The following is a 115,343-nucleotide window of genomic DNA, read 5'->3' as shown; positions in this document are numbered from 1 at the left end:
CATTGGCCCTGCCGTCAACGAGGTCAGCCGCATCGCCTCGATCTGCCGCTCGGTCGATCTCAACGTTTTGATGTCCTCCGATTTCGCCTCGGCGATCCCGGAGGAGGAGCGCGCGACACTCGCCTGCATCGGGCGCTACGCATTGCGCGGCGTGCAGCGCGCCCAGCAGCTCTACACGCTGGAAAGCGCCCGGCTGAACGGCTGACCGTAGCAGAATCAGGAAGGGCTATCGCAGCAGACCCTGGCCGCCGTCGATCCAGATCGGCGTACCGGTGATGTGTCGGGCGCGCTCGGAGGCGAGGAACAGGATGGTTTCGGCGACATCCTCGCTCTTGCCTGCCCTGCCGCCGGCGATCGGGATATCTCCTTCAGGCCAGATGACCGGAACCTCCGTCTCCTCACGGTGGCGGCTGTTGGTATTCTCGCCGATATTGGTGTCGATCTCGCCGGGGCAGACGGCATTGACGCGGATGCCATGGCGCCCGAGTTCGAGGGCGAGTTGCTGGACCATGGCGACCTGGCCGGCTTTGGTTGCCGTGTAGGCGGTGGCGCCCGGCGTGGTGAAGGTACGGGTGCCGTTGATGGACGAGACGACGACGATCGAACCGCCGCGGCGCTTCAGATGCGGAACCGTCAGATGCAGGGTCAGATAGGTGCCGCGCAGATTGACGGCGATGGTCTTGTCCCATTCATCCGGTTTCAAATCGTCGATCGGCGCCCAGACGCCGTTGATCCCGGCATTGGCGACAACGATGTCGAGGCCGTCGAAACTGTTGATCAGCTGCGTCACCGCGCTCCGCATTTGCGCTTCATCGCTGGTATCGGCGACCAGCGCGAGGGACTGGCCGCCGGCGGCCTTGATCTCGGTGCAGGTTTTCTCGACCTCTTCGGCGGTGCGGCTCAATACCGCTACCCTTGCTCCCTCGGCGGCGAGCCGCAATGCAGCCGCTTTGCCGATGCCGGAACCAGCGCCTGTGACCAATGCGATCTTTCCCTTCAGCTCCATGAGCGGGCTCTCCTTGCCGTTTGCCGGTAGGCCAATGTTCGGCATGGCTGTTGGTTCCGCAACGGGAGCGGGTCGTTTGATCTATCTGAGGAGGCTGTGCCTCAACGCCCATTTCTCCGGCCCGTGAACCGCGGCAAAGAGCAGGCCGGCGAGGAAGGTGAAGTGATCGACGAAGAAGCCGAACTCGGCTTGGTTCTGTTGCCAATGGGATGGGCCGTGGAAGGCAAAAGCCAGGAAGATCACATAGATGCCTGCAAGCAGGCTGGCCTCCGTGAAGAAGGCCCCCGATATGAAGGCGAGCGCCAGTGCGATCTCGAAGAAGGCGGCAACCCAGGCCAGGAATGTCGCCATCGGAAAGCCGGCGGCGGTAATGTAGCCCACTGTTGCGCCGATATCGGCGAATTTGAAGCCGGCGGCCATGAAGAAGATGAAACTGAAGATGATGCGGGCGACGATGATTGCGATAGCTCTGGCCATCATGAAATCTCCTCTTTGAGCTTCCATTATGACGCAAGAGATACGCGATATCCTACAGGGCCAATGAAAAAGGGCCGCTTGCGCGGCCCTCCACTCCTACCATTCGGCGAAGCTGCCGTCGGCGTGCCGCCAGATCGGGTTGCGCCAGCGATGGCCCTCCTTGGCGCGTTCGATGACATAGGCTTCGTCGACCTCGATGCCGAGGCCGGGCCCTTGAGGGATCGAGACGAAACCATCGGCATAATGGAACACCTCCTTGTTGGCGATGTAGTCGAGAATGTCGTTGCCCTTGTTATAATGGATGCCGAGGCTCTGTTCCTGGATGAAAGCGTTGTAGCTGACGGCGTCGACCTGCAGGCAGGCGGCGAGCGCAATCGGGCCGAGCGGGCAATGCGGCGCCAGTGCCACGTCGTAAGCTTCGGCCATCGCCGCGATCTTGCGGCATTCGGTGATGCCGCCGGCATGGGATAGGTCGGGCTGGATGATGTCGACATAGCCGTCGGACAGAACCTGCTTGAAGTCCCAGCGCGAAAACAGCCTTTCGCCGAGCGCGATCGGTGTCGAGGTATGGTTGACGATATCGCGCAGCGCTTCCTTGTTTTCCGAAAGCACCGGCTCCTCGATGAACATCAGCTTGTAGGGGTCGAGCTCCTTGGCGAGAACCTTGGCCATCGGCTTGTGCACACGGCCGTGGAAATCGACGCCGATGCCGATATGCGGGCCGATCGCCTCGCGGATGGCGGCGATAGTCTCGACCGCCTTCTCCACCTTCTCGTTGGTGTCGACGATCTGCATCTCCTCGCAGCCATTGAGCTTGATCGCCTTGAAACCGCGGGCAACCACCTCCCTGGCATTGTTGGCGACATCCGAGGGGCGGTCGCCGCCGATCCAGGAATAGACCTTGATGCGATCACGGAGCTGGCCGCCGAGCAGCGAATGGATCGGCTGGCCGAGCGCCTTGCCCTTGATGTCCCATAGCGCCTGGTCAATGCCCGAGATCGCGCTCATATGGACGGCGCCGCCGCGATAGAAGCCGCCGCGATACATCACGGTCCAGTGGTCCTCGATCAGGAAGGGATCCTTGCCGATCAGATAGTCTTCCAGCTCATGGACGGCGGCCTGAACAGTGAGCGCGCGGCCTTCAACGACCGGTTCGCCCCAGCCGACGATGCCCTCGTCGGTCTCGACCTTCAAGAACAGCCAGCGCGGCGGAACGATATAGGTGGTGAGTTTGGTGATCTTCATCGCTGTCTTTCAGTCTCTTCCCGAGTTTGCGATCGGCGGCATGTCCGCAGAATTATGGTGATCCGTCATTTCGTTCTGCCGATTGCCTTTTAGGCCTCGTCCTGTCGCTCGATCGTTTTTCAACTCACCTCTCCGCTTTAACTCCGGCGCGAAGCAATCGAACCTCATTATCCGAATTCGATCCGTTTTGCGACGCTTCCTCCCGGCGCCTCGGCAATAATCCTATCAACGTCGTCAACTGCGGATCTGGATCTTTGGGCTGCAGGACCTTGAATTCTCGGTGATCTCGGCCTGCGTCCTCGGCGGTGTCTCGCTGGCCGGCGGCCGAGCTGTCATGAGCGGCGTCATCGTCGGGGTGCTGATCATGGGTATTGCCGAAAACGTTATGAATCCGGCGAATATCCAGGCATTCTACCAGTATGTCGTGCGCGGGCTGATCCTGCTGATCGCGGTGCTGCTCGACAATTTGAGGTCTTCGGCTGCGGGACGGCGTGGATGAGTGAAGGACAAAGCGGGAGCGACATCGAACTCAGGCACGGTGATCTCGCCGTCCGGGTCAGCCGTCGGGGTGCAGCGGTTACCGCCGCGACGTATCGAACGATACCCTTTCTCGTCGCCGCCGGCGGGCCGGATGGTGCGATGGCGAATTTTGCGATGGTGCCGTTCGGCAACCGCGTGGAAGGCAACGCCATGTCCTATGCCGGACGCGACTATGCCTTCCAGCCGAACACGTCCGATCCGCTCTATCGGCACGGCGACGGCTGGCTCAACCTCTGGCAGCTTGAAGACTCCAGCGTGGAGCATGCGCAGTTCTCCTTTTCCCGGAGCGCCGACAAGGTTTCACCCTATGCCTATCGGACCCGGCAGGAGATCCGTCTCGCCGGCGATGCGCTGGTGCTGACCCTGTCGGTGGAAAACCGCGGCGAAACCGCTCTTCCCTTCGGGCTCGGTCAGCATCCCTTCTTTGCGCGGACGCCAAAGACGCGACTGACGATAGCGGCCGATCGCTACTGGAACGAGCGGCCCGATCATCTTCCCGATATGCCCGGCCCTGTGCCTGATGATGTCGATTTCAAGTCCGGCAAGCTGTTACCGCAGAAATGGATGAACAATGCCTTCGAGGGCTGGAATGGGCGGGCTGTTATCGCCTGGCCGGAGCTTGGAATTCGGGCGGCGCTGAAAGCCGATGGGGCACTCGACCGCTTCATGCTCTATATGCCGACCAACCGGAGCGACTTCTTCTGTCTCGAGCCGATGAGCCATCTGCCGAACGGCCACCACCTGCCCGATTTCGGTGGGCTCAGGCCGCTTGCGCCGGGGGAGGCCCTTGCCGGCACGGTGACGATGCTGATGTCGGCGCTGCCGGTTCAATCGGAGGTGAGATAGATGGGCAGCCGCCTGCAGGGCAAGAACATCCTGATCACAGGTGCCGCGCAGGGTATCGGTCTTGCGATCGCAAAGGCTTTCATGCGGGAGGATGCCGCCGTCTTTCTCGTGGATCGCGACGCCGCGCTGCTGGCGAAAACGGCGAAAGAGCTTGAGAGCAGCGGCGGCCGGCTTGGTTATCTGCCGGCCGATATTACCGATGCCGGAACGATCACGACGTTGGTGGCCCAGGCGAATGAAGAGATCGGACAGCTGAACGCGCTGGTCAACAATGCGGGGGTGAATGTTTTCGCCGAGCCGCTCGAGACGACGGACGAGGAATGGAACCGCTGCTTCGAGATCAATCTCAAGGGTGCATGGAACTGCTGCAAGGCGGTGCTGCCGGGTCTGATCCGACAGGGTGGCGGCGTCATCCTCAACATCGCCTCGACGCATGCCTTCACCATCATCCCGCACACGTTTCCCTATCCGCTGGCAAAACACGCGCTGCTCGGGATGACGAAATCCCTGGGTCTCGAATATGCGGCCCGCAATATCCGGGTGAACGCGCTGGCGCCGGGCTATGTCTCGACGCAGAAGGTGATCGATTATTGGAACGGCTTCCCCGATCCGGAAGCGGCAAAGGCCGAAACGATGCGGCTGCATCCAGGCGGGCGCATCGCGACGCCGGAAGAGATCGCCATGGCGGCCGTCTTCATGATTTCGGACGAGTGCCCGTTCATGAATGCCACCTGCCTGACGATCGACGGTGGTCTTAGCGTATTGCAGCATCCAGTCTGAGGCGCTTTTTTACAAGCCTGTCGTCTTCTGAAGATAGAGCATTATATTGCTCATTGGGGGCAATCTGATCTCCCGCAGGCTTGGAGCGGCGCCCTGCCGCTCCTGAAGACACAATCGAAAACAGGAGGATGGCATGCAAATCAATCGTACGGCTTCGGCCCATTGGACCGGTGGTCTCAAGGACGGCAAAGGCCTGATCTCGACGCAGAGCGGCGCCCTGAAAGACTATCCCTACGGCTTTGCCAGCCGCTTCGAGGGCATTCCCGGCACCAACCCGGAAGAGCTGATCGGTGCCGCTCATGCCGGCTGCTTCACCATGGCGCTGTCGTTGATCCTCGGCGAAGCCGGCTTTACGGCGGAGTACATGGAAACCTCCGCCAAGGTGACGCTTGAAAGCGTCGAGGGCGGCTTTGCCATCACCGCCATCCATCTTTCGCTCTCCGGCCGTATCCCCGGGGCCGATGAGGCGACCTTCACCGAACTCGCCAACAAGGCGAAGGCCGGCTGCCCGGTTTCCAAGGCGCTCGCCTCCGTTCCGATCACGCTCGACGTCAAGCTCGGCTGATTTCCGGCTGCCGCCGACGAGGTGCCGCGCGCGTCTCGCGTCGCGGCACTTTTCAATTGCGCTCGATCCTCATCCTCCACTTGCTCCACAAGGTCTTCCACAGCAAGCGACCGAACTCCATACGTTCGAGCGTAGCGTTGCGCGGCGGGATTGACAAATGACGGCTGATATTTTACGACTGACGAAATTCAAAATTCGTCAGTCGTAATTCGAGGCATCGAAAGTCATGGACGAGATTGCGGAAAACACGCTCGACATCACCCGACAGGAGAATGTCACACGCATTCTCGATGCGGCCGAGCGGCTGTTTCGGCACTATGGTTACAGCAAGACGACGGTGGCCGATATCGCCCGCGATCTCGGCATGTCGCCCGCCAATATTTATCGTTTCTTCGCCTCCAAGGTGGAAATCCACCAGGCGCTCTGCGGACGCATGCTCGCCACCGCTTATCAAATTGCCTACGACATCCGCCATCAGCCGCTCAGCGCCAGCGAACGGCTGCGCCGCTATGTCGAGACCCAGCATCAATTGACGCTGGATCTGATGCTCGATGAGATGAAGGTGCATGAGATGATCATCGTTGCGATCGAGCGCGACTGGCACGTCATCGAAAAACATATCGACCGCGTCCATGATCTCATTGCCGAAATCATCGCCGAAGGCATTGCCGCCGGCGAGTTCGCCGAGCAGGACCCGGTCATTGCCTCGCGCTGCTTCGGCGCGGCGACGATCAATCTCTGCCATCCGCAAATGGTGGCGCAATGCCTTGCCAAAACCAACCGCGCAAGCGTCGACGAACTGATCGACTACGTCATCAGGGCGCTGAAGAAATAATGGACGGCAGCCGCCGTCGGACCCCCCGAAACGATCCAGGAGTGCGGAAGATGTTTTCGCTCAAGACCCTCAGCCACCGCATGCCGTCCGTCGCCAGCCTCGTGCTCGTCGGCGTCATCGGTCTTTCCGCCTGCTCGGAAGAGAAGGCTGAGGTCAAACAAGTCATCCGGCCGGTGAAGGTCGTCGAGATCGCCAAGGCCGGCGATACGCGCAAGCTCGACTATTCCGGCTCGGTCAAGGCGCGCACGGAGATGAACCTTGGCTTTCGCGTCGCGGGCAAGATCACCGAACGCCTCGTCGATATCGGCGACAAGGTGAAGCCGGGCGACGTGCTCGCTCGGATGGATGCCACCGATTACCAGCTGGCGGTCAAGACGGCGGAAGCCAATCTCGCAGCCGCTGAAAAAGGCGTCGAAACCGCCGATCTCGTCAACAAGCGCAATCAGCAGCTCTTCGACAAGAACGTTTCGCCAAAATCCCAGCTCGAGCAGGCGTCGCTCAGTTACGATCAGGCCGTTTCAAGCCGCGATGCCGCCGCCTCGGCGCTGGATCAGGCGAAGAACCAGGTGAGTTATGCGGAGCTGAAGGCCGATTACAACGGGATTGTCACGACGATCAATGCCGATGTCGGCCAGGTCGTTGCGTCGGGCACCGCAGTCGTCGCCGTTGCCGTCGACGGTGAGAAGGAAGTGCAGATCGCGGTTCCGGAAAACGACATTGCCGAATTCAAGCCGGGCAAGACAGTCAAGGCCAGCTTCTGGGCCGACGACAGGCTGGTGCTCGACGGCAAGGTGCGTGAGGTTTCCGGCAGCGCCGACCAGCAGTCGCGCACCTTTGCGGTTCGGGTGAGCCTGCCAAACGATCCGCAGGTGCTGCTCGGCATGACGGCGACGATCGAGGCCGATGTCAGAAACGGCAACAGCTATGTCTCGATTCCGCTCAGCGCACTCGCCGAGAAAGACGGCAAGCAGATGGTCTGGACCGTCGACCGCGACACGGCGACCGTGCATGGCCGCGATATCAAGGTCGCCGATTTCACCGGCGACGGCGTGCATGTAACCGAGGGCCTCGATACCGGCGATCTCGTCGTTTCCGCCGGCACGCAGTTCATGAGCGAAAATCTGAAGGTGAAGGTGCCGGACCAGCAGTCGGCCCTGGCCGCCACGGACCAAACGGTCCGTTGATCGCGCCATAGGATAGGGAACAAGACCATGGACGCCACCACCACCGAGAAGCGCCCCTTCAATCTGTCGCGCTGGGCGATCGGGCATCCGAGCATCGCCCGCTTCCTCTTCGGGCTGATCATCATCACCGGCGTGCTCGGCCTGATGCGGATGGGCCAGCGCGAGGACCCGGAATTCACCTTCCGTGTCATGGTCGTTCAGGCGATCTGGCCAGGTGCTTCCATCCAGGAAATGGAAGATCAGGTCGTCAACAAGATCGAGCGCAAGCTGCAGGAAACGCCGCATATCGACTGGGTCAAGTCCTATACGCGGGCGGGCAGCGCGATCATCACCCTGCAGGTCAAGGGCGACACGAATTCGAAGGATGTGGCTGATGCTTTCTACCAGGTGCGCAAGAAGGTCGGCGACATCTCCAGCGAGCTGCCGCAGGGCCTGCTCGGCCCCTATTTCAACGACGAGTTCGGCGACACGTTCATCACGCTGCATTCGATCAGCGGCGACGGCTATTCCTATCCGGAGCTGAAGAAATTCGCGATCCAGGCGCGCGACATGCTGCTGACGACGCCCGGCGTCGAGAAGGCCGTCATCATCGGCGACCAGCCTGAGAAGATCTATATCGACGTCTCGTCCAAGGCGCTCGCCGAACGCGGCCTGACGATCCTCGATCTGCAGAACGCCATCAAGGGCCAGAACAATGTCGATGCGGCGGGCTCCGTCGATACCGGCCTGCGTTCGGTGCGCATCTCCGTCGAAGGCGACGTGAAGAAGGCGGTCGATATCCGCGAGCTGCGCCTGCGCGCCGGCGGCCAGGTGACGCGGCTCGGCGATATCGCCACCGTCAGTTCCGGGCTCGAAGATCCCTATCAGCGCAAATACCGCTTCAACGGCCACGACAGCGTCCAGGTCGGCGTCGTCATGGCCAAGGGCTTCAACGTCACCGATGTCGGCAAGGGTGTGGAGGCGACCTATCAGCGCTTCGAGGAGGCGCTGCCTTACGGCGTTGCCGTCGATCAGATCGCCAACCAGCCCGACGTGGTGACGGATGCGGTCAGCGAATTCATGCATGCGCTCGGCGAAGCCTTGGTCATCGTGCTGGTCGTTTCGTTCCTGTCGATCGGCTGGCGCTCGGGTCTGGTCATCGCCATCGCCATTCCGCTGGTGCTCGCCGCCACCTTCGCACTGATGTACGAACTCGGCATCGACCTGCAGCGCATCTCGCTGGGGGCATTGATCATCGCGCTCGGCCTGCTTGTCGACGATGCGATGATCGTCGTCGAGATGATGGAGCGGAAGCTGGAGGAGGGGCTGGTCAAGATCGAGGCGGCAAGCTTCGCCTATTCCTCGACCGCCTTCCCGATGCTGACGGGCACGTTGATCACCACCGCCGGCTTCATTCCGGTCGGCTTTGCCGCATCGACAGCCGGCGAATATGTGCGCTCGCTGTTCTATGTCGTCGGCATCGCGCTTGTCACCTCGTGGTTCGTCGCGGTCTACTTCACGCCGTGGCTCGGCTATATGATCCTCAAGCAGCGCCATCACGCCGGCGAGCATCACGATGCCTTCGACACCGGTTTTTATCGCCGGCTGCGCGGCACTGTCGGCTGGGCGGTGCGCCACCGGGTCATCGTGCTGCTTCTGACACTCGGCACCTTCGTCACCAGCCTCTGGGCCTTCCAGTTCATTCCGCAGAATTTCTTCCCGCAATCCTCGCGGCCGGAAATCCTCGTCGATCTCTGGCTGCCCGAGGGCACCAGCATCAAGGAGGTCGAGGTCCAGGCAAAGGCGCTCGAAGCGAAGATGATGGACGACCCCGACAAGAAGTTCATCGCCACCTATATCGGTGAAGGCGCGCCGCGTTTCTTCCTGCCGCTCGACCAGCAGCTGCGCAATCCGAACTTCGCCCAGCTGCTCGTCATGGCCAATGACGAACCGGCGCGCGAACGGCTGATCGTCAAGCTGCGGACGATCCTTTCCGAAGACTTCCCCGACATTCGCGGCAAGGTCGACCGCCTCTTCCTCGGCCCGCCCACAGGCTGGCCGGTGCAGATGCGTGTCATGGGACCGGACCGCGGGGAAGTCAGGGCGATTGCCGATCAGGTGAAGGCGCGCTTCCAGGCCAATCCGATGCTCGGCGCCATCCATGACGACTGGCTGGAAGAGGTGCCGGCGATGAAGCTGGTGATCGACCAGGACCGCGCCCGGGCGCTCGGCGTCACCTCGCAGCGCGTGCGCCAGATGCTGCAGACCGCCATGTCGGGTGCGGCACTCGACGATTTTCGCGACGGCGAGGAGACGGTCTCGATCGTCGCCCGCGAGCCGGATGCCAGCCGTTCGCTGCTGTCGGCGGTCAAATCCGTCTATGTGCCGACGGATTTCGGCGGCTTCGTGCCGGTCTCGCAGGTCGCCAAGGTCGTGCCTGTGATGGAGCAGGGCATCGAATGGCGGCGCAACCGCCTGCCGACGATCACCGTGCGTGCGACGCTGCCTGATGGTGTGCAGCCGAACGACGTTGTCATGAAGATGTATGCCGACATGAAGGACCTGCGCGACAGCCTGCCGGCCGGCTACAAGGTCGAGATCCAGGGCGGCGCCGAGGATGCGGCGGAAAGCCAGATGTCGATCGCCGCCAAGGCGCCGATCATGCTCGCCGTCATCATCGTGCTGCTGATGATACAGCTGCAGCACTTCGGCAAGGCGATGCTGGTGCTCGCCACCGGACCGCTCGGGATCATCGGTGCGGCTGCGGCCTTGCTGATCAGCGGCGCCCCCTTCGGCTTCGTGGCGATCCTCGGCGTCATCGCGCTGCTCGGCATCATCATGCGCAACTCGATCATCCTGGTCGATCAGATCGACCAGGATATCAAGGCCGGCATGCACCGGCAGGAGGCGATCGTCGGCGCGGCCGTGCGGCGTTTCCGGCCGATCATGCTGACGGCGCTGACCGCGGTGCTGGCGCTGATCCCGATCTCGCGCGGCGTCTTCTGGGGTCCGCTCGCCTACGCGATGATGGGCGGCATCCTGGTTGCGACCGTGCTGACCATTCTGGTTCTGCCCGCCGGTTACGCTCTTTTCTTCGGCCGGGAGCCGAAGGCGAAGGATGAGCCAGGCAGGGATGCCGACGCCATCCAGGAAGAGGCGGATGACAGACATCCGCCGGCGTTGGCAGCAGAGTGAGGGCGGCGCGGCGAAAGCCGCGCCGTTTTCCTTTGCGCGGTCGCGGGCCCCCATCAAAACGCGCCGCTGCTGAACCCGCGGGGCCTGACAGTTCGCCTCTAGAGCATTTCCGTTTTTCTCCGAATCACGGAGATGCTCTATCTCTTTGTTTTAACGCAATTCCGGACGCAAAACCGCGACGCACTTTTGCTGGAATTGCTCTCAACGGGCTGTCACCGCCGCCGCCCGAACCTGCGCGCCGATTCCATTGCCGCCTCAAAAAAGCTAAGCTGGGAAAGCAGCCGGGAGGCCAGTCGCGATCCCGGTCACACATCGAACGGGCAGGGCACGACCATGGCCGATTACCATCTGGAAGCAAGCTGGAGCCCGATCGAGGGCAGCTTTGGGCGCTTGACCTTCACGCTGTTCAATCTTTCGACCGAGCCGCTGTCCGGCTTCTCGCTCGCCTATACGTCGGAGACGCGCGTTGCGGACAAACATGTCTGCGATGGCGGCAGCCTGAAGCGACAGATCGCGCATTTCCACCAATTCCTGCCGCCCGACGGCCTGAGCGTGTCGCCGGGCGGCCGCTGGCGGTTCACCATCGAGGGGCTGACCAGAGAGCCGAAACATGCGACTTCAGGCATCAAATCGGCCTATCTGACACTTGGCGACGGGGGCCATGTTCCTGTCGGTTTCGGCGATCTCATGCTCGAAGGCCGGGATGGCGGCGTGGCGCCGCCGCTTCTGCCGCCGGGCCGGGCCGAGGAGCCATATGCGCTGCTGCCCTGGCCGCTGGCGCTCGGGCTGAAGGCGGGAGATCTGCCTGATGTTCTTTATCCCGTCGAAAGGAGCCGGCCCGATGCGATCAAGGCGCTCTCCCTGGTTCTGGCGCTTTACCAGCGGCTCTATCCTGCCGAGAACGCGCCGTTTTCGCTCGGTGCACTCAAGGGCGGGCGAGCCATTCGTTTCGTTACCGAATCGTCGATCGCCGCCTTCGCTTACGAACTGCGTTTCTCCTCGCATGAAATCGTGCTGTCGAGTGCAGATGCCGCCGGGCGGCACTATGGGCTGATCAGCCTGGCGCAACTGCTGCATGGTGCTCGCACCGATCGCGAAAGCTTCAAATTTCCGAATTTCGGCGCGATCGCCGACCAGCCCCGTTACGACTGGCGCGGCTGCCACCTTGACGTGTCCAGGCAGTTCTATCCGGTGGCCGACGTCGTGCGGCTGATCGACATCCTCGCCTGGAACAAGCTCAACATCTTCCATTGGCATCTGACCGACGACGAAGCCTGGCGGCTGGAGATCAAGGCCTATCCCGCCCTGACGGAGATCGGTGCCCGGCGCGGGCCCGATGACGTGCTGGTGCCGCAGCTCGGCGACGGGGCGGAACCGCGCTCCGGCCATTACACGCAGGACGATGTCAGGCGGATCGTTGCGCATGCCGCCTCGCTGCATATCGAGGTGGTGCCGGAAATCGATATTCCCGGCCACAGCACCGCGACGCTGCTCTCGCTGCCCGCGCTCGTCGACGGGCAGGAGGCGCCGGACAGCTACCGCGCAGTGCAGGGTTATCCCAACAACGCCCTCAACCCGGCGGTGGACTTCACCTATGAATTCCTCGGCAAGGTGTTCGATGAGATGGTGACGCTGTTTCCCGGCGAATATGTTCATATCGGCGGTGACGAAGTGGCGCGAGGTGCCTGGCTTTCCTCGCCGCTCTGCAAGGCGCTGATGGAACGGGAGAAACTGGCCGGCACCGCCGAGCTGCAATCCTATTTCCTGAAACGCGTCAAAGCCTTGCTGTCGGAGCGCGGCAGGAAGCTCGCCGGCTGGAACGAGGTTTCGCATGGCGGCGGCGTCGAGCCCGGCGGCACGCTGCTGATGGCCTGGGAAAAGCCTGCCGTCGGCATCGAGCTGGCTGAGGAAGGCTATGAGGTGGTGATGACGCCGGGCCAGGCCTATTATCTCGACATGGCGCAGGCCGAAGCCTGGTCTGAACCCGGCGCGAGCTGGGCGGGCTTCAGCCCGCCGGAACACACCTATGCTTACGAGGCCGAGGGTGAACTGCCGGAAGTGCTGCGGCAGAAGATGCGCGGCATCCAGGCCTGCATCTGGACGGAGAACTTCCTGTCACGCGCCTATTTCAACCGGCTGGTTTTTCCGCGCCTTTCGGCCGTTGCCGAGGCTGCCTGGACGCCTTCGGCGCGCAAGGACTGGGATCGCTTCGCTGCGATCGTGCGGATGTGGCCGGTGCTTTAGGTCCGGATGATTTCTAGGCCGCCTCGGCCTTCAGTCCCAGCAGTGCGGCGCCGATCAGGCCGGGTTCGATGCGGCATTCGCTTGATACCACCAGCGGGCGGTCGAATTTGCGCAGGATGCGGGCGCGCACGGCGTGGTCGAGCTCGGTAAGCAGCAGCTCGACATTGGAAAGCCCGCCGCCGACCGGCACGATGGTCGCGCCTGTTATGTTGACGGTCAGCGCCAGGGGCGAGGCGACGAGATCGACGTAGACGTCGATGGTGCGTGTCGCCTTTTCCTCGCCACGTTGCCACTGGTCGATGATCTCCTCGCTGGAAAGGTCGAGATCGTGCAGCGTCTGGTGCAGCCGCTCCAGGCCGCGGGCGCCGCCGACGGTGTCGACGCAGCCCTTCTGGCCGCAGCCGCAGGCATAGGCCGGGATGGCCACAGGCGGATTGCCGGCTGCAGATGCGATGATCGGCCCGTGACCCCATTCGCCGGCAAAACCGCCGGCCTCGTTGACGAGGCGGCCGTCGGCAACCAGGCCGCCGCCGACGCCGGTGCCGAGGATGGCGCCGAAGACGATGCGGTGGCCGCGGCCGGCGCCGAGGCCGGCTTCGGCCATGGCAAAACAGTCGGCGTCGTTGGCGACCAGTACGGCCAAGCCGAGTTCGGCTTCGAGATCGGCTGCGAGCCTACGTTCGTGGATACAGGGAATGTTGGCGCAGATCAGCCGCTGCGTATCTGGATCGACGACGCCGGCGATGGACAGCGCGATGCGGCTCGGCTCTTCGCCGGTCTCGGCGATGATGGCGCGCAGGGTCTCGACGAAAGCGGCGAAATCATCCTTGGGCGTCGGGCGGCGGCCGAGGGGAACGATATCCGTCTCGGAGCGGGCGATGCCGCCCTTGATGGCGGAGCCACCGATATCGAATGAAATGATCATTGCCACTCCGCCGTTTCTCTGGTCTCCCGCGTCTGCTTGCATTGTTGGCGGGGAATTTCAAGCGCTCATTCGGCAGCGATGTCGCCTGCTTCAGGGACGTGCCGTGTGGCGCCCTTCCGTTCTGCCAAACATCGCCAACAGGTGGGGAGATCGGATGGTCGGATCGACTCCGATCGCATCCACAATTTCTAACCCCGCAAGTCATTCAATTGGCATATTGCATCGCCAGAATCCGACCCTACACTTTCACAAACTGCCGGACCCACGACCATCGATACGAGAGAAAACAGTACCATCCGAAGACCACGTCCCAAAGGCCGCCGCCTCTCATCCATTTTACGGCAGATGGCCGCCGATCAGAGCCGTGAGCGGATCTCGATCGGCGACCTGTTCGACACGATGGGTGACAGGGCGATCGGCGCGTTGATGCTGATCTTTGCCCTGCCGAACGCCTTTCCCACGCCGCCGGGCACGTCCGCCGTCCTCGGCGCGCCCTTGGTGTTCCTGGCAGCGCAACTGACCTTCGGGATGAAACCCTGGCTGCCTAAGGTGATTGCCAACCGTTCGATGCGGCGGGAGGATTTCGAGACTATCGTCGGCCGCATTCACCGCTGGCTCGCCTGGGCGGAGCGCATGTTGAAGCCGAGGCTGGCGATCTTTGCCGAGCCGCCGGCGGAATATCTCGCCGGGGCCGCATGCCTGCTGCTGTCGATCGTGCTGCTGCTGCCGGTCCCGCTCGGCAACATCCTGCCTGCGATCACCATTTCGGTCTTTGCTTTCGGCATATTGGGCCGTGACGGGCTCTTTGCGCTCGTCGGTTTCGTGATGACCGCGGTGTCGCTCGTCATCGCCGGCGGCGTGATCTACGGTCTGGTGAAGGCGGCGATCTATCTCATCGTGCAATGGTTTGCCTGATTTGCATCAGCGACCGCGGTTATTTGGCGGCGCTCTTTTCAACAGGCTCGACATTTGCCGGATTTTTGTTTTGATCTGGCGCGATAGAGACTCGAAATCATGTTCGGCGGCGACAAGCCGGCTCACTTTGCGCGGTAGGCATTAGATGGCAAAAAGATCCGAGACTCCCGCACGGCTCGACGATGCGGCGCGGGCCGGCTGGCTCTATTACGTCGCCGGGCGCACCCAGGACGAAATTGCCGCCTCGATGGGTATCTCGCGACAGTCGGCGCAGCGGCTGGTGTCGCTTGCCGTCGCCGAGCGTCTGATCAAGGTGCGGCTCGATCATCCGATCGCTGCCTGTCTTGAACTCGCCGAACAGTTGCGGCGAAAATTCGGACTGAAACAGGTGGAGGTGGTGCCGAGCGATCCCGGTTCGTCGTCGACCACCGTCGGAATCGCCGAGGCGGCGGCAGCCGAGATCGAGCGTTGGCTGAAGCGGCCGGAGCCGATCGTGCTTGCGGTCGGTACCGGCCGCACGCTGAAGGCGGCCGTCGATCAGCTTCCGGTGATCGAATGTCCCAATCACCGCATCGTTTCGCTGACCGGCAATATCGCACCGGACGGATCGGCGGCCTATTACAACGTCATCTTCAGCATGGCGGATGCGGTGAAGGCGCGGCACTTTCCGATGCCGCTGCCGGTGCTCGTCACCTCGGCCGAGGAGCGGGAGCTGCTGCACGGCCAGCAACTCGTGCGCTCGACGCTCGACATGAGCGCCCAGGCCAACGTCACCTTCGTCGGCATCGGCGAGCTCGGCATCGACGGTCCGCTCTGCGTCGACGGTTTTCTCGAGAAGGACGAGATGATGGAATTGATGCGCGGGGGCGCCGTCGGCGAGATCTGCGGCTGGATCTTCGATGTCGACGGCAGGTTGCTCGACAACCCGATCAACGAGCGCGTCGCATCGGCGCCGATCCCGTCCCGCGACGCGTCGATGGTCATTGGGCTGGCCAAGGGCAAGCGGAAATTCAAGGCGATCAGGGCGGCCGTTGTCGGCCATCAGATCAACGGCCTCATTACTGACGAAGACACGGCTGAGTTTTTGCTCAGGAGCTGAGCAAAAAATTATTATTTAAAATCAATAGTATAGATATATCCTTCGGCATTGCAGCAACGATTGCCGATTGACATTTTTCGCCGCATGGTGAGTAATTGCTCATGAGCAAAGCGAATGCTCACACCTCATCTTCTGGGAGGAAGATATGACATTGAGAACTTTTCTGCTGGGCGCCTGCTCAGCGCTGGCGTTTGCCGGCATGGCTTCGGCCGAGACGCTGACAATCGCAACCGTGAACAACGGCGACATGATCCGGATGCAGAAGCTGACGGATGATTTCAAGGCGAAGAATCCCGGCATCGACCTTGAATGGGTAACCCTCGAAGAAAACGTGCTGCGCCAGAAGGTCACGACCGACATCGCGACCAAGGGCGGCCAATACGACGTTCTGACGATCGGCACTTATGAAGTTCCGATCTGGGCAAAGCAGGGCTGGCTGGTGCCGCTCGACAATCTCGGCGCCAACTACGACGTCGACGACCTGCTGCCGGCGATCCGCAGCGGCCTGACCCTGGATGGCAAGCTCTATGCGGCGCCGTTCTACGGCGAAAGCTCGATGGTCATGTACCGCAAGGACCTGTTCGACGCCGCCGGCTTGAAGATGCCCGACGCCCCGACCTGGGACTTCATTGCGGATGCTGCCCGCAAGATCACCAACAAGGACAAGGAAGTCTACGGCATCTGCCTGCGCGGCAAGGCCGGCTGGGGCGAGAACATGGCCTTTCTGACGGCCATGTCCAATTCCTTCGGCGCGCGCTGGTTCGATGAAAAGTGGAAGCCGCAGTTCGATCAGCCGGAGTGGAAGGACACGCTCGATTTCTACGTCAAGCTGATGAAGGATGCCGGCCCTCCGGGCGCTTCCTCCAACGGCTTCAACGAGAACCTGGCACTGTTCCAGACCGGCAAGTGCGGCATGTGGATCGACGCGACCGTCGCTGCGTCCTTCGTCAGCAACCCGAAGGAATCGACCGTCGCCGACAAGGTCGGCTTCGCGCTCGCTCCGGACAAGGGTCTCGGCAAGCGCGGCAACTGGCTGTGGGCCTGGAGCCTCGCCATCCCGGCGGGTTCGCAGAAGGCCGAAGCCGCCGAAAAGTTCGTCGCCTGGGCCACGAGCAAGGATTACACCAACCTCGTTGCCGAGAAGGAAGGCTGGCTGAATGCACCTCCCGGTACCCGCAGCTCGCTCTATGCGAATGCGGAGTACCAAAAGGCGGCTCCCTTCGCCAAGACGACGCTCGACTCGATCAACTCGGCCGACCCGAGCAAGCCGACCGTCAAGCCGGTCCCCTATGTTGGCGTCCAGTTCGTGGCGATCCCGGAATTCCAGGGTATCGGCACGGCGGTGGGCCAGCAATTCTCGGCAGCCCTTGCCGGTCAGATTTCGGTCGACCAGGCCCTGCAGAGTGCACAGCAGCTGGCAACCCGCGAAATGACCAAGGCCGGCTACATCAAATAAAGCCTCCCGAGCAAGGGGCGGATCCTTGACACTCCGCCCCTCTGGGCCGCCGATTGCCCGAACTGCATCGGCGGCCTCTGTTTTCAGACAAAGCTTTCCTGCGGCCGCTCCCCGCTTCAGTTCAGATCGGTGATTGCCATGGCAACTTTACATACCCGCTCCGCTGCGCGCCTGATGATTGCGCCCTCCGTGCTGCTGCTCTTTGCGTGGATGATCGTCCCGCTGGCGATGACGATCTATTTCTCGCTGCTAAACTACAATCTGCTCAACCCCGGCATGGAAAACTTCGTCGGTTTCCTGAACTATGAATATTTCCTGTCCGACCCGGCCTTCATCGCGGCGCTGATCAATACGCTGCTGCTCGTCGCCGGCGTCCTGTTGATCACCGTCATCGGCGGCATCGCCTTTGCGCTGTTGCTCGACCAGCCGATGTACGGCCAGGGCATCGTGCGCATCCTGGTGATCGCGCCGTTCTTCGTCATGCCGACGGTGGCGGCGCTGGTCTGGAAGAACATGTTCATGAACCCGGTCAACGGCCTCTTTGCCCATCTTGCCAAGGCGCTCGGCCTGCAGCCGATCGACTGGCTGGCGAATGCGCCGCTGTTTTCCGTCATTCTCATCGTCGCCTGGCAATGGCTGCCCTTTGCCACCCTCATCATGCTGACGGCGCTGCAGTCGCTCGACGAGGAGCAGAAGGAAGCAGCCGAGATGGACGGCGCCGGGCCGATCTCGAAATTCATCTATATCATCCTGCCGCATATGGCCCGTGCCATCACCGTGGTGATCCTGATCCAGACAATCTTCCTGCTTTCGGTCTTCGCCGAAATCCTCGTCACCACCAATGGCGGGCCGGGCACCGACAGCACCAACCTTACCTATCTCGTCTATGCCCAGGCATTGCTGCAATTCGATATCGGCGGCGCATCGGCCGGCGGCATCGTGGCTGTTATCCTCGCCAATATCGTCGCGATCTTTCTCGTGCGCCTCGTCGGCAAGAATCTGGAGGCTTGAGATGGCCAGAAAAGTCACAACGAAGCGCAAGCTCATCGTCACCGCGATCGCCTGGACGCTCGGCATTCTGATCTTCTTCCCGATTCTGTGGACCTTCCTGACCAGCTTCAAGTCGGAAGCCGACGCCATCGCCTCGCCGCCGCAGTTCCTGTTCTTCCACTGGACGACGGAGAATTATGCCGAGGTGCAGAGCCGGTCGAACTATCTCAGCCACTTCATGAACTCGGTGATCATCTCCTTCGGCTCGACGCTGATCGGCCTGATCATCGCGATTCCGGCCGCCTGGGCCATGGCGTTTTCGCCGACCAAGCGGACCAAGGACGTGCTGATGTGGATGCTGTCGACCAAGATGATGCCGCCGGTCGGCGCGTTGATCCCGATCTACCTGATGTTCCGCAATTCGGGCCTGCTCGATACGCGCACCGGCCTTGTGATCGTGCTGACGCTGATCAACCTGCCGATTATCGTCTGGATGCTCTACACCTACTTCAAGGAAATCCCCGGTGAAATCCTCGAAGCGGCGCGTATGGACGGGGCATCGCTGATGAAGGAGATCGTCTACGTGTTGACGCCGATGGCGGTGCCCGGCATTGCCTCGACGCTGCTTTTGAACATCATCCTCGCCTGGAACGAGGCGTTCTGGACGCTCAACCTCACCGCCTCCAAAGCGGCGCCGCTGACCGCCTTCATTGCCTCCTATTCCAGCCCCGAAGGCCTGTTCTATGCCAAGCTGTCGGCGGCATCGACGATGGCTATCGCGCCGATCCTGATCCTCGGCTGGTTCAGCCAGAAACAACTCGTCCGCGGCCTGACCTTCGGCGCAGTGAAATAAGATAAAGGGAGAGAAACATGGGCAGCATTACCCTTCAGAAGGTTTCCAAGGTCTTCGGCGAAGCCAAGGTCATCCCTTCGATCGATCTCGACATCAAGGACGGCGAATTCGTTGTCTTCGTCGGTCCGTCGGGCTGCGGCAAGTCCACGCTGCTCAGGCTGATCGCCGGGCTCGAGGACGTTTCCGGCGGCAAGATCGTCATCGACGGCCGGGACGCCACCGAAAAGGCGCCGTCGGAGCGCGGGCTTGCCATGGTGTTCCAATCCTATGCGCTCTATCCGCATATGAGCGTGCGCAACAACATCGCCTTCCCGCTGAAGATGGCGGGCGTCGACAAGGCGGAGATCGACCGCAAGGTGACGGATGCCGCCCGGGTGCTGAACCTTACCGACTATCTCGAACGCAAGCCGCGCCAGCTGTCCGGCGGCCAGCGCCAGCGCGTGGCGATCGGCCGGGCCATTGTGCGTCAGCCTTCGGCCTTCCTGTTCGACGAACCGCTGTCGAACCTCGATGCGGCACTGCGCGTCAACATGCGCCTCGAAATCAGCGAGTTGCACCAGCAGCTGAAGACGACGATGGTCTACGTCACCCACGACCAGGTCGAGGCGATGACCATGGCCGACAAGATCGTCGTGTTGAACAGGGGCAATATCGAGCAGGTCGGCTCGCCGCTCGAGCTCTACAGCCGCCCGCGCAACCTGTTCGTCGCCGGCTTCATCGGCTCGCCGAAGATGAATTTCATCAAGGGGCAGAACGCGGCTCAGCTTGGAGCGCATACGATCGGCATCCGTCCCGAACATATGCTGCTGTCGATGGAGAGCGGCGACTGGAAGGGCAGGGTCGTGGTGGCCGAACATCTCGGTTCCGACACCTTCCTGCATATCGATGCCGAAGACATCGGCATGGTGACGGCGCGCGGCAGCGGCGATTTCGCCGCAAAGGCCGGTGATACCGTCTACCTGACGCCCGACCGTTCGCGTATTCACAAATTCAACGAGGGCGGTCTTGCCATCTAGGGCGGACTGCCGGGCTGGGGGCAAGCATGCGAGCCGGACGATGGCGCCCGGCCGTCTTGGCAAGACCTTCAAGAGGACTGGAACATGACGTGCAAATTATCGCTGGCAACGCTTTCGGACGTGGCGCGCACTGCCGCCATCCCTTGTTATGACAGGGCGTCGCTGAAAGCCGGCATCGTGCACTTCGGCGTCGGCAATTTCCACCGTGCCCATCAGGCGATCTATCTCGACGATCTCTTCAACGCTGGCACGGATCACGACTGGGCGATCGTCGGCGCCGGCGTGCTGCCGTCGGATGCCGCTATGCGCGAAAAGCTTGCGGCACAGGATTTCCTGACGACTGTGGTCGAGCAGGACAACAACAAAACGGCGGCGCGCGTCACCGCGCCGATGATCGATATCCTGCCGGTCGGCGATCCCGCCGCGATCATCGCCAGGCTCGCCGATCCCGAAATCCGCATCGTCTCGCTGACGATCACCGAGGGTGGTTATTTCATCGATGCATCGGGCCGATTCAATCCGGCCCATCCGGCGATCGCCGCCGACGGGCAGAATCCCGACGCGCCGAAGACGGTGTTCGGCCTGATCGTTGCCGGCCTGAAGGCGCGCAACGCCAGGGGTATCGGTCCCTTCACTGTCATGTCCTGCGACAATATTCCCCATAACGGCATCGTCACCGCCAATGCCGTGGTCGGCACGGCTGCCCTTTCGGATCCCGGTTTTGCCGACTGGATCCGGGAAAATGTCGCCTTCCCGAACGCGATGGTCGACCGCATCACGCCTGCAACCGGCCAGCGGGAGATCGATTTCCTCAGGGACAATTTTGAGATCGAGGACAATTGGCCGGTCTATTGCGAGGAATTCAAGCAATGGGTGCTGGAGGATAAGTTCACCGCCGGCCGGCCGGCGCTGGAAAAGGTCGGGGTGACCTTCGTTCCCGATGTCACGCCCTACGAGCATATGAAGATCCGCATCCTCAATGGCGGGCATGCCGCGATCGCCTATCCGGCGGCGCTGATGGATATTCATTTCGTCCATGATTCCATGGAGGATCCGCTCATTCGCGCTTTCCTTGCCAAGCTCGAAAACGACGAGATCATTCCGATCGTGCCGCCGGTGCCGAACACGTCGCTGACCGAGTATTTCGCCCTGATCGAGCATCGCCTGCTCAATCCGAAGATTGCCGACACCATTCCGCGTCTGGCGCAGGACGGTTCGAACCGTCAGCCGAAATTCATCCTGCCGTCGACGCTCGACAATCTGCGCCAGGGCAAGGATGTCGTCGGCCTGGCGCTGGTTTCTGCACTCTGGTGCCGTTATTTCGCCGGCAAGACCGATAGCGGCAAGGATATCGTCTTCAACGACGCCAGCGCCGAGCGCCTGCATGCAGCGGCGCTGAAAGCCAAGGACGATCCTTCAGCCTTCCTCGTCTTCGACGACGTTTTCGGCGAAGTGGCAAAATCCGAGCTTTTTCGCAAGCGTTTTGGCCATGCGCTTAAAACCCTGTGGGAAAAAGGCACGCGGGAGACGCTGCAACTCTATCTCGACGGCAAGCTCGCAGTGTAAGGGAAATTGGATGGCGGTGTCCGCTGCCGTCATCCGTCCGGCCTTGCGAGCGAAGCGGGACGGTGACGCGTCCGAATTAAACTCAGGTTGGGTCTTTCATGGCTGATGCTGAACCACGGCTGGTCATCTTCGATTGCGATGGCGTGCTCGTCGATAGCGAGCCGATCTCGATCAGCGTGCTGGTCGCGGCGATGAACGATCTCGGCGTCTCGATCACCGAAGACCAGGCCTATGAGCGCTTTCTCGGCCGCAGCCTGTCGACGCTCATCGATACGCTGGAAACCGAATTCAACGTCCACGCCGGCGAGGAATTTCTCGAGCGGATTCGCACCGATCTTTACGCCCGTTTCCGCACGGAACTGAAGCCGATCGACGGTATCGCGGCGACGATCGACGGGCTTGGTGTTCGCTGCTGCGTCGCCTCGTCCAGCCAGATGGAGCGGATTCGGCTGTCGCTGTCCGTCACCGGGCTACTCGACCGGCTGCCCGACATCTTCAGCGCGACGATGGTCAAGCGCGGCAAACCGGCGCCCGATCTCTTCCTGCATGCGGCGCGTGAAATGCAGGTCCAGCCGGCGCATTGCCTCGTCGTTGAGGACAGCCCGGCCGGCATTGCCGCCGCCAAGGCGGCCGGCATGACGGTCTTTGCCTTCACCGGCGGATCGCACGCCAACTTCGCCGGATATCGCGCCGAACTCGATCGTCTTTCGCCTGACGTGGTGTTTGACGCCATGCCGGATTTGATACACCTTGTCCGCAACCATAAGCTGGACGGGACCAAGATTTGATGCGTGATCATGTGGTTGCGGTGGATATCGGCACGGGCAGTGCGCGCGCCGGCGTCTTCAATGCACGCGGTCGCCTGCTTGCCAAGGCCGAACATCCGATCGTGATGAACCGGCCGCGCGAAAACCATGCCGAGCACGATTCCGAAGATATCTAGTCCGCCGCCTGCATGGCAGTGCGCCGGGCATTGGAGCAATCCGGCATCGATCCCGCCGCGGTCGGTGCGATCGGCTTCGACGCCACATGTTCGCTTGTCGTGCGTGACGTCCAAGGCGGCCAGATCAGCGTTTCGACAGGCGGTGAGACACGCTTCGACACGATCGTCTGGCTCGATCACCGGGCGCTGAAGGAAGCCGATTTCTGCACGGCGACAGAACACCGGGTGCTCGAGCATTCCGGGCATGTGATGTCGCCCGAGATGGAAATGCCGAAGCTGATGTGGCTAAAGAAAAAGCTGCCCGCCACCTGGGAAAAGGCCGGCTATTTCTTCGATCTCGCCGACTTCATGACGTGGAAATCGACCGGATCGCTTGCTCGTTCGCGCTGCACGCTGACGGCGAAGTGGAACTATCTCGCTCATCTCGAAAAGGGCTGGCAGCAGGATTTCCTGGAGCGGATCGGCCTCGATGACCTTCAGGCGCGCGGCCACCTGCCGGATGAGACCACGCCTGTCGGCGGCAGCGTCGGCCGGCTGACAGCGGAGGCGGCCGAGGCGCTCGGGCTAACGACGGACTGCGGCGTTTCGGCCGGCATGATCGACGCCTTTGCCGGTGCGCTCGGTGCGCTCGGCGGCTACGCTGCCGATCCTGTAGAACGTGAGCGCCAGCTGGCACTGATTGCCGGCACGTCGAGCTGCATCGTTGCCTTCTCCAGGGAACGCAAGCCGAGCCATGGCATGTGGGGTCCCTATTACGAGGCGGTCTTCCCGCAATCCTGGCTGGTCGAGGCCGGGCAATCGGCAACCGGGGCACTGCTCGACCACATCGTGCGCATGCATGCGGCCGGTGGCGAGCCGACGGCGGCGCTGCATCAGAAGATCGTCGCGCGCATTGCCGAATTGCGGGCCGAGGAGGGCGATGCTTTCGGCGCGCGGATTTTCGTGTTGCCGGATTTTCACGGCAACCGCTCGCCGCTCGCCGATCCGCATGCCGTCGGCGTCGTCAGCGGGCTGACGCTCGATAGCTCCTTCGACGGGCTCTGCACGCTCTATTGGCGCACCGCCGTGGCGATTGCGCTCGGCATCCGCCACATTCTGGAGAAGATGAAGGAATACGGCTATGTGCCCGATACGCTGCATATTGCCGGCGGGCATGTGAAGAACCCGGTGTTGATGGAGCTCTACAGCGACGCCACCGGCTGCAAGGTCGTGGTGCCGAAGATGAACGAGGCGGTGCTGCTCGGCACGGCGATCGCAGCATCCGTCGCTTGCGGCTTGCATGGGGATCTGGCCGCAGCCGGCGAGGCGATGTATCCGGGCGGCGACGAACGGCTTCCCGACAAAGCGAAACAGGCGCTTTATGACCGCGACTACCGGCGTCTTCTCGCCATGCATCGGCACCGCGCCGAGCTGGAAATGATGGATTAAAGCATGTCGCGCAAAAGTGTGCAGCGGTTTGCGCCAACGACATGCGTAAAAACAAAGACCTAAAGCACGTCACATGAATCAGGTTTGATGCGACGTGCTTTAGAGCAATTCCAGGAAAAGTGCGAAGCGGTTTTCCGTCCGGAATTGCGCAAAAACAAAAGGATAGAGCGGTTCTGCGCTTCCGTTAAAAGCTGAACCGCACAAGCCGCCAAAAGCGCCGTGTTCAATCGGATTAGTGGTTCGCCGTCTCACCGAGGACGGTCGCGAATTCCATCATGCGGCGGCGGCGAAGGGCGGCCTCTTCCCCGACTTCTAGGATGACCGATTCCGACAGGCAGTCGAGCAACGCGATCAGCGGTGGAAGATTGTCCAGATCGGGCGCGCGCGCGGGCGGCAAGGGCAGCATCACATTCGACTGATCCGCCATCCAGTCCGCTTGCTGCGGTGAAATGAGCACGACCTTATAGCCGTAGCGCCGAGCGGTTCGGGCAAGCAGGCGCGCCTTGGCGAAGCGGCGACAATCGATGATGACGAGCAGCGCGTCGTCGACCGCCAGCCGGGCGAAGAGTTCGGCAAAACGGTTGTCGGCGCCGTCGAGCGTGCGCACGCCGTCACGGGCTTGCGTCAGCCGCTGGCAGAAATGATGGGCAAGGCTCGCCAGCCGGGCATGCGTGGCGATCGATATTTCGCGGGCCGTGCTGATCAAGCTGACGGCTTCGGACCAGTGCGGCTGCGCCGTCAGATGATAGATATGGTGGAGCGCCTGGATCTGCTCGGCAACCAGCACGGCGAGCGGTTTGCCCTCCGCGGCGTCCTGATGCAGCTCGCTCATGGCGCTTTGCAATTGCGCCGGCGATGTCGTCACGGTCTCGCGTATCTCTACTTTGACGCTGTCCAATCCCTGGTAGCCGAGCGCGCGCAGGAAGCGCCCGACGGTCATCGGCGACAGATCCAGCCGGTCGGCGACGGACGCCGCTGTCTCGAACGGCAGGTCGTTCAGGTGTTCGGTGAAATATTTCGCGATACGGCGTTCGGCCGGCGTGCCGGTTTTTGCGTATTGCCTGAGTTTTTGCACAAAGTCTTCCACATCAGCCTCCCCCGTTTTTCCTCAGAGGCGTTCCGCGGACGCGCTGTTGCGACCCCTCGTCTTTGCAACTATTTCGGAAGCTGCTTCTCAGGCTCATGCATATTTGGATACGTAACAATACTATATTAGCATTTAATTTTCGACAAGTTTTCTATTACCACATGCAATTTTATTCTCTCTTGTGGCCGGTCTCCATCTTTCCTACATCTTCCGCGCAACCGGAGACGCCTGAGACAATGATTCTTGCCGCCGCTCGATTATCGCTCGCCAATTTGTTCGCGCCGGAAACACGCGCAGTCTTCTGGAAAGTGCTCGGCCTGACAGTCCTCGTGCTGGTCGGTCTGTGGTTCGCGCTGCGTGGGGCCTTCATGGCTTTCCTCTTTCCCTGGCTGACGAGCTTCTTTCCCGATGTGCCGGATTGGGCGGGATGGCTCGCTTTCATCTTCGCGATCCTTGCCGGTATCGGCCTTGCGCTGATGCTGGCGCTGCTGCTTTCGCCGGTCACGGCGCTGATCGCCGGCCTGTTTCTCGACGATGTCGCCGAAGTCATCGAAAAACGCGACTATCCCAAGGACGCGCCGGGCACCGCCATGCCGCTCGGCCCGGCGATGGCAAGCTCGATCAAGTTCCTCGGCGTGGTGATCCTCGGCAATATCGTCGCCTTGCTGCTGCTGTTCATCCCCGGCGTCAATCTGGTCGCCTTCTTTCTGGTGAACGGCTATCTGCTTGGACGGGAATTCTTCGAATTCGCCGCCATGCGCTTCCGTTCGCCTCAGGAGGCGCGGCTTTTCCGCGCCAGACATGCTTCCACCGTCTTTCTCGGCGGGCTGGTGATCGCCCTTTTCCTGGCGATCCCGTTCGTCAATCTTCTGACGCCGCTCTTTGCCGCCGGCATGATGGTGCATCTGCACAAGCTGATTTCTGCACGCGACACCTGAGGCTCAGCCGGGCAGGGCGGAGCGTCGTACATCGCTGCAAATTCGGCGCTCGGCGGCATCGGTATGATGATGTCGATCAGCACGCCGTTCGGATCGGCGGTGATGAAATGCCGCTGGCCGAAATCCTCATCGCGGATCTCCCGCAAAATCGGCAGGCCGGCGTTCCGGCAGGCCGCATAGATCGCGTCGACATCGGCGACCTCGAAATTGAGCAGCAGGCCTGAAATCTTGCCGCGGGCGATGGCCGGGATGGCCTCGTGGCTGCCATTGAGGATGGCAAGGGCGATATTCGTCGAGAAAGGTTATGCCGAAACGGCGACGCCGGAGATCGTGACGGAGGCGGGTGTGACGCGTGGCGCGCTCTATCATCATTTTGAAGATGAAGACAAGAAGGCGCTTTTTCGCGCGGTGGTCGAATGCTAGGCGCAAGCGGTAGTGGTGGCGATCGATGCCGAGAATGCGGAAGCGACGCTGCAGGCAGGCCTTGCCGCCATGCTTCCGGAGGCCGGCGCTATGCTCGACCCGCTGACGTCGATGTTATCGGCGGGGCCTTCGACCGCGCGGCGATTGCGATCGAGGCTGGCGCGGAAAGGGGTCACTACGAGCAGGCGATCGCTGTTCTACTCGACGGTCTCGCCGATCACCTGCGGCGGTAGCTCGACGAGCGGCGCCGCCACATCCCAGCTCTTTTCCGGCGATTTGCAGATATCGGCGATGACGCAGCGCTCACATTCCGGACGGCGTGCCTTGCAGGTATAGCGTCCGTGCAGGATCAGCCAGTGATGGGCGTGGTAGAGGTAGTGTTGCGGAATCACTTTCATCAGCCGGGCCTCGACTTCGTCGGGCGTTTTGCCGGGGGCAAGCCGGATGCGGTTAGCGATGCGGAAGATGTGGGTGTCGACGGCCATCGTCGCCTGGCCGAAGGCCATGGACAGCACGACGTTGGCGGTCTTGCGGCCGACGCCCGGCAATTTCACCAGTTCGTCACGCGTTTCCGGCACCGTACCGCCGAACTCATCGACCAGCATCTGCGAGAGCGCGATGACGTTTTTCGCCTTGTTGCGATAAAGGCCGATCGTCCTGATATAGTCGCGCAGCCGCTCCTCGCCGAGTTCGAGCATCTTTTCCGGCGTATCGGCAACCTTGAAGAGGGCGCGTGTCGCCTTGTTGACGCCGACATCGGTGGCCTGCGCCGACAGTGCGACGGCGACGACGAGGGTGAAGGGATTGCTGTGCTCGAGCTCGCCCCTCGGTTCCGGCCGCTGCACCGAGAAGCGGCGGAAGATCTCCTCGCGCTCGGCCAGTGAATAGGCGGTCTTCACCGCCGCCGCCGGTTTGCGGCGGGCGATCACATTCGAGTTTTGCGACGGTTTGCCAACGGATTTAAGTTTCGGATTCGCCATGGGGAATCTATACTCACCGGCTATGATGGAAAGCAACGCCAACAGCTCCAACGAGCAGCCTGTTTTCGCCGCTGCGCTTTTCCCCCACCGGTCGCTCGGCCGCCGGGGCTTCAAGGTGTTGCTTGCCTTATCGGGTGCGGTCTGTTTTCTCTACGGCATGTTCTTCGTCGCGACCGGCGCCTGGCCGATCGGCTTCTTCTTCGGTCTGGACTTCGTGCTTCTCTATGGCGCCTTCTGGCTGAGCTACCGCTCCGGAAGGGCCCGCGAGGAGGTCACGGTGTCGCGCACGGATGTTTCGGTGCGCAAGTTTGCGCCGTCGGGGCGGATGGTGGAGCATCATTTCAATCCGTTCTGGGCGCGCTTCCGCGTGCGCCGGCACCAGGAGATCGGCATCCTGTCCATGCATATTTTCGGCGAGGGCCGGCGCACGGATATCGGCTCCTTCCTCAATCCCGATGACCGCGAAAGCTTCGCCAAAGCCTTCAAGGGAGCGCTCGCGACGGTCAAGCAGCGGATCTGAGACTATCAGGCGCGCGCAAGAATCGGGTGGTTTACCCCGGGCCTATTGATTATCTCCTTGTGACAAGGAGAAAGACCATGGATATGATTGCGAACCTGCAGACAGACATCACGCCTGAAGGCCCTGATTATGATATCGTCCGTCGGGTCATCGAACTCATCACCGAGGACTATCGCGACCAGCCTTCGCTGGAGGCGATCGCCGCGCGGCTCAATCAGTCGCCGACGCAGTTGCAGAAGACCTTCACCCGCTGGGCCGGTCTGTCGCCCAAAGGCTTCCTGCAGGCGGTGACGCTCGACCACGCCAAGCGGCTGCTGCGCAGCGAAGACATGCCGCTGCTCGAGACGTCGATCGAGGTCGGCCTCTCCGGGCCGAGCCGGCTGCACGACCTTTTCGTCACCCATGAGGCAATGTCGCCCGGCGAATGGAAGGCCAAGGGCGGCGGTCTCACCATCCGCTACGGTTTCCACATCTGCCCTTTTGGCATGGCGCTGATCCTGGTGACCGACCGCGGCCTTGCCGGCCTCGCCTTCAGCGATTCCGGCGATGAGAGGGCCTGCCTCGAGGATATGACCTGCCGCTGGCCGAACGCCTCTTATGTCGAGGACCTGCAGGCAACGGTGCCCTATGCCGCCCGTATCTTCGAGCCCGGCAAGTGGTCTTCCGAACAGCCGCTGCGCGTCGTGCTGATCGGCACCGACTTCCAGGTGCGTGTCTGGCAGAGCCTGCTGAAGATCCCGTTCGGCAAGGCGGTCACCTATTCAGATATCGCCAGCGATATCGGCCGGCCGACGGCGCAGCGCGCCGTGGGTGCGGCGGTCGGGGCAAACCCGATCTCCTTCGTGGTGCCCTGCCATCGGGCGCTCGGCAAGAACGGCGCGCTGACGGGCTACCATTGGGGCCTCACCCGCAAACGGGCAATGCTCGGCTGGGAATCGGCGCACGCCTGATGGCGTTTCCCGGGGCGGAGCGGCCGTCGTTTCCACTTACGTCGTTCGCTATCGCTCTGACACTTCTTCCCGCTGGGGCGAAGAGACGGGCGGCGCGGTCTCTGCCACTTCGAGCAGCGCCCGTGCGGCACTTTCATCGGTGATCAGCGTGTTGCAGCCGATGCGCTTGATCGTGGCGCGGATCGCCACGGCCCGGTGGGCGCCGCCGGAGGAGAGCACGATATGTTTGGCCTCCTTCAGCGTGTCGAGATCGACGGACATGACGCGACGATTGATCGAGTGGTCGACCGAATTGCCATCCTTGTCGAGGAAGTTGAACATGGTGTCGCAGACGCAGCCGGCATCGATCAGTTCCTGCAACTCGGCCTTGGAGATCCAGCCCTCCGACAGCGAGGTCGAATGCGGGCCGATATCGCCGCAGCTGACGATCGCCAGGTCGAGATTCTCGGCCAGACGGTAGATCGTGTCCAACCCGCATTTCTCGATCAGATTGCGTTTGGTCTCGATGGAATCAACGAGAAGCGGCGCCAGGAACATGTAACATTCGGCGCCGAGCTGATTTGCCAGCCGCCATGTGTAATCGATCGGGTTGGTCTGGTGCACGGCGACGATGCCACCGAGCAGCGAAACGACCTTGCAATTGGTGCGGCGCGGCGGCCGGAAGCTCGACAGCGAGGCGGTCATGGTGCGGCCCCAGCCGACGCCGATGGTGTAGTCGTCGGGGATGGCTTCGGAGAGGAACTGGCCAAGCGCCAGGCCGACATTTTTCGCCAGCGCATTGACGTCGCCATTGAACGGTGCGGGCACGACGATCGCCTCGTCGAGGCCGTAGGCGCGCTCCAGCTTCACCGAAAGTTCAACGCAGTCGCCGATCGAATCGTTGATCCAGATCTGGACTTCGCTGCGCTTCATCGCCTCGTCGAGCAGGCGGATGACGGTGGTACGGCTGATGCCGAGCTGTTCGGCGACGTCTTTCTGGGTCAGCCCCTCGTTATAATAGAGCCATGCCGCCCTGAGCCGCAGCGAGGATGCCTCGGAATAAGCCGTGTGTGTGCCGCGTTTGAGCTTGACCACATCGCCTCCGCACGAATTCGCCCCAGATCCCCCCTGGGATGAAAGGCGTGACGTCATTTTGTTGGGCGGATAATGACGGGTGTGACACTTATGTCAATTGAAATGCACAAATGTCCTTGACTTTTCCCTGGGCGAATGTCGATAGTCCTGACGACACAAGTCGTTCTTGTCCATCGAGGAGGACATAGTGCGGGCATCCCGAAAGTCACGACCGGCCTTCCAGCCGCAGGCGGCATCGCTTGTGTTCGAGCCGCCGTTCGCTGGCGGCCGGAACATGGCGACTGTGCTTCACGTTTATGAATCATCCGTGACGGATGCGCGCATTTTCGCCTGCAGCTTGCAAACAACCTGTCGGTAGATCACCTTTGCCGGGCGGAACGCGCGCCGGTCGCAGCCCAAGTTCAACAAGGATTATTGACCATGACATCCAAGCTTGACCAACTTCGCGAGATTACCACCGTCGTCGCCGATACCGGCGACATCGAGGCCGTTGCCCGCCTGAAGCCGGTGGATTGCACGACGAACCCGAGCATCGTGCTGAAGGCGCTCGGCACGCCGATGTTCGCCGACGCCATCAAGGAAGCCGTCGCCTGGGGCAAGAAGCAGGGCGGCAATCCTGAAGCCGTTTCATCGGCCGTCGCCGATCGCCTCGCCATCTCCGTCGGCGCCGCCCTGGTGAAGCTCGTCCCAGGCCGCGTCTCGACCGAAGTCGACGCCGATCTTTCCTTCGATACCGAGGCTTCGCTTGCCAAGGCGCGCGCGATCATCGCCGCCTACAAGGATCGCGGCATCGATCAGGACCGCATCCTCATCAAGCTCGCCTCCACCTGGGAAGGCATCCGCGCCGCGGAAGTGCTGCAGAAGGAAGGCATCGACTGCAACCTGACGCTCCTCTTCAGCAAGGCCCAGGCGATTGCCTGCGCCGACGCCAAGGTATTCCTGATCTCGCCCTTCGTCGGCCGTATCCTCGACTGGTACAAGAAATCGACCGGCAAGGACTTCACCGCCGAGGAAGATCCGGGCGTCATCTCCGTCCGTGAAATCTACAACTACTACAAGGCCAACGACATCAAGACGATCGTCATGGGCGCTTCCTTCCGCAGCGCCGGCGAAATTGAAGCCCTTGCCGGCTGCGACCGCCTGACGATCAGCCCGAACCTGCTCGACGAGCTCGCCAAGGATGAGGGCAAGCTGGAGCGCAAGCTCTCGCCTGATAGTCGCAAGCCGGATCCGAAGGTCTCGGTCGACGAGAAGACCTTCCGCTGGCTGATGAACGAAGACGCGATGGCGACGGAAAAACTCGCCGAAGGCATCCGCGCCTTTGCCAAGGATCTGGGAACGTTGCGCAGCATGGTGCAGAAGGAACTGCAGCTCGCCGCCGCCTGATAGGCACGGCATGCAATCGCAGGCGCGGCTGCCGGCTGGCAGGCGCGCCTTTTTCGTGCTGTTATCAAGGGCATATGCTGTCGGAGACCGATATGGCGGATGAGGAAAAGGCAAATTCGCTTGCGGCATTTGCCTATAAGCATGCGACCTTCATCATCGCCGCTCTTGCCGGACTGGCGGTCTTCCTGGCTGTGACCTCGCGTGAGGTCAGCGCCGGCAATATCCTGTTCGGCTGGAATGTCAGCGCCGGCGTTTTTGTCGCGCTCAGCTGGCGCAAGATGCTGCGGGCGACGGTCGAAAGCATCCGCAAACGCTCCGCGGATCTCGATTTCTCCGACACCGTCCTCCTGGCTCTTTCGATCGGTACCGCCCTTGCCAGCATCGCCGGCATCGGCATCGAGCTTCATTCGATCAAGGAGGCAGCACCTGACGTTGCGCTGGCACGGGCAGGTGCGGCGATTTTGACCATCCTGATCTCCTGGATCTTCCTGCATACGCTTTTCACCATCCACTATGCCCATTATTTCTATGGTGGGGCGGACGAGGAGGGCGGCCTCAAGTTTCCCGACGGGATCGAAGAGCCGGGCTACTGGGACTTCCTCTATTTCTCCTTCACCATCGGCGTTGCCGCGCAGACGGCGGATGTCGCGGTCAGTTCGACCAGCATGCGCAAGCTGACGCTGCTGCATGCCGTGCTGTCGTTCCTGTTCAACACGACGATCCTGGCGCTGGCGATCAATGTCGGGGCGAGCCTGCTATAATGCGGCCTTGCCGGAGCGGGTGGCCAATCACCTGCTCTTCAAAACGGAGGGTATGATGGACAGCGCCTCAAGCCGGCCCCGGCCGGCCGATCTCATTCTTCTCCTGGGCAGGCTGCTGCTGTCGCTGATCTTCCTGCACGAAGGCTTGGTACTCGCCTCGGATATCACCGCGACGCTCGACACTTTCGCAAAACTGGGGCTGTCGGCGCCGGTGGCATTTGCCACCATTGCCCTTCAGCTCGGTGCCGGCCTTTCCCTTGCGACAGGCTTCCTCACCCGGCTTGGTGCACTGGCGCTGGGGCTCTTCTGCCTGGCGACCGCCTTGCTCTTCCACACGAATTTCGCAAGCCAGAACGAGCTGCTGCATTTCGAGAAGGACCTGGCGATTGCCGGCGGCATGTTCGTGCTGACGGCTTCAGGTGCGGGATCGATATCGATCGACAGGCTGCTGCGAAAGCGAACAAACAGAATGCATCCCTGGCTCAGGGCGGTATTGTCGTAAGCATGCGCCGAAGCGATATCATCTTGAAAGACCACGTGCTAAAGGGACGCCGCCCCAGACGCTCACCGCGCCCTGTCATTAGAAACAAGGTGACGGAGGGGCTGCGTTTCTGCTCACAAGATCGCTTGGCCGGCCATCAGCGCAAGGACCAGGAAGATCAGGAAGATCACCAGTGCAATCCCGAAGAGAACGCGGGCGATCGTTGCGGTGGCTGCGGAGACGCCGGAGAAGCCGAAGAAGCCGGCGATGATCGAAATCACGAAAAAAATCAGAGCCCATTTCAGCATGACATCATCCTTTTCGTTTGCCTGAGAAAGACGCCGCAGCCGGGAAATTGTTCCGGATCGTGTAGAACGGAATAACGCGATAGAACCGTGGCGTCTGCCGGCCTTTCGATGCAGACGCTCAGCCGTGATTGATCATCACGTGGCGCACGGCGGTGTAGTCTTCCAGCGCGTAGACCGACATGTCCTTGCCGTAGCCCGACTGTTTGAGGCCGCCATGCGGCATCTCGTTGGCCAGCATGAAGTGCGTGTTGATCCAGGTGCAGCCATATTGCAGGCGGGCGGCGGTCTTCATGCCGCGGCCGATATCCCTGGTCCAGACGGAGGAGGCGAGGCCGTAGTCGCTGTCGTTTGCCCAGGCAATGGCATCGTCGGCCTGGGAAAAGCGGGTGACCGAGACGACCGGGCCGAAGACCTCGCGGCGGACGATCTCGTCGTCCTGCTGGGCGCCTGCTATGACGGTCGGGGCGAAGAAGAAGCCCTTGTCGCCGGAGACCTTTCCGCCGGTGGTGATCTCCATGTGCTTGTGTTCGGAGGCGCGGGCGACGAAGCTTTCGACGCGGTCGCGCTGGCGCCTGGAGATCAGCGGACCGATTTCGTTTTCGGTATCGTCGGCCTGGTTGAAGCGGATGCTCGCGACGGCCGAGGAGAGGTCGGCGACGAAGTTGTCGTAGACCTTGGCATCGGCATAGATGCGGCAGGCGGCGGTGCAGTCCTGGCCGGCATTGTAATAGCCGAAGGTGCGGATGCCGGACACGACGGCATCGATATCGGCATCGTCGAAGACGATGACCGGCGCCTTGCCGCCGAGTTCCAGATGGGTGCGCTTGACCGTCTTGGCGGCGGCCTGCAGCACCTTCTTGCCGGTCGCGACATCGCCGGTGATCGAGATCATGCCGATCTTGGCGTGGTTGATCAGGGCGTTGCCGACGCTTTCGCCGCGGCCGAGGATGACGTTGACGACGCCTTCGGGAAGGATTTCGGAGAGTAGTTTTGCCATTTTCAGCGCCGTCAGCGGCGTCTGTTCCGAAGGCTTGAAGACGACGGTGTTGCCGCCGGCGATCGCCGGCGCCAGCTTCCAGGCCATCATCATCAGCGGATAGTTCCACGGCGCGATCGAGCCGACGATGCCGATCGGATCGCGGCGGATCATCGAGGTGTGGCCGGGCAGGTATTCGCCGGCGGCCGGGCCGTGCAGGTTGCGCACGGCGCCGGCGAAGAAGCGATAACAATCGACGATCGCCGGGATCTCGTCGTTCAGCACTGCATTGATCGGCTTGCCGCAATTCAAAGCCTCCAGCGTCGCGAAGCCCGCGGCATCCTTTTCGATCGCGTCGGCGATCTTCAGCAGGTAACCGGAACGCTCGCCCGGCGTCGTCTGCGACCAGCTTGCGAAGGCTTTTTCGGCGGCATCGACGGCGGCGTCGATTTGGGAAAGTGAGGCCTCGGGAAGGTCGATCACCGTCTCGCCGGTCTTCGGGTTCAGGATGTGCTCTTCCGTCTCCGTGCCTTTTTCGAAGCGGGACCCGATCAGCATTTGGATATCCATGATGTTCTCCCTGTTATTTGCCGGCGCCGGCGATCTGGTCGCCGTCGCGGGTGAGGTAGTAGGCTGCCAGGATCGGCAGGAAGGTGACGAGCACCACGACCATGGCGACCACATTGGTGACGGGGCGCTGGCGCGGGCGAATGAGTTCTTCGAGCATCCAGATCGGCAAGGTCGATTGCTGGCCGCCGGTGAAGGTGGTGACGATGACCTCGTCGAAGGACAGCGCGAAAGCCAGCATGCCGCCGGCCAGAAGGGCGGTGCCGATATTCGGCAGGATGACATGGCGGAAAGTCTGGAAGCCGTCGGCGCCGAGATCCATCGACGCCTCGATCAGCGAGCCGGATGTGCGGCGGAAGCGGGCGACGGCATTGTTGTAGACGACGACCACGCAGAAAGTGGCGTGGCCGAGCACGATGGTCCAGACCGAAAACGGGATGTCGAACAGGCTGAAGGCGGAGCGCAGCGCTATGCCGGTGATGATGCCGGGAAGGGCGATCGGCAGGATAACCAGCAGCGAGATCGCCTCGCGGCCGAAAAATTTCGTCTGGCTGACGGCTGCCGCACAGAGCGTGCCGAGGATCAGCGCGATCGCGGTGGCGATGACGGCGACCTGCACGGAAAGCCCGAGCGCCGACCAGACATCCGGCCGGTTCCACGCAACAGTGAACCACTGCAGCGTCAGGCCGGGCGGCGGCCATTGATAACTCTTTTCCTCGGTGGTGAAGGCATAGACGAAGATCAGCAGGATCGGCAGGTGCAGGAAGAGGAGGCCGACGGCAGCTGCGATCTTCAAAGGCAGCGGCGAGGTCTTAAGATCAGAGCGCATCAAAAGCCCCCATCTTCTTGGCGAGCGAGAGATAGAGCGCCATGATGACGATCGGCACGACCGAGAAGGCGGCCGCCAGCGGCACGTTGCCGGCCGTTCCCTGCTGGGCATAGACCGCCTGGCCGATGAATAGCCTGGACGAGCCGATGATCTGCGGGATGATGTAATCGCCCAATGTCAGCGAGAAGGTGAAGATCGAGCCGGCGACAATGCCGGGCAGCGCCAAGGGCAGCAGCACGGTGCGGAAGGTCTGGCGTGGCGTGGCGCCGAGATCGGCCGAAGCCTCGATCAGGTTGCCGGGCACACGCTCGAGGGCTGCCTGCGTCGGCAGGACCATATAGGGAAGCCAGATATAGACGAAGACGATGAAGGTGCCGAGGTAGCTCACCGACAGCGAGTTACCGCCGATGATAGGCAGGTTCAGGATGCCGTCGAGCAGCCGGGAGAGATGGAGCTTTTCGAAGATCCAGGTAAGGATGCCTTCCTTGGCAAGGATCAGCTTCCAGGCATAGATCTTGACGAGATAGCTCGACCAGAGTGGCAGCATGACGCCGAGATAAAACAGCGCCTTCCATTTGCCTTGCGCATAACGCGCCGCGTAGTAAGCGATCGGAAAGGCGATCAGGGCAGAAGCGATGGTGACCAGCGCTGCCATGACGACGGTGCGGATGATGATGTCGAAATTCGTCGGGCTGAGAAGCTGGGCATAGGTCGAGAGGGTGAATTCGTAATTCACCAGGCCGGAGAAATCGTCGATCGAAAAGAAGCTCTGCAGAAGCAGGGCGATCAGCGAGCCGATATAGATGATCCCCAGCCAGAGCAGCGGCGGCGTCAGCATCAGGAAGAGCAGCAGCTTCGGGCGCCGCCAGAAAGCATCCGACAATTGGCCGAAGAAACCGCCGCGCCCCGGAAGGATCGATGTCTTGCCGCCTGACATGGTGAGGGTTGTCATGCCGCATCATCCATATAGTGGATATCGGCAGGTTGCCAGGCGAGACGGATGCCGGCGCCGACATCGGGCACGGGCGCGCCCGCAGGCAGCATGACGTGCAGCCGGCTGCCCTTGAGATCGACGCTGAGACGGGTGGCTGCGCCCAGGAAGCTTGCGTTTTCGACTTTCGCCTCGACGCCGTCGCTTGCCAGCCGGATCGCTTCGGGACGGAGGCTTGCCCAGCGCTTCTCGCCGCCGAGCGAGGCCATCAGATCAGGCGCGATGACGTTTGAGGAGCCGACGAAATCGGCGACGAAGCGGGTCTTCGGGCAGCGGTAGATATCCTGCGGCGTGCCTTGCTGAACGATGTTGCCGTCGTTGAAAACGGCGACGCGATCGGCCATGGACAGCGCCTCGCCCTGATCGTGGGTGACGAAGACGAAGGTGATGCCGAGGGCGCGCTGCAGGCTCTTCAATTCCTCCTGCATCTGCTCGCGCAGTTTCAGGTCGAGTGCGCCGAGCGGTTCGTCGAGCAGCAGCACCTTCGGCTTGTTGACCAGCGCGCGGGCGAGCGCCACGCGCTGCCGCTGGCCGCCGGACAGCTGGCCGGGGCGGCGGCCGCCATAACCCGGCAGCTTGACGAGTTCGAGGGCATCGCCGGCAGCCTTCATCCGTTCCGCCTTGCCGACGCCCTTGACCATCAGCCCATAGGCGACATTGTCGAGAATGTTGAGATGCGGGAAGAGCGCGTAGTCCTGGAACACGGTGTTGACGTTGCGGCGATAGGGCGGAACGCCGTCGGCCGTCTCGCCGAAGATCTGGATATGGCCTGATGTCGGCTGTTCGAAGCCGGCGATCAATCGGAGACACGTCGTCTTGCCGGAGCCGGAGGGTCCGAGCATGGCGAAGAATTCGCCCGGCGCGATTTCGAGATCGACGCCGTCGACGGCGCGCACCTGGCCGAAATGGCGCGATACCTGCTGGAAACGGACGGCTGACGTCATTTGAGGGCTCCAGATCTTGGATGTTTAGAGAGGGCTCGGTCTTGGTTATTGAAGACCCCGCCCCAAACCCCTCCCCACAAGGGGGAGGGGCTTAACCTGCCGTACCCTTTCGCAAATACCTTGGCGTTTCGGCAGGATTCGACGGTGCCACTCGCAGCCCCTCCCCCTTGTGGGGAGGGGTTGGGGAGGGGACTTTACCCCCGCGGACCGGCCCGATTCACCGCCCGCCGATCACGCCGATATAATCCGACACCCAGCGATGATAGGGCACGCATTCGCTCTGCGTCGTGCATTTGGCGACCGGGGTCTTCCAGAACTTGATCTTGTCGAAGTGATCGAAGCCGTTGGTGGCGCAGCCGGTGTCGCCCATCAGCTCGTTGCCCTTGCAGGCGGCGGGAACGGAGGGCACGGCGCCGAACCACGCGGCTGCATCGCCCTGGACCTTGGCCTTCAGTGAATGTTCCATCCACATATAGGCGCAGTTCGGATGCTCGCTGTCGGCGTGCAGCATGGTCGTGTCGGCCCAGCCGGTGACGCCTTCCTCCGGGAAGGTGGAGGCGATCTTCTGCTTGTCGGCCTGCAGCAGGTTGACCTGGAAGGGCCAGGAGCCGGAGGCGACGACGCCTTCATTCTTGAAGTCGTCGATCTGGATCATCGCGTCGTGCCAGTAGCGGGAGACCAGCTTGCGCTGGCCGCGCAAGAGGTCGAGGGCGGCCTTGTACTGGTCCTCGGTCAGTTCATAGGGATCCTTGATGCCGAGATCCGGCTTGTGGGCCATCAGATACATGGCGGCGTCGGCGATATAGATCGCGCCATCATAGGCCTGGACGCGGCCCTTGTTCGATTTGCCGTCGGGCAGCGTCTGCTCCTCGAAGACGACGTTCCAGCTGGTTGGCGCCTTGTCCTTGAAGGCATCGGTATTATACATCAGCACATTCGGCCCCCAGAGATAGGGCACGCCGTAATGCACGCCGCCGACCGTATACCACGGGCCGTTCTGCAGGCGCTCGTCGACGGTCTTGAAGCTCGGGATCAGATCGGTGTTGATCGGCTGGACACGTTTGCCGGCGATGAGGCGCAGCGACGCGTCGCCCGATGCCGTGACGAGATCGAAGCCGCCCTCGTTCATCAGCGAGACCATTTCATCCGAGGTGGCGGCGGTCTTGACGGAAACCTTGCAGCCGGTCTCCTTTTCGAAATCGGTGACCCAGTCGTAGTTCTTGTCGGTTTCGCCGCGCTCGATATAGCCGGCCCAGGCGACGATGCTGACCGCGCCTTCGGCTTTGCCGAGCGCCTTCAGCGGTTCGGCGGCGATCCCCTGCGTCGCAAAGCTCAGGCAGGCGAGTGCCGCCGTGCAGGATTTCAACAGATTGGTCATCATCCGTCTCCCGGTCTGGTGCCACTTTCCGTGGCGGTTTGTTCCCGGATGAAAAGGTGACGCGAAAAAGCCGCTTTCGCAAATTCATTTATCAGAAAGGCGTTATCGGAAATTCCGATATCATCGGATGCGGCCGGAGCGCAGGCTTTCGGCGATGCCGACGAAATCGCGTGCCGCCTGCGGCAGGCTGGAGCCCTTGCGCCAGACCATGCCGACCTGGACGACCGGCAGCGAACCGGAGACGTCACGGCTTTCGATACGATCGCCTTCCAGCGACCAAGGGCGATAGACGAGATCGGGAAGCAGCGCCACGCCGGCGCCTGTCGCCACCAGGCTGCGCACGGCCTCCACCGAGCGGGTGCGGAAGGCGACATGCGGGCGGGCGCCGAGCGCCGAGAGCAGCTTGCCGGTGTTCTCCTCGATTTCGTCGACCGTCAGCATGATCAGCGGTTCGCGGGCGATGTCGGCGACCGAGATGATGTCGGCCGATACCAGCAGATGGCCCATCGGCAGCCATAGACGGTAGGGCGAGGTTTCGAGGATTTCCGCCTGCAGCGCCATGCGATCGCGCAGATTCGAGATCACCATGACGGCAACATCCAGTTCGCCGCCGACCAGGAGGTGTTCGAGATAGCCGCCATTGTCCTCGATGGCGCTGACCTCGATGCCCGGACAGGCGCGCCGGTATCGCGCCAGAAGGTCGGAGAGCACGTAGCCGGCGACAAGCGAAGTGACGCCGATATTCAGCGTGCCGGAGAGGGCGCTTTGCTGGCCGGAAAAACTGGTGCGTGCATCGGAGACGGAGGCCAGAATCTTGGTCGCATGGCGCAGAAACTGGTGGCCGTTATGGGTGATCGTCAGGCCGCGCGGATGGCGCTCGAACAGCGCGACGCCGAGGTCGGTTTCAAGCTCCTTCAGCGCTTCCGTCACCGAGGATTGCGAGATCGAAAGGTTCTGTGCAGCGCGAGTCACCGAACCCTGTTCGGCGACGGCGACAAAATATTGAACCTGGCGAAGCGTGAAGGCCATCAGCGTTTAGAGCATGGTGGAATAGGCCGTGGCAAGCCGCTTGGAGAAGCGGACCTTTTTTGGTGTTTTCTTTAAATGGCGCAGGCTTCACACGCCCACTTAAACTTTCGGAAACGTGATTTCCTTAACGTTCTCAGCACTTGTCCTGCGTTGGAGTTTCAGATGGCGGAGCAGTTGGCGTGAAGGCCTTACTGCGCATCTTCCGGCCTTCCCGGAAATTGGCAATCATCATCGGTGGAGTCGCTCTTCTGGCGGGCGTTTCCGGCGGTGCGGCCATCTATGTCGGCAAGGACAGGCTGATCGGTGCCGCCGGTGGTGGCTACGGGCTCGAATGCAGCGACGTCAACCTGGTGACGATCCGCAAGCAGAACCGCGTCTGGGTGCGCAAATACATCAAGACAGAACCGACCGACGGGATGACGCGCGTCACGACCGCACTTCGTGTCGCCCAGGCCGTTTATGCCGCGCAGAAGCCGGATCTGGTGCAGGTGGTGGTCCTCGACGAGAACGGCCCCACCCTGCGCGCCGACATTCGCGGCCGGGCGATCGGCGCCGATGTCGTCTATATCCCGCATCCCGACAAGGCCGTTCCCGGCCTCGACGACAAGCCCTATACGGCGCGCTACTATGACGGCAAGGCCAGCGAAAACGGGCTGTTCTTCGGCGAGCGGATAGACATGCCGTCAGACGAGGTCGCCATGATCAGCGCCGCTTTCAAGGATCCGGAGGATTGCGTCGATCCGGTTGCGGTTGGCTCGACGAAGAACGGCGAAAAAGCTAAGGAAACGAAGGCTGCGGGTGGCGGTCATGGTGCCGCCCCTCCGGCCGAACGCGAAGCGGCGCCTGCGCCGGAGGGCGGGGGCGCCGATGTGGTGGCTGAAGCCCCGGCCGAAGAGCCGCCGGAAACCGCGCCCGCCAAGGCCCACTGAACGGATGGCATGAAAATAGCGGAACGCCGGCTGGCACTCCGCTTCGTTCTTCTCTGTTTTCTTCCGGTCAGTCGGCCTTGTTGCGGCGGGCCGGGAAGAGGATGACGTCGCGGATCGACGGCGCGTTGGTCAGAAGCATGATCAGGCGGTCGACGCCGATGCCGAGGCCGCCTGCCGGCGGCATACCCTGGTCGATCGCGTCGAGGAATTCCTCGTCCAGCTGCTTTTCCTTTTCGCCACGGGCATGCGCCTGTTCGAGCTGCTCGACCATGCGGCGGCGCTGCTCTTCGGGATCGTTGAGTTCCGAGAAGGCGTTGCCGAGTTCCCAGGCGTTGCAATAGGTCTCGAAACGCTCGACCAGGCGTGGCTCACCCGGCACTTCCTTGGCGAAGGGTGAGATATCCTTCGGGAAATGCGTGACATGCGACGGATGGATCAGCGTGGATTCGACCTTTTCCTCGAAGATGAAGGCGAGGCATTCGCCCCAAGTCCAATCCTTCTCGACCGCGAAGCCGGCAGCCTTGGCGGCGGTGCGCGCCTCTTCATCGGTCTTGATGGCGAGGAAATCGATGCCGGTGGCTTCCTTGACGGCATCGGGCATCGGCACGCGCTTGAACGGCCCCTTGAAGGACAACCGCTTGTCGCCGAAATCGAATTCCGTCGTGCCGTGAATGGAGAGCGCCAGGCCTTCGAACAGCCGCTCGACGAGGTCCATCATGTCCTCGTAATCGGCATAGGCCCAATAACATTCCATCATCGTGAATTCGGGATTGTGCCGGGTGGAGACGCCTTCGTTGCGGAAGTTCCGGTTGATCTCGAAGACCTTGTCGGTGAGACCCGAGACCAGCGTGCGCTTCAAGAACAGTTCCGGCGCGATGCGCAGATACATGTCGAGCTTCAGCGTGTTGTGATGCGTCTTGAACGGCTCGGCGGTGGCGCCGCCATAGATCGATTGCAGCATCGGCGTTTCGACTTCCATGAAGCCGTCATTCTCCATGAAGCGGCGGATGCCGGAGACGATCTTCGAGCGCTGCTGGAAGCGAAGCTTCGAATCCTCGTTGGTCATGATGTCGAGATGGCGCTTGCGATACCGCAGCTCGATGTCGGAGAGGCCGTGCCATTTCTCGGGCATCGGCAGCAGCGACTTGGTCAGCATTTCGATCTTCTGGGCGTTGATCGTCAGTTCGCCGCGCTTGGTGCGGCGCACGATGCCCGTGACGCCGATGATATCGCCGATGTCGATCATCGGCAGCAGGGCGCGGGCCTCTTCCGGCGTCGTGTCCTTGTGGCTGAAGATCTGGATCTTGCCGGAAGCGTCATGGATATCCATGAACATGCCCGAGTTGCGCGAGGAATAGACGCGGCCGGCGACGGTGACGACATCCTGTGTCTCGACGTCGGGTTCCAGTGATTCATATTTGGCGCCAAGTTCGGCATTGGTCAGCGTCCGGTGGAAATGCGCCGGATAGACGTCGCCGATCTGCTCGCGCAGCAGCTTCAGCTTCTGGGCGCGCACCTCAGTCGCGTCGGAGGAGAGGGTGTTTTCGGTCTTGTCGTTCATATCTTTTGCCTCATCGATGCGGCACGAATTCTAAATCAACGGTTCCGCGGTTCGAAGCGCGGCGGCTGGCTCGGTGCTAACCCTCCCTACAAGGGGAGGGGTTTACACTGTCATTTCGAGCCGACGAGGGCGGCGACTGCCTGTGCGGCGAGTTTCAAGCGCTGGCGCACCACGGAGCGACCGAGGATCGCCATGGAATCGAAGAGCGGCAGCGAGCGCGACGAGCCGGACACGGCCACGAAGAGCGGCGAGACCACGACCTTCAGCTTCTTGCCCATGCGGTCGGCGATGGCGCGCAACTCCGCTTCGATCGTCTCGACATTCCATTCCAGGATCTTTTCGAGATCCGGCTGAACGGTGTTGAGGATCTCGAGGATCTCTTCCGGCGGCGACTTGATCTTGGCGAAATCGGAAGGCTGCAGGCCGAGATCTGATTTCAGCAGGAAGCCGGCGAGATCGGGCAGTTCGCCGAGTTTGGAGATCCGCGTCTGCGACAGCCGCAGACCTTCCTTCAGGCGGTCGTTTTCCATCGCCCAGGCAAGCACGCGCGCCTGGAATTCCTCTTCGGAGAGCTTCTCGCGGATCCAGCGGCCGTTCAGCCAGTCGAGCTTCTGGATGTCGAAGATCGCGCCTGCTTTGGAGAGGTTCTCCGGGTCGAACTTCTCGGAGAGTTCATCCATCGTCAACAGCTCTTCGCCTTCGGCGATCTGGATGAAGAACAGGCCGAGGAAGTTCATCAGCGCTTCGGGAATATAACCGAGCGCGGAGTAATAGGAGATCGAGGTCGGGTTTTTGCGCTTCGACAGCTTCGACTTGTCGGCATTGCGCATCAGCGACAGATGCATGAAGACCGGCTGGTCCCAGCCGAAATAGCGATAGAGCAGGATGTGCTTCGGCACCGAAGCCAGCCACTCTTCGCCGCGCGCCACATGGGTGATCTTCATCAGATGGTCGTCGATGACGTTGGCCATGTGATAGGTCGGCATGCCGTCGGCCTTGATCAGCACCTGCATGTCGACGGAATCCCACGGGATGGAGACATCGCCATAGACGCCGTCCGTGAAGTCGCACGAGCCTTCGGCCGGGATCTTCATGCGGATAACGGTCGTTTCGCCAGCGGCCATGCGCGAGGTGACTTCCTCGGCCGTCAGGCTGAGGCAGAGACCGTCATATTTCGGCGGCTTGCCGGCGGCGCGCTGGCCCTCGCGCATCTGTTCGAGGCGCTCAGGCGTGCAGAAACAGCGGAAGGCATGTCCCTTGCCCAGCAGTTCCTGTGCGTAGGGCTGGTACATCTGCTTGCGGTCGGACTGGCGATAAGGGCCGTAGGGGCCGCCGATATCGGGGCCTTCCTTCCATTCCAGCCCGCACCATTTCAGGGCGTCCAGCACCTTCGTCTCGAATTCCGGGGTCGAGCGCGTCGCATCGGTATCCTCGATGCGCAGGATGAACTCGCCGCCGTGCTTCTTGGCGAAGAGATAGTTGAAGAGAGCGATGTAAGCGGTGCCGACATGCGGCTCGCCGGTCGGCGAGGGAGCGATGCGGACGCGGACGCCGGTAGCTGTCCCGGAAACTGTCATTGTGTGTGCCCGTCAATGAATGCCGGACGGTATTCGCGGGAAAGCGATGTTCGGCCGGAAGGATGCAGATATCTTCATCGGCAAACCGGCCGAAAAAGGGCATTCGCCCGCACCATTCGCCGATCGTCCGTTCGGCTGGCCTTAGGCCATATTCAACCGGGCGCGTCAAGAAAAACCACACCTGCAAAGGCCCGATGGCAGCGAGGTGAGGCGCGCCGGTTTCGCCGCGCCTCCCACTTCAGCCTCAATGCGTGCCTTCGCGCTTCCGCTTGCGGGCATTGCGGGCGAACATGTTCAGCACCTCGACCAGTGCCGAGAAGGCCATGGCGGCGTAGACGTAGCCCTTCGGCACATGGAAGCCCATGCCGTCGGCGATCAGTGTCGTGCCGATCATCAGCAGGAAGGCGAGGGCCAGCATGACAATCGTCGGGTTCCTCTCGATGAAGTTGGCAAGCGGGTTCGCGGCGACCAGCATGACGGTGACGGCGGCGATAACGGCAATCACCATGATCGGCAGATGCGGCGTCATGCCGACGGCGGTGATGATGCTGTCGACCGAGAAGACGAGGTCGAGCAGCAGGATCTGGCCGATCGCCGATGCAAAGCCTGTCGTTGCCGACGTTGCGATGAAATCCTCCTGGTGGTCCAAGGGATCGACGGTGTGGTGAATTTCCTTGGTGGCTTTCCAGACGAGGAACAAGCCGCCGGCAATCAGGATCAGATCCTTCCAGGAGAAGCCATGGCCGAAGGCCGTAAACAGCGGTTCGGTCAGCTGCACGATCCAGGCGATGGTGCCGAGCAGCGCCAGGCGCATGACGAGGGCGAGACCGATGCCGATCTTGCGGGCCCTCTCCCGGTGCTCAGGCGGCAGTTTGTTGGTGAGAATGGAAATGAAGATCAGGTTGTCGATCCCGAGAACGACTTCCATCACCACCAACGTGATGAGCGCCACCCAGGCGGCCGGATCCTGAATGAGCGTCATGATTTCCTGCATCAGCTTATATCCCTCTTGCGTCACATGATTGGAGGACGCGCGCAATGTAGTGTCGGCGGTCCGCCACGCAAGCGCCGCAAGGGGGTATACGAAATCGATGTGACTTTTATTCCTTAATCGGCAACCAGATTTCAGTGGTGCCCATGCCGGTATAGGGGTCGAAGCGCTCGTCGTAGCGTTCGAACATATCAGGCACCTCGCCGTGCTCCAGGCCCGAGGTCGGCCACCAGGTGCCGAAAATCCGGTTCATCGTCGCCGGAATACCCGAGACATGGCCGCGATGGGAAAGACGACGTAGCGCTGGCCGGGAAGCTTGAGCGTCGCGAAATCCGCCGGCAGATCGCCGGCATCGGAGACTTCGACTGCGGCCATATAGCGGAATTTCTCCGCTTCGCCGTCGATATGGGTGCAGACGCCATAGGCGACGTTGCCCTTCTGGCCGGAGACATGGCCGAAATGGACATTGAACTTCTGCCAGAGAGAGGGGATGGCGGCATTGCCGCCATAGGGGTAGATTTCCTGCAGGCCGGCAACGAGCATCGGCTGCAGGGTTTCGAAGCGGGGCGGTTCGAGGTCGTTGAGGTGGGCGGGGTCCATTCTGATCGGCTCCAGCAAGATAAGGTTACGGGCGTGGCCCTGTCTGCGCACCGCATCCGGCGTCATGCCGAACTGGTCGCGGAAGGCACGGGTGAAAGCCTCGTGCGAGCCGTAGCCCGCGCAAAGCGCAACCTCGAGAACGGTGGATGAGCCGTCGACGAGCGCGGGTACGGCGCGGCTGAGACGCCGCCCTCTTATATAACCGCTGATCGAGTGGCCGGTGACGAGCCCGAAGACACGTGACAGATGGTAGCGCGACAATCCGGCTGCTTCCGATATCTCTTCCAGCGATAGATCGTTTTCGAAATGGCTTTCTATGAACCAGATCGCCCGTGCGACGGCGCTCATCCTCATTCTCCTGATTGCAGCTTCTTCCTTAAAGAAAAGCCGGCAGCCGGATTTGATCGCTATTGCGGGATTTTGGCCAACGGGAAGCGGCGGTCAAGGGTGCGGTCAGGTGGTCTCGTGCCGGCGCGCGCCGTAGGCGGCCATGAAGACCCGGATCGCACCGCGGATGACACGGTCGATTTCCTCGCGGGGCGGCGGCTCTTCCATGCTTCCGAACAGGCGGAGCTTGAAAAAACTGCCGCTGGCGAGATCGAGAAACTGGCCGGCGGCCAGGTCGATGTCGTCGATCTCGAGCCTGCCTTCGGCGACGTGCCGTTCCAGGAAGTCGCGCATGATGGTGCGCAGGTTTTCCGGGCCCTTGAAAAAGCGCTTAGAGAGCACCGGCATGCGGTCGCGCACGCCGAGAACGGTGCGCATCGCGTTGATGACCTTTTCATCGGTCATATAGGTGACGAAGCTTATCCCGAATTCGTACAGGCCGGCTTCGGGATCGTCATGTTCGGCAAGCGCTGTGCGCACGGCCGCCACGAAGGCGGCGCGCTCGGTCTCGATCATCGCCGAAAACAGCTCTTCCTTGTTGGTGAAATAGACGTAGAGCGTTCCCTTGGAGACTCCTGCCTCGCGCGTCACGTCGTTCATGCTGGCGGCGTCGAAACCCATTTTCATGAAGACGCGCTTGGCGCCGGCGAGAATCTGCTGGCGTTTGGCCGGATCTTCGCCCGCGGCAAATCGGCCTCCCCCAACGGGGGGGCTCAAGACGGCGGCGTGGTCGGGTTTCAGCGTCATGTCTCCTTAACCGTGTTCACGATTTCGTATTTTCATTAAAAGAAATCGAACCGATTGGTTCTATACACCTTGATATGACGGGAAAACAGGTTTAAGTCAACTGAACCGAACCGTTCAGTTCGATTATTTACTCCAAATCGGTAAAGTGGCCATGTCGAGCAACCAGAAAAGTAACGTCGCGCGGATCGTCAGCGAAAACGCCCGACCCGAAGAGGCAAAGGCCGAGGTCGTGACCGTTGCTGAGGCGCCGACGGCGGAAGTCCTGGAAAAGCCGTCTGCCCCCGCGCAGTCGGCGCCGGCTTCGGTTGCCACGCCCGCGGCTGCGAAGAAGCGCCGCAGCCCGGTGCTGCCGATCGTCGTGCTTGCTCTTCTCGCCGGCGGCGGCTGGTATGGTTACGAATGGTGGACGAACGGCCGCTTCATGGTGTCGACCGACGACGCCTATATCGAGGGCGATATCGCAACGATTTCGCCGAAGGTCACGGGCTACGTCGCGAAGGTGAATGTGGTCGCCAACCAGGAAGTCAAAGCGGGCGACGTGCTCGCCACGCTTGATAACGGCGACTATCAGAACGCCCTCGACCTGGCCCAGGCCCAGATCGCCACCGAACAGCTTTCGCTGCAGCGCATCGACGCACAGATCGAAGGCGCCAATGCCAGCCTCGTGCAGGCGCGGGCGCAGAAGGTGGCACTCGAAGCGGCCGTTCGCGGCGCCGAGATCACCCAGAAGCGCCAAAGCGAGCTTCAGGCGAAGTCGGTCGGCACGGCTGCCGATCTCGACAACGCCAATATCGCCCTTGACCAGGCGAAGGCCAATCTGGCCGGCGGCGACGCCAACATCGCGGTTGCGCATGCCAACGTCACCATTCTTCAGTCCCAACGCCGAGAGGCCGAAGGCTCGGTCCGCTCGCTTGAGATCTCGCGCGACAAAGCCGCCCGCGACCTCTCCTTCACCGTGCTCAAAGCGCCTTATGACGGCATTGTCGGTAACCGCTCGGTCCAGGAAGGCGATCTCGTTTCGCCCGGCCAGCGCCTGATGGCGCTCGTTCCGGTGCGTCAGCTCTATATCGACGCCAACTTCAAGGAAACGCAGATCCAGCATCTGGTTCCCGGCTCGAAGGTCAATGTCCATGTCGACGCTTATAGCGACCATCCTGTTGTCGGCACCGTCGAGTCGATCTCGCCGGCTTCCGGCTCGGTCTTCTCGCTGCTGCCGCCGGAAAATGCCACGGGCAACTTCACCAAGGTGATCCAGCGGGTGCCGGTACGCATCGCGCTGCCGCAGGATGCGCTCGACAGCGGGCGTCTGCGCGCGGGCCTCAGCGTCGTCGTCGACGTCGATACCCGCACGGCGCCGGGCAAGTAAGCCTTTCGAAAGGCGGAAGGCGGAGGTGGTCTGATGGCCGGAAGCGCGACAGCAACAGCCGGGACGATTCCCGCAGCGCCTGCCCACGTCGACGAGCGCATGGATCCGAAGAAGCTCATCGCCTTCTTCGCGATGGTGCTCGGCATGTTCATGTCGATCCTCGACATTCAGATCGTCTCGGCCTCGCTTGCCGAAATCCAGGCCGGCCTTTCGGCCGGCAGCGACGAGGTCGGCTGGGTGCAGACGGCCTATCTGATCGCCGAAGTGATCATGATCCCGCTATCGGGCACGTTGGCGCGCATTATCTCGACGCGTTATCTCTTTGCGATCTCGGCCGCCGGCTTCACCATGGCCAGCGCGCTTGCAGCGACGGCGACGAATATCGACCAGATGATCGTCTACCGGGCCATCCAGGGCTTCATCGGCGGCGGCATGATCCCGTCGGTGTTTGCGGCCGCCTTCACCATTTTCCCGCCGTCGAAGCGCAGCATCGTCTCGCCGATCATCGGCCTGATCGCGACGCTGGCGCCGACCATCGGCCCGACCGTCGGCGGCTATCTCAGCCATGCATTTTCGTGGCACTGGCTGTTCCTCGTCAATATCGTCCCCGGCATCATCGTCACGATCGTCACCTGGAACTTCATCGATTTCGACAAGCCGGAACTGTCGCTCTTCAAGAAGTTCGACTGGTGGGGGCTGTTCTCGATGGGCATCTTCCTCGGTGCGATGGAATATGTGCTCGAAGAGGGCAATTCGAACGACTGGTTCAACGACAGTTCCATCGCGATTGCTGCCGTCGCTTCCGGCGTTGCAGCCATCGTATTCTTCTATCGCGCCTTCACGGTGGATTTTCCTGTCGTCGATCTCAAGGCCTTTGCGAACCGGAATTTCTCCTTCGGCTCGATCTTCTCTTTCGTCATGGGCATCGGCCTCTATGGTCTCACCTATATCTATCCGGTCTATCTCGGCCGTATCCGCGGCTATGATTCGCTGATGATCGGCCAGACGATGTTCGTCTCCGGACTAGCGATGTTCTTCACCGCGCCGATCGCCGGCCGGCTGTCGACCAAGATGGACCTGCGGCTGATGATGGTGATCGGCTTCATCAGCTTCGCCGCCGGCACATACATCATGATCCACCTGACGGCGGACTGGGATTTCTACGAACTCTTCATCCCGCAGATTCTGCGTGGCTTCGGGCTGATGATGTGCATGGTGCCGATCAACAACATCGCGCTCGGCACGATGCCGCCATCGCGCATTCGCGGTGCGTCCGGCCTGTTCAACTTGACCAGAAACCTCGGCGGCGCCGTCGGCCTTGCCGTCATCAACACTGTGCTCACCAACCGGCAGGACGTGCACTACGAGCGGCTGCGGGAGAATATGGATTGGGGCAATCCGGCGGCGGTCGACCAGATGAACAACATGGCCGCCAATTTCAACACCTATGGCATGGATGGCGCCTCGGTCGCGGTCAAGCAGATGGTCGGCCTTGCCACCAAGCAGGCGGTCATCCTCTCTTTCAGCGATATATTCCTGATCCTGACCGTGCTTTTTGTCGCGATGATCTTCGGTGTCGCCATGATCAAGAAACCCGCGCCGCAAGGCGGGGGAGGCGGCGGCGGCCACTGACCTCCGGCCTGCCGCCGTTTGAAAAGGCCCTCTCCGGAGGGCCTTTTTGTTGCGGGTTTCCAGCTTCCGTGCCATCGGGAAAATGATCGCTGGCGGATCGGTTCGAACCGGGCCATCCATGCGGAAAATCGACAAGGAAACCGGCCTGTTCGATTTTTTGATTTACGTACATCAAATTTGGCGTTAATGGTCTCGTCAGGAGGAATGATGAGGCCAACTGTTCACGATATCGCTGCCGCCGCCGGTGTCAGTCTCGCGACTGTCGACCGGGTTCTCAACCAGCGTCCCGGTGTGCGTCACGTCACGCGGGCGAAGGTCGAGAACGCGATCCGTGAGCTCGGTTATATCAGAGATGTCGCCGCCGCCAATCTCGCCAAGGGGCGCACCTATCCGCTGGTCTTCATCCTTCCGGCCAGCGACAATTCCTTCATGCACGGGCTCAATGCCGAGATCCGGCAGGCGATCGTCCGTTCGTCGGCCGAGCGTACCGATATCCGCACCATCGAGGTGCCGGCCTTCGATCCCGCCGCCCTCGTCTCCGTGCTTGAAGGGCTTTCCCGGGAAAAGCCCTGCGGCATTGCGCTGGTTGCGACCGATGCGGCCGAAGTACGCGCCGCCGTCGACAGGCTGGTGCGCGAGCGTTTTCCCATCGTCACCCTGGTTTCCGATCTCACCGGCTCGCTGCGCCATCACTATGCCGGCGTCGACAATATCGCTGCCGGCCGCACCGCCGCCCGGTTGCTCGGGCGATTTCTCGGGCCGCGAAAAGGCGAGATTGCGGTGCTTGCCGGCTCCATGCTGGTGCGCGACCATCGCGAGCGGCTGGAGGGCTTCACCGCCGTTATAGCAGAGGAATTTCCGGATCTGGCGATCCTGTCGGTTCTCGAAGGCCGCGACGACCCGGAGGTCGCCCATGGGCTCGTTGCCGATGCGCTCGCCAGGAATGCCGGCATCGTCGGCGTCTACAGCCTCGGCGCCGGCAATCGCGGGCTGATCCGGGCGTTGAAGGAGAAAGCCGTCGATCGGACGCTGACCGTGATTGCCCACGAGTTGACCGCCCACACCCGCGCAGCACTCCTCGACAACACGATCGATGCGATCCTCAACCAGGACGCCGGCCATGAGGTGCGCAGCGCGATCCGGGTGCTGAAAGCCAAGGCAGACGGGCTTGCCGTCATTGAAGCGCAGGAGCGCATCCGCCTCGACATATTCCTGAAAGACAATCTGCCGTAACGGCAAAGGAGAATACCCCATGTATCTCGGTCTCGATCTCGGAACCTCCGGCGTCAAGGCGATGCTGATCGACGGCGATCAAAAGATCGTCGGCTCGGCCAATGGTTCGCTCGACGTTTCGCGTCCGCATTCCGGCTGGTCGGAGCAGGAGCCGGCCCACTGGGCGCGTGCCACCGAGGAGGCTGTCGCCGGCCTCAAGGCGAAGCATCCGAAAGAGCTGGCCGCGGTCAGGGGTATCGGCCTTTCCGGCCAGATGCACGGCGCGACGCTCATCGATGCCAGCGACAAGGTCCTGCGCCCGTGCATCCTCTGGAACGACACGCGCAGCTACATCGAGGCCGCGGCACTCGATGCCGATCCGCGCTTCCGCGCGCTCACCGGCAACATCGTCTTCCCCGGTTTCACGGCGCCGAAGCTCGCCTGGGTCGCAAAGCACGAGCCCGCTGTCTTTGCTAAGATCGCCAAGGTGCTGTTGCCGAAGGACTATCTGCGTCTTTGGCTGACCGGGGAATATATCTCCGAAATGTCGGATTCGGCCGGCACCTCCTGGCTCGACACCGGCAAGCGCGCGTGGTCGTCCGAGCTGCTTGCCGCCACCGGTCTTTCCCAAGAGCAGATGCCGGCGCTCGTCGAAGGCACCGAGCAGGCCGGCAAGCTGCGGTCTGAACTCGCGGCGCAATGGGGCATATCAGGCGATGTCGTCGTTGCCGGCGGCGCGGGCGACAATGCGGCCTCGGCCTGCGGCATGGGCACGGTCAGCGACGGAGCCGCCTTCGTTTCGCTCGGCACTTCGGGCGTGCTGTTTGCCGCCAACGGCTCTTACCTGCCGAAGCCGGAAAGCGCCGTGCATGCCTTCTGCCATGCGCTGCCGAACACCTGGCATCAGATGGGCGTCATCCTGTCGGCCACCGATGCGCTCAACTGGCATTCCGGCGTCACCGGCAAATCGGCCGCCGATCTTACCGGTGAGCTCGGCGAGACGCTGAAGGCGCCCACAGGCGTCACCTTCCTACCCTATCTCTCCGGCGAACGCACGCCGCACAATGACGCCGTCATCCGCGGCGTCTTCATCGGCCTCGAACATGAAAGCAGCCGTGTCGTGCTCACCCAGGCGGTGCTCGAAGGTGTCGCCTTCGCCATCCGTGACAATCTCGAAGCGCTGCGTTCGGCCGGCACCAACATATCCCGGGTCACGGCAATCGGCGGCGGTTCGCGCTCGCGTTACTGGCTGGCGTCGATCGCGACCGCCCTCGGCGTTCCCGTCGACCTGCCCGCCGACGGCGATTTCGGCGCGGCCTTCGGCGCCGCCCGCCTCGGCCTGATCGCCGCAACAGGGGCAGACCCGATCGCCGTCTGCACGCCGCCGGTAACGTCAGGCACGATCGAACCGGTGTTGGCGCTGACCGGCGCTTACGAGGATGCCTACAAGCGCTATCGGGCGCTCTATCCGGCGATCAAGTCGCTGGCGCATTAGAAACCGGAGCCAGCGGCCCGCTCATCCGCCTGCCGGGCACCGACCGGGGTCGAGCCACGCGTCTCGACCCGTCCTTCGGACCCGGGGAGAAGGTGGCCCGAAGGGTCGGATGAGGGGCCTCTGGCGTAGACCAACAATTCAGAACTTCGAAAAGATACGAACCCAAGGAGACCTGACATGAGCACCGGATTTTTCGGCGATATCCAGAAAGTAAAATACGAAGGCCCCGACAGCACCAATCCGCTGGCCTTCCGCTATTACCAGCCGGACGAGATCGTCCTGGGCAAACGCATGGAAGACCATCTGCGCTTTGCGGTGGCCTACTGGCACACCTTCACCTGGCCGGGCGGCGACCCCTTCGGCGGCCAGACCTTCCTGCGTCCCTGGTTCGAGGACACGATGAAGGCCGCCAAGCTGAAGGCCGACGTCGCCTTCGAATTCTTCTCGCTGCTCGGCGCGCCCTATTATTGCTTCCATGACGCCGACGTGCGTCCCGAGGGCAAGAACTTTGCCGAGAACACCAGGAACCTCAACGAGATCGTCGATTATTTCGCCGAAAAGCAGGCCGCCACCGGCACCAAACTGCTCTGGGGCACGGCGAACCTGTTTTCGCACCGCCGCTATATGTCGGGTGCAGCCACCAATCCGGATCCGGATGTCTTTGCTTTCGCTGCTGCGACGGTCAAGACCTGCATCGACGCCACGCAGAAGCTCGGCGGTGAGAACTACGTGCTCTGGGGCGGCCGCGAAGGCTACGAGACGCTGCTCAACACCGATATCGGCCGCGAGCTCGACCAGCTCGGACGCTTCCTCAACCTCGTCGTCGAATACAAGCATAAGATCGGCTACAAGGGCACCATCCTGATCGAGCCGAAGCCGCAGGAGCCAACCAAGCACCAGTATGATTACGACGTTGCCACCGTCTACGGCTTCCTCAAGAAGCATGGCCTTGAAAACGAGGTGAAGCTCAATATCGAGCAGGGCCACGCCATCCTTGCCGGTCACTCCTTCGAGCATGAGCTGGCGCTCGCCAACGCGCTCGGCATCTTCGGCTCGATCGACATGAACCGCAACGACTACCAGTCCGGCTGGGACACCGACCAGTTCCCGAACAATGTTCCCGAAATGGCGCTTGCCTACTATCACGTCCTGGCAGGCGGCGGCTTCAAGACCGGCGGCACCAACTTCGACTCGAAGCTGCGCCGCCAGTCGCTCGATCCGGCCGATCTGCTGATCGGCCATATCGGGGGTATGGATTGCTGCGCCCGCGGCCTCAAGGCTGCGGCCAAGATGATCGAGGACAAGGCGCTCTCGCAGCCGCTCGCGGACCGCTACGCCGGATGGGATTCGGCTGAAAGCCAAAAGCTCTTCCGCGGCGAATATTCGCTGGGCGAGATCGCCCATTGGGTCGAGAGCAAGGATGTCAACCCACAGCCGAGATCGGGCAAGCAGGAACTGCTCGAGAATATCGTCAACCGTTACGTCTGATAAAATGCGCCGGCGGTCACCCGCCGCCGGCGCAAACCCTTTCCGACCGGGTGCGGCGGGAAGCTTTCAGCCTAATCCGTTCAACGCTTCGACCAGTTGCGCGACGGCGCGGAGACGGAGTTTCGAACCACCAGATCCGCCCTCAGCAGGATTTCCGTTTCGGTCGGGCGGCCATCGGACAGGAGTTCCAGCAGCAGCGCCATCGCCTGCTTGCCGATTGCCGTTCTCGGCTGGCGGATCGTGGTCAGCGGCGGCGATATGAAGACGGCCTGCGGCACGTCGTCGAAACCGGTCACCGAGAAATCCCGCGGAATGTCGTAGCCACGCGCGCCGAGCCCGATCATGACGCCGATCGCGGTCTGGTCGTTGACGCACATGAAGGCGGTGGGAAGCGTGTCGCGCATGAAAAGCTGTTCGACCGCATGCCGCCCGCTTTCGATCGTGCCGTCGCCTTCGAGAACGATCCGCAAGTCGGGCGGGATACCGGCGGCGTCGAGGCCGGCATCATAACCCATGCGGCGTCTGGTATAGGCAAGCCGGGTGCGCGAATCGCCGATGAAGGCGATCTTGCGATGCCCTTCGGCCAGCAGCAGGTCCACCGCTTTGCGAGCGCCCTCGGTGTCGTCGACGCCGACATAGGGAATGCCGCCATTGAAGACGGGCTCGAAAACGCCGACGCTCGGCGGCAGCCGCGCCGTCATCGTCTGATGCCCAAAGGGCAGGATGCCGGTGAACAGGATCAGCCCGGCAGCCTGGTTGGAATTCAAGAATTTCAGATATTCCAGCCCGCGCTGGGCGTCGTTCTGGGTGTGGCCGATGAGGATGCCGTAGCCGTGCGCGCGCGCCTCGTTCTCCAGCCCGACGAGAATATTGGAGAAATTGGGGTCGCCGATATCGGGCGCCACGACCAGGATCATGTTGGAGCGGCCGAGCCTCAGGCTGCGGGCCATGGCATTGGTCGTATAACCGGTGATGGCGATCGCCTGGTTGACTTTGAGGCGGGTGGAGTTGGCGACCTTCTCGGGCATGTGGATCGCCCGGGACACCGTCGCAATGGAGACCTCGGCGATCCGGGCGACGTCTTCGATTGTTGCGGGCGTGGAATTCGACACTGAGCTCTGCCTTGGGCTGTCTTCGCCGCGACACTACACAGACTTGTCGAGAGGTCAAAGGCAGGCTTCAACGGATCTGTGCAAATCAATGATGTAAACCTTTACACGATGTATGTAAAGGTTTACATAAGATCCAGAGCGGATGGAGAGCCGCTTGGGGGAGGAACAGATGACCGTGGAAGCCGCCGACACCGCACCCGTGGTGCTGTCCGCCAGGCGCATATGCAAATCCTTCAGTGGGGTGCAGGTCCTCTTCAGCGTGAACTTCGATCTCCGGGCCGGCGAAATCCATGCGCTGATGGGTGAAAACGGCGCCGGCAAATCCACTCTCGTCAAGGTATTGTCCGGTTTCGAGCAGGCAAGTTCCGGCGAGATCCTGCTCGACGGCAAGCCCGTGGTGCTGCCGCCCAACGGCGCTGCCGAGGCGCTTGGCATCGTCATCATTCACCAGGAATTCAACCTGGCCGACCATCTGACCGTCACGGAGAGCCTGTTCCTCGGGCGAGAAGTGACGCGCTTCGGTGTGCTCGACCGCAAATATATGCGGTCGGAAACCCGCAAGGTTCTCGATGTGCTCGGTTCGCATGTCGACGAGAATGCGCTGATCAGCACGCTTTCCATCGCCGACAAACAGATGGTCGAAATCGCCAAGGCCATCAGCCGCGATGCGCGGGTCGTGTTCATGGATGAGCCGACCGCCGTCTTGTCGCGGGAAGAGACCAATATGCTGTTCAAGCAGGTCCGCAAGCTGCGCGATCAGGGCACGAGCTTCGTTTTCGTGTCGCACAAGCTCGACGAGGTCATGGAATTGACCGATCGGGTCACGGTGCTGCGCGACGGCCAGTGGATCAAGACGTCCCCGACCTCCATTCTCGACGGGGAATCGATCGCGCAGCTGATGGTCGGCCGCGAACTTTCCAGCCTTTATCCCGCCAAGGTCGAACCTGACGTGGACGAGGAGGTCGTTCTCCGCGTTGCCTCGGTGTCGACGGGCTATGTGAAGGATGCGAGCTTCGAGGTGCGCAAGGGCGAGATCATCGGCTTCTCTGGCATGATCGGCTCCGGCCGCACCGAGCTGATGGAAGCGATCGCCGGCTTGCGAAGCCGTCTTGACGGCGAGGTTGTCATCAAGGGTGAGACGGTTCCCTCCGGCGACGTGCATGCCGCCAATCGCTGCGGGCTCGCCTATATGACCAAGGACCGCAAGTCGAAGGGGCTGCTGCTGCGCTCCGGCATGGTGGCCAATCTGACATTGCAATCGCTCGAAAGGCACGCTCGCCACGGCTATCTCAGCCCGGGCAGCGAGGCGGCCGCGATGGCAAAGGCCAAGCGCCGCTTCGACATCAGGGTTCGCGACGGCAATATCGTAGCCGGCCGCATGTCGGGGGGAAACCAGCAGAAGCTGCTGTTGGCCAAGGTCATGGAGACCGAGCCTCAGATCATCATCATCGACGAGCCGACGCGCGGCATCGATGTCGGCACCAAGCAGCAGATCTATCATTTCATCTCGGCGCTCGCCCGGGACGGCCGGTCGATCATCGTCGTGTCCTCGGAGATGCCGGAGGTCATCGGCCTCTGCACGAGAGTGGCGGTGATGCGTGAAGGACGTATCGTCGGCATGCTCGAGGGAGACGAGATTTCCGAGCAGGAGATCATGCGTTACGCCGCCGGGCTCAAGAAGAAGGCGGCCGCCTGAGGGCGACAGCAGGGCTTCGCCGATCAGGACGAGAGATAAGATGCCCATAAAATACGGGACGGGAGGTTGGTTTTGGAAATGAGTGTCAACGAGGAGACCAGGGAAATCCGGCGCCGGTCCTGGCGGGATGTCGACCTGCGAGCGGTGGCACCCTTCGTCGCCCTGGCCTTGCTCCTGATCGTCGGAGCTCTGGTCAATCCCAATTTCATCGGCATCACCAACCTTGCCAATGTCGCGACGCGCAGCGCCTTCATCGCTATCATTGCGGTCGGCGCGACCTTCGTGATCTCGGCAGGTGATCTCGACCTGTCGGTGGGCTCGATGGTGGCCTTTGTCGCCAGCCTAATGATCCTGCTGATGAATTCGGGCGCCATCGAAAACCCGGCCCTGATGCTGACGGTTGCGGTCGTCTTCACGATGGTCGCCGGTTCGCTTTGCGGTCTGGCGAACGGCCTGATCACCACGGTGGGCAAGATCGAGCCTTTCATCGCGACGCTCGGCACGATGGGCATATATCGCGGTCTGACGACATGGCTGTCGCAGGGCGGCGCGATCACCCTTCGCTCCGCCGATATCCAGACGCTCTATCGTCCTGCCTATTTCGGCAATATTGCCGGCATACCGGTGCCGATCGTGGTGATCCTGGCAGTGACCGCGGTTGCGGCCTTCATCCTCTATCGCACCCGTTATGGGCGCCACGTCGTCGCGGTGGGATCAAACAGCGATGTCGCCCGCTATTCCGGTATCGCGGTCAACCGTGTCAGGACGATCGCCTTCGTCATCCAGGGACTGTGCGTCGCCATTGCCGTGCTGCTCTATGTTCCCAGACTCGGCTCGACGTCGGCGACGACGGGCATCCTGTGGGAGTTGCAGGCGATTACGGCTGTCGTCGTCGGCGGTACGGCGCTCAAGGGTGGCGCGGGCAGGGTCTGGGGCACGATCTGCGGCGCCTTCATTCTCGAACTGGTCGGCAACATCATGCTGCTTTCGAATTTCATCAGCGAGTATCTGATCGGCGCCATCCAGGGTGCGATCATCATCATCGCCATGTTCGTGCAGCGCTCGCTGGTGCGCAAATCATGATCTGACCGCTTGCATTTGACCGGGTTTACAGGGCGTCCGGTCCGGTATGGAAAAGTCCCTGAAATCATTGGGAGGAAATAGCATGCGGAAATTGATGTTGGGTCTCGCGGTTGCGGCGGTGACATTCGCCGGCGCCGCTCACGCCCAGGACAAGAAATTCACGATCGGCGTCTCCATCCCGGCCGCCGACCACGGCTGGACCTCGGGCGTTGTCTTCCATGCCGAACGCGTCGCCAAACTGCTGATGGCCGAACATCCCGGTCTCAACGTTATCGTCAAGACCTCGCCGGATGCCGCAAGCCAGGCAAACGCCGTGCAGGATCTCGAGACGCAGGGTATCGACGCCCTGGTCATTCTGCCGTCGGATCCGGATCCGCTCGTCAACGCCATCAAGGAAGTCAAAGGCAAGGGCAAGTTCGTCGCCCTCGTCGACCGTGCGCCGAGCAACAATGACAATTCCGTGCGCGACCTCTATGTCGCCGGCAACAACCCGGCGCTCGGCGAAGTCGCGGGCAAGTACATTGCCGAAAAGACCCCGGAAGCTGAGGTCGTTATCATCCGCGGACTGCCGATCCCGATCGACCAGCAGCGCCAGGACGGTTTCGACAAAGGTATTGCCGGCTCCAAGGTCAAGGTTCTCGACCGTCAGTACGGCAACTGGAACCGCGACGATGCCTTCAAGGTCATGCAGGACTACCTGACGAAGTATCAGAAGATCGATGTCGTCTGGTGCCAGGACGACGACATGGCCGTCGGCGTTCTGCAGGCGATCGAGCAGGCCAAGCGCACCGACATCAAGTATGTCGTCGCCGGTGCCGGCTCCAAGGACATGGTCAAGAAGGTCATGGACGGCGACAAGCTGATCCCGGTCGACGTTCTCTATCCGCCGGCAATGGTCGGTACGGCAATGGAGCTGACGGCGGCGGCGCTCTATGATCAGGTGCCGGTCCACGGCAGCTACATCCTCGACGCAACGCTCGTCACCAAGGAGAATGCCAAGGACTTCTATTTCCCGGATTCTCCGTTCTGATCCATCGATTGGAGAGATGCGCCCATTCGTTAGGGATGGGCGCATTTTTTATGCGTCCATACCGTGCCCCGCCGAAAATGCTGCACGTACCTCTTGCCCGCCACAGCCCATCATGATTAGCTCGCCGCCATATCGCATCCGGCTTCGCGCCAATCACGAGCCCAGGGCAAGGAGGCGCCTTGCGCCCGCCAAATTGCGTGCTACAACACTTCAGAAACGTTTACGGTCGATATTCAGGGAGGAATCTGACATGAAGACGATCAAGGGCCCCGGCCTTTTCCTTGGCCAGTTCGCGGGCGATACCGCTCCTTTCAATTCCTGGGACGCAATCACCAAATGGGCGGCCGACATCGGTTACAAGGGCGTCCAGGTGCCGACCTGGGCCAGCCAGCTGATCGATCTGAAAAAGGCTGCCACATCCAAGGATTATTGCGCCGAATTCGCCGGCAAGGCGCGCGAAAACGGCATCGAGATCACCGAACTTTCGACCCATCTGCAAGGCCAGCTCGTCGCCGTGCACCCGGCCTATGACGAAGCTTTCGACGGCTTTGCCGCACCCGAGGTGCGGGGCAATCCGAAGGCGCGCCAGGAATGGGCGGTCGAGCAGGTCAAACTGGCGCTGACGGCATCCAAAAACCTCGGGCTCAAGGCGCATGCGACCTTCTCCGGCGCCCTTGCCTGGCCCTTCATCTATCCTTGGCCGCAGCGTCCTGCCGGTCTGGTCGAGACGGCCTTCGACGAACTCGCCCGCCGCTGGACGCCGATCCTCAACCATGCGGACGAGAACGGTATCGACGTCTGCTACGAGATCCATCCGGGCGAGGACCTGCATGACGGCATCACCTTCGAGATGTTCCTGGAGCGCGTGAAGAACCATCCGCGCGCCAACATGCTCTACGATCCCTCGCACTACGTCCTGCAGTGCCTCGATTATCTCGACAATATCGATATCTACAAGGACCGCATCAAGATGTTCCACGTCAAGGATGCGGAGTTCAATCCGACCGGGCGCCAGGGCGTCTACGGCGGCTATCAGGGCTGGGTGGAACGCGCCGGCCGCTTCCGCTCGCTGGGCGACGGCCAGGTCGATTTCGGCGCGGTTTTTTCCAAGATGACCGCCAATAATTTCGACGGCTGGGCCGTGGTCGAATGGGAATGCGCGCTGAAACATCCGGAGGATGGTGCCCGCGAAGGGGCCGAATTCGTGGCCGCTCATATCATCCGCGTCACGGAAAAGGCCTTCGACGATTTCGCCGGCAGCGGCACCGATCAGGCTGCGAACCGGCGGATGCTGGGGCTTTAAGATATAGGTCTTAACGCGAGGCTGCCCCTCACCCTCTCCCTCTCCCCGTTCTGACGGGGAGAGGGGACGTGCCTTGCGAGAGTGAAGTGGAACGGAGAGGGTGCGACACAGTCCCTTCGCCCCGTTTGCGGGGAGAAGGTGGCGGCAGCCGGATGAGGGGCACGCATCCGCACCAAGTTGAATTCCAGGAGGACAGAATGGCAATCGAAGCATCATCCGAACAGACTCGCGAGCCGCGCATCCGGCTTGGCATGGTGGGCGGCGGCGCGGGCGCGTTTATCGGCGCGGTGCACCGTATCGCGGCCCGCATCGACGATCAGTACGATCTTATCGCCGGCGCGCTGTCATCGACGCCCGAAAAGGCCGTGCAGTCCGGCCGCGATCTCGGTCTCGATCCGTCGCGGACCTATTCCAGCTATCGCGAGATGGCGATCCGCGAGGCAAAGCTGAAGAACGGCATCGAGGCGGTGGCGATCGTCACGCCGAACCATGTGCACTACGATGCGGCCAAGGAATTCCTGAAGCGCGGCATCCACGTCATCTGCGACAAGCCGCTGACGTCAAACCTTGCCGATGCGAAGAAGCTGAAGAAAATCGCCGACGAGAGCGGCGCGCTGTTCGTGCTGACGCATAATTACACCGGCTATCCGATGGTCCGCCAGGCGCGCGAGATGATCGCGAACGGCGAACTCGGCGATATAAGAGTCGTCCAGGCCGAATATCCGCAGGACTGGCTGACCGAAGCCGTGGAGCAGACCGGCCAGAAACAGGCCGCCTGGCGCACCGATCCGGCGCAGTCCGGCGTCGGCGGCTCCACAGGCGATATCGGCACGCATGCCTATAATCTCGCCTCGTTCATATCAGGCCTGGAACTCGACAGCCTGGCCGCCGATCTCGACAGCTTCGTTCCCGGCCGCCGGCTTGACGATAATGCCCATGTCATGCTGCGTTTCAAGGCGAAGGGTTCGGAGAAGCCGGCTAAGGGCATGCTCTGGTGCAGCCAGGTGGCGCCCGGCCATGAAAACGGCCTGATGGTCCGCGTCTACGGCAGCAAGGGCGGGCTGGAATGGACCCAGAAGGACCCGAACTATCTCTGGTACACGTCTTTCGGCGAACCGAAGCGGCTGATCACCCGGGGCGGCGCCGGTTCAGGCGCGGCCGCCGGCCGCGTCTCGCGCGTGCCGTCAGGGCATCCCGAGGGTTATCTCGAGGCCTTTGCGACGATCTATACCGAAGCTGCCCATGCGATCAATGCCCGCAAGAAGGGCAAGGCCGTCGACAAGGCCGTGGTCTACCCGACCGTGGACGACGGCGTGAAGGGCGTGGCCTTCGTCGAAGCCTGCGTCGCGTCTTCGAAGAAGAACGGCGCATGGGTCAAGGTCTGAGTCTATCGATCCCGGTTGCCCAATGAAAACGCCGAGGCGGGCTCGAATCGCCTCGGCGTTCTTGTTTATGGTCGATCAGACCGCGGCCGTGCGGCCGCGCTTGAGCAGGTTGTCGACGCTCAATGGTCCGGCGCCCGCCGCCACCAGATAAAGAAACACGAAGCAGAACAGGATCGCCGCGACGCCGCCATTCTGCGCGGGGTAGATACCTTTCGACGCATGCCCGATGAAATAGGCAAAGGCCATGAGGCCCGAGAGCACGAAGGCGGCGATCCGGGTCTGGAATCCGACCAGGACCAGGAAGCCGAGGGTGAGTTCGATCAGGCCGGCAACCCAGGACAGCGAGCCGACGGGCGGTACGCTTGCCGCAACCGGAAAATGCAGGATCTTCTGCGTTCCGTAGCTGAACAGCACGAGTGACGAGACGATGCGCAGCAGGCTCAGCAGATGCGGCTGCAGCAGATGGATCGAAGACAGCATCGGATTCCTTTCATGTTTGCGATGATGGCTGTGTCGGTGATCGTCGGCTCGGCGGCAAATCACGACTGCTGACATTCGCGTTATAAGAGCAGTCGGAGGCGGAAAGTCCGCTGGCTCGGACGATTGAACGGTGCAGGTACCACCGTTCCGTCGCCATACTGTAACGTTGCAGTTTTTCTTCTTCCGGGCCTGTACTTTGCTTTCCGGCTTGGCTAAATCCGAACCCAGACGGTCAGTCGACAAGCCGAAAGACGGGGTTTACCAATGATCGATGCAAAGACGCTTGCAGCCCGCCTTCCCGGCGATTTCACCTTCGGCGTTGCCACCGCCGCCTTCCAGATCGAGGGCGCCAGCAAGGCCGATGGCCGCAAGCCATCCATCTGGGATGCTTTCTGCAACATGCCCGGCCGCGTCTATAATCGCGATAACGGCGACGTTGCCTGCGACCACTACAACCGGTTGGAGCAGGACCTCGATCTCATCAAGGAGATGGGTGTCGAAGCCTATCGCTTCTCCATTGCCTGGCCGCGCATTATCCCCGACGGCACGGGTCCGGTGAACGAGGCCGGGCTCGATTTCTACGATCGGCTTATCGACGGCTGCAAGGCGCGCGGGATCAAGACCTTCGCGACGCTCTACCACTGGGATCTGCCCTTGTTGCTTGCCGGCGACGGCGGCTGGACCGCGCGCTCGACCGCCTATGCGTTTCAGCGCTACGCCAAGACGGTGATGAACCGCCTTGGCGACCGCCTCGACCGGGTCGCGACTTTCAACGAACCCTGGTGCATCGTCTGGCTCAGCCATCTCTATGGCATCCATGCCCCGGGCGAACGCAACATGCAGGCCGCCCTGCATGCCATGCATTACATAAACCTTGCCCATGGCCTCGGCGTCGAGGCGATCCGCTCGGAAGCCCCTGATGTGCCCGTCGGGCTGGTGCTCAACGCCGCCTCGATCATCCCGGGCTCCGACAGCCCGGCCGATCTTGCCGCCGGCGAGCGGGCGCATCAGTTCCACAACGGCGCCTTCTTCGATCCCGTCTTCAAGGGCGAATATCCCAGAGAATTCGTCGAAGCGCTCGGCGACCGCATGCCCGTCATCGAGGATGGCGACCTGAAGCTCATCAGCCAGAAACTCGATTGGTGGGGCCTGAACTACTACAAGCCCGAGCGCATCACCGATGATGCCGGACGCAGGGGCGATTTCCCCTGGACGGTGGAAGCGCCGCCGGCAAGCGACGTCAAGACCGATATCGGCTGGGAAATCTATGCGCCGGGCCTGAAGCTTTCGGTTGAGGACCTTTACCGCCGCTACGACCTGCCGGAATGCTACATCACCGAGAACGGCGCCTGCGACAACACCGGCGTCGTCGACGGCGCGGTCAATGATACGATGCGTCTCGATTATCTCGGGGACCATCTCGATGTCGTGGCCGACCTCATCAAGGACGGTTATCCCCTGCGCGGCTATTTCGCCTGGAGCCTGATGGACAATTTCGAATGGGCGGAAGGCTATCGCATGCGCTTCGGCCTCGTCCATGTCGATTATCAGACGCAGCTGCGTACGGTGAAGAACAGCGGCAAGTGGTACAGCAACCTCGCAGCGCAATTCCCAAAGGGCAATCACAAGGCGGGTTAGCCATTGCCCTCACGCAGCGGGCACAAAGATCTGCAGTGCTTGCTTAAACGTTTTTGAACCCTTGGCTGGCAAAGTCCGACGGTCAGGGAGCCGTGATGCAGACAGCCGGAAAATCGCAGAGCAAGGGATCGAAAATAGGCCGTCACATCACCGTCACGGGCGTGCTTTTCTCCTTTGCCGTCATTGTCGCCGTCGTCACCTTCATGGTGCTGACGGCGCTCGAACGGGTGGCCGAAAATGCCAATCTCCTCGATGACGAGCGCTCGCGCGAAACGACGATCGGCGCGGTAAAGACCTTCGAGGATCAGCTCGGCGCGACGCTCGACGATTACGCCGCCTGGGACGATGCCGCCGTCAATGTCTACGCGCCTGATGGTATGGCCTGGACCGTGAGCAATTATGGCGAAGTGTCTGCCAACAGCTCGCTGTTCGACATGGCGATGGTCATCGATGACGAGAAGAAGGCGATCATGGCCTATCGCGACGGCAAGCCGATGGAGGAGCCGCTCACGGATTTCTTCGCGCCTACGCTTTGGACCCTGTTCGAGACGGTGAAGGCCATCGGCCCGACCGGTACTCCGCAGGCGGTTGGCTTCGTCACCACCAGAAGGGGTATTGCGGCTGTCGGCGTGGCATTGGTGCGGAAAAAATCCGGTGCCCTTGAAGTGCCCGCCGGCCAGCACCGCTATCTGGTTTTCGCCCGCCATCTCGATAACGACAGGGTGGCGGCGCTTGGCCAGACCTATGTCATCGGCGGGCTGAGGTTGGCGCCGGCGAACTTCGAGGCCGATTATTTCGTGCCGATCGCCGATCCGGCGGGGGCGACCCTCAAGAAGCTCGTCTGGACCTCGCGTTCGCCTGGTGATGCCGGCTATGCACAGGTGCGGCCGATGGTCATTCAGGCGCTCGGCCTCGTCGGCCTGTTCTTCGTGGTGCTGCTGCTCATCGGTTGGCTTGCCGGCCGCAGGCTGAAAAGCGAGGAAAACAACGCCCGCGAAGAGGCGCTGCGCGACCGGCTGAGCGGCCTTTCCAATCGCGATGGTCTTGGGCTCGCCGTCGACCGTTTTGTCGTCGAGGCGCACCAGACCAAGCGCAACGTGCTGCTCCTCTATCTCGATCTCGATGGTTTCAAGGAAGTCAACGACAGTTATGGCCACGGCACCGGCGACCAGTTGATCCGTGCCGTCGCGGCCGGGCTCGACGTGCTCATTCCGAAAGGAGCGGTCCTCGCTCGTATCGGTGGCGATGAATTTGCAATCGCCTTTCTCTCCGACAGCGAGAATGCCGCCGCACTGCAGCTTGCCGAGCAGATCCTCGATTTTCTTGTCGAGCCGCTGGAGATCGGCCGCCGGGTCGTCGTCGTCGGGGCCAGCATCGGCATCGCCATGTCGTCTCTCGGTACGATCGGGCGGGAAGAACTGGTGCGGCGCTCCGACCTTGCCATGTATAAGGCGAAGGAGGCCGGCCGCGCGCGCATGATGCTTTACGATCCGTCGATGGATGCGGATCGAGAGCAGCGCAATGCGCTGGAGCTCGATCTCAGGATCGCCATCGAAAGCGGCGACCTTACGCTCGCCTATCAGCCGCTGATCGATGCAAGCACACATGCGATCACCGGCGTCGAGGCACTGGTGCGCTGGAATCGTCCGGGCCATGGCCCTGTTTCGCCCGAGCTGTTCATCCCGATCGCCGAGACCAGCGGCCTCATCGAATCGCTTGGCCTGTTCGTGTTGCGCAAGGCCTGCGAGACGGCCAAGCAATGGCCGGACCTCAACGTCTCGGTCAACGTCTCGCCCGGCCAGTTCCGCAATCCCGCCTTCGCCGACTATGTGCGCTACGTGCTGAAGCAGACGGAGATCGAGACCGGGCGCATTACGCTTGAGATCACCGAAGGTTATATGATCCAGAACCCGCAACGCACCCGCCAGTCGATCGAACGGCTGAAGGCGCTCGGGGTCAAGGTGGCGCTCGACGATTTCGGCTCCGGCTTCTCCTCGATCGGTTATCTCAGGCAGTTCGGCTTCGACCGAATCAAGATCGACCGCTCGCTGGTCATGGGTGTCAACGAGGACAAGCGCCAGCGCGAGATGCTGCAGGCGACGGTGGCGCTTGCCCGCTCGCTCGATATTCCGGTGACGGCCGAAGGCATCGAGACCGAGGAACAGGCCATCGCCATGCGCCTCTTCGGCTGCGATTGCCTGCAGGGCTATTTGTTCGGAAAGCCGGTTACATCAGACCTTATCACTGAGATGCTGAACGAGCGGCGTGCAGCGCCGCCGCCGGAGGCTTGGCGCCGCATTGGCGCAGCCTGACCGGCGGCCTGATCTTCAGACAGCAGGCTTGATCCGCACCCCGGCTCAGCTGCCGATATGCCGCTGGCCGCGCTTTTTGGCGAGGGCGATCTGGTGCTGCCGCTGGCGGTAGCGCAGCCGGTCTTCTTCTGTGCGCTTCGGATAACAATGGCTGCAGGAAACACCTTCCTCGTAGAGCGGCGAGGTGATCTCCTCGGCAGTGATCGGGTTGCGGCACGCGTGGCAGAGGCGGTGTTCACCTTCCTTCAGCCCGTGCTCGACCGACACGCGCTCGTCGAAGACGAAGCAGGCGCCGTCCCAGAGACTTTCCTCCTGCGGCACGTCCTCCAGATATTTCAGGATACCGCCCTTCAGATGATAGACCTCGTCGAAGCCCTCAGCCTTCATGAAGGCGGTGGCCTTTTCGCAGCGTATGCCGCCGGTGCAGTACATGGCGACCTTCGGCTTGTTGTGCAGGCCGGGATTGTTCCGCACCCAATCCGGAAATTCGCGGAAGGTCTTCGTCTTCGGGTCCATCGCGCCGCGGAAGGTGCCGATCGCCGTTTCGTAGTCGTTGCGGGTATCAATGACGATCGTATCGGGATCGGAGATCAGCGCGTTCCAGTCCTTCGCCGCCACATAGGTGCCGACCACCTTGTTGGGGTCGATATCCTCGACGCCCATGGTGACGATTTCCTTTTTCAGCTTCACCTTCATGCGCAGGAAGGGCATTTTCGATGCGCGGCTTTCCTTATGCTCCAGACCCGAAAATTCCGGCTGGGTGCGCAGGAAGGAGAGCACGGCGCCAATGCCGGCATCCGGGCCGGCGATCGTGCCGTTGATGCCCTCATGCGCCAGAAGCAGCGTTCCCTTGACGCCATTCTCTTCGCAAAGCGTCTGCAGCGGATCCTGCAGGCTGGCAAAGCGCGGCACGGAAACGAAATGATAGAGTGCCGCCACGAGGAACGGGCTGGTGGGTGTGAGGCTGTCGGTCATGCGCCAGGAAATACAGAAAATCGGCGGGCCGCGCAATTGCCCTTGCCAGCGGCGGCTTCGGCAGGCGGCCGACTACGCTCGCGCCTGCCACTCGGAAAACGGCCGCACGCCGAAGCTCCGGTCGGGGGTGTCGTCGAGAATGCTGATGAACTCGATCGAGTGCCCGTCTGGATCCTTGAAATAGATCGACAGCGCCGGCATCCAGCCGAAAACCACCGGCTCCGTTGCCGGTTCACCGGTAAAGCCGAGAACTCCCGGCCGTCAGCCACAGAAGCTCGATCCGCTGCGCTTCCTCGTCGGGATCATCGGTGAAGACGGTTTCGGCTTTGACAAGCGCTTGCCGCCGGTCTTCCTGCTGGCGGAAGATGATGGCGTCGAGCAGATGGGCCAGATCATCGTTGCGGGTGAAGAGCTGCGGCTCGGCTTCGACGAGTTCGGAGAGCACGGCGAGATCGTGGATATGGCCGAGATCCTCGACGAGTTCCCTGGCCGCATCGCGCTTGGCCTTCATCGCGCCAGGCCAGGCATCGCGCAAAAGGCCGTGATAGAGCCGGTAGTCGTAGGTGCGTTTGCGCAGAGTATGGAAATCGTCGGCCGATGCCTCGCCGTGGCAGGCCGCCAGTGCTGCCTTCGCCTTCCGCGCGGTTCGGCGCCAGCTCTTCCCCAGCTTGCGGGCAGTCTTGCGATGGCCGCCATCAAAACAGACTCCACCCAGGGCAGCGATCGCCTCCTGCAGAACGCCGGAGGTTTCCGTCAGCCGCTGTTCCAGGTCGCTTTCGGCAGCCGCCATCCAGTCGCGGCGTCCTTCTAGAATCGTGACGATGCGGCCGAGCGCCTCGCTCTCCTCCGGCCCACGGGCCGACTGCTGCAGATATTGCGCGGTGCCGATGAGGGCGGCCGCATCGCGGATCGCTGACAGCGACTGCGCGGCATCGCGCAGCCTGGCGTTTTCTCGGGCCTGGAAATCCGGTACCTCGCGGGCCACGAGGCGGTAGAGCGAACGCAATCGTTTCAGGTTCTTGCGGAAGGAATGGATCGCCTCATGCGCGCCGTCCGGGCGTTCCTCGAGAACCGCGGCGGCGCGTTCCAATTGCTCCGTCGCGACACTGCGGAACTCGTCGGTGAAATCGGCGTCAGGCCGAATGCGATAGGCCATGCCTGTCGTGCTCGTATTCTGTGGCAAGGGCCTGATTGGAATAGCGGAAATCACCGGTTACTTCGCGGCCGAGCCAGGCGGGCAGGGCCGGATTGTCGGTTTCGGCCGTCATCTCCACCTCGGCGATGACAAGCCCGCGATGTTCGCCGGCAAAGACGTCGACCTCCCAGACGAAACCCTGATGCGGAACGCGGTAGCGTGTCTTCTCGATGACGATGCCGATCGCATTCTGCAACAGCTCTTCGGCATCGGCGATCGGGATGTCGTACTCGAATTCGTCCCGGGTGATGGCGCTGCGGCCGATCTTGATCGTCAGTCTCGCACTCTTGCCGTCGAGGATGCGCACCCGGACGGAACGGTCGTCCATCGAGGCGATGTAACCCTGCCTCAGGACAGACTTCGCCTCGACGGCGGAACGCCATCCATCGCTGCGTACAAGAAACTTCCGCTCGATCTCTTTCGCCATATCGGTGAACCTTTTGTGACGATTGCGGCACGGTAGACCAATTTCCACGCATTTCATACCCATCTTGTCATATGGTCTGGTTTTATCTCGACAAGGGTCGGCGGGAGCGTTATTCGGGATCCGAATTCAATCGTTTCAAGGAAGTCGCACGACCATGGGCGAGAAAACCGAAAAGCTCCTTTCCATCCTGAAACTCCAGCCTGTCGTTCCGGTCTTGATCGTCGACGATGCGAAGTCGGCGGTATCGCTGGCCCGCGCGCTCGTCGCGGGCGGCCTGAAGGCGATCGAGATCACCATGCGCACGCCGGCGGCACTCGATGCCGTGCGCGCCGTCGCCGCCGAGGTCGAGGGCGCCGAAGTCGGCGCCGGCACGATCCTGAATGCCGCCCATTGGCAAGCCGCCGTCGAGGCCGGTTCGAAGTTCATCGTCAGCCCGGGCACGACACAGGAACTGCTCGATGCCGCCGCCGACTCCGATGTGCCATTGCTTCCCGGGGCTGCGACCGCCAGCGAAGTGATGGCTTTGCGCGAAGAAGGCTATCAAGTGCTGAAATTCTTCCCGGCGGAGCAGGCCGGTGGCGCGGCCTTGCTAAAGGCGCTCTCTTCGCCGCTCGCCGGCACGCTGTTTTGCCCGACCGGCGGCATTTCGCTGAAGAACGCCAATGATTATCTCTCGCTGCCGAATGTCATCTGCGTCGGCGGCTCCTGGGTGGCGCCGAAGGAACTGGTCGCAGCCGGCGACTGGGCTGGCATTACCAGGCTCGCGGCAGAAGCGGCGGCACTGAAGGCCTGAGTTTCGGCAGGGTGGGTCGGCCTTCGGGCATAATCCCCACTCCTCAATTTGTATTTCAGCCGTCGCAAACCTATGTACCTCTCCAGCTTCAAACAGGGAGATGACGAGGAATGTTCGACGCAAAGAAGCTTCTCGACCAGTTCTTGGGTTCGCAGGTGCCGGGTCTCGGCGGTTCGGTTCGCGACAGGGCGGGCGACGCTGTTCAGACGGCTAAAAACAACCCGCTGGCGACAGGTGCGATTGCCGCCGCGCTTCTCGGCACCAAGACCGGCCGGGGTATTGCCGGCAATGCATTGGCGATCGGCGGTCTTGCCGCCATTGCCGGCCTCGGCTACCAGGCCTACAAGAATTACCAGGCGGGGCAGGCGCCCGCAGCCCCCTCGGATGCGCCCTCGGCCAACAATCCGGTTCTCCTGCCGCCGCCGGTCGAATCCGGTTTCGGGCCGGCGTCGCCTGCCGGCAGCAATGAATTCGTTTTGGTGCTGATCCGCGCGATGATCGCCGCCGCCAAGGCCGACGGTCATATCGACGATGCCGAACGCGCCCTCATCATGGACAAGGTCAAGGCGGCCGATGTCAGCGGCGAGGCTGCGGCCTTCATCGAGCGGGAACTCGCTTCGCCGACGGATCTCGATGCACTCGTCGCTGCCGCGAGGACGGAAGAACAGCGCGTCGAACTTTACACCGCCTCGCGGCTCACCATCGAGCCGGATTCGCGCGCCGAGCGCGGTTATCTCGATCTCCTCGCCGGCCGGCTCGGCCTTGCCGACCAACTGGTCGACCATATCGAGGCGACGGTCTCCTCCGCCAAGGTGACCTTGTCACAGTGACATCTAAGGCATGGCGCGCAAAAGTGTGCAGCGGTTTTGCGATAACGACATGCTTAGAAATAAAGTCCTAAAGCGCGACGAGCGAAACTGAAAGATTGCGACGCGCTTTAGGCCGGTTGCCTTTGTCGGGCGGCTGGCCTATCCACTCCTAGACAAGGGGAGTGAACATGCGGGATCTTGCAAATTTCAAAGGCTGCCCGGCGCCGAAGCCGGTCATGCTGAAGGGCCGTTTCGTCACCGTCGAGCCCTATCGGCGCGCGGAACATCTCCAGGCCCTGTGGGACGGGCTCGGCGGCATGGGCATCAACCCGCTGCTTCTCTATTTCGCGCAGGACGATTTTTCCGGTATCGACGATTTCGCCAACTGGCTGGAAACGGTCTACACCAAGTCCGGCTGGCTCACCCATATCTTCCGTGACAACGCCACCGGAAAGATTGTCGGCATGGCGAACTATATGCGCGCCGACCCGGCAAACGGCGTCGTCGAGATCGGCGGCGTGGCGCATGGTCCGGAGATGAAGCGTTCGCCGCTTTCCACCGAAGCGCATTATCTGATGGCCAAGCACGTCTTCGAGGAACTCGGCTACCGCCGCTACGAATGGAAATGCGACAATAAGAACGAGGCGAGCAAGACGACGGCCGCGCGTTACGGTTTCAGCTTCGAAGGCGTCTTCCGCCAGCACATGATCTCCAAGCATCGCAACCGCGACACAGCCTGGTTCTCGATGATCGATGCCGAATGGCCGACGATCAACGACGCCTTCGAGGCCTGGCTTTCGCCGGGCAATTTCGACGCCGAGGGCAACCAGATCCGCCGCCTGCAGGATATCCGCGCCGATCTGGAAAAGGAAAGGCTGGCATGAGCCCGGAAAGCCGCTCGCAGGCAATCGCCGCCGGCATCATCTTGCTCGGCGCCAGCCTCGTCATCTATTTCCTGCCGACCATCGTGCTGTGGATCGGCAATTTCTCGCCGACGCTGGCGATCGTCGTCGGCGTCTGCCTGATCCTGGCGTTCTTCGTGGTCTTCTGGCTGCGGGCGCGCTATCAGCGCGGCCAGGAGAAATAGGCCGACAGCATTGAGCGTTGCGCAATTCCCGGCAAAAGCGTTTCACGCTTTGCCTGGCAAAGCCGCTGCGCAGCCTTGCTGGAATTGCTAGCCCTGCAGCGAGGCCCCGAGCAGCAGGGCGCCCATCAGGATGACAAGCACGGCGCCGAGGATTTCGATGGTGTTGCCGATCCAGACCGAGGCGGTCGAGCCGTGGCCGGAGAGGCGGACGGCGGCACTCTTGGCGGTGACGGCAAGGGTGGCAAGCAGGGAAACGGTGATCGCCGTGCCGAGCGACATGGCGGCGACGGAAAGCACGCCGCCGAGATAAAGCCCGTTCAACAGCGAGAAGGTCATCACCAGCAAAGCGCCGGAGCAGGGGCGAAGACCGACGGCAACGATCGCCGACCAGGCCTCGCGGGCGCTGAACCTGTCGCCGGAGAGCAGGGCCGGATCAGGCACATGGGCATTGCCGCAGGTCTCGCAGACCATGCCGGGAACGAAGGTGTGGCCGGCTTCGACGGCCTGCGCCTTGCCGTTGAAGGCATAGGTCTGGCGTTCGGCGGCATTGTCCTTCCAGTCGAGCATCATGCTGACCGGACCGGCAGATGTGGCCATCAGCCGGCGGCGCGGCATGTTGCCCACCATCGAGCGCAGTTTGCGCAACAGCAACCAGCCGCCGAAGAGGATGACCATGACGAAGCTTGCGATCTCCATCGCATGGGTCGCCGCCGTCAGCGTGATGCCGGTGCCGCGCAGCACCAGCCAGGCACCGCCGACCAGCGCCACCGCGACGACGCCCTGGATAAAAGCCGAAATGAAGGAAATGACGACGCCGCGCTTCAGCTCGATCTCGTTGGCGATCATGTAGGAGGAGATGACCGCCTTGCCGTGGCCGGGGCCGGCGGCATGGAAGACGCCGTAGGCGAAGGAGAGGCCGATCAGCGATGCCAGCTGCCACGGATCCTGGCGCATCGCCTTCAAGGCTTCGGTCAGTGCCCGGTAAAAGGCCTGCTGTTCATAATTCACATAGAGCAAAAGCGGTGCGAGCGGCCCGCCGGTCGGCTGGAAGCTCGGCTCCGCCGTGCCGATGCCGAGCGGCGACTGCGCATGGGCGAGACTTGCCGCCGTCAGGAGCGCGAGGACTGCAGCGGAAAGGGTCAGGCGTCTCATCAGCATGTGACCTCCAGCCGGGTGGCGAAGAGTTTGGACATGTTGGTGCCGGTGGGATCGTTGAAGAAGGCGTCGGTCAGCGACTGCTTGTTCTGCGAGATCACCTGGTCGGCATCAGGTCTTACCACCTGATGCTTGCAGGCTTTGAAGCCGTCGCCGACCAATGAAAGTTCGTTGTCTGTCGGAAAATCGATCGAGGTATAAAGCGACGGGTCGTAGACGCCGAAGGTGAGCCTGCCCTTGAGCGGCATCTTCTCCGCCGGTTTCACCGCAAAAAACATCAGCAGCTGACCGTCCTTGTAGTCGACATGGATGATATCGGGCTTCTGGACGGTGATATTCTTACCGTTGATCGTCAGGTTCATGTAGTAATCGTATTCGGCAAGCGACTGCTTCACCGTTTTCCCGACCTCCGCGAGCTCGTTCGGCTCCAGCTTCAGATCGGTGTTCTTGTCGAAATCCATGACCACCGAGGAGGAGAAGACCTCGTCGAAGCGCCAGACATTGCGCAATTCCTCGACGCTGCCGTCCTTGTCGGCCACGACCTCGAGGCGAGCCTCCACGAAGATGTGCGGATGGGCAAAGGCGGCGGCCGGCGCCAGCGAAAGAAGCGCGGCCATCAGTATCGTCGAATATCTCATCTATCCCGCTGCCCTGTTCGGTGACCCTGACTTCTTGCCAGAAATTGGGACGGAATTGGGACCGGGCTCCGCATCGGATTCGCGGAACCGGAGGCTGAACCGGGACGGAGTGTCGCATCGCTTGAGAAGGGTGGCATTACGGATGCTTTTTGAACCAGTTGTGCAGGTAGTCGACGAAGATCCTCACCTTGGCCGGCAAGTAGCGCCGGTGCGGATAGACGGCGTAGATGCCGCGGTCGGTCGGGAGGTAGTCGTTGAACAGCGTCACCAGTTCGCCGCTCTCGATCGGCTTGCGGGCGATGAAATCCGGGATGAGGGCGATGCCGATGCCGGCGAGTGCTGCGCGCAATGTCGCATGCGGACTGTTGACCTCGATCGGCCCGGAAACGGCGACGGCGAATGAGGTGTTGTCGGGATTGTGAAAGCGGATGCTCGCCTGGCTCCGCGCATTGGTATCGACGATGAAGGGGACGTTGGAAATATCGGTCGGATGCTCGATGTTCGGATGGCGCTCGAGAAATTCCGGAGTGGCGCAGAGATGGACGCGGAAATCCGAGATCTTGCGGGCGATCATGCCGGAATCCTCGAGCTTGGTGACGCGGATCGCCACATCGAAGCCTTCTTCGATCAGATCGACGAACCGGTCGTCGGCGGCGATCTCCAGCGAAAGGTCCGGGTTCTCTTTGGCGAAATCAATCAGCGACTGGCCGACATCGGCGTCGACGAAGGTGCGCGGCACCGAGATGCGCAGCCGTCCTTTGAGCTGCGCATTGTTCTCGCGCACGAGGTCGGCGAGGTTGTCGATCTCCTTGAGGATATCGGAAGCGGTGCGGTAATAGGTGTGGCCGGCCTCGGTCATCGAGAACTGCCGGGTGGTGCGGTTGAGCAGCAGAGCGCCGAGCTCATCCTCCAACTCGCGCACATATTTGGAGAGCAGCGCCTTCGAACGGCCGGTGCGTCGCGCCGCAGCGGAAAAGCCTTCGGCTTCGACGACATCGATGAAGGCGCGTATGCGGGTCAAGGTATCCATGGCACCCCTCCAGGCTGTTTCGGAATATTGAACAAATTGGCTTGTTTTGTTCAATTATTTTTTTAGCCTCGAGATCAAAAAACCGCTTGATTGTGAAGGCGAATATTCTTATTTCCCACTCAGCCCAAAGTCGCACGTGCCCATGGGTGTCCGCCGAACCCTCGAATTGGTGAGGAAATCGGTAAGGTACCTGGAATTAACCCCTCCAGTCGCTATTCCGGCCAACCGGAAAATGCGAGGACGCCTGAAGCAACGACGGTGCGGGCCTTTTTGTTCTCTCCCTGCTTTCCATCAGCGGGGGTTACTGAAGAGGCACACCATCATTGCCGGAAGTGCGGTTGGGATTCTCCCTCCAATCCATGGCAGACAAAGCCGAACTTACACCGCATCCGCGGCGTTGGTTCACTATCCGCGCATCGAGCGCTTGCTATGGTTCCGGGGTCTCCACCGGCTGGTTCCAATGCGAGTTCTCGTATGCCCTTTGTCCTCCGGTTCATGCCGGAGCTCTGGAATTGGAAGAGGGAATCGATATGACCACCCAGCGCATCCGCGACTTTCTCGCAACCCGACGTCCCGACGGTCCCTGCCTCGTGGTTGACCTCGATGTGGTTCGCGACAATTTCCACGCTTTCCGTCACGCCATGCCGGACAGCGCCATCTATTACGCCGTCAAGGCCAACCCGGCCCCGGAAGTGCTGAAGCTGCTCGCAGGCCTCGGCTCCAATTTCGATTGCGCATCCGTTGCCGAAATCGAAATGGCGCTCGAAGCCGGTGCGACCGCCGCCCGCATCTCCTTCGGCAACACGATCAAGAAGGAACGTGACATCGCCCGCGCGCATGCGCTCGGCGTCAGCCTCTTTGCCGTCGACAGCCACGAGGAAGTCGAGAAGATCTCGCGCGCCGCTCCCGGCGCCCGCGTCTTCTGCCGCGTGCTGACGGACGGCGAAGGCGCCGAATGGCCGCTCTCGCGCAAGTTCGGCTGCGTGCCGCAGATGGCTGTCGACGTTCTCGTCTACGCCCATCAGCTCGGCCTGCAGTCCTACGGCGTCTCGTTCCATGTCGGTTCGCAGATGACCAAGGTCGATGCCTGGGATTCGGCGCTTGCCGATGCCAAGCGCGTCTTCGTCTCGCTTGCCAAGCAGGGCATCCACCTGCAGATGGTCAACATGGGCGGCGGCTTCCCGACCAAGTACCTGCGCGACGTTCCGTCCGCGGAAGCTTACGGCAAGTCGATCTACCAGGCGCTGCGCACGCATTTCGGCAACCAGATCCCGCAGACGATCATCGAGCCGGGCCGCGGCATGGTCGGCAATGCCGGCGTCATCAAGGCTGAGGTCGTGCTGATTTCGAAGAAGTCGGACAATGACGATGCGCGCTGGGTCTTCCTCGACATCGGCAAGTTCGGCGGTCTCGCCGAGACGATGGACGAAGCCATCCGCTATCCGATCCGTACGGAGCACGACGGCGACGAGATGGAGCCCTGCGTCATTGCCGGCCCGACCTGCGATTCGGCCGACGTGCTCTACGAGAAGAACCTCTATCCGCTGCCGATCTCCCTTTCGATCGGCGACGAGGTCCTGATCGAAGGCACCGGCGCCTATACGACGACCTATTCGGCGGTCGCTTTCAACGGTTTCGAGCCGCTGAAGGCCTACGTCATCTAAGGTCGTTTCCGCCGGCCCCGTAACCAGCCGGGGCGGCAACTTCACAATTTTCCTTCATCGCCGCTGATAACGGTATTGGGTACGGGAGGCCAAGATGGCCGCTGTTCTTGATTCTGTCCGCGCATTCTTTGCGCCCACCACTTTCGCCATCGATGCCGAAAATCCTTCGGATGTCGTTGCCCGTGAAAACCTGCTCGACCGCGTCATGGGCCCGGATCGCCGCAAGAAGTCGTCGGAGAAGATCCGCCGCAATCGCGTGCCGGCCGAGGGCCTCGCGCTCGTCGCGCGCGATCGCGACGGCCATGTCATCGGCTCGGTGCGGCTCTGGAACATCGAGGCCGGCGTCAACGACGAAGGCACGCCGATCAATGCGCTGCTGCTCGGGCCGCTCGCCGTTGCGCCGCATTGCGGCGGCAAAGGCATCGGCTCGGCGCTCATGCGCGCGGCGATCCTCGAAGCGAAGAAGCGCGGGCATGGCGCCGTCCTGCTCGTCGGCGATGCTGCCTATTACGAGCGTTTCGGCTTTTTTGCCGAGAAGGCTCGCCATCTTGTCATGCCAGGCCCGTTCGAACGCTCGCGCTTTCTGGCGCTCGAGCTTACGGAAGGCTGGCTTGACGGCGCGGCCGGCATGATCGTCCCTTCGGGACGCATACTGGCCAGCGCGCCGGTTCGCCGCGCCGCCTGAAGCCAATGCGTGTCGCCCGGAGTGTGCAGCGGTTCCGGGATAACGGCATGCATAAAACAAACAGCTGAAGCGCATCGCATGAATCAAATTTGATGCGACGCGCTTCAGCCGGTGGCCAGCTTCACCTTGCCCAGGCCACGCAGCTTGAGCTGCGCCCGCCCGGCCTCGTCTTGGCCTAGTCTTCCGCGTCGTAGCCCTTGTCGGCGCGCCGCGCCGCGCATCATTTGCGTGGACATTGCGTCTCCGTCCGCTCATATGCAATGTCTGCGATGATCGGCATTTGGCGTCTCGCCGGCTTCTATATCCCGACGCGTGGTAATTCCAGGTTTTGACGGGAGCGTCATCCGAGCCGCAGGCACCCGATCTGGTCGATTGCCCGTTTCGCGAGCGCGCGTGCGGTCGCCTTCCAGCTGCAGACGGTTGGGTCGGGATCAAGCGGCGATCAGGACTCCAGCAGGAACAATCACAGGTTCACGCAAGCCAGCCAACCTAGGCTGGCGGCGAATTTTGGAGACATTCATTTCCTGCGAATCGGTAAGACGCGCCTTGCCAGGCTGCGACATCCCGATCCCGTTCATATCGGCTGCTGAAAGAGTCTTGTCTATGACCTCGATAGTTTCTTCCTACAGTTTCACTCAGATCAGGTCGCTTTCGACGGCGGCTGTCGCTGCCTGGACGACGGAAGACGTAGCAACTCTTTCCACGAAGCAGATCAGTGTCCTGTCGTCGGCTCAAATCACCGCCTTGGATACTGAAGACGTAGAGGTCCTCAGCTCTCAGCAGTTGAGCGCAATTTCGCAAGGTGCCGTATCCGGCCTCACTCTTGATCAACTGGCCGTACTGACGACGTCCGCCATCGAAAGTTTAACCTCGCTGCAGATCGCAGCAATCACGACCAAGCAGATCAGCGCGCTGACGACGGCGCAAGCAGAGGCTTTGACGTCATCCCAAGTCGGCGTCCTCAGTTCGCTGCAGATTGCGGCCCTGAGCCCCGCGGATGTGGCGACGTGCATTGCCTGAATCTATAGGTCTCCATGATTTGGAGGTCGTGGATGGCAGGTGTATCGATAGAGACGACACTGGAGCCTTGAGCGTCCTCCTTGCGTGATGTGAAAGTGCGAATGCGACGGCTGTTCACGCAGGAGCGGGTAGCGAATTCAGCGAGCCAATTTCTGGACGGTTTGCTGGGAGAAGAGCGGCGCAAGACGGGTTGGATGCGGGCGGAGGCGGCCGGCGATCCCGGCCCTTGGCGGCGAAAGACATCGCCGTAGGTTGCCTGCGACTATGCCCTATACTGTGAACGCAATCTCGTGGAGCGCACATGCATTGGAGCAGGATCGGCCGGATGTCCTGAAGCGGCGATGTGCCTGTTCGATGGTCAGCTTGATCTCGATCCCGATAGGCTGATCTTTATAGATGGTGAGACGGAGAAGCAATCGATCCAGTGAATCGATTGCCCGTCGAACGGCCTGTCGACCAAAATGGCACGGTTGCGCGGACGCGCAATTCGAGGCGAGCGTTATCGGACTGGCATACCGCACGGCCATTGGAAAACAACGACATTCACCTGCGCGCTCCGCCTCACAGGCATGACCGCACCCTTCGTCTACGATGGAGCGATGGCTTGTGTCGAGTAAGTGCTTTCGCCGCCCCTTCAGACCGGCGACGTCGTCGTTATGGATAACCTGCCGGCCCACAAGGCAGCCGGGGTGCGCGAAGCCATCGAGCGCACCGGCGCCAAACGCGTGTTTCTGCCGCCCTATAGTCCCGACTTTAATCCCATCGAAAACGCATTCTCGAAATTGAAAGCGATGTTGCGGGCAAGAGCGGAGCGAAAGATTGATGCGCTATGGGACGCAGTCGGCGCCTTGCTACCCCGGTTCCCCCCTGGAGAATGCGCAAACTACTTGAGAGCTGCAGGATATGACCCGGATTGAACAGGATCTGCTCTAGACCGCGTCGCCGTTAACCTGAAATTAGACATTTGCCGGATAGTTATTTGAGCAGAATTCTGATGTCCAAAATATTTGCGTACTCGGTAATCGAATTCGAGGACACCGGCTTGATTGGCAAGTCATGGTGTTTTCAGGTTAGGGAGACAGGGTCCATTTTCGCCCTGTGAGCATGATGCCTTCCCGACGCCTTGGCTCCGCCGAGCGATGTTTCGTCACTTTCATGTTCCCAAGATCCGAGTCGTCGGTGCGTTCCGTATCGGCTAGACGGCGAGCGACGTCGAAGCGCAGGATCCGCTCCAAGCGGCGGTGCTTCTCGCGACACCGCTGGCAGGAATAACATCGCAATCGGTCAACCTAAAGGCGCTCCATAGATGACCTCCATTGTTTCTTCTCTTACCGCAACTCAGATCAAATCTCTTTCCACCGCGACGATTACTTCTTTGACTAAGGAAGAAGTAGGTTCCTTGAATGCGACCCAGGTGAAGGCCTTGAGCAAGGATCAAGTAGCCGCGCTGGAGGTTGAGGACTTTACCGAGTTGAACGGCAGCCAGCTTGCATCAATTTCGGCATCTTCCATCAAGGGTCTGACCGTTGCTCAATTGGCTGTTCTCGATGCCGCCAAAATCCAAAGCTTAGACGCTTCGCAAGTGTCAGCGATGGATAACTCTCAGCTTGATTCGCTCACGGCCGACCAGGTCGGTGATCTGACTGCAAAGCAAATTGGTGCGCTTAGTGCTACGCAGATTGCTGCGCTCGGCGATGACGGCATTGCCAAGTTCTCAGCGGAACAGATCGGCGCGATCAGCGCCAAGGCGATCACCGGTCTTTCGACCACGGCTGTTGCTGCTCTGACCGATGATCAGCTTGCTGGTCTGAAGGCTCCGCAGATTGCGGCCATGAAGAACGAACAGATTGGCGCGTTGACGACGGCACAGGTCGCCAAACTGAGCACGGCTCAGGTCGGTGCCCTGACGTCTGGTCAGGTTGGCTCGCTGACGACTGGCCAAATTGGTGCGCTGACGGAAGGTCAGGTCGCGGCAATCAACGTCAAGGCGGTTGCAGGTCTCACGGTCGGGCAGATCGGCGCTCTGACGGACACGCAGGCGGGTGCCCTGACCGTTGGCCAGATCGGCGCTCTGGGCTCGACCCAGATCGGTGCCATCAGCACCGGCGGTCTGGCCAAGTTCTCAGCGGAACAGATCGGCGCGATCAGCGCCAAGGCGATCACCGGTCTTTCGACCACGGCTGTTGCTGCTCTGACCGATGATCAGCTTGCTGGTCTGAAGGCTCCGCAGATTGCGGCCATGAAGAACGAACAGATTGGCGCGTTGACGACGGCACAAGTCGCCAAACTGAGCACGGCTCAGGTCGGTGCCCTGACGTCTGGTCAGGTTGGCTCGCTGACGACTGGCCAGATTGGTGCGCTGACGGAAGGTCAGGTCGCGGCGATCAACGTCAAGGCGGTTGCAGGTCTCACGGTCGGGCAGATCGGCGCTCTGACGGACACGCAGGCGGGTGCCCTGACCGTTGGCCAGATCGGCGCTCTGGGCTCGACCCAGATCGGTGCCATCAGCACCGGCGGTCTGGCCAAGTTCTCAGCGGAACAGATCGGCGCGATCAGCGCCAAGGCGATCACCGGTCTTTCGACCACGGCTGTTGCTGCTCTGACCGATGATCAGCTTGCTGGTCTGAAGGCTCCGCAGATTGCGGCCATGAAGAACGAACAGATTGGCGCGTTGACGACGGCACAGGTCGCCAAACTGAGCACGGCTCAGGTCGGTGCCCTGACGTCTGGTCAGGTTGGCTCGCTGACGACTGGCCAGATTGGTGCGCTGACGGAAGGTCAGGTCGCGGCGATCAACGTCAAGGCGGTTGCAGGTCTCACGGTCGGGCAGATCGGCGCTCTGACGGACACGCAGGCGGGTGCCCTGACCGTTGGCCAGATCGGCGCTCTGGGCTCGACCCAGATCGGTGCCATCAGCACCGGCGGTCTGGCCAAGTTCTCAGCGGAACAGATCGGCGCGATCAGCGCCAAGGCGATCACCGGTCTTTCGACCACGGCTGTTGCCGCTCTGACCGACGATCAGCTTGCTGGTCTGAAGGCTCCGCAGATTGCGGCCATGAAGAACGAACAGATTGGCGCGTTGACGACGGCACAGGTCGCCAAACTGAGCACGGCTCAGGTCGGTGCTCTGACGTCTGGTCAGGTTGGCTCGCTGACGACTGGCCAGATTGGTGCGCTGACGGAAGGTCAGGTCGCGGCGATCAACGTCAAGGCGGTTGCAGGTCTCAAGGCCGAGCAGATCGATGCGATGACCGAGAGCCAGATCGAAGCGCTCAGCCCTGTACAGACGGCGGCGTTAAGCGCTAGCCAGCTTGGCGCTATGAGTGCGGCCGACCTAGCCAAGTTCTCTCCCGAGGACATCGGCGCGATCAGCGCCAAGGCGATCACCGGTCTTTCGACCACGGCTGTTGCTGCTCTGACCGATGATCAGCTTGCTGGTCTGAAGGCTCCGCAGATTGCGGCCATGAAGAACGAACAGATTGGCGCGTTGACGACGGCACAGGTCGCCAAACTGAGCACGGCTCAGGTCGGTGCCCTGACGTCTGGTCAGGTTGGCTCGCTGACGACTGGCCAGATTGGTGCGCTGACGGAAGGTCAGGTCGCGGCGATCAACGTCAAGGCGGTTGCAGGTCTCACGGTCGGGCAGATCGGCGCTCTGACGGACACGCAGGCGGGTGCCCTGACCGTTGGCCAGATCGGCGCTCTGGGCTCGACCCAGATCGGTGCCATCAGCACCGGCGGTCTGGCCAAGTTCTCAGCGGAACAGATCGGCGCGATCAGCGCCAAGGCGATCACCGGTCTTTCGACCACGGCTGTTGCCGCTCTGACCGACGATCAGCTTGCTGGTCTGAAGGCTCCGCAGATTGCGGCCATGAAGAACGAACAGATTGGCGCGTTGACGACGGCACAAGTCGCCAAACTGAGCACGGCTCAGGTCGGTGCCCTGACGTCTGGTCAGGTTGGCTCGCTGACGACTGGCCAGATTGGTGCGCTGACGGAAGGTCAGGTCGCGGCGATCAACGTCAAGGCGGTTGCAGGTCTCACGGTCGGGCAGATCGGCGCTCTGACGGACACGCAGGCGGGTGCCCTGACCGTTGGCCAGATCGGCGCTCTGGGCTCGACCCAGATCGGTGCCATCAGCACCGGCGGTCTGGCCAAGTTCTCAGCGGAACAGATCGGCGCGATCAGCGCCAAGGCGATCACCGGTCTTTCGACCACGGCTGTTGCTGCTCTGACCGATGATCAGCTTGCTGGTCTGAAGGCTCCGCAGATTGCGGCCATGAAGAACGAACAGATTGGCGCGTTGACGACGGCACAGGTCGCCAAACTGAGCACGGCTCAGGTCGGTGCCCTGACGTCTGGTCAGGTTGGCTCGCTGACGACTGGCCAGATTGGTGCGCTGACGGAAGGTCAGGTCGCGGCGATCAACGTCAAGGCGGTTGCAGGTCTCACGGTCGGGCAGATCGGCGCTCTGACGGACACGCAGGCGGGTGCCCTGACCGTTGGCCAGATCGGCGCTCTGGGCTCGACCCAGATCGGTGCCATCAGCACCGGCGGTCTGGCCAAGTTCTCAGCGGAACAGATCGGCGCGATCAGCGCCAAGGCGATCACCGGTCTTTCGACCACGGCTGTTGCTGCTCTGACCGATGATCAGCTTGCTGGTCTGAAGGCTCCGCAGATTGCGGCCATGAAGAACGAACAGATTGGCGCGTTGACGACGGCACAGGTCGCCAAACTGAGCACGGCTCAGGTCGGTGCCCTGACGTCTGGTCAGGTTGGCTCGCTGACGACTGGCCAGATTGGTGCGCTGACGGAAGGTCAGGTCGCGGCGATCAACGTCAAGGCGGTTGCAGGTCTCACGGTCGGGCAGATCGGCGCTCTGACGGACACGCAGGCGGGTGCCCTGACCGTTGGCCAGATCGGCGCTCTGGGCTCGACCCAGATCGGTGCCATCAGCACCGGCGGTCTGGCCAAGTTCTCAGCGGAACAGATCGGCGCGATCAGCGCCAATGCGATCACCGGTCTTTCGACCACGGCTGTTGCTGCTCTGACCGACGATCAGCTTGCTGGTTTGAAGGCTCCGCAGATTGCGGCCATGAAGAACGAACAGATTGGCGCGTTGACGACGGCACAGGTCGCCAAACTGAGCACGGCTCAGGTCGGTGCTCTGACGTCTGGTCAGGTTGGCTCGCTGACGACTGGCCAGATTGGTGCGCTGACGGAAGGTCAGGTCGCGGCGATCAACGTCAAGGCGGTTGCAGGTCTCAAGGCCGGGCAGATCGATGCGATGACCGAGAGCCAGATCGAAGCGCTCACCACTGCGCAAACAGCGTCCCTAAGCGCGGCTCAGATCACAGCAATGAGCACCGCCGATCTGGCAAAGTTCTCTGTTGATGACATCGGCGCAATCAACACGAAAGCAATCACAGGTCTTGAGGTGGCGGACATCGCTGGCCTCAGCGAAGATCAAATTGGCGGCTTCAAAGCTCAACAAATTGCCGCAATGAACAACGACCAAGTCCAAGCGTTGCTCACAGCATATCACGAGTTTTGATCAACAAGCGAAAAGGTCTGGGTTACAAACCAGAAGGAAAGCCGGCCACTGGCCGGCTTTCCTGTTTGAAATTTAGCGCCAGTTTTTTGGCGGCGGATGCTGTAACACCTTGAGTCACGCAGCAGGAAAACCAGCAATCGTTCAATTTTTAGCGAAGCCCCCAATCAAACTGAAAAATGCTTGCTGTAGGTTCCGCCGCCAGAACCTCGGGAAAGCGTCATGCTGCTGGATCTCAGGACTATTTATTTCATTGTTGCCGTGAGTTGTTTCGTGCTGGGCGTTCTCCAGCTCGCAGCCTATGCGACCGGCCGCTTCGAGAGGTGGCCGCTGTGGTGGGGCTTGAGCAACCTGCTTGTCGGTGTCGGGTCCTTCCTCGTCGCGCTGCGCAATTTCGTTCCCTATTCCGTCTCGATCGATGGCGGCAATATCGTCACCATTGCGGGCTACATGCTGATGTTCTTTGCCGTGCGCGTCTTTTCGGGACGAGCGCTCGACCAGCGGACTTTCTGGCTCGCCATCTTTCTCGTCAGCGTGCCTGTCGTGCTTATCGTCAGCAACCCTTCGGCCGTATCGGCCCGGCTCCTCTACGTCTCCGTCATCTGCTGCCTGTGCGATCTTGCCGTCGCAAGGGAAGCCGTCAGCATCGTCCGGCGCGAGAAGCTTTATTCGGCAGCCCTGCTTGTCGGCCTCTATGCCTGCACTGCCATGATCTTTGCGGTTCGCAGCATTCTTGCGGCGACCGGCGAGATCGGCGGGCCGGATCCTTTCGGCGGCAGTGCAATTCATAGCTGGATGGCGGTATCGGCGGTCGCTTTCATCATGCTGCGCAGCATGGCCATGGTGCTGATGGCCGCTGAGCGCAGCCGAAATCAGCTGACCGAACTCGCTCACCACGATCCACTAACCGGTGCGCTCAATCGCGGCGGCCTTGCCCAGCATCTGCCCGCTCTCGGTTCCCGGCCGGTATCGCTGCTGATCATCGATATCGACCATTTCAAGCAGTTGAACGACCGGCATGGTCATGCCGCCGGCGACGAAATGCTGCGGCTTTTCGCCGGTGTTGCGCGAGACATCATGGGGTCCGGCGATCTGCTCGCCCGTCAAGGTGGGGATGAGTTTCTGGTCGTGCTGAAAAATGTCTCCCGCGAAGATGCGGTGCTGATTGCCGACCGCCTCCGTCTCACCTTTGCCGCCGCCGTCATGCAACGGCTGGATCTGGCCGTCTTTCCGACGCTGAGTATCGGTGTTGCCGCGCGTCGTGAAAACGACGGGGATTTTGAACGGCTGATGCAGAAGGCGGATGAGGCGCTCTATCGTTCGAAGCGCGAAGGTCGCAACCGGGTCGAAGCCTGCGGAGAAAATCAGCAGGCTGCTTAGAGAAGGGGTGAGTCTCCTATCTCGGAGCGATCCGTCCGGCCTGCAGCTCGAGTCCTCTCAAGAGCATCGCATTGTTACAAGCTACGCACTCGTGGCAACTCATCAGTTTCACAAAATGGCATGCGTTCGACCAGCCCTTGGAGCGGTCTGCGGCAGGTCCTCACCCACATCAATAGCTCACTCGGAATACAATTGCTGCCTTGCAAAGCCGATTGACCCAATCGCAATTCCCACAAGGAGCCATAATGTCAAAATCGCAAGTCCGCTCCATGCATAGGCGTCAGTGACGTCGCGGCTTTGGTCAAACAACCATGTCCGCAGCATTTCTGCGCTGAACGCGGGCAATGGGACGGGAGATGTCGTTGTTCCCAGATAGACTTGCATGATTGACGAAACGATTGCGAGCATGAAGGCCGGCAGGACCGCTGCAATCAATGAGCGTGTGAGGATCGCCATTGCCGAAACGAGCGCAATCAAGACGGTCAGTTCCATCGTGGCAATTGCCGACGAGATGATCAGCATCTGAACGCTATCAGGATGGATTTCCAGCGATGACGAACCGGGGCTGGTGAAAGCCGCGACGATATCAACCGAAAAGTCGCCAAGCACAAGCACGGACAGGCTGATGAAAATGCAAAAGAGACAGGTCAGGAATTTGGCAAGCCAAATCGAAACCCGTGACGCTCTCGGCACCACGAGGCGCCAGGTCGCCAGACGATATTCAAGGTGAAACACGCCCGCTATGCCGATTGCAAACAAGAGCTGCGCCAGCGAGTTTCCGGAGATGCTGAGCGACTTGGCTGCTGCGAGGATCAAATCGGATCCCGTTGCCGGAGACTGGAGTGACCGTATGACGATGAATAAGATCAGGAACAGTTTGAACACCGTCACCGCCAACGGGACGAAAAAGAACCCCCAGAAAAGCAGCGCCGGCTGTCTGGCAAGCTTTAGCAGCTCGAAGCGAACGAGGCCTGTCATCAATCATTCCTCGTCTGGGACAAGAACACAGTTTCCAGGTCCGGCTTCACCCATTTCGCTTCATACACCTTGATATCCGCAGAAACGATGGATCTCAGGAGATCTGGGATATGTTTGCGCTCGAGCCGGACATAGAGGCCGCCATCGGCAAGCTCGGCAATCGCGCCGAGGCGGTCGACGATCTCTGCCGGTCGATCGACATCGAGCCAAAACCGTCCTTCCCGATCGAGGAGATGGGCAACATCTCCTTCAACGACGACCCGGCCTTGCCGCAAGATCGCGATGTGATCGCAGACGCGCTCGACCTCATCAAGGAGATGGCTGGAAAAGAGAACCGTTGTTCCATCTTGTTCTGCCAATTCTCTCAAGAGAGCCCGCATTTGCAGGATGCCGTCTGGGTCGAGGCCGTTCGTGGGCTCGTCGAGGATGATGGCATCGGGTCTGGAAATCAGCGTGCATGCAATCCCGAGCCGCTGCTTCATTCCCAGCGAGAACTCTCCCGCCTTTTTGTCTGCCGCAGCAAATATCCCCACACGTCGAAGGACAGCGTCGACGTGCAGGCGCCTTTCCGAATATGATCCCAGCATGCGCAGATGCTCTCGTGCGGTCAGGAACGGATAGATGGTCGGCGCCTCGATCAGCATGCCGACCCTGCGCCGGGAAGCCTGGTCCGGGCGGCGGCCGAACAATTCGACGCTTCCCTTGTCTTGCCGGACGAGGCCAGCGATGATCCGTAACAACGTGCTCTTGCCGGCGCCGTTTGGGCCAAGCAGACCGAATATCTTTCCACGCGGAATACGCAGCGACAGCCCATCAAGAGCAATCACTGCTTGCCGTCCGCGTCCAAACTTCTTTTCCACCCCGGAAATCGTAATTGCGTCAACGATGTGATCGGGTGCCATTCGTCATTCCATTCAACAGACCCTGACCGGTCGCGAAGCTGGCGCCTGCAACCGTTCTTGCTCCGAGACGCGCTTTCGAAAGCATGCGCTCAAAATACCGAACTCTCGTTGATTGAAAAGTGTCCGACTGGCGAATTTTTCCCGTTTCCGTTGTCCAAACTGGCCTGAGCCGTGGATGTTGAAACAGCTTCGAGCTCCGTCGTCGCATCGCAATCGATTCGTCGATCAGAGGATCTGCTCTAGATATTCTGATCCATCGTCTCTGCTGGGATTTCGTCGGCGCGGTGGACGCGCACGAGTGTTGCCGGCACGCCGGCGACCGTGCAATGCTCGGGGACCGGCTTCAGCACGACGCTGCCGGCGGCAACCTTGCTGAAGGCGCCGATCTCGATATTGCCGAGGATCTTGGCGCCGGCGCCGATCATCACGCCGTGGCGGATCTTCGGGTGGCGGTCGCCGGTTTCTTTGCCGGTGCCGCCTAGCGTGACATTCTGCAGGATCGAGACTTCATCCTCGATGACAGCCGTTTCGCCGATGACGATGCCCGAGCCGTGGTCGAGCATGATGGAAGCGCCGATCCGGGCGGCGGGGTGGATATCCGGGCCGAAGACCAGCGAGGCGAGATTGGCGAGCCAGCTGGCGATCTCCGGCCGGCCGGCGTTCCAGAGTGTATGGGCGATGCGATGCGTCTCAAGCGCATGAAAGCCCTTGAGGTTCAGAAGCGCGTGCAGAAACGTCGTGCAGGCCGGATCGCGCTCGCGCACGGCTGCGAGATCGGCCTCGACCTTTCGCATGATATCGTCGTTCAGTGTGGAGAGGATGAGATCAAACAGATTGCCCGTTTCCACCTGGGCCACGCAAAGCCGCGCGGCCAGAACACGGGCAATGATCTCCTTGTTGTCGGCGGCGTCCGTTACCTCCGCGGCAAGCAGCCGCCGCAAGATCGGCTCGCGTGCGGCAAGCTCGGCCGCCTCGGTGCGGATCACGGCCCAGACCGATGCGCCGCCCAAAGGCTGCGGCTGTTGCTCGGCCAAACCGAGGCCGGTTGATTTCGCCATTTCCGTTTCCTTTGTCAGCGACGGCGGCGCAAGCGCCCGCTGCGTGCAGTTCATGTTTCGCCCGGGCAAGGCATTTGGCAAGCCCTGATAATCTAGCCATCTGACGGCTGCAGGACCGGCGTCAATTCCGGAAGCCGGCGCCAATGATACAGCACATCCGGCTCTCTTTCCTCGTTATCGGCGCCGTCGGTCTCCTCCGCGGCGGCAAAACCGTGGCGTTCGTAGAAAGCACGTGCGCCGATATTACGCTGGAACGTCCAGAGCCTGATCTCGCCCATCTCCTCCTTGGCGCAGCCGAGAAGCAGAGAGCCGATGCCCATGCCTTGAAAGTCGGGGAGGATATAGAGCTGCTCTATCCAGTTGTCGCCATAGGCGATGACGCCGATGAGCCGGTTGCCCATGGCGGCACCTAATATCGTGCAGTTCGGCAGCAGGTGCATGCGCCAGTACTGCTCATCTTCCCAAGGCGTATGCAGATCCGGCAGCCAGGGGAGCCGCTGCCACAGGGCGACACGCCTGATCGCTGCGGCCGCCTGCATGTGATCGGACGAGAGCGCTACGATCTCAGCTTCCGTCGGGGGGTCGTCCATTGCCGCCAATATAGCTCAGGCCGAAATATCGACGACGCCGCAATCGCCGGCTTCGGAGGCGAAGGCGAGCAGCTTGCCGTCCTTGCTCCAGCTCATCGCCGTGACTGCGCCCTTGCCGGGGCGACGCAGCAGCGCCTCCTTGCTGTCGGCGATGCGCACGGCCAGAATCATGCCGTCGATGAAGCCGATGGCGAGGATATCCTCCAGCGGATGGAATTTCACCGCGGTCGCCATGATATTGGCGCGAGTGCCGAGTTCGAGCGGCGCCTTGCCCATCGGCCCGTCCTTGCCCTGGAACGGCCAGACGATGGCCGCCGGCGCGCCCGAAGAGGCGAGCCACTTGCCCTTGACCGACCAGGAGAGCGATTTCACCTTGGCAGGGTAGCCGGTCATGCGCATGTGGCGAGCCTCGGCACCCGGCTTGCTGTCGAGTTTCCAGCCGTGCAGCGCATTTTCCTGCATCGAGGTGACGAGGAAATTACCATCTGGCGAGAAGGTGACGCCGGTATGCGCACCCTTCCATTCAAGATCGACCGGCTTGGCGCTCATGCCAACCCAGTGCAATGACACGCCGTTATAACGCGCCGCCGCGATGCGCAGGCCTTTCGGCGCGAAGGCAAGGCCTTCGACGGTGCGCTCCTCGGGGAATTCCTTGGTCGTGCCATCGGCAAGACGCACCAGCGAACTCTTGCCGTAGGAATAGGCAACGGCGCCCTGCGGGCCGGCTGCGACCTGCGAAATCCACTTGCGCGGCGCCGTGGCGATCTCGCTGACGCTGCCATCGGCGGCGATGCGCAGCACCTTGCCGTCCTCGCCGCCCGAGATCAGGCTCTCGCTATAGGGATCGCGGATGACGGTGAGCATGCCTTGGTGGGCTTCGCAGACCCTGTCGCCGCCATCCAGCCGGTGAAACGTGCCGTTTGCATTCGCGAAGAAAGGGACATCACCTAAAAATTCGACGGCCAGAACATGGCCGTCGAGATCAAGCGGTGCAACTGTCGGCATCAGACGGCTGCCTCGCAGGCCTTGAAGGAGGCTTCGAGCTTTTCGCGGTCGAGATCGCGGCCGATGAAGACGAGACGGCTTTCATGCTTTTCGCCTTCCTTCCATGGCCGCTGGTGATCGCCCTCGATGATCATGTGCACGCCCTGAACGACGTAACGCTCGGGATCGTCCTTGAAGGCGATGATGCCCTTGAGACGGAGAATATTCGGCCCCTGTGTCTGGGTGACCTTCTGGATCCAGGGGAAGAAGCGCTCCGGGTTCATCTGACCGCCGCGCAGCGACACCGACTGCACCGTCACATCATGGATCGCCGACATTGCACCGTGGTTATGGGCGCCATGGTCATGATGGTCGTGCCCGTGGTGATGATCGTGATCATGATGGTGGTGGTCGTGATCGCAGTCCGGCCCGCAGACATGGTCGTCATGGCCATGTTCCAGGAAATGCGGATCGTTTTCGAGCGCGCGCTCCAGGTTGAAGGCGCCCTGGTCGAGCACGCGGGCAAGGTCGACGCCGGAGCGGCTGGTCTTGTAGACGCGGGCGGCCGGGTTGATGGCACGGACGATGTCCTCGATCACATCAAGTTCTTCCGGGGTGACGAGGTCGCTCTTGTTGATGACGACAACGTCGGCGAAGGCGATCTGGTCCTCTGCCTCGCGGCTGTCCTTCAGGCGCAGCGGCAGGTGCTTGGCGTCCACCAGAGCGACAACGGCGTCGAGCTCGGTCTTGGCGCGCACGTCATCATCCATGAAGAAGGTCTGGGCGACCGGCACCGGATCGGCGAGGCCCGTCGTCTCAACGATGATGCCGTCGAAGCGGCCGGGGCGGCGCATCAGGCCCTCGACGACGCGGATCAGGTCGCCGCGCACCGTGCAACAGACGCAGCCATTGTTCATTTCGTAGATTTCTTCGTCCGACTCGACGATCAGGTCGTTGTCGATGCCGATTTCGCCGAACTCATTGACGATGACCGCATATTTCTTGCCGTGATTTTCGGAAAGGATGCGGTTGAGCAAGGTCGTCTTGCCGGCGCCGAGATAACCGGTGAGCACGGTGACGGGAATGGGCTTCTGGGTGGAGATCGCGTCGGTCATGAGAACCTCTAGGATTAGGCGTGCGGCCGAGCGGCTTGGGATCGGCTGCTTGAACGGTTGGTCTCATATAATGGCATGGGCGCGGCAGTTCAAAGGGTTTTATAATGTTATAAGATCACATCGGTTGCCCGGTGCAGGTTCCATCTTCAGCGGAGTTGCGTGACGTCGAAGGCGTCGACATCCTCCAGCAATTCGACCAGCCCCTTCACCGCATGCGCAATCAGCGCCTCACCCTTTTCAGCCGTCGCCGCCGCGGCATTGCCTGCTGCGCCGGTGGTATTGAGATCCGACATCTTCCAGCCGAAGGCATGCGGCCCGTAGGCGCGCAGATGTTTGAAGCGTCCGGCGAATTCCGTCTGCCTCGAGGAAAAGTCCGCCGCTTTCGCCATATCGACCCTGTCGGGGTCAAGCGCCAGCATCACCGAAGTCTCGATATCGCCGCCATGGATGCCGATCGCCTTCTCCTCAGGGGTGATCACGCTGTCCGGCAGGCCGAAGCGGGTCCAGCTCGTTGCCACCGCCAGCATGGCAAAGCGGACCCGCGCCTCGGTGGCGACGATCGTCATGACGGGCGAATTGCCGCCATGGGCATTCAGCATCACGAATTTGCGGATGCCCTGCTTCGCCAGGTTTTCGGCGATGGCGAGCCAGCGGGTGACCGCTTCGTCGAAAGCAAGCGTCTTCGTTCCTTCGACATCCATATGCTCTATGGAGTAGCCGACGGATTCGGCGGGCAGGAAGGTGACCGGCAGGCCGGCGGGCAAGGCCATCTGCAATCGTCCGGCGATGCCTTCGGCAATCAGCGTGTCGGTTTCGAAGGGCAGGTGAGGGCCGTGCTGCTCATGGGCGCCGAGCGGCAGCACGGCGATCAGCCGGCCTTCGCCGGGAGCAAAGGCCGGGTTGCTGTCCTCGAAGCGCGGCGAAGGCGTCATCATCCGGTCGTAGCCTCTTGTTTATGACGAGATCCTGGGCAATGTCATATCGCAGCGGCGCCGGGGCTTAAAGATCAAAGGGATGGCCATGGGAAAGAAGCATAAGGACGGCAAAAAGAACAAGTCCAAGAAGAAGGACCAGACCGAGTATACGCTCGTCGACCTCTCTCCGGCGCTGACCCAGGCGGCTCGTTCCATGCGTACGGTGCTGTCGCGCAACCTTCTCGAAAGCGGCCTCTATGCCGGCCAGGACGGCGTCATTCTCTCGCTCGCCGAAAGCGACGGCATGACGGCCGGCGGCCTTGCCCAGAAGCTCGGCGTCAAGGCGCCGACGATGACGCGCACGATCGGCCGCATGGAGGCGCAGGGTTTCCTCGAGCGCAAGCCCGATGCCGAGGATGCGCGACTCACCAAGGTCTATCTCACCGAACTCGGCCGCGGCAGCGTGCAGGCGATCGAGATGGCGGCGTCTGCCTGCGACAGGCTGGCGACGCTGGAATTCTCCGACAAGGAAATCCGCAATCTCGTCCGGCTGCTGAAAGCGATCGACGGCAATCTGCAGGCCGAGGCCCTTCACATCGAAGAACCGGACGAAGACTGAAATTTCCCTGAAAGACGAATTGCCTCCACCGATTAAATCTTTTAATTAAACATTTTAAGGGGCCGCGCCGGTTTTCCGGCGGGGTCTCGCTGTCTTGCGTGCTGCCTGGAGGAGGACACGTGGTCCAGAAGATCAAGCTTTCGACGATTGCCGAAACGCTCGGCATTTCAACGGCGACCGTATCGCTTGCCTTACGCGACAGCCCGCTCGTCGCCGGCAATACGCGGGAGAAGATCAAGGAACAGGCGCGCGCGCTCGGCTATATCTACAATCGCCGCGCCGCCAGTCTTCGCACCTCGCGCTCCGGCATCATCGGCGTCGTCGTGCACGACATCATGAACCCCTTCTACGGGGAGATCCTGAAGGCGATCGAAAGCGAGCTCGATCGCAGCCGCCACACCTTCATCCTGTCCAACCATTACGACAATGTCGAAAAGCAGCGCACCTTCATCGAGACGCTGCTGCAGCTCGGCGGCGACGGCGTCATCATGTCGCCGGCGATCGGCACGCCGCCTGAGGACGTGCAACTGGCGGAAGAAAACGGCATGCCGGCGATCCTGGTTGCCCGCTCGATGGAAGGGCAGGACCTGCCGACCTATCGCGGCGACGACAGCTACGGCATCTCGCTTGCCACCAACCACCTGATCGGCCTCGGCCACCGCTCGATCGCCATGATCGGCGGCACGGACCAGACCTCCACCGGCCGCGACCGCTACCAGGGTTATGTCAATGCGTTGCGCAAGGCCGGTATCGAGGTCGATCCGAACCTGCGCATTCCCGGCCCGCGCTCGAAACAGGGCGGCTTCGAGGCCGCCGTGCATTTCCTGTCGCTGCCGCAAAAGCCGACGGCGGCCGTCTGCTGGAACGATCTCGTGGCGATCGGGCTGATGAACGGCATTGCGCGCGCCGGCCTGATGCCGGGACGCGACATTTCCGTCACCGGTTATGATGATCTCGAGGAGGCCTCGATCGCCACGCCGGCGCTGACGACCGTCTGGAACGGCCAGGCCGAGGTCGGGCGCCTGGCCGCCCGGGCGCTGCTTGATCGCCTAGCCGGCAGCCACGAACCTGACGGCATGCATCTGATCAAACCGGAAATGCGCATTCGCCAGTCCACCAGCCCCCATCGGCCCCGCGCCTGACCCTAGACCGCCACCCAAGAGGAAAAGCCGTGTCCCGCATCGCCATTCTCGTTCCCGGGAAGATACACGATCGTGTTCTCGATAGCCTGAAGGATCGTTTTGAGATTGTCGCTGTCCCGCGGGCGGAAAGGCTTGCACTCGACGGTGAGACCGCCGCCCGCATTCGCGGCGTTGCCGTCTCCGGCGCCTTTCCCGGCGCCTGGATGGATCAGCTCCCTCATGTCGAGGTGATCGCCAGCTTCGGCGTCGGTTATGACGGTATGGATGTGAAACGTGCCGCCGAAAAGGGCATCGTCGTCACCAACACGCCGGATGTGCTGAACGACGAGGTCGCCGATACGGCGATCGGCCTGCTCCTGAACACCATCCGCGAACTGCCGCGGGCCGAAGCCTGGCTGCGCGCCGGCAACTGGAAGCCGGGCACGGCCTATCCGCTGTCGCGCTTCTCGCTCAAGGGCCGTCATATCGGGCTTTACGGCCTTGGCCGCATCGGGCTTGAAATCGCCAAGCGGCTGGAGCCGTTCAAGGTGAAGATCAGCTATCACACCCGTTCGCGCCATGTCGATGCGCCCTATGATTATCACCCGACGCTGAAGGGGCTGGCGGAGGCGGTGGATACGCTGATCGCCATCGTTCCGAAGACGCCCCAGACGCACAAGACCATCGATGCCGAAATTCTGGCCGCACTCGGCCCGAACGGCATTCTCGTCAACGTCGGCCGCGGCTGGACGGTGGACGAAGAGGCGCTGAGTGCCGCCCTTGCCTCCGGCGCGCTGGGGGCAGCCGGCCTGGACGTCTTCTACGACGAGCCGACGGTGCCGGCTGACCTGCTCGCGCCTAAGAATGCCGTGCTGCTGCCGCACGTCGCCTCCGCGTCAGTGCCGACCCGCAATGCGATGGCCGATCTCGTCGCCGATAATCTCATCGCCTGGTTCGAGAAGGGGTCGGCGCTGACGCCGGTGCCGGAGACGCCGCAAAAGGCTTAGGCGCGCCGCAAAGAACTCTGCGCCCGGCTCCAGCACGCTATCTATTATCGGTGCGGCCAGCGCAGTGTCAGGCGATCGCCTGGGCCGCGATAACCGGCTGCTTGCCGGCGGCATGGCTGCGGACGGCGTCGCCGAAGGCTGCAAACAGCTTGTTCGACGGCTTGTCGGTTTCGGCCCAATATTCCGGATGCCATTGCACGCCGACGGCGAAAGCCTTGGCGTCGATGACGGAGACGGCCTCCACCGTGCCGTCTTCGGCGATCGCTTCCACCTGCAGGCGCGGCGCGGTCCTGGCGATTGCCTGGCGATGCAGGGAGTTCACGCGGACCTCGCCCGGGCCGAGAATGCCTGCTATGCAGGATCCCTCCTTGACGTGGACGCTCTGGCGAATGGCGTACATGCCGTCCCGGTCGACGCCTTCCGGCCGGCGGTGGTCCCAGATGCCGGGCTGCTCCTGGATCTCGCTTGCCAGCGAGCCGCCGAGCGCGACGTTCAGCTCCTGGATGCCGCGGCAGATGGCGAGCAGCGGGATGGCGCGGTCGATGGCGCGGCGGATGAGCGGCAGGCTGGTGGCGTCGCGGGCAGGGTCGAAGGGGCCGTCCTTGTCATTGGCCTCGGCGCCGTAGAGGGAGGGATGCACATTGCTCGCCGAGCCGGAAACCAAGAGGCCGTCGACGCGGTCGAGGATCGCGTCGGTGTCGTAACCCTCTTCGAAGGCCGGAATGATGAAGGCCATGACGCCGGCCGCGTTCAATGCGGCTCGCAGATATTGATGCTGCACGGCGTGCCAGGTCGCGCCGTCGAAGCTGCGGATATCGGCAGGAATGGCAACGATCGGTTTCGTCATATCAGCCCCGGTCAAATCTTGATGCTTGTCGTTTCTGCCGCCAGAAGGGTCGTCAAGTCAACGCCTGGCTGTATCAGGCGGCCAAATTGCGGCGGAAATGGTGCCGAGGCTACCGTGCTTGCTGCTAAGCCGCTGATTTTGATGGGCACGTTCGCACTGTCTTATTGTCGTCTTGATGCCAAAGGCTAATAGACTAACGCTTGAATCGCGGCCTTCGCCATGCTTAGGTTTGCCCTTGCTGCGGGTAGGGGTGAAGATCGGCCGCGCAGTGCCATCTATACGGGAGGTTTTTGATGGATCGTCGTTCGTTTTTCAAGAAGGCGGGGACCGCCAGCGCCGGTGCGGTAGCCGCAACGGCATTGGCAGCGCCTGCGATCGCGCAGGAAAATCCGAAGATCGCATGGCGCATGACGTCGTCGTTTCCGAAGAGCCTGGACACGATCTATGGCGGTGCCGAGGATATCGCCAAGCATGTTGCCGCCGCAACGGACGGTAATTTCACGATCCAGCCCTTCGCGGCCGGTGAAATCGTGCCGGGCCTGCAGGCCGTCGATGCGGTGGCCGCCGGTACGGTCGAGGCAGCCCACACCACCTCCTATTATTTCGTCGGCAAGGACCCGACCTATGCCATCGGAACGGCCATCCCGTTCGGCCTGAACAGCCGCCTGACCAATGCCTGGTATTATGAAGGCAACGGCAACAAGCTGATGAACGAATTCTATGCGACACAGGGCATGTATGCGCTGCCGGCCGGCAATACCGGTGCGCAGATGGGCGGCTGGTTCCGCAAGGAAATCAACACGCTCGACGATCTCAAGGGCGTCAAGATGCGCATTGCCGGCCTTGCCGGCCGCGTCATGGAGAAAGTCGGCGTCATCCCGCAGCAGATCGCCGGCGGCGACATCTATCCGGCGCTGGAAAAAGGCACGATCGATGCGGCGGAATTCGTCGGTCCTTATGACGACCTGAAGCTCGGCTTTCACAAGGTGGCGAAGTATTACTACTATCCGGGCTGGTGGGAAGGTGGCCCGACGGTGCACGGGTTCTTCAATCTCGAAAAATGGAGCAGCCTGCCCAAGCATTATCAGGCAGCGCTGACCGATGCCTGCGCCTTCGCCAACACCAACATGCTGGCGAAGTACGACACCAAGAACCCGACGGCGCTGAAGCAGCTGGTTGCGGAAGGCGCGACGCTGCGCCCGTTTAGCCAGGAAATCATGGAAGCCTGCTTCCAGGCGGCGACCGGCATCTACGCCGAAATCTCGGGCACCAACCAGTATTTCAAGAAGATCTACGACGACCAGACCGCCTTTAAGCGGGACGCCTATCTCTGGATGCAGCTTTCGGAATATACTTTCGATACGTTTATGATGATCCAGCAGCGGGCCGGGAAGCTTTAAGCTTTCGCCGACGCTTGATTTCAGCCGATGACAAAACCCCCGGATCTTTCGGTCCGGGGGTTTTTCTTTTCCACGCTATTTGGCGGGCGCCGGCGGTGCGCCCCCGGGCAGGCCGTTCAGCGGCGGCAGGGTGAGGCCGGGAATCTGCGGTGAGCTGTTGTTGCCGCCGCCCAGCGGCGGCAGGCCGAGTTGCCCGCCGCCGAAGGCGGGGATTTCGATCTTGATCGAGTTCGGGTCGACCTTCGGGCCGTGATCCAGCCAATAGGTGACCGATTGCGGCCAGAAGATCACGATCGCCACCAGGATCAGCTGCATGCCGACCCAGGGGAGCGCGCCCATGTAGATATCGGAGGTCTTGACGTCCTTGCCGGCGATCGAGCGCAGGTAGAACAGCGCGAAGCCGAAAGGCGGGTGCATGAAGCTCGTCTGCATGTTGACGCAGATCAGCACGCCGAACCAGATCAGATCGATGCCGAGACTGGAGGCAACGGGGGCAAGCATCGGGATGACGATGAAGGCGATCTCGAAGAAATCGAGGAAGAAGGCGAGCACGAAGATGAAGATGTTGACGAAGATCAGGAAACCGACCGGGCCGCCGGGTATGCCCGACAGCATGTGCTCGATCCAGCGCGAGCCGTCCATGCCCTGGAAGACCAGGCTGAAACAAGTGGAGCCGATCAGGATCATCACCACCATCGAGGTGATGTGCGTTGTCGATGTCATCGCCTCGCGGATCAGCGGCCAGGTGAGGCGGCGATTCATGGCGGCGAGCAGCATGGCGCCGACGACGCCGAGCGCGCCGGCTTCCGTCGGCGTCGCAAGCCCCATGAAGATCGTCCCGAGCACCAGGAAGATCAGCACGATCGAGGGCACCATGCCCATCAGCACTTTGACGAGCAGTGCCCAGTTGAAGTCGCCGCGCACTTCCTTCGGCAGCGGCGGCATCGATTTCGGCCGGATGATCGACATCACCAGGATGAAGAGGATGAAGATCGTCACCTGCAGGATCGAAGGGCCGATGGCGCCGAGATACATGTCGCCGACCGACCGGCCGAGCTGGTCGGCGAGAACGACGAGCACGAGCGAGGGCGGGATCACCTGGGTGATGGTGCCCGACGCGGCGATGACGCCGGTGGCAAGCCGCGGGCTGTAGCCATAGCGCAGCATGATCGGCAGTGAGATCACCCCCATGGTGATGACGGAGGCGGCCACCGTGCCGGTGATCGCGCCGAGCACGGCACCGACGAGGATGACGGCATAGGCGAGACCGCCGGGTATGCCGCCGAAGAGTTTGCCGGTGCCTTCGAGCAGATCCTCGGCCAACCCGCAGCGTTCCAGGATCGCACCCATGAAGGTGAAGAAGGGAATTGCGAGCAGGAGGTCGTTGGAGACGATGCCGAAGAAACGAAGCGGCAGGGCCTGCAGGAGGGCTTCGTTGAAATGGCCGGTGACGATGCCGATAATGCCGAAGAACAGACCGACGGCGGCCAGCGAAAAGGCGACCGGAAAGCCGTAGAGCATGAAGATGACCATGCCCAGGAACATCGCCGGCGGAATGATGCCGAAATCAAACAAATCCGTTTCTCCCAGCCCGCGTTACTGCAGCGGCTTTTCGTATTTTGTATCGATGCTGATATGGCCGGTAACGGCTGCGATCCGTTTGATCAGCTCGGAAACGCCCTGCAAGGAAAGCAGCGCGAAACCGGCGACGAGGACCAGCTTGACGGGCCAGCGGATCAGCCCGCCAGCATTGCCCGATATTTCCCCCTGCCGGTAGGAGAGCGCGAAGAAGGGCCAGGAGACCCAGGCGAGGAAGATGCAGACGGGGATGAGGAAGAGGATGAGGCCGAAGATGTCGATCCAGATCTTCGCCCTGTCGGAAACCGAGCCATAGATCAGGTCGACGCGGACATGCTCATTGTTGCGCAGTGCATGCGAGGCGCCGAGCAGCACGACGAAAGCGAAGAGATACCACTGGATCTCCAGCCAGCCGTTCGAACTGTAATTGAAGGCATAGCGGACGATGGCGTTTCCGGCGCTGATCAGACAGCAGAACAGCACCATATATTCGGAAATTTTGCCCATGAACTGGCTGATCCGGTCGATCAGCCGGCTTGCTGCCAGAAGTACCGACATGCGCCTCCCCTTGTTCTTGTCCTGCCGGTTTTCCGGCAGCTTTCCCTCTTGCAATCGATGTAGACCACGGCCTTTGAAATTGGAAGGATAAATGCCTTGCCTAGGAGTATAGTCTTACCTGTACGGGTCGGCTCATCCGACCGTCGAATATTTCAGCAACCCAGGCGTGGATAAAATATTTCAACAATCTCGCCAATAGGCTGCGTCAGCGCGCTTAGGCTGTGCAGTTCATCCTCTAGTTTTAGAAAATTTGACCAAATGTTTGATTCCATTGAAATCAATTTTTAAAGGGTTGGGCTTAGAATTCCCGCGCACAGGGAAAGTGTGGATGAAGCCAGATAACCCGAACAGGGTCCCTTTAGATGTGTATCTGTCGTTTGTGAGTTCCCTTTCCGGGAACCGCATGACGCTTCTTGTTGGCGTCATCGTGCATATTGCGACGTGCCTAGCAGTGGCCGCCAAGACGCAGTATTCCATCTATGTCCTGCTGTCGGCCGCCTTCCTTCTGGTCTTCGGCGCTCGCATGGTCATCTTCCGACGGTTCGATCGCGTCGACAAGGACAGCCTGTCGCGCGCCGACATCGAGCGTTGGGAGCGGATTCTCGTTACCAGTGGAGCTTGCACCACCGCGCTCCTCGGCATCGCCAGCGGCTACGCCATCTTCGTCGTGCATGATTCCTTTGCGGAACTTGCCTGCATTTCCGTCACCATGGCGACCATGGTTTCCGTCGTCGGCCGCAATTACGGTTCGCGCTTCGCAGTCGACCTCCAGACCTTCTTCTGCTGCCTGCCGATGATCGTCTGCAGCCTGCTGGCGATGGATTTCTATCGCGGCGTGCTGTCGATCTTCCTCATTCCTTTCTGGCTGACGACGCGGGCCATGGCGAACGGCGTGCGCGAGTTTCTCTATGAAAACGTCATCGCGCGCCGGGAAATCACCATTATCGCCGATCGTTTCGATACGGCGCTCAACAACATGCCGCACGGCCTCGTCATGGTCGATGCCGAAAACCGCATTCAGGTCGTCAATCGCAAGGCCTGCGAGCTGTTGAAGATCGGTGCTCCGGAGCGGCTGAAGGATCGCGACCTCGGCGCCGTGCTGCGCTATGGCGCGCGCTACAGCTTCATGGACGCCTCGCAGCCGGAGCTGATCCTGCGCCAGCTGACCCAGGTGGCCGAAGGCAACCTGTCGCGCACGCTCATTCATTTTCCCGAGAGCCTGTCGCTCGAATTCTCCGCCAGCCGCAGGGCCGACGGCGGCGCCGTGCTGATCTTCGAGGACGTGTCGAGCCGGGTGAAGGCGGAGCAGAAGATCCTGCACATGGTGCGCTTCGATGCGATGACCGGCCTGCCCAACCGGGAATATTTCGGCCAGCTGGTGCAGGACTATCTCGCCAAACATCCGAGGAAGTCGGGACCGCTCGGCTTCATGGTGCTCGATATCGACGAGTTCAAGCATGTCAACGACATGCGCGGCCATGTTACCGGCGACCATCTGCTCTGTGCGATCGCCGCTCGCATCAAGCAGGCTTCCGGCAACGCTATTCTGGGCCGGCTGATGGGCGACCAGTTCATCCTGTTTTTCCCGCATGCGAAGGAGCCGGCCTCGCTCGATATCGAGATCCGCCGCGTGCACGCCGCGATCCAGGGGAACTACGAGGTCGACGAGCTGACCTTCCTCGTTTCGCTCAGCGCCGGCTACGCGATCCTCGAAAGCACCGCCTTCGCGATGGACGAATGGAGCGTCAAGGCGGATCTTGCGCTGTTCGAAAGCAAGTCGCGCTTCAGGGGCGGCATTTCAGGCTTCGAGCGCGAGATGGATGGCCGCTATATCGAGCAGCAGAAGCTGAAGGCGGATCTGCGCGATGCGGTTTCGGCACAGGCGCTGCATCTGGTCTTCCAGCCGATGTTCCGGGCCGACGGCTCGCGGATCGAATGCGCCGAAGCCTTGGCGCGCTGGGTGCATCCGGAGAGGGGCTCGATCCCGCCCGATGTCTTCATCCGGCTCGCCGAGGATATGGGCATCATCTCCGACATCACCCGCTTCGTCCTGTTCAAGGCATGCAGCGAATGCATGAACTGGCCGGACCATATCGCCGTCTCGGTCAACCTCTCGGCGCGGGACCTCAGGGATGCCGACATCCTCCAGGTGGTCGCCGAAGCGCTTGCTCATTCCGGCCTCGACGCGGCGCGGCTGCATCTCGAAGTCACGGAAAGCTGCCTGATCGACGAGCCGGCGGCCGTTCGCGCCATCCTGGCGGAGCTCAGGGCCCGCGGCATCACCATCGCCATCGACGATTTCGGTACCGGCTTCTCCAGCCTCAGCTATCTCGACACCCTGCCGCTCGATATCGTCAAGATCGACCGCTCCTTCGTGCGCAACATCGTCGAGGATACCCGCCGCCTCAAGCTATTGCGCGGTACGGTCCATCTCGCTCGGGAGCTTGGCCTGAAGATCGTCATCGAGGGGGTCGAGACCGAGGAACAGCTGGCCCTGCTCAACAAACACCGCAGCACCGATCTGGTACAGGGCTATGTTTTCTCGCAACCGGTGCCTTCCCAGAACATCAGGCTGTTGCAAGAGGGAATCGGCCGCCGCACCGTCCCGCGCCGTCGCAACAAGGTCGCCTGAGCGCCCTGCAGCGGCCGCATCTTTTGCTGAAAATCCCCCCTGCCGTTAACCTTAATACTTTATATACAAAGCGAATTATCGGATTTCCTTGCCTAAATGTCGGTGGCGTATGATTAATGATCCGTTAACAAGCGGATCGAGAGAATGTCAGATACACTTTTTGCGCGTGGCGATTTCAGCAGGAAAATCCTGGAAATTCTGGATCACGTCGAATATCGCCGCGTCGAAAGCGGCGAAGACATGGAGGAGGTAGAGCGGCTGCGCTACAAGGCCTACAAGGCCCACGACGCGCTGTCGCTTGCCCCGGGAGGCCTATTGGACGATGTCGATTTCGACAGCCATGCCTATATCTTCGGTCTGTACCATTATGGTGAACTGGTCAGTACGATCCGACTTCACTATGTGACGCCGGAGCATCGTGTCAGCCGGTCCGGAGAGGCCTTTCCCGAGGCGATGGATGAGCTTTTGGACGCCGGACTGACCTTGATCGACCCGGCGCGTTTCGCGGCCGATCCGGATTTCGCCGCCGACATGCCATGGGTTCCCTATCTGACGCTGAGACCCGCCATCGTTGCCGCAGCGTATTTCCGGGCGGACCGCGTTATTCAGTCCGTCCGCCCCCCACATGCCGCCTTCTACAAGCGGGTTTTCTATGCCGATACCATCGTGCCCGGCCGGCTGGCGGAGAGTTACGGGGTTGACGTGACGCTGATGGCGACGAACGTGATCGAGGTCGGGCGCAAGCTGTTGACGCGCTATCCCTTCTTCATCTCCAGCGCCAGCGAGCAGCGCATGATGTTTTCGCGCAATCCCAACGACACGCTGCCGCCGCTCACCATCATTCCGACGGCGCGTTTCGTACCGCCAGGCGAGCTCGGCACCGATCTGCCGCTCTGATTTCTTCTTCCCTCCGGCTCAAGAGAAGGTGGTTGCGAGGCGGCTGCTGCGGCATTCTCATGCATTGCGCTTTCGCCTGTCATTGTGTAATCCCTGCAGCCAGGGATTTCCCTCGTTCGGCGAGGGAATCAGGCTGCGCAAAGGCATTTGAGGGAGACGATATTTATGGCCGAACATCATACCGGACCGGTCGAGACCGGCGCGCCGATGGATTACAAGGAACATGAAAAGACCTACGACATGTTCATCGCCGGCGCGAAATACGGCTCGATGCTTCTCATCGTCCTCCTGCTGGCGATGACCGCCGGTTTCTTCGGCGGCGCCGGCCTTCTCGGCGGCCTCTTCGTCTTCATCATTCTTCTTGCCATCGGCATCTTCCTGTTCCGCTGATCGCGTCGATTCAGAGGGGCGGAGCGTCCTTTGTGCGTCCGGAAGGACGCACGGCGCTCTGAGGGAGGAGAGCTTCTCCGAAGCTATGTGAACTAGGTGCTTGGCCCGCGCAGGCAAGCCTGCGGCGGTCTGGCTGACCCGGAGGAGGGGGCAGTTGGGCAATATCGTTTTCGTTGCAAGGGAAATTGCGGGCGAGGAGACGCGTGTTGCGGCCTCCGCCGAGACCGTGAAGAAAATGAAGAGTTTCGGCTTCGACGTCGTCGTCGAAGCCGGCGCCGGTGCGGCTTCGCGCATTCCGGACGGAGAGTTCGAGGCCGCGGGCGCCAGGATCGGCAGCTTTGCCGATGCCGCCTCCGCCGATGTGGTGCTGAAGGTGCGCCGTCCGAGCCCGTCGGAAATCGCCGGTTACAAGAGCGGCGCTGTCGTCATCGCCATCATGGATCCCTACGGCAATGACGAAGCGATCGCGGCTCTAGCAAGTGCCGGGCTTTCGGCTTTCGCGATGGAACTGATGCCGCGCATCACCCGTGCCCAGTCCATGGACGTGCTTTCCTCACAGGCCAATCTCGCTGGCTACCAGGCCGTCATCGAGGCGGCTGGTGTCTATGACCGCGCCATGCCGATGATGATGACGGCAGCCGGCACCGTGCCGGCCGCCAAGGTTTTCGTCATGGGGGCGGGCGTTGCCGGCCTCCAGGCGATCGCGACGGCCCGTCGCCTGGGTGCCGCGGTCTCGGCCACCGACGTTCGCCCGGCCGCCAAGGAACAGGTCGCCTCGCTCGGCGCCAAGTTCATTGCCGTCGAGGACGAGGAGTTCAAGGCGGCGGAAACGGCCGGCGGCTATGCCAAGGAAATGTCGGCCGACTACCAGGCGAAGCAGGCGGCTCTGGTTGCCGAACATATCGCCAAGCAGGATATCGTCATCACCACCGCGCTTATCCCCGGCCGTGCGGCGCCGCGGCTCGTTTCGCGCGCCATGCTTGCCGCGATGAAGCCGGGGGCGGTCGCCGTCGATCTCGCGGTCGAACGCGGCGGCAATATCGAGGGTGTCGTTGCCGGCGAGATCGCCGATGTCGAGGGTGTCAGGGTAATCGGTTTCGCCAACATGCCGGGCCGGGTCGCGGCCAGCGCCTCGGCGCTCTACGCCAAGAACCTCGTCACCTTCCTGGAGACCATGGTCAACAAGGAAACCAAGACGGTCGTCGCCAATCTCGACGACGAACTCGTCAAGGCGACGATGCTGACCTATGCCGGCGACGTAGTTCATCCCGCCTTCGGCGGCGCGAGGAAGGGAGACATGTGATGGCCAGTGAAGCAATGGACAGAGCGCTGGAGCAGCTCGACCAGGCAGTGACCGCCGTCATCACGGCGGCGGCCCAGGCACCGGAAGCGGCAAGTGCTGCGACCGGCGGGGCGATCGATCCGTTCGTCTTTCAGCTGGCGATCTTCGTCTTGTCGATTTTCGTCGGCTATTACGTCGTGTGGTCGGTAACGCCGGCACTGCATACTCCGCTGATGGCCGTCACCAACGCGATCTCCTCCGTCATCGTCGTCGGCGCGCTGCTGGCGGTCGGCATCTCTACAAGCGGGCTTGCGACCGGCTTCGGTTTCGTCGCCCTCGTGCTCGTCTCGGTGAACATCTTCGGCGGCTTCCTGGTGACGCAGCGGATGCTTTCGATGTACCGCAAGAAGGACAGGTAAGCGAGTGATGACCAATATCGCAGCCTTCCTCTACCTCGTTTCCGGCGTTCTCTTCATCCTGGCGCTGCGCGGCCTCTCCCATCCGGCCACCAGCCGCAAGGGCAATCTCTATGGCATGATCGGTATGGGGATCGCCATCCTGACCACGCTCGTGCTGGCCACACCGAACTTCGGCGGCTTCGTGCTGATCGTCCTTGGCCTTGCCATCGGCGGCAGCGTGGGCGCCTATGTCGCTCGCACCATCCCAATGACTTCGATGCCGCAGCTGGTCGCCGGTTTCCATTCGCTGGTCGGCCTCGCCGCCGTGCTGGTCGCGGCCTCGGCGCTCTATACGCCCGCCTCGTTCGGCATCGGCGAGATCGGTCAGATCCACACCGAGGCGCGCATCGAGATGGCGCTTGGCGTGGCGATCGGAGCGCTGACCTTCACCGGCTCGATCATCGCCTTCCTGAAGCTGGACGGACGCATGTCCGGCAAGCCGATCCTGCTGCCCTACCGGCATGTGATCAATGCCAGCCTGCTGGTGCTGATCGTGCTCTTCATCATCGGACTTGCCGTCACCGAAAGCCATTTCGACTTCTGGGCTGTCGTGGCGCTGTCGCTGGCACTCGGCGTCCTGCTGATCGTGCCGATCGGCGGCGCCGATATGCCGGTCGTCGTCTCGATGCTCAATTCCTATTCCGGCTGGGCCGCGGCCGGCATCGGCTTTACGCTCGGCAATCTGGCGCTGATCATCACCGGCGCGCTCGTCGGTTCCTCCGGCGCGATCCTGTCCTACATCATGTGCAAGGGCATGAACCGCTCCTTCATCTCGGTTATCCTCGGCGGTTTCGGCGGCGAGACGGCGTCCGGTGGGCCCGATACCTCTGATAAGACGGTCAAGCTCGGCTCCGCCGAGGATGCGGCCTATCTGATGGCGAATGCATCCAAGGTCATCATCGTGCCCGGATACGGCATGGCGGTCGCCCAGGCGCAGCATGCGCTGCGCGAACTCGCCGACAATCTGAAGAAGAACGGCGTCGAGGTGAAATATGCGATCCACCCGGTCGCCGGCCGCATGCCCGGCCATATGAACGTGCTGCTTGCCGAAGCGAATGTTCCCTATGACGAGGTCTTCGAGCTCGAGGACATCAATTCGGAATTCGCCCAGGCCGACGTCGCCTATGTCATCGGCGCCAATGATGTCACCAATCCGGCCGCCCGCGACGACAAGACCTCGCCGATCTACGGCATGCCGATTCTCGACGTCGACCGGGCAAAGACCTGCCTCTTCGTCAAACGCTCGCTCGGCTCGGGTTATGCCGGCATCGACAATACGCTGTTCTACAAGGACGGCACGATGATGCTGCTCGGCGACGCCAAGAAAATGACCGAGGATATCAACAAGGCCATCGCGCATTGATCGACGCAGATACAGCCGCCTTTGGGCGGCTGTTCGATTCAGGCCGGGTGTTCGTCATATCTCGCCCGGCACGAGGGTCATCTTCTCGACGCCGATCGCCAGGTTCAGCCCTTCCTGGGCTTGGACATTCAATGGCTGCAGCATGAAGGCCTTGTTGGTGCCGCCGGCGATCACTTTGGCGCCGGCGCCTGCGCCCACGCTCACATCGGCGCCGATGCCGTAATATTCGCCGGCAAGGGCGAATTGCGGGACATCCGTGCCGGTCTTGGCCAGCACCTGCCAGATCATCACGCTTTTGCCGGTCTGGCCGATATCAATGCCGAATTTCTCGATCTTGCCGGCATAGACCGCCTTGGCGCCGCCGGACGCCGGCGTATAGGTGCAGAGGAGGTTCTTCTGCGAGGCGACGATCAGGCCCTGGCCGCCATCCGATCCGCAGACCAGACGGCCAAGCGTGACATAGCTTTCCGCGCCCGCCGGGCCTGCCCAGGCAGCGGCCGCCAGTGCCGCGGCTGCGATCATGGTTTGCTTGAACATGGTCTTTCTCCTTTGGAACGACCTGTCCGAAACGGGTGGAGATGGTGATTGTTCCTGGAGTCTAATCCCGTTCCAGCATGGCGCGCTGCGCCGTCAGCACCCAGCGCAGGCCTTCGGGCAGGAAATCGACCTGCACCGTACCGCGGAAAGCCGAGGCGGCATGAGCCTTGATAACGGTAGTGCCGAAGCCCGAGCGCGATGGCTCGACAACAGGCGGGCCGCCGCGCTCTTCCCAGGTGAATCGGAGCAAGGCATCCGGTTTGTCCTCCTCTTTGACGTCATGCCATTCGAAGCGGACACGGCCCTGCGGCACCGAGAGTGCACCATATTTCACCGAATTGGTGGCGAGTTCATGCAAGGCGAGGCCGAGATTCTGCACCGCATCCGGCTTCAGCACGAAATCGTCGCCTGTGATGTCGATCTGTTCGCGCGATTGGGGGAAGGCCTGCAGATGGATGTCGACGACCCGTCGCAGCGACACCCCTCCCCATTGCTCGCTGGTCAGGAGCTCGATCGAACGGACCAGCCCGTCGAGGCGATCGGCGACGGCGGCCTGGAAGGTCTCGACGCTGTCGGCCTGCTTGGCGAGCTGGCGCATCATTGCCTGGGCAAGTGTCAGAAGGTTCTTGGTGCGGTGGACGAGCTCATGCATGACGAAGCGCAGCCGGTCCTCGGTCTGGCTGCGATCGAAAGAGGCATTCGAAAGGGCGATCGCCACCTGGTTCGCCTCGATGACGCTGGTCTCGACCGGCGAGACGATATGGCCTTCGCCCATGCGGTTCGCCATTTCGGCGATATCGCGGATGGTGGTGCGCACCTGCCGTGCGACGGCGTAGGCGCCCAGCACGGCGACGAGCACAAGGGCCACGCCGCCGATGATGAGGAAACGCCAGGTGCTGAGGATCGATGCCTGGGCGATCGGTCCCCAGATCACCGTCTTCCACGACCAGCCGGGAATCCGGGCATAACCGAGCAGCATATGCGGCAGGATCGTCTCGTCCTGGAAGACGCCGCGGGAAGCAGTGAAGGCCGGCAGGATGCGCGGATCGAAGGGCGTGCCGGGTTCGAGATTGGCGGGGCCGGTGGCGGCGACGACGTGGCCGCTCTGATCGATGACGGCGGCCGACCAGCCGGGGGCAAGCCCCTCTGTCGTCACGAGCTTGCCCAGATCCTTGGCGTCCTGGGTGATGATGAGGGCTGCGACGGGATCATTTTTCCGCGGCAGGGTGACGTTATAGACCCAGTCGCCGCTGGTGCGGCCGCGAAAGACGTCTGATGCTTCGATGCGACCGGAGGTCATGGCCGACTGGAGGGCGGCAGTGTTGGCTATCTCGCCAAGCGGCGTGCCGAACGCTCGGCGCGTGTTCAGCAACTGCTGGCCGCTGCGGTCGACGGCGATGACATAGAGCGTATTGTCTCTGAGAGCCGTTTCGGTGCGCTGATGGAAGGCGGCGAGATTGCCGTTTTCAAGCTCCGGCGAGCTCGAAAGCAGCCGCAGCGTCGTTGCCATATCCTGAAGCTGGCGGTCGATGATGCGCGAAAGAGCAAGCGCATCCTGGGCCGTCTCGCGCCGCAGCGTCGAACGCTGGTTGTCTTCCAGCTGCAGCAGAAGCAGCGTCACAAAGGCGAAGATCGGCAGGGCGATCGCCACCGCCATGGCGACAAGATAGGTGCCGATCGAGGCTTTGGGAAAGAACAGCGCGACAATCTTCATCTGGTGCGCCACAGAGTGTTACAGGGTCTTTTGCCCGTCTGAAAAGACGCGCGGCGCTGTAATGCGCGCGGCCCGCAACGGTTTTCGTTTGCGGCCAGGAAAGCAAAGATCCGCATCTCTCGCAAACCGCCCTCAACTCGTTTTAGAATGCCCGATAGCGGGCTATCGAAGCAGCGCCATGTTAGGGGGAGCAAGAGCAGGTTGCAACATACTATGACAGGTGGTCGAGAGCGGCGGATCTTTTGCTGCGTCTCGTTTTGAGGTCGTGCGGCCGCTTTTGCGGCAGGATCGCTCCTGCCGCCCGACCATATCGTTAGCCGGCTGGGGCGACGCCGACGCGGGCAAGGCCGTCGCGAGCCGGCTGGTATTTGGGATCGAGGCCGACCGCGTGGCGATAGGACCGAGCGGCCTTCGCCTTGTCGCCGCGGCGTTCGTAGACGAGGGCCTGATTGGCCCAGGATTCGGCGATGTTGCCGTTGAGCTCGATCGCATGGTTGAAATCGGCAAACGCGTTGTCGTCGTCGTTCAGTGCGATATAGGAAATGCCACGGCCGTTATAGGGCTCGGCGGAATTCGGCGCGAGCGAGATCGCTTTCGAGAAGTCGTCGATCGCCTTGTCCTGCTGATTGCGCTTCTGATAGATCAGGCCACGATTGTGATAGGCGCGGCCATCGGTGGTGCCGAGCTGGATCGCCTTGTCGAAGTCGTTGAAGGCCTGATCGTCCTGGCCGGCCATGCGATAGACATTGCCGCGGCCGATATAGGCGACGTCATAGCTCGGATTGATCTGCAGGGCAGCATTGTAGTCGCCAATCGCCTGGGCTTGCTGGCCCATGTTGCGATAGACGAGGGCGCGGTTGGCGTAAGCCTGGAAAAACCGCGGATTGATCTGCAGCGCCGTGTTGAAATCGTTCAGCGCCTTGCGGAATTCGCCGCCGCGGCCATAGGCGGAGCCGCGGACATTGTAGCCCTCGGGATCCCTGGGGTTGGCGTTGATAACAGCCGTCAGCGACGCGATATTCTCTTCCGAGCCCTGCGCCTTGTCGATGCTGATGACCGCATCGGAGGTGGGGGTCGTCTCACAGCCTGCAAGGCCGAATATTGCCGCCAGCGCCAAAGCCGGCAGGAAGGCGGTTTTCTGCAAGCGCCAAGCGCGGGACGGATTGAAGGTGATGACTGCCATTCGGGCTCGCTTTCCCCATGCGGCACATCCGCTATGCGGACATGCGATTCAGCGGCAAACTAAAAAGGCGGCGGCGAACCTATCGCCCCCGCCACAATGCATCTGAAAACGTCAAAAAAACGACAGCAACGCTCAGCGTGCTGCGACCAGACCTTCGCGCTGGGCGCGCTTGCGGGCCAGCTTGCGAACGCGGCGAACAGCTTCTGCCTTTTCGCGAGCACGCTTCTGCGACGGCTTCTCGTAGTAGTCGCGCATCTTCATTTCGCGGAAAATGCCTTCGCGCTGCATCTTCTTCTTGAGAGCGCGGAGAGCCTGATCGACATTATTATCGCGGACAAGTACCTGCACGAGAATCACGTTCCTTTGGTTGGTTGCTGCCTGCGGCGGCGCAGCGCCAGGGGCAAAACTATAACGTTCGCGCGGCCGTAGCCTTGCGATTGGTGATGCGAGATAGCAGATCGGGTACGGGAAGTCCAGATGGATATGGGAAGCGGGCGGAAAAATCACGCTTGCCCCATCCGGTCACGATCCCGCGGCTTCGTCCAGCGCGGCGATCGCCTCTTTGAGGGCCGACCTGACCCGGAGGCGATCGGCAGGCTCCAGCCGGCTCATATCCAGATGCAGGTCGAGGCCCGCGAGGTGTTCGCTGAGGACGCGGCTCTTATGATCTGCACCGAGCGTCAGCCCATCCACCGCATAGGGCACGATCTCGCGCTGTATGCCCTTCATCGTGATCGGCGGCAGCGAATGGGCCGCGACGATTTCATTCACCAGCGCGTAGGTTTCGTAGCTAATGACGATCTCTCCTCCCTGGGCGATCGATTGCAGCCGGGCTGCGAGGTTGGCCTCCGCCCCGATGATCGTATAGTCCATGCGGTCGTTGCTGCCGAAATTGCCGACGTTGCAATAGCCGCTGTTGATGCCCATGCGGACGACGAAAGGCTCTTCGGTGCCGTTTCTGCGCCATCTGTCCTTGAGTTCGCCGAGACGGCGCTGCATGTCGACGGCCATGCGCAGGCAGGCTTTCGCGTCCTCCTCCGGACCCTTGGTTTCCGGGTCGCCGAAAAACACCAGCATCGCGTCGCCGATGAACTTGTCCACCGTGCCGCCATATTCCAGAGCAATGTTCGACATCTCCGTCAGATATTCGTTGAGCATCTCGGTCAGGGCTTCCGGCTGCAGGCGCTCGGTCGTCGCGGTGAAATCCTTGATGTCGGAGAAAAAGATCGTCAGGCGCTTGCGCTCGGTATGGACGACGACGTCCTTCTGCCCGGAGAAGATGCTTTTGTAGATCTGCGGCGAGAGATAACGCGAAATCTTCAGGGAAACGCTGGCGAGGAACTCGTTCGCCGTTTCCAGATCCCGGTTGGCGCTGTGGATCGCGCGCGCCTGCTGCCGCTGGAGTAGAATGAAGCTGATGCCGATAATGGCGACGAACAGAAAATAACAGAGCAGGTATTTGAAGGCGAAGACGTTGCCCGCATAGGGCTGCCTGATGATGACCTCCTGAATGCCGCGCACGTCGCCCACCTTCCAATCGGTCTTCGGGCTTTCGGGATGGCTGTTGTGGCAGGCAACGCAGGCCTGGCCCATGACCACGGGGGTAATGAATCGCAGAGTATCGGTCAATCCGACACGGGTGAGGTCGTTCAGCGTCTGCTGCGGATCGGCGCGCAACGCGGCGAGCGCTTTCGTCTCGAAATCGTCGAGCTCGTGGGATGCGCGGCTCTTGAACGGCAGGTCGGAGACGAAACGGTAGGTTATATTGGCCTGCTGCTCCTTGATGACGTCGCCGAGCTCCAGGGACAGTGTGGCCGGCAGCGGGATGGCGCCTGGAATATTGGCGTAGTTGTGAGAGACAACAGTGCCTTCGGTCGCGCCGCTGGCGTGGGCGGCCAGAACACGGCCCACGACATTGGCCGAATAATAGGAGCGGATGCTCGATATCAGCGAACTCATGTCGCGCGCCTGACGCCGAAGGGTATTTCCGGAGAGATCGCTGATATCGAGCCAGACGGCCAGAGGCAGCCCGGCGAGCATTGCCAGCACGACGACGATCAGCCAGTAGCCGCTGCGACGCGCGGCGGTTTCGGAAATCAAGGCGACCTCCATTCCTCTCGAAAAAACCATGCGATTTTCGATCGCTACAAGAACATTTCGCCGCGCGCCCGGCAAGGTCGAAGCCTTGCCATCCCGGCAAAAGCTCGACCAAAAACTGGCGGGTGGCCGAGATTGACGAGACCTCCCTGCCGCCCCGTAAAAGCAGAACGGGGAGGCTGAAAAGAGCGTGCTGCTAATGCATGTGGCGAATGGCGTTCGGACCGAAAGCGGCGTAGCCTGTCTGTCGGCAGATGCGGGCCGCTCTACTCGGTCGGCCGAGGGAGGGGACGCGTGGAGAGATGATGACGCGCGCGCAGCAAATCGGTGTCGTTATCGGCCTGGCGATCGTGGCTCTGCTCACGGTCCTGCGGGCAGGCGATCCCGGGATTTTCAAGCTGATCCGCGGCGTGACGTTCGACGAATATCAGCGGCTGGTTCCGAGGACCTTCGAACCGATGCCTGTCCGGGTGATCGACATCGACGAAGCTTCCCTGCGCGAATTCGGCCAATGGCCATGGCCGCGGGACCGGATGGCGCTGCTGGTGGACCGGCTTTCTCAAATGGGCGCTTCGGCCATCGCCTTCGACATTCTTTTCGCCGAGCCGGACCGGCTGTCGCCGCGCAATGTCGTCCGCGAGGTCGCGGGCGTCGATCCTTCCCTTGCTAGGAAATTGCCTGACAATGATGAGATATTCGCCCGCTCGATTGCCGAGAAGCCCGTCGTCCTCGGCTTTGGCCTTTCCAACGAGGGCAAATACCGGCCGCCTGTGAAGGCGGGTTTCGCCTTCACAGGCGAAAGCCCCGTCTCGGCTCCTCCCTATCTCGGCGCCTCGACGCCGCTCAGGCCGCAATTGGAGGCCAATGCGGCGGGGCTCGGCCATATCAGCCTCAATCCCGGCAACCCCTCGCCGGTGGTGCGGGCGGTGCCGCTGTTCCTGACCGACGGCCAGCAGCTCTATCCCAATCTCGCCATCGAAGCTCTTCGCGTCGCGCAGGGAGTATCGACCTATGTCTTGTCAGGCGCGCCCGATCGCGCCGGCATCATGGCATCGGTAAAGATCGGGGATTTCGTCGTGCCGCTGACGGCTGCGGGCGAACTCTGGCTCTATGTCAGCCCCGACCGGGCCGAGCGGTACATATCCGCCCGGCAGGTGCTTGCGGCCGAAGGGGCCTCTCCCGAGGTCGCGGCCGCCATCGACGGCAGCATCGTCTTCGTCGGCACATCGGCGGCCGGCCTGCAGGACATTCGCGTCACCGCACTCGGCGAGAACGTTCCCGGCGTTTCGCTGCATGCGCAGGCGGTCGAGCAGATCCTCTCCGGCCAGTTCCTGTCGCGGCCGGACTGGGCGGACGGGCTGGAAATCCTGATGATTGCCGTACTCGGATGCCTGCTCGTCGTGGTGACGACCTTCGTCAGCCCGGCGGTCGCGCTGATCTGCGGCCTGCTGATTACGGCAATGGCACTTTTGGCATCCTGGTTGTCGTTTCTCTATGCGGGGCTCCTTTTCGACCCGCTGGCGCCGATCGTCAGCGGATCGATCATCCATTTTGCCGCGACTTCGTTCCGAATCCTGGTGATCGACCGGGAGCGGCGGGCGGTGCGGCGCGCCTTCGGGCAATATCTTTCTCCATCGCTGCTCCATCGCATCGAGCATACCCGCGATGCATTGCGCCTCGGCGGCGACGACCGCGAGCTGACGGTGATGTTCGTCGATGTCAGGAGCTTCACCGAAATCAGCGAGCGGCTGGCGCCGACGGATGTCGTCGCGTTCCTCAACACCCTGCTCGATGCGCTGAGCCGCCATGTTGTGGCCAATGAAGGCACGCTCGACAAGTTCATCGGCGATTCGATCATGGCCTTCTGGAATGCGCCCGTCGATGTGGCCGATCACGCAACCAAGGCGGTTCGCGCCGCACTTGCCATGCGTGAAACGCTCGTCGAATTGAACGCCGGCGATGCCTTTGGCTTCGGGCCCGAGCAGGAGGTTGGCATCGGCATCGGCATCCATACCGGCCTTGCCTGCGTCGGCAATATGGGCGCCAAGACCCGCTTCAACTATTCGGCGGTCGGCGATGCCGTCAACATCGCGGCCCGCATCGAGTCATGCTGCAAGGAAGTCGGCTTCGATATCCTCATCTCCGACAGCACGGCACGGTCAGTGCGGGGAATGGCGCTGATCGAGGCGGGAGCCCTTCCACTCAAGGGGAAGAGCAGCCGGACGCAGATCCTTGCTGTTGTCGGCGATGAACGGGTGGCGGCATCCCAGGAATTCGCCGCGCTCGAAGTCATTCATCGACAGTTGATGCAGGCCCTGCAATCGCATTCGCGGAACAGCCGGAAGCTTATCGGTACGGCAAAGCTGAGGGCGGTGCAGGTGACCGGCGCTCTGACGGAATTCTACCAGCGCATATCCGGCAGGACCGATCATTTCCGCGAGGTGCCGGAGGTGATCGAAAAGAGCGCCGCCGACTGATAGGCCTCAACGGCCGCGGTTGAAATTCCGCCCCATGTCGTGGCTCCGATCGTTGTCATGATCGCGATCGCGATGTCCATGATGGTCGCGGTCGTGGCCGCGATGATCCTCGCCGTGATTTCCCGGCTTTCCGTCATCGTCATGGCGGCCATGGCCCTCATGCTTGTCAGGCCTATCCGGCGTGTCATGATACGGCCTATCGTGATACGGCCTATCGTGATGCGGCTTGTCGGGCTTGGTCGGCCGCTCCTTTTGCGGCTCGGCCTGCTTCTGTGGCGGGTCCTGCCTTTGCGGAGCGGGCGCAATCGCCGGCGGAGGCCGTTGTCTGTCTTTTCTTTCCGGCGCGACTGACGCCATATTACAGCCGCCGAGCATGCCGATACCGCCTGCAAGCCGCTGATTGCCGGAGAGGAAAGGGAGGGCGCGGGGATTCCCGAGCGTCTCGAGAACACTGGGATCGACCCGGCGTGCTGCCGACATATTGCCGTTCGGCTTGGCCACCACGCAATCGCAGCGCTGCTGCAACTGTCGGCAGCCGCCAGGACCGCAAAACTGGGCCGCGCCATTCAACAGAACGACGGCGGTCGTGCCATCCGGACCGACGTAAAAATCGAAAGCGGTGCCGCGCACTCCGATCGTGCCGGCGGGCGTGAGGATCTGGTAGGCCGAGGAGTTGGAACTGCCGCTCACCCAGCGGAATGTCCCCTTTGCCGCCCTGATGGTGAGCTTCTTGACCGATTGGGAATCATCGAAGACATATTTGTCGATCACGACCGATGAACCCCAGCCGACCGCAAGCTTCGTGCCGTCACGAAACAGGAACTGGCCAAGCCCGGATGGGGATGTCTTGATGCGCTCGTTGCGATGAACGCTGGTGTCGACCTCGATCGGGCCGCTCTGTCCCGTCACCTCCGTCTTGATCAGGACGGCTTGGCCGACCGGCTCGGCGGCAAGTGCCGGTTGCGCGCCCACCACGATGCAAAGCGCCTGGAGTAATGAACGCCGACCCCACATGATACAACAACCCCGGGAACATAGGGTGGATTAACATTTTAGTAACTGCTTGTCTTCTCGCCCACTTGGGCTAGGAGCGGGTCGGCGGCCCGGGAAAGGTCAGTTGCCTCATCCTGGCGAACGGCCTTCGGAGGCACGGCACGATGCCGCCCGAAACCGCGCGCTTTTCGGCGGCATGTCGTTTAGTGTCAAAAGCAAAGCTCTTACGCGTCGCAAAAGAGCCGTTGTGCCGCATTTGGATTTGCGATTTGTATGGGCACGGAGAACAGCCCTTTCCCGAAGGAGAAGAAGGCGGATGCGGAAATATTCGGTTTTTGCCGTGGCGAGGGAGGCCCTTCGTGGTCACAAGGGCTGGGAGAAGCAGTGGACTTCGCCGGAGCCACGCGCCGAATACGACGTCGTTATCGTCGGCGCCGGTGGCCACGGGCTGGGTGCTGCCTATTATCTCGCCAAGGAGCACGGCATCACCAATGTGGCGGTGATCGAAAAGGGCTGGCTCGGCGGCGGCAATACCGGCCGCAACACCACCATCATCCGCTCGAATTATCTCTACGAAGAGAGCATGCACATTTACGAGCATTCGATGAAGCTCTGGGAAGGGCTTTCCCAGGAGCTCAATTACAATGTGATGTATTCGCCGCGCGGCGTGATGATGCTCTCGCACAATATTCACGACCAGCAGTCCTTCAAGCGGCATATCCATGCCAACCGGCTCTACGGCATCGACAATGAATGGCTGACGCCGGAGCAGGCGAAGGCCTATTGTCCACCGCTCGACATCTCGGCCAGCGCGCGCTACCCGATCAACGGGGCGGCACTGCAGCGGCGCGGCGGCACGGCGCGGCATGACGCGGTCGCCTGGGGTTATGCGCGGGCGGCCTCGGACCGCGGGGTGCACATTATCCAGAATTGCGAAGTGACCGGCATCCGCCGCGGCCCCGACGGACGGGTGACCGGGGTCGAGACCTCGCGCGGCTTCATCGGCGCTAAAAAGGTCGCCGTGTCGGCGGCCGGCCATACGACGACCATCATGAACATGGCCGACGTGCGCGTGCCGCTGCAGTCGAGCCCGCTGCAGGCGCTGGTCTCCGAGCCGCTGAAGCCGATCTTTCCCTGCGTCGTCATGTCGAACACGGTGCATGCCTATATCTCCCAGTCCGACAAGGGAGAGCTCGTCATCGGCGCCGGCACCGACCAGTATAATTCCTATTCCCAGACGGGCGGGCTGCAGATCATCACGCACACGCTCGACGCTATCTGCGAACTCTTCCCGATGTTCCGGCGCGTCAAGATGATGCGGCAATGGGGCGGCATCGTCGACAATACGCCGGACCGTTCGGCGATCCAGTCGAAGACACCGGTTCCCGGGCTTTACGTCAATTGCGGCTGGGGCACCGGCGGCTTTAAGGCGACGCCGGGCTCGGCCAATCTCTTTGCGCATCTGATCGCCCGCGACGAGCCGCACAAGTTCAATGCCGGGCTGACG

Annotated in this window: 97 protein-coding genes and 9 pseudogenes (2 of these 106 running past the window's edge); 61 read left to right on the top strand and 45 right to left on the bottom strand. The window is 61.7% G+C overall.

Annotated elements, in window-relative coordinates:
- A protein-coding gene (locus QMO82_RS20300) for an adenylate/guanylate cyclase domain-containing protein (RefSeq protein ID WP_183609406.1) crosses the window boundary here: on the top strand, positions 1–205 show its final stretch. It extends 1,013 nt beyond the left edge of the window; 205 of the gene's 1,218 nt are visible here — the last part of the coding sequence; its start codon lies beyond the left edge, outside the window; it ends in the stop codon at positions 203–205.
- A 21-nt stretch (positions 206–226) separates the two neighbouring features.
- On the opposite strand, the gene QMO82_RS20295 is transcribed toward QMO82_RS20300, so the two are convergent.
- From QMO82_RS20295 to dgoD, 3 genes are all read right to left on the bottom strand, one after another.
- Positions 227–1,006, bottom strand: a complete 780-nt coding sequence (locus QMO82_RS20295; protein ID WP_183609653.1) for an SDR family NAD(P)-dependent oxidoreductase — start codon at positions 1,004–1,006, stop codon at positions 227–229.
- Positions 1,007–1,087: 81 nt separating this feature from the next.
- Positions 1,088–1,483: a DoxX family protein gene (locus QMO82_RS20290; RefSeq protein ID WP_183609654.1), complete on the bottom strand. Its 396-nt coding sequence runs from the start codon at positions 1,481–1,483 to the stop codon at positions 1,088–1,090.
- Between the two features lie 96 nt (positions 1,484–1,579).
- Positions 1,580–2,728 (bottom strand): galactonate dehydratase, encoded by a 1,149-nt coding sequence (dgoD, locus tag QMO82_RS20285; RefSeq protein WP_183609407.1) that lies wholly within the window; start codon positions 2,726–2,728, stop codon positions 1,580–1,582.
- A 224-nt stretch (positions 2,729–2,952) separates the two neighbouring features.
- Here dgoD and araH point away from each other — a divergent pair.
- From araH to QMO82_RS20245, 8 genes and pseudogenes are all read left to right on the top strand, one after another.
- Positions 2,953–3,227 (top strand): annotated as a pseudogene (gene araH, locus QMO82_RS20280) (L-arabinose ABC transporter permease AraH); the annotation flags it as partial.
- Positions 3,224–4,114 carry an aldose 1-epimerase gene (locus tag QMO82_RS20275; protein WP_183609408.1) on the top strand — a complete coding sequence of 297 codons (891 nt, stop codon included), beginning with the start codon at positions 3,224–3,226 and terminating at the stop codon, positions 4,112–4,114. The pseudogene araH and the gene QMO82_RS20275, both read left to right, overlap by 4 nt.
- Positions 4,115–4,894, top strand: coding sequence for an SDR family oxidoreductase (locus QMO82_RS20270; RefSeq protein WP_183609409.1), 780 nt, complete (start codon positions 4,115–4,117; stop codon positions 4,892–4,894).
- 133 nt (positions 4,895–5,027) lie between these two features.
- The gene (locus tag QMO82_RS20265; RefSeq protein WP_183609410.1) at positions 5,028–5,459 is read left to right on the top strand and encodes an OsmC family protein; all 432 of its coding nucleotides are present in this window, start codon (positions 5,028–5,030) and stop codon (positions 5,457–5,459) included.
- A gap of 226 nt (positions 5,460–5,685) precedes the next feature.
- On the top strand, positions 5,686–6,294 hold the full coding sequence (locus QMO82_RS20260; RefSeq protein WP_183609411.1) for a TetR family transcriptional regulator: 609 nt from the start codon (positions 5,686–5,688) through the stop codon (positions 6,292–6,294).
- Between the two features lie 50 nt (positions 6,295–6,344).
- A complete protein-coding gene (locus tag QMO82_RS20255; protein WP_183609412.1) occupies positions 6,345–7,478 on the top strand; it encodes an efflux RND transporter periplasmic adaptor subunit in 1,134 nt (377 codons plus the stop codon).
- Between the two features lie 27 nt (positions 7,479–7,505).
- Positions 7,506–10,652, top strand: coding sequence for an efflux RND transporter permease subunit (locus QMO82_RS20250; protein WP_183609413.1), 3,147 nt, complete (start codon positions 7,506–7,508; stop codon positions 10,650–10,652).
- 333 nt (positions 10,653–10,985) lie between these two features.
- Positions 10,986–12,896, top strand: coding sequence for a beta-N-acetylhexosaminidase (locus QMO82_RS20245; RefSeq protein ID WP_183609414.1), 1,911 nt, complete (start codon positions 10,986–10,988; stop codon positions 12,894–12,896).
- Positions 12,897–12,909: 13 nt separating this feature from the next.
- On the opposite strand, the gene QMO82_RS20240 is transcribed toward QMO82_RS20245, so the two are convergent.
- Positions 12,910–13,821 carry an ROK family protein gene (locus tag QMO82_RS20240; RefSeq protein WP_183609415.1) on the bottom strand — a complete coding sequence of 304 codons (912 nt, stop codon included), beginning with the start codon at positions 13,819–13,821 and terminating at the stop codon, positions 12,910–12,912.
- 345 nt (positions 13,822–14,166) lie between these two features.
- Here QMO82_RS20240 and QMO82_RS20235 point away from each other — a divergent pair, with 345 nt between their 5' ends.
- The 9 genes and pseudogenes from QMO82_RS20235 (at position 14,167) to QMO82_RS20195 (ending at position 24,087) form a co-directional block, all read left to right on the top strand.
- Positions 14,167–14,736, top strand: a complete 570-nt coding sequence (locus QMO82_RS20235) for an exopolysaccharide biosynthesis protein (protein WP_210305862.1) — start codon at positions 14,167–14,169, stop codon at positions 14,734–14,736.
- 145 nt (positions 14,737–14,881) lie between these two features.
- The gene (locus QMO82_RS20230) at positions 14,882–15,835 is read left to right on the top strand and encodes a sugar-binding transcriptional regulator (RefSeq protein WP_183609416.1); all 954 of its coding nucleotides are present in this window, start codon (positions 14,882–14,884) and stop codon (positions 15,833–15,835) included.
- Positions 15,836–15,980: 145 nt separating this feature from the next.
- The gene (locus tag QMO82_RS20225; protein WP_183609417.1) at positions 15,981–17,291 is read left to right on the top strand and encodes a sugar ABC transporter substrate-binding protein; all 1,311 of its coding nucleotides are present in this window, start codon (positions 15,981–15,983) and stop codon (positions 17,289–17,291) included.
- A gap of 138 nt (positions 17,292–17,429) precedes the next feature.
- Positions 17,430–18,302: a carbohydrate ABC transporter permease gene (locus QMO82_RS20220; RefSeq protein ID WP_183609656.1), complete on the top strand. Its 873-nt coding sequence runs from the start codon at positions 17,430–17,432 to the stop codon at positions 18,300–18,302.
- A gap of 1 nt (position 18,303) precedes the next feature.
- On the top strand, positions 18,304–19,134 hold the full coding sequence (locus tag QMO82_RS20215; RefSeq protein WP_018483649.1) for a carbohydrate ABC transporter permease: 831 nt from the start codon (positions 18,304–18,306) through the stop codon (positions 19,132–19,134).
- Positions 19,135–19,151: 17 nt separating this feature from the next.
- On the top strand, positions 19,152–20,150 hold the full coding sequence (locus QMO82_RS20210; RefSeq protein WP_183609418.1) for an ABC transporter ATP-binding protein: 999 nt from the start codon (positions 19,152–19,154) through the stop codon (positions 20,148–20,150).
- An 84-nt stretch (positions 20,151–20,234) separates the two neighbouring features.
- On the top strand, positions 20,235–21,716 hold the full coding sequence (locus QMO82_RS20205) for a mannitol dehydrogenase family protein (protein ID WP_183609419.1): 1,482 nt from the start codon (positions 20,235–20,237) through the stop codon (positions 21,714–21,716).
- Between the two features lie 98 nt (positions 21,717–21,814).
- On the top strand, positions 21,815–22,504 hold the full coding sequence (locus QMO82_RS20200) for an HAD family phosphatase (protein WP_183609420.1): 690 nt from the start codon (positions 21,815–21,817) through the stop codon (positions 22,502–22,504).
- Positions 22,504–24,087: pseudogene (locus QMO82_RS20195) on the top strand (FGGY-family carbohydrate kinase). Before QMO82_RS20200 ends, QMO82_RS20195 begins: the two are co-directional and overlap by 1 nt.
- 232 nt (positions 24,088–24,319) lie before the next feature.
- Here the strand turns inward: QMO82_RS20195 and QMO82_RS20190 are convergent.
- On the bottom strand, positions 24,320–25,174 hold the full coding sequence (locus tag QMO82_RS20190) for a MurR/RpiR family transcriptional regulator (protein ID WP_183609422.1): 855 nt from the start codon (positions 25,172–25,174) through the stop codon (positions 24,320–24,322).
- Between the two features lie 236 nt (positions 25,175–25,410).
- Here QMO82_RS20190 and QMO82_RS20185 point away from each other — a divergent pair, with 236 nt between their 5' ends.
- The gene (locus tag QMO82_RS20185; RefSeq protein ID WP_183609423.1) at positions 25,411–26,112 is read left to right on the top strand and encodes a sulfate transporter family protein; all 702 of its coding nucleotides are present in this window, start codon (positions 25,411–25,413) and stop codon (positions 26,110–26,112) included.
- 23 nt (positions 26,113–26,135) lie between these two features.
- Here the strand turns inward: QMO82_RS20185 and QMO82_RS20180 are convergent.
- Positions 26,136–26,402, bottom strand: a pseudogene (locus QMO82_RS20180) (VOC family protein); the annotation flags it as partial.
- On the opposite strand from QMO82_RS20180, the pseudogene QMO82_RS20175 reads away from it, so the two are divergent.
- A pseudogene (locus QMO82_RS20175) lies at positions 26,353–26,768 on the top strand (helix-turn-helix domain-containing protein). The pseudogenes QMO82_RS20180 and QMO82_RS20175 sit on opposite strands and share 50 nt — an antisense overlap.
- Here the strand turns inward: QMO82_RS20175 and nth are convergent.
- Complete coding sequence (gene nth, locus QMO82_RS20170; protein WP_183609424.1) at positions 26,733–27,515, bottom strand: endonuclease III; 783 nt, start codon at positions 27,513–27,515, stop codon at positions 26,733–26,735. The pseudogene QMO82_RS20175 and the gene nth overlap by 36 nt on opposite strands.
- Before the next feature lie 22 nt (positions 27,516–27,537).
- On the opposite strand from nth, the gene QMO82_RS20165 reads away from it, so the two are divergent.
- Positions 27,538–28,035: a DUF2244 domain-containing protein gene (locus QMO82_RS20165; protein ID WP_183609657.1), complete on the top strand. Its 498-nt coding sequence runs from the start codon at positions 27,538–27,540 to the stop codon at positions 28,033–28,035.
- A gap of 77 nt (positions 28,036–28,112) precedes the next feature.
- Positions 28,113–28,985: a bifunctional helix-turn-helix domain-containing protein/methylated-DNA--[protein]-cysteine S-methyltransferase gene (locus QMO82_RS20160; RefSeq protein ID WP_183609425.1), complete on the top strand. Its 873-nt coding sequence runs from the start codon at positions 28,113–28,115 to the stop codon at positions 28,983–28,985.
- Positions 28,986–29,033: 48 nt separating this feature from the next.
- Here the strand turns inward: QMO82_RS20160 and QMO82_RS20155 are convergent, their stop codons facing one another.
- Positions 29,034–30,059 carry a sugar-binding transcriptional regulator gene (locus QMO82_RS20155; protein WP_183609426.1) on the bottom strand — a complete coding sequence of 342 codons (1,026 nt, stop codon included), beginning with the start codon at positions 30,057–30,059 and terminating at the stop codon, positions 29,034–29,036.
- 420 nt (positions 30,060–30,479) lie between these two features.
- Here QMO82_RS20155 and tal point away from each other — a divergent pair, with 420 nt between their 5' ends.
- The 3 genes from tal to QMO82_RS20140 all read left to right on the top strand — a co-directional run bounded on the left by tal (position 30,480) and on the right by QMO82_RS20140 (position 32,708).
- Positions 30,480–31,445: a transaldolase gene (tal, locus tag QMO82_RS20150; RefSeq protein ID WP_097618150.1), complete on the top strand. Its 966-nt coding sequence runs from the start codon at positions 30,480–30,482 to the stop codon at positions 31,443–31,445.
- A gap of 92 nt (positions 31,446–31,537) precedes the next feature.
- A complete protein-coding gene (locus QMO82_RS20145) occupies positions 31,538–32,206 on the top strand; it encodes a DUF1345 domain-containing protein (RefSeq protein ID WP_183609427.1) in 669 nt (222 codons plus the stop codon).
- Between the two features lie 52 nt (positions 32,207–32,258).
- Positions 32,259–32,708, top strand: coding sequence for a DoxX family protein (locus tag QMO82_RS20140; RefSeq protein ID WP_183609428.1), 450 nt, complete (start codon positions 32,259–32,261; stop codon positions 32,706–32,708).
- Positions 32,709–32,821: 113 nt separating this feature from the next.
- On the opposite strand, the gene QMO82_RS20135 is transcribed toward QMO82_RS20140, so the two are convergent.
- The 7 genes from QMO82_RS20135 to QMO82_RS20105 form a co-directional block, all read right to left on the bottom strand.
- A complete protein-coding gene (locus QMO82_RS20135) occupies positions 32,822–32,995 on the bottom strand; it encodes a DUF1328 domain-containing protein (protein WP_003552965.1) in 174 nt (57 codons plus the stop codon).
- Positions 32,996–33,113: 118 nt separating this feature from the next.
- Entirely contained in the window at positions 33,114–34,541 is a 1,428-nt protein-coding gene (locus QMO82_RS20130; RefSeq protein ID WP_183609429.1) for a gamma-aminobutyraldehyde dehydrogenase, read from the bottom strand.
- 13 nt (positions 34,542–34,554) lie between these two features.
- Positions 34,555–35,367, bottom strand: coding sequence for an ABC transporter permease (locus QMO82_RS20125; RefSeq protein ID WP_183609430.1), 813 nt, complete (start codon positions 35,365–35,367; stop codon positions 34,555–34,557).
- A complete protein-coding gene (locus QMO82_RS20120; protein ID WP_183609431.1) occupies positions 35,357–36,319 on the bottom strand; it encodes an ABC transporter permease in 963 nt (320 codons plus the stop codon). Before QMO82_RS20120 ends, QMO82_RS20125 begins: the two co-directional genes overlap by 11 nt.
- On the bottom strand, positions 36,316–37,302 hold the full coding sequence (locus QMO82_RS20115; RefSeq protein WP_183609432.1) for an ABC transporter ATP-binding protein: 987 nt from the start codon (positions 37,300–37,302) through the stop codon (positions 36,316–36,318). Before QMO82_RS20115 ends, QMO82_RS20120 begins: the two co-directional genes overlap by 4 nt.
- A 217-nt stretch (positions 37,303–37,519) precedes the next feature.
- Entirely contained in the window at positions 37,520–38,680 is a 1,161-nt protein-coding gene (locus tag QMO82_RS20110) for an ABC transporter substrate-binding protein (protein ID WP_183609433.1), read from the bottom strand.
- Between the two features lie 120 nt (positions 38,681–38,800).
- Positions 38,801–39,709 (bottom strand): LysR substrate-binding domain-containing protein, encoded by a 909-nt coding sequence (locus tag QMO82_RS20105; RefSeq protein WP_183609434.1) that lies wholly within the window; start codon positions 39,707–39,709, stop codon positions 38,801–38,803.
- Between the two features lie 179 nt (positions 39,710–39,888).
- Between QMO82_RS20105 and QMO82_RS20100 the strand changes: the two genes are divergently transcribed.
- On the top strand, positions 39,889–40,638 hold the full coding sequence (locus tag QMO82_RS20100; RefSeq protein ID WP_183609435.1) for a hypothetical protein: 750 nt from the start codon (positions 39,889–39,891) through the stop codon (positions 40,636–40,638).
- 67 nt (positions 40,639–40,705) lie between these two features.
- Here the strand turns inward: QMO82_RS20100 and lysS are convergent, their stop codons facing one another.
- From lysS to QMO82_RS20075, 5 genes and pseudogenes are all read right to left on the bottom strand, one after another.
- Complete coding sequence (lysS, locus tag QMO82_RS20095; RefSeq protein ID WP_183609436.1) at positions 40,706–42,199, bottom strand: lysine--tRNA ligase; 1,494 nt, start codon at positions 42,197–42,199, stop codon at positions 40,706–40,708.
- Between the two features lie 110 nt (positions 42,200–42,309).
- Positions 42,310–43,776: a glutamate--tRNA ligase gene (gene gltX / locus QMO82_RS20090; RefSeq protein WP_183609437.1), complete on the bottom strand. Its 1,467-nt coding sequence runs from the start codon at positions 43,774–43,776 to the stop codon at positions 42,310–42,312.
- Positions 43,777–44,020: 244 nt separating this feature from the next.
- Positions 44,021–44,770 carry a TerC family protein gene (locus tag QMO82_RS20085; protein ID WP_183609438.1) on the bottom strand — a complete coding sequence of 250 codons (750 nt, stop codon included), beginning with the start codon at positions 44,768–44,770 and terminating at the stop codon, positions 44,021–44,023.
- A 106-nt stretch (positions 44,771–44,876) separates the two neighbouring features.
- Positions 44,877–45,715: pseudogene (locus QMO82_RS20080) on the bottom strand (GyrI-like domain-containing protein).
- 105 nt (positions 45,716–45,820) lie between these two features.
- Entirely contained in the window at positions 45,821–46,501 is a 681-nt protein-coding gene (locus QMO82_RS20075; protein WP_183609439.1) for a TetR/AcrR family transcriptional regulator, read from the bottom strand.
- A 151-nt stretch (positions 46,502–46,652) separates the two neighbouring features.
- Between QMO82_RS20075 and QMO82_RS20070 the strand changes: the two genes are divergently transcribed.
- The 5 genes from QMO82_RS20070 (at position 46,653) to xylA (ending at position 53,694) form a co-directional block, all read left to right on the top strand.
- A complete protein-coding gene (locus QMO82_RS20070) occupies positions 46,653–47,867 on the top strand; it encodes an HlyD family secretion protein (RefSeq protein ID WP_183609440.1) in 1,215 nt (404 codons plus the stop codon).
- Positions 47,868–47,900: 33 nt separating this feature from the next.
- Positions 47,901–49,499, top strand: a complete 1,599-nt coding sequence (locus QMO82_RS20065; protein WP_183609441.1) for a DHA2 family efflux MFS transporter permease subunit — start codon at positions 47,901–47,903, stop codon at positions 49,497–49,499.
- A 207-nt stretch (positions 49,500–49,706) separates the two neighbouring features.
- Positions 49,707–50,732, top strand: a complete 1,026-nt coding sequence (locus QMO82_RS20060; RefSeq protein WP_183609442.1) for a LacI family DNA-binding transcriptional regulator — start codon at positions 49,707–49,709, stop codon at positions 50,730–50,732.
- Between the two features lie 19 nt (positions 50,733–50,751).
- Entirely contained in the window at positions 50,752–52,206 is a 1,455-nt protein-coding gene (gene xylB, locus QMO82_RS20055) for a xylulokinase (RefSeq protein WP_183609443.1), read from the top strand.
- Between the two features lie 177 nt (positions 52,207–52,383).
- A complete protein-coding gene (gene xylA / locus QMO82_RS20050) occupies positions 52,384–53,694 on the top strand; it encodes a xylose isomerase (RefSeq protein WP_183609444.1) in 1,311 nt (436 codons plus the stop codon).
- Positions 53,695–53,774: 80 nt separating this feature from the next.
- Here the strand turns inward: xylA and QMO82_RS20045 are convergent, their stop codons facing one another.
- Positions 53,775–54,806 carry a LacI family DNA-binding transcriptional regulator gene (locus QMO82_RS20045; protein ID WP_183609445.1) on the bottom strand — a complete coding sequence of 344 codons (1,032 nt, stop codon included), beginning with the start codon at positions 54,804–54,806 and terminating at the stop codon, positions 53,775–53,777.
- Between the two features lie 169 nt (positions 54,807–54,975).
- Here QMO82_RS20045 and QMO82_RS20040 point away from each other — a divergent pair, with 169 nt between their 5' ends.
- The 5 genes from QMO82_RS20040 (at position 54,976) to QMO82_RS20020 (ending at position 61,303) form a co-directional block, all read left to right on the top strand.
- On the top strand, positions 54,976–56,502 hold the full coding sequence (locus QMO82_RS20040; RefSeq protein ID WP_183609446.1) for a sugar ABC transporter ATP-binding protein: 1,527 nt from the start codon (positions 54,976–54,978) through the stop codon (positions 56,500–56,502).
- Positions 56,503–56,580: 78 nt separating this feature from the next.
- A complete protein-coding gene (locus QMO82_RS20035; protein ID WP_183609447.1) occupies positions 56,581–57,585 on the top strand; it encodes an ABC transporter permease in 1,005 nt (334 codons plus the stop codon).
- Positions 57,586–57,667: 82 nt separating this feature from the next.
- Positions 57,668–58,615, top strand: coding sequence for a substrate-binding domain-containing protein (locus QMO82_RS20030; protein ID WP_183609448.1), 948 nt, complete (start codon positions 57,668–57,670; stop codon positions 58,613–58,615).
- A gap of 250 nt (positions 58,616–58,865) precedes the next feature.
- The gene (locus tag QMO82_RS20025; protein ID WP_183609449.1) at positions 58,866–59,918 is read left to right on the top strand and encodes a sugar phosphate isomerase/epimerase; all 1,053 of its coding nucleotides are present in this window, start codon (positions 58,866–58,868) and stop codon (positions 59,916–59,918) included.
- A gap of 197 nt (positions 59,919–60,115) precedes the next feature.
- Positions 60,116–61,303, top strand: coding sequence for a Gfo/Idh/MocA family protein (locus tag QMO82_RS20020; RefSeq protein WP_183609450.1), 1,188 nt, complete (start codon positions 60,116–60,118; stop codon positions 61,301–61,303).
- Between the two features lie 75 nt (positions 61,304–61,378).
- Here QMO82_RS20020 and QMO82_RS20015 read toward each other — a convergent pair whose 3' ends face one another.
- Positions 61,379–61,783, bottom strand: coding sequence for a DoxX family protein (locus tag QMO82_RS20015; protein WP_183609451.1), 405 nt, complete (start codon positions 61,781–61,783; stop codon positions 61,379–61,381).
- 264 nt (positions 61,784–62,047) lie between these two features.
- Between QMO82_RS20015 and QMO82_RS20010 the strand changes: the two genes are divergently transcribed.
- Positions 62,048–63,421 (top strand): GH1 family beta-glucosidase, encoded by a 1,374-nt coding sequence (locus QMO82_RS20010; protein WP_183609452.1) that lies wholly within the window; start codon positions 62,048–62,050, stop codon positions 63,419–63,421.
- Between the two features lie 95 nt (positions 63,422–63,516).
- Complete coding sequence (locus tag QMO82_RS20005; RefSeq protein WP_183609453.1) at positions 63,517–65,733, top strand: EAL domain-containing protein; 2,217 nt, start codon at positions 63,517–63,519, stop codon at positions 65,731–65,733.
- Between the two features lie 45 nt (positions 65,734–65,778).
- Here QMO82_RS20005 and QMO82_RS20000 read toward each other — a convergent pair whose 3' ends face one another.
- From QMO82_RS20000 to QMO82_RS19985, 4 genes and pseudogenes are all read right to left on the bottom strand, one after another.
- The gene (locus QMO82_RS20000; RefSeq protein ID WP_183609454.1) at positions 65,779–66,708 is read right to left on the bottom strand and encodes a rhodanese-related sulfurtransferase; all 930 of its coding nucleotides are present in this window, start codon (positions 66,706–66,708) and stop codon (positions 65,779–65,781) included.
- Between the two features lie 72 nt (positions 66,709–66,780).
- Positions 66,781–66,957 (bottom strand): annotated as a pseudogene (locus QMO82_RS19995) (VOC family protein); the annotation flags it as partial.
- Positions 66,941–67,864: a CHAD domain-containing protein gene (locus tag QMO82_RS19990; RefSeq protein ID WP_183609455.1), complete on the bottom strand. Its 924-nt coding sequence runs from the start codon at positions 67,862–67,864 to the stop codon at positions 66,941–66,943. The pseudogene QMO82_RS19995 and the gene QMO82_RS19990, both read right to left, overlap by 17 nt.
- Complete coding sequence (locus tag QMO82_RS19985; RefSeq protein ID WP_183609456.1) at positions 67,842–68,330, bottom strand: CYTH domain-containing protein; 489 nt, start codon at positions 68,328–68,330, stop codon at positions 67,842–67,844. The genes QMO82_RS19990 and QMO82_RS19985 overlap by 23 nt, the downstream gene beginning before the upstream one ends.
- Positions 68,331–68,484: 154 nt before the next feature.
- Between QMO82_RS19985 and QMO82_RS19980 the strand changes: the two genes are divergently transcribed.
- From QMO82_RS19980 to QMO82_RS19965, 4 genes are all read left to right on the top strand, one after another.
- Positions 68,485–69,123: a 2-dehydro-3-deoxy-phosphogluconate aldolase gene (locus QMO82_RS19980; RefSeq protein WP_047616308.1), complete on the top strand. Its 639-nt coding sequence runs from the start codon at positions 68,485–68,487 to the stop codon at positions 69,121–69,123.
- Between the two features lie 110 nt (positions 69,124–69,233).
- Positions 69,234–69,953, top strand: coding sequence for a tellurite resistance TerB family protein (locus QMO82_RS19975; protein ID WP_097618184.1), 720 nt, complete (start codon positions 69,234–69,236; stop codon positions 69,951–69,953).
- A 167-nt stretch (positions 69,954–70,120) separates the two neighbouring features.
- Positions 70,121–70,816 (top strand): GNAT family N-acetyltransferase, encoded by a 696-nt coding sequence (locus QMO82_RS19970; RefSeq protein WP_183609457.1) that lies wholly within the window; start codon positions 70,121–70,123, stop codon positions 70,814–70,816.
- Positions 70,813–71,019, top strand: coding sequence for a hypothetical protein (locus QMO82_RS19965; protein WP_183609458.1), 207 nt, complete (start codon positions 70,813–70,815; stop codon positions 71,017–71,019). Before QMO82_RS19970 ends, QMO82_RS19965 begins: the two co-directional genes overlap by 4 nt.
- A gap of 87 nt (positions 71,020–71,106) precedes the next feature.
- On the opposite strand, the gene QMO82_RS19960 is transcribed toward QMO82_RS19965, so the two are convergent.
- The 3 genes from QMO82_RS19960 to QMO82_RS19950 all read right to left on the bottom strand — a co-directional run bounded on the left by QMO82_RS19960 (position 71,107) and on the right by QMO82_RS19950 (position 73,842).
- Positions 71,107–72,177 carry a nickel/cobalt transporter gene (locus QMO82_RS19960; RefSeq protein WP_183609459.1) on the bottom strand — a complete coding sequence of 357 codons (1,071 nt, stop codon included), beginning with the start codon at positions 72,175–72,177 and terminating at the stop codon, positions 71,107–71,109.
- Positions 72,171–72,812, bottom strand: coding sequence for a DUF1007 family protein (locus tag QMO82_RS19955; protein WP_183609460.1), 642 nt, complete (start codon positions 72,810–72,812; stop codon positions 72,171–72,173). Before QMO82_RS19955 ends, QMO82_RS19960 begins: the two co-directional genes overlap by 7 nt.
- A 136-nt stretch (positions 72,813–72,948) precedes the next feature.
- The gene (locus tag QMO82_RS19950; RefSeq protein WP_183609461.1) at positions 72,949–73,842 is read right to left on the bottom strand and encodes a LysR family transcriptional regulator; all 894 of its coding nucleotides are present in this window, start codon (positions 73,840–73,842) and stop codon (positions 72,949–72,951) included.
- 530 nt (positions 73,843–74,372) lie between these two features.
- On the opposite strand from QMO82_RS19950, the gene odc2 reads away from it, so the two are divergent.
- From odc2 to QMO82_RS19915, 7 genes and pseudogenes are all read left to right on the top strand, one after another.
- A complete protein-coding gene (gene odc2, locus QMO82_RS19945; protein WP_012485255.1) occupies positions 74,373–75,506 on the top strand; it encodes an ornithine/lysine decarboxylase in 1,134 nt (377 codons plus the stop codon).
- Positions 75,507–75,600: 94 nt separating this feature from the next.
- Positions 75,601–76,191 carry a GNAT family N-acetyltransferase gene (locus tag QMO82_RS19940; RefSeq protein ID WP_183609462.1) on the top strand — a complete coding sequence of 197 codons (591 nt, stop codon included), beginning with the start codon at positions 75,601–75,603 and terminating at the stop codon, positions 76,189–76,191.
- A gap of 603 nt (positions 76,192–76,794) precedes the next feature.
- Positions 76,795–77,199, top strand: a pseudogene (locus QMO82_RS19935) (hypothetical protein); the annotation flags it as partial.
- Between the two features lie 92 nt (positions 77,200–77,291).
- Positions 77,292–77,450: pseudogene (locus QMO82_RS19930) on the top strand (IS701 family transposase); the annotation flags it as partial.
- A gap of 55 nt (positions 77,451–77,505) precedes the next feature.
- Positions 77,506–78,128 (top strand): annotated as a pseudogene (locus tag QMO82_RS19925) (IS630 family transposase); the annotation flags it as partial.
- A gap of 389 nt (positions 78,129–78,517) precedes the next feature.
- Positions 78,518–82,765, top strand: coding sequence for an S-layer family protein (locus tag QMO82_RS19920; protein ID WP_283196653.1), 4,248 nt, complete (start codon positions 78,518–78,520; stop codon positions 82,763–82,765).
- A 219-nt stretch (positions 82,766–82,984) separates the two neighbouring features.
- The gene (locus QMO82_RS19915; RefSeq protein ID WP_183609464.1) at positions 82,985–84,142 is read left to right on the top strand and encodes a GGDEF domain-containing protein; all 1,158 of its coding nucleotides are present in this window, start codon (positions 82,985–82,987) and stop codon (positions 84,140–84,142) included.
- Between the two features lie 177 nt (positions 84,143–84,319).
- On the opposite strand, the gene QMO82_RS19910 is transcribed toward QMO82_RS19915, so the two are convergent.
- The 7 genes from QMO82_RS19910 to QMO82_RS19880 all read right to left on the bottom strand — a co-directional run bounded on the left by QMO82_RS19910 (position 84,320) and on the right by QMO82_RS19880 (position 90,704).
- Positions 84,320–85,120: a hypothetical protein gene (locus QMO82_RS19910; RefSeq protein WP_183609465.1), complete on the bottom strand. Its 801-nt coding sequence runs from the start codon at positions 85,118–85,120 to the stop codon at positions 84,320–84,322.
- On the bottom strand, positions 85,120–86,022 hold the full coding sequence (locus QMO82_RS19905) for an ABC transporter ATP-binding protein (protein ID WP_183609466.1): 903 nt from the start codon (positions 86,020–86,022) through the stop codon (positions 85,120–85,122). Before QMO82_RS19905 ends, QMO82_RS19910 begins: the two co-directional genes overlap by 1 nt.
- 239 nt (positions 86,023–86,261) lie before the next feature.
- On the bottom strand, positions 86,262–87,080 hold the full coding sequence (gene cysE / locus QMO82_RS19900) for a serine O-acetyltransferase (RefSeq protein WP_183609467.1): 819 nt from the start codon (positions 87,078–87,080) through the stop codon (positions 86,262–86,264).
- A 92-nt stretch (positions 87,081–87,172) separates the two neighbouring features.
- On the bottom strand, positions 87,173–87,670 hold the full coding sequence (locus QMO82_RS19895; RefSeq protein WP_183609468.1) for a GNAT family N-acetyltransferase: 498 nt from the start codon (positions 87,668–87,670) through the stop codon (positions 87,173–87,175).
- 15 nt (positions 87,671–87,685) lie between these two features.
- Positions 87,686–88,675, bottom strand: coding sequence for a WD40 repeat domain-containing protein (locus tag QMO82_RS19890; RefSeq protein WP_183609469.1), 990 nt, complete (start codon positions 88,673–88,675; stop codon positions 87,686–87,688).
- Complete coding sequence (locus QMO82_RS19885) at positions 88,675–89,769, bottom strand: GTP-binding protein (protein ID WP_183609470.1); 1,095 nt, start codon at positions 89,767–89,769, stop codon at positions 88,675–88,677. The genes QMO82_RS19890 and QMO82_RS19885 overlap by 1 nt, the downstream gene beginning before the upstream one ends.
- 146 nt (positions 89,770–89,915) lie before the next feature.
- Positions 89,916–90,704, bottom strand: coding sequence for a creatininase family protein (locus tag QMO82_RS19880; protein ID WP_183609471.1), 789 nt, complete (start codon positions 90,702–90,704; stop codon positions 89,916–89,918).
- 85 nt (positions 90,705–90,789) lie between these two features.
- Between QMO82_RS19880 and QMO82_RS19875 the strand changes: the two genes are divergently transcribed.
- The 3 genes from QMO82_RS19875 to QMO82_RS19865 all read left to right on the top strand — a co-directional run bounded on the left by QMO82_RS19875 (position 90,790) and on the right by QMO82_RS19865 (position 93,430).
- Positions 90,790–91,302, top strand: a complete 513-nt coding sequence (locus tag QMO82_RS19875; protein ID WP_085739052.1) for a MarR family winged helix-turn-helix transcriptional regulator — start codon at positions 90,790–90,792, stop codon at positions 91,300–91,302.
- A gap of 119 nt (positions 91,303–91,421) precedes the next feature.
- Positions 91,422–92,444, top strand: a complete 1,023-nt coding sequence (locus QMO82_RS19870) for a LacI family DNA-binding transcriptional regulator (RefSeq protein ID WP_003566610.1) — start codon at positions 91,422–91,424, stop codon at positions 92,442–92,444.
- 29 nt (positions 92,445–92,473) lie between these two features.
- Entirely contained in the window at positions 92,474–93,430 is a 957-nt protein-coding gene (locus tag QMO82_RS19865; RefSeq protein WP_183609472.1) for a 2-hydroxyacid dehydrogenase, read from the top strand.
- Positions 93,431–93,497: 67 nt separating this feature from the next.
- Here the strand turns inward: QMO82_RS19865 and QMO82_RS19860 are convergent, their stop codons facing one another.
- On the bottom strand, positions 93,498–94,277 hold the full coding sequence (locus QMO82_RS19860; protein ID WP_183609473.1) for a gamma-glutamyl-gamma-aminobutyrate hydrolase family protein: 780 nt from the start codon (positions 94,275–94,277) through the stop codon (positions 93,498–93,500).
- A 293-nt stretch (positions 94,278–94,570) separates the two neighbouring features.
- Here QMO82_RS19860 and QMO82_RS19855 point away from each other — a divergent pair, with 293 nt between their 5' ends.
- Entirely contained in the window at positions 94,571–95,677 is a 1,107-nt protein-coding gene (locus QMO82_RS19855; RefSeq protein WP_097618202.1) for a TRAP transporter substrate-binding protein, read from the top strand.
- A gap of 75 nt (positions 95,678–95,752) precedes the next feature.
- Here QMO82_RS19855 and QMO82_RS19850 read toward each other — a convergent pair whose 3' ends face one another.
- Together QMO82_RS19850 and QMO82_RS19845 are read right to left on the bottom strand one after the other, a co-directional pair.
- Positions 95,753–97,252 (bottom strand): TRAP transporter large permease subunit, encoded by a 1,500-nt coding sequence (locus tag QMO82_RS19850; RefSeq protein WP_183609474.1) that lies wholly within the window; start codon positions 97,250–97,252, stop codon positions 95,753–95,755.
- Positions 97,253–97,273: 21 nt separating this feature from the next.
- On the bottom strand, positions 97,274–97,813 hold the full coding sequence (locus tag QMO82_RS19845; RefSeq protein ID WP_183609475.1) for a TRAP transporter small permease subunit: 540 nt from the start codon (positions 97,811–97,813) through the stop codon (positions 97,274–97,276).
- A gap of 328 nt (positions 97,814–98,141) precedes the next feature.
- Between QMO82_RS19845 and QMO82_RS19840 the strand changes: the two genes are divergently transcribed.
- The 6 genes from QMO82_RS19840 to QMO82_RS19815 all read left to right on the top strand — a co-directional run bounded on the left by QMO82_RS19840 (position 98,142) and on the right by QMO82_RS19815 (position 104,835).
- Entirely contained in the window at positions 98,142–100,445 is a 2,304-nt protein-coding gene (locus QMO82_RS19840) for a bifunctional diguanylate cyclase/phosphodiesterase (protein ID WP_183609476.1), read from the top strand.
- 144 nt (positions 100,446–100,589) lie between these two features.
- On the top strand, positions 100,590–101,342 hold the full coding sequence (locus tag QMO82_RS19835) for a hypothetical protein (protein WP_183609477.1): 753 nt from the start codon (positions 100,590–100,592) through the stop codon (positions 101,340–101,342).
- A 165-nt stretch (positions 101,343–101,507) separates the two neighbouring features.
- The gene (locus QMO82_RS19830; protein ID WP_097618207.1) at positions 101,508–101,732 is read left to right on the top strand and encodes an aa3-type cytochrome c oxidase subunit IV; all 225 of its coding nucleotides are present in this window, start codon (positions 101,508–101,510) and stop codon (positions 101,730–101,732) included.
- 154 nt (positions 101,733–101,886) lie between these two features.
- Positions 101,887–103,035: a Re/Si-specific NAD(P)(+) transhydrogenase subunit alpha gene (locus QMO82_RS19825; protein ID WP_183609478.1), complete on the top strand. Its 1,149-nt coding sequence runs from the start codon at positions 101,887–101,889 to the stop codon at positions 103,033–103,035.
- On the top strand, positions 103,035–103,433 hold the full coding sequence (locus QMO82_RS19820) for a proton-translocating transhydrogenase family protein (protein ID WP_003542949.1): 399 nt from the start codon (positions 103,035–103,037) through the stop codon (positions 103,431–103,433). Before QMO82_RS19825 ends, QMO82_RS19820 begins: the two co-directional genes overlap by 1 nt.
- A 7-nt stretch (positions 103,434–103,440) precedes the next feature.
- Entirely contained in the window at positions 103,441–104,835 is a 1,395-nt protein-coding gene (locus QMO82_RS19815; RefSeq protein WP_183609479.1) for an NAD(P)(+) transhydrogenase (Re/Si-specific) subunit beta, read from the top strand.
- Between the two features lie 54 nt (positions 104,836–104,889).
- Here QMO82_RS19815 and QMO82_RS19810 read toward each other — a convergent pair whose 3' ends face one another.
- The 5 genes from QMO82_RS19810 to QMO82_RS19790 form a co-directional block, all read right to left on the bottom strand.
- Positions 104,890–105,372: a DUF992 domain-containing protein gene (locus tag QMO82_RS19810; RefSeq protein WP_183609480.1), complete on the bottom strand. Its 483-nt coding sequence runs from the start codon at positions 105,370–105,372 to the stop codon at positions 104,890–104,892.
- A gap of 61 nt (positions 105,373–105,433) precedes the next feature.
- Complete coding sequence (locus QMO82_RS19805) at positions 105,434–107,086, bottom strand: sensor histidine kinase (protein WP_183609481.1); 1,653 nt, start codon at positions 107,084–107,086, stop codon at positions 105,434–105,436.
- 313 nt (positions 107,087–107,399) lie between these two features.
- On the bottom strand, positions 107,400–108,269 hold the full coding sequence (locus QMO82_RS19800; RefSeq protein WP_183609482.1) for a tetratricopeptide repeat protein: 870 nt from the start codon (positions 108,267–108,269) through the stop codon (positions 107,400–107,402).
- A gap of 132 nt (positions 108,270–108,401) precedes the next feature.
- Positions 108,402–108,617: a 30S ribosomal protein S21 gene (rpsU, locus tag QMO82_RS19795; protein ID WP_003542939.1), complete on the bottom strand. Its 216-nt coding sequence runs from the start codon at positions 108,615–108,617 to the stop codon at positions 108,402–108,404.
- Between the two features lie 174 nt (positions 108,618–108,791).
- Complete coding sequence (locus tag QMO82_RS19790; protein WP_183609658.1) at positions 108,792–110,381, bottom strand: adenylate/guanylate cyclase domain-containing protein; 1,590 nt, start codon at positions 110,379–110,381, stop codon at positions 108,792–108,794.
- Positions 110,382–110,671: 290 nt separating this feature from the next.
- Between QMO82_RS19790 and QMO82_RS19785 the strand changes: the two genes are divergently transcribed.
- The gene (locus tag QMO82_RS19785; protein ID WP_183609483.1) at positions 110,672–112,843 is read left to right on the top strand and encodes a CHASE2 domain-containing protein; all 2,172 of its coding nucleotides are present in this window, start codon (positions 110,672–110,674) and stop codon (positions 112,841–112,843) included.
- A gap of 6 nt (positions 112,844–112,849) precedes the next feature.
- On the opposite strand, the gene QMO82_RS19780 is transcribed toward QMO82_RS19785, so the two are convergent.
- On the bottom strand, positions 112,850–113,857 hold the full coding sequence (locus tag QMO82_RS19780; protein ID WP_183609484.1) for a FecR domain-containing protein: 1,008 nt from the start codon (positions 113,855–113,857) through the stop codon (positions 112,850–112,852).
- A 295-nt stretch (positions 113,858–114,152) separates the two neighbouring features.
- Here QMO82_RS19780 and QMO82_RS19775 point away from each other — a divergent pair, with 295 nt between their 5' ends.
- Positions 114,153–115,343: the 5' portion of a sarcosine oxidase subunit beta family protein gene (locus tag QMO82_RS19775; RefSeq protein WP_183609485.1), read on the top strand. It continues 63 nt past the right edge of the window; only the first 1,191 of its 1,254 coding nucleotides appear in the window; the start codon lies at positions 114,153–114,155; its stop codon lies beyond the right edge, outside the window.

This window comes from Rhizobium sp. BT04 (assembly GCF_030053135.1).
In the GTDB taxonomy this organism is placed as follows: Bacteria; Pseudomonadota; Alphaproteobacteria; order Rhizobiales; family Rhizobiaceae; genus Rhizobium; species Rhizobium binxianense.
The sequence above is the reverse complement of the archived record's forward strand: the minus strand, read 5'-3'. Positions and strand labels throughout refer to the sequence as shown.

Excerpts from the sequence above, each read along its gene's own strand:
- QMO82_RS20295 (WP_183609653.1), bottom strand. The coding sequence starts at position 1,006 with ATGGAGCTGAAGGGAAAGATCGCATTGGTCACAGGCGCTGGTTCCGGC.
- QMO82_RS20290 (WP_183609654.1), bottom strand. The coding sequence starts at position 1,483 with ATGGCCAGAGCTATCGCAATCATCGTCGCCCGCATCATCTTCAGTTTC.
- dgoD (WP_183609407.1), bottom strand. The coding sequence starts at position 2,728 with ATGAAGATCACCAAACTCACCACCTATATCGTTCCGCCGCGCTGGCTG.
- QMO82_RS20275 (WP_183609408.1), top strand. The coding sequence starts at position 3,224 with ATGAGTGAAGGACAAAGCGGGAGCGACATCGAACTCAGGCACGGTGAT.
- QMO82_RS20270 (WP_183609409.1), top strand. The coding sequence starts at position 4,115 with ATGGGCAGCCGCCTGCAGGGCAAGAACATCCTGATCACAGGTGCCGCG.
- QMO82_RS20265 (WP_183609410.1), top strand. The coding sequence starts at position 5,028 with ATGCAAATCAATCGTACGGCTTCGGCCCATTGGACCGGTGGTCTCAAG.
- QMO82_RS20260 (WP_183609411.1), top strand. The coding sequence starts at position 5,686 with ATGGACGAGATTGCGGAAAACACGCTCGACATCACCCGACAGGAGAAT.
- QMO82_RS20255 (WP_183609412.1), top strand. The coding sequence starts at position 6,345 with ATGTTTTCGCTCAAGACCCTCAGCCACCGCATGCCGTCCGTCGCCAGC.
- QMO82_RS20250 (WP_183609413.1), top strand. The coding sequence starts at position 7,506 with ATGGACGCCACCACCACCGAGAAGCGCCCCTTCAATCTGTCGCGCTGG.
- QMO82_RS20245 (WP_183609414.1), top strand. The coding sequence starts at position 10,986 with ATGGCCGATTACCATCTGGAAGCAAGCTGGAGCCCGATCGAGGGCAGC.
- QMO82_RS20240 (WP_183609415.1), bottom strand. The coding sequence starts at position 13,821 with ATGATCATTTCATTCGATATCGGTGGCTCCGCCATCAAGGGCGGCATC.
- QMO82_RS20235 (WP_210305862.1), top strand. The coding sequence starts at position 14,167 with ATGGCCGCCGATCAGAGCCGTGAGCGGATCTCGATCGGCGACCTGTTC.
- QMO82_RS20230 (WP_183609416.1), top strand. The coding sequence starts at position 14,882 with ATGGCAAAAAGATCCGAGACTCCCGCACGGCTCGACGATGCGGCGCGG.
- QMO82_RS20225 (WP_183609417.1), top strand. The coding sequence starts at position 15,981 with ATGACATTGAGAACTTTTCTGCTGGGCGCCTGCTCAGCGCTGGCGTTT.
- QMO82_RS20220 (WP_183609656.1), top strand. The coding sequence starts at position 17,430 with ATGGCAACTTTACATACCCGCTCCGCTGCGCGCCTGATGATTGCGCCC.
- QMO82_RS20215 (WP_018483649.1), top strand. The coding sequence starts at position 18,304 with ATGGCCAGAAAAGTCACAACGAAGCGCAAGCTCATCGTCACCGCGATC.
- QMO82_RS20210 (WP_183609418.1), top strand. The coding sequence starts at position 19,152 with ATGGGCAGCATTACCCTTCAGAAGGTTTCCAAGGTCTTCGGCGAAGCC.
- QMO82_RS20205 (WP_183609419.1), top strand. The coding sequence starts at position 20,235 with ATGACGTGCAAATTATCGCTGGCAACGCTTTCGGACGTGGCGCGCACT.
- QMO82_RS20200 (WP_183609420.1), top strand. The coding sequence starts at position 21,815 with ATGGCTGATGCTGAACCACGGCTGGTCATCTTCGATTGCGATGGCGTG.
- QMO82_RS20185 (WP_183609423.1), top strand. The coding sequence starts at position 25,411 with ATGATTCTTGCCGCCGCTCGATTATCGCTCGCCAATTTGTTCGCGCCG.
- nth (WP_183609424.1), bottom strand. The coding sequence starts at position 27,515 with ATGGCGAATCCGAAACTTAAATCCGTTGGCAAACCGTCGCAAAACTCG.
- QMO82_RS20165 (WP_183609657.1), top strand. The coding sequence starts at position 27,538 with ATGATGGAAAGCAACGCCAACAGCTCCAACGAGCAGCCTGTTTTCGCC.
- QMO82_RS20160 (WP_183609425.1), top strand. The coding sequence starts at position 28,113 with ATGGATATGATTGCGAACCTGCAGACAGACATCACGCCTGAAGGCCCT.
- tal (WP_097618150.1), top strand. The coding sequence starts at position 30,480 with ATGACATCCAAGCTTGACCAACTTCGCGAGATTACCACCGTCGTCGCC.
- QMO82_RS20145 (WP_183609427.1), top strand. The coding sequence starts at position 31,538 with ATGGCGGATGAGGAAAAGGCAAATTCGCTTGCGGCATTTGCCTATAAG.
- QMO82_RS20140 (WP_183609428.1), top strand. The coding sequence starts at position 32,259 with ATGATGGACAGCGCCTCAAGCCGGCCCCGGCCGGCCGATCTCATTCTT.
- QMO82_RS20135 (WP_003552965.1), bottom strand. The coding sequence starts at position 32,995 with ATGCTGAAATGGGCTCTGATTTTTTTCGTGATTTCGATCATCGCCGGC.
- QMO82_RS20130 (WP_183609429.1), bottom strand. The coding sequence starts at position 34,541 with ATGGATATCCAAATGCTGATCGGGTCCCGCTTCGAAAAAGGCACGGAG.
- QMO82_RS20125 (WP_183609430.1), bottom strand. The coding sequence starts at position 35,367 with ATGCGCTCTGATCTTAAGACCTCGCCGCTGCCTTTGAAGATCGCAGCT.
- QMO82_RS20120 (WP_183609431.1), bottom strand. The coding sequence starts at position 36,319 with ATGACAACCCTCACCATGTCAGGCGGCAAGACATCGATCCTTCCGGGG.
- QMO82_RS20115 (WP_183609432.1), bottom strand. The coding sequence starts at position 37,302 with ATGACGTCAGCCGTCCGTTTCCAGCAGGTATCGCGCCATTTCGGCCAG.
- QMO82_RS20110 (WP_183609433.1), bottom strand. The coding sequence starts at position 38,680 with ATGACCAATCTGTTGAAATCCTGCACGGCGGCACTCGCCTGCCTGAGC.
- QMO82_RS20105 (WP_183609434.1), bottom strand. The coding sequence starts at position 39,709 with ATGGCCTTCACGCTTCGCCAGGTTCAATATTTTGTCGCCGTCGCCGAA.
- lysS (WP_183609436.1), bottom strand. The coding sequence starts at position 42,199 with ATGAACGACAAGACCGAAAACACCCTCTCCTCCGACGCGACTGAGGTG.
- gltX (WP_183609437.1), bottom strand. The coding sequence starts at position 43,776 with ATGACAGTTTCCGGGACAGCTACCGGCGTCCGCGTCCGCATCGCTCCC.
- QMO82_RS20085 (WP_183609438.1), bottom strand. The coding sequence starts at position 44,770 with ATGCAGGAAATCATGACGCTCATTCAGGATCCGGCCGCCTGGGTGGCG.
- QMO82_RS20075 (WP_183609439.1), bottom strand. The coding sequence starts at position 46,501 with ATGACGCTGAAACCCGACCACGCCGCCGTCTTGAGCCCCCCCGTTGGG.
- QMO82_RS20070 (WP_183609440.1), top strand. The coding sequence starts at position 46,653 with ATGTCGAGCAACCAGAAAAGTAACGTCGCGCGGATCGTCAGCGAAAAC.
- QMO82_RS20065 (WP_183609441.1), top strand. The coding sequence starts at position 47,901 with ATGGCCGGAAGCGCGACAGCAACAGCCGGGACGATTCCCGCAGCGCCT.
- QMO82_RS20060 (WP_183609442.1), top strand. The coding sequence starts at position 49,707 with ATGAGGCCAACTGTTCACGATATCGCTGCCGCCGCCGGTGTCAGTCTC.
- xylB (WP_183609443.1), top strand. The coding sequence starts at position 50,752 with ATGTATCTCGGTCTCGATCTCGGAACCTCCGGCGTCAAGGCGATGCTG.
- xylA (WP_183609444.1), top strand. The coding sequence starts at position 52,384 with ATGAGCACCGGATTTTTCGGCGATATCCAGAAAGTAAAATACGAAGGC.
- QMO82_RS20040 (WP_183609446.1), top strand. The coding sequence starts at position 54,976 with ATGACCGTGGAAGCCGCCGACACCGCACCCGTGGTGCTGTCCGCCAGG.
- QMO82_RS20035 (WP_183609447.1), top strand. The coding sequence starts at position 56,581 with ATGAGTGTCAACGAGGAGACCAGGGAAATCCGGCGCCGGTCCTGGCGG.
- QMO82_RS20030 (WP_183609448.1), top strand. The coding sequence starts at position 57,668 with ATGCGGAAATTGATGTTGGGTCTCGCGGTTGCGGCGGTGACATTCGCC.
- QMO82_RS20025 (WP_183609449.1), top strand. The coding sequence starts at position 58,866 with ATGAAGACGATCAAGGGCCCCGGCCTTTTCCTTGGCCAGTTCGCGGGC.
- QMO82_RS20020 (WP_183609450.1), top strand. The coding sequence starts at position 60,116 with ATGGCAATCGAAGCATCATCCGAACAGACTCGCGAGCCGCGCATCCGG.
- QMO82_RS20015 (WP_183609451.1), bottom strand. The coding sequence starts at position 61,783 with ATGCTGTCTTCGATCCATCTGCTGCAGCCGCATCTGCTGAGCCTGCTG.
- QMO82_RS20010 (WP_183609452.1), top strand. The coding sequence starts at position 62,048 with ATGATCGATGCAAAGACGCTTGCAGCCCGCCTTCCCGGCGATTTCACC.
- QMO82_RS20005 (WP_183609453.1), top strand. The coding sequence starts at position 63,517 with ATGCAGACAGCCGGAAAATCGCAGAGCAAGGGATCGAAAATAGGCCGT.
- QMO82_RS20000 (WP_183609454.1), bottom strand. The coding sequence starts at position 66,708 with ATGACCGACAGCCTCACACCCACCAGCCCGTTCCTCGTGGCGGCACTC.
- QMO82_RS19990 (WP_183609455.1), bottom strand. The coding sequence starts at position 67,864 with ATGGCCTATCGCATTCGGCCTGACGCCGATTTCACCGACGAGTTCCGC.
- QMO82_RS19985 (WP_183609456.1), bottom strand. The coding sequence starts at position 68,330 with ATGGCGAAAGAGATCGAGCGGAAGTTTCTTGTACGCAGCGATGGATGG.
- QMO82_RS19980 (WP_047616308.1), top strand. The coding sequence starts at position 68,485 with ATGGGCGAGAAAACCGAAAAGCTCCTTTCCATCCTGAAACTCCAGCCT.
- QMO82_RS19975 (WP_097618184.1), top strand. The coding sequence starts at position 69,234 with ATGTTCGACGCAAAGAAGCTTCTCGACCAGTTCTTGGGTTCGCAGGTG.
- QMO82_RS19970 (WP_183609457.1), top strand. The coding sequence starts at position 70,121 with ATGCGGGATCTTGCAAATTTCAAAGGCTGCCCGGCGCCGAAGCCGGTC.
- QMO82_RS19965 (WP_183609458.1), top strand. The coding sequence starts at position 70,813 with ATGAGCCCGGAAAGCCGCTCGCAGGCAATCGCCGCCGGCATCATCTTG.
- QMO82_RS19960 (WP_183609459.1), bottom strand. The coding sequence starts at position 72,177 with ATGCTGATGAGACGCCTGACCCTTTCCGCTGCAGTCCTCGCGCTCCTG.
- QMO82_RS19955 (WP_183609460.1), bottom strand. The coding sequence starts at position 72,812 with ATGAGATATTCGACGATACTGATGGCCGCGCTTCTTTCGCTGGCGCCG.
- QMO82_RS19950 (WP_183609461.1), bottom strand. The coding sequence starts at position 73,842 with ATGGATACCTTGACCCGCATACGCGCCTTCATCGATGTCGTCGAAGCC.
- odc2 (WP_012485255.1), top strand. The coding sequence starts at position 74,373 with ATGACCACCCAGCGCATCCGCGACTTTCTCGCAACCCGACGTCCCGAC.
- QMO82_RS19940 (WP_183609462.1), top strand. The coding sequence starts at position 75,601 with ATGGCCGCTGTTCTTGATTCTGTCCGCGCATTCTTTGCGCCCACCACT.
- QMO82_RS19920 (WP_283196653.1), top strand. The coding sequence starts at position 78,518 with ATGACCTCCATTGTTTCTTCTCTTACCGCAACTCAGATCAAATCTCTT.
- QMO82_RS19915 (WP_183609464.1), top strand. The coding sequence starts at position 82,985 with ATGCTGCTGGATCTCAGGACTATTTATTTCATTGTTGCCGTGAGTTGT.
- QMO82_RS19910 (WP_183609465.1), bottom strand. The coding sequence starts at position 85,120 with ATGACAGGCCTCGTTCGCTTCGAGCTGCTAAAGCTTGCCAGACAGCCG.
- QMO82_RS19905 (WP_183609466.1), bottom strand. The coding sequence starts at position 86,022 with ATGGCACCCGATCACATCGTTGACGCAATTACGATTTCCGGGGTGGAA.
- cysE (WP_183609467.1), bottom strand. The coding sequence starts at position 87,080 with ATGGCGAAATCAACCGGCCTCGGTTTGGCCGAGCAACAGCCGCAGCCT.
- QMO82_RS19895 (WP_183609468.1), bottom strand. The coding sequence starts at position 87,670 with ATGGACGACCCCCCGACGGAAGCTGAGATCGTAGCGCTCTCGTCCGAT.
- QMO82_RS19890 (WP_183609469.1), bottom strand. The coding sequence starts at position 88,675 with ATGCCGACAGTTGCACCGCTTGATCTCGACGGCCATGTTCTGGCCGTC.
- QMO82_RS19885 (WP_183609470.1), bottom strand. The coding sequence starts at position 89,769 with ATGACCGACGCGATCTCCACCCAGAAGCCCATTCCCGTCACCGTGCTC.
- QMO82_RS19880 (WP_183609471.1), bottom strand. The coding sequence starts at position 90,704 with ATGATGACGCCTTCGCCGCGCTTCGAGGACAGCAACCCGGCCTTTGCT.
- QMO82_RS19875 (WP_085739052.1), top strand. The coding sequence starts at position 90,790 with ATGGGAAAGAAGCATAAGGACGGCAAAAAGAACAAGTCCAAGAAGAAG.
- QMO82_RS19860 (WP_183609473.1), bottom strand. The coding sequence starts at position 94,277 with ATGACGAAACCGATCGTTGCCATTCCTGCCGATATCCGCAGCTTCGAC.
- QMO82_RS19855 (WP_097618202.1), top strand. The coding sequence starts at position 94,571 with ATGGATCGTCGTTCGTTTTTCAAGAAGGCGGGGACCGCCAGCGCCGGT.
- QMO82_RS19845 (WP_183609475.1), bottom strand. The coding sequence starts at position 97,813 with ATGTCGGTACTTCTGGCAGCAAGCCGGCTGATCGACCGGATCAGCCAG.
- QMO82_RS19840 (WP_183609476.1), top strand. The coding sequence starts at position 98,142 with ATGAAGCCAGATAACCCGAACAGGGTCCCTTTAGATGTGTATCTGTCG.
- QMO82_RS19835 (WP_183609477.1), top strand. The coding sequence starts at position 100,590 with ATGTCAGATACACTTTTTGCGCGTGGCGATTTCAGCAGGAAAATCCTG.
- QMO82_RS19830 (WP_097618207.1), top strand. The coding sequence starts at position 101,508 with ATGGCCGAACATCATACCGGACCGGTCGAGACCGGCGCGCCGATGGAT.
- QMO82_RS19820 (WP_003542949.1), top strand. The coding sequence starts at position 103,035 with ATGGCCAGTGAAGCAATGGACAGAGCGCTGGAGCAGCTCGACCAGGCA.
- QMO82_RS19815 (WP_183609479.1), top strand. The coding sequence starts at position 103,441 with ATGACCAATATCGCAGCCTTCCTCTACCTCGTTTCCGGCGTTCTCTTC.
- QMO82_RS19810 (WP_183609480.1), bottom strand. The coding sequence starts at position 105,372 with ATGTTCAAGCAAACCATGATCGCAGCCGCGGCACTGGCGGCCGCTGCC.
- QMO82_RS19805 (WP_183609481.1), bottom strand. The coding sequence starts at position 107,086 with ATGAAGATTGTCGCGCTGTTCTTTCCCAAAGCCTCGATCGGCACCTAT.
- QMO82_RS19800 (WP_183609482.1), bottom strand. The coding sequence starts at position 108,269 with ATGGCAGTCATCACCTTCAATCCGTCCCGCGCTTGGCGCTTGCAGAAA.
- QMO82_RS19790 (WP_183609658.1), bottom strand. The coding sequence starts at position 110,381 with ATGGAGGTCGCCTTGATTTCCGAAACCGCCGCGCGTCGCAGCGGCTAC.
- QMO82_RS19785 (WP_183609483.1), top strand. The coding sequence starts at position 110,672 with ATGACGCGCGCGCAGCAAATCGGTGTCGTTATCGGCCTGGCGATCGTG.
- QMO82_RS19780 (WP_183609484.1), bottom strand. The coding sequence starts at position 113,857 with ATGTGGGGTCGGCGTTCATTACTCCAGGCGCTTTGCATCGTGGTGGGC.